General features: G+C 48.3%; 110 protein-coding genes (2 of these 110 only partly in view). 59 read left to right on the forward strand and 51 right to left on the reverse strand.

The window, feature by feature from the left end; genetic code table 11:
- The 3 genes in view from ACKU35_RS02750 to ACKU35_RS02760 are tightly spaced (at most 11 nt apart) and all read left to right on the forward strand, a layout consistent with a single transcriptional unit that may run on beyond the window.
- A protein-coding gene (locus ACKU35_RS02750) for an ABC transporter substrate-binding protein (RefSeq protein ID WP_319762910.1) crosses the window boundary here: on the forward strand, nucleotides 1-307 show its 3' portion. The gene continues 359 nt to the left of window position 1, outside the view; 307 of the gene's 666 nt are visible here — the last part of the coding sequence; its start codon lies off the left edge, out of view; the stop codon is at nucleotides 305-307.
- Between the two features lie 11 nt (nucleotides 308-318).
- Nucleotides 319-1,224 carry a VacJ family lipoprotein gene (locus ACKU35_RS02755; RefSeq protein ID WP_319762912.1) on the forward strand — a complete coding sequence of 302 codons (906 nt, stop codon included), beginning with the start codon at nucleotides 319-321 and terminating at the stop codon, nucleotides 1,222-1,224.
- A gap of 5 nt (nucleotides 1,225-1,229) precedes the next feature.
- Nucleotides 1,230-1,721, forward strand: coding sequence for a metallophosphoesterase family protein (locus ACKU35_RS02760; RefSeq protein WP_319762914.1), 492 nt, complete (start codon nucleotides 1,230-1,232; stop codon nucleotides 1,719-1,721).
- Between the two features lie 177 nt (nucleotides 1,722-1,898).
- Here ACKU35_RS02760 and ACKU35_RS02765 read toward each other — a convergent pair whose 3' ends face one another.
- The gene (locus ACKU35_RS02765) at nucleotides 1,899-2,120 is read right to left on the reverse strand and encodes a hypothetical protein (RefSeq protein WP_319762916.1); all 222 of its coding nucleotides are present in this window, start codon (nucleotides 2,118-2,120) and stop codon (nucleotides 1,899-1,901) included.
- 25 nt (nucleotides 2,121-2,145) lie between these two features.
- Nucleotides 2,146-2,745 (reverse strand): MarC family protein, encoded by a 600-nt coding sequence (locus ACKU35_RS02770; RefSeq protein ID WP_319762918.1) that lies wholly within the window; start codon nucleotides 2,743-2,745, stop codon nucleotides 2,146-2,148.
- Between the two features lie 258 nt (nucleotides 2,746-3,003).
- Between ACKU35_RS02770 and ACKU35_RS02775 the strand changes: the two genes are divergently transcribed.
- Nucleotides 3,004-5,010 (forward strand): methyl-accepting chemotaxis protein, encoded by a 2,007-nt coding sequence (locus ACKU35_RS02775; protein ID WP_319762920.1) that lies wholly within the window; start codon nucleotides 3,004-3,006, stop codon nucleotides 5,008-5,010.
- Between the two features lie 110 nt (nucleotides 5,011-5,120).
- On the opposite strand, the gene secA is transcribed toward ACKU35_RS02775, so the two are convergent.
- The 4 genes from secA to ACKU35_RS02795 form a co-directional block, all read right to left on the reverse strand.
- Nucleotides 5,121-7,634 (reverse strand): preprotein translocase subunit SecA, encoded by a 2,514-nt coding sequence (gene secA / locus ACKU35_RS02780; RefSeq protein WP_319762922.1) that lies wholly within the window; start codon nucleotides 7,632-7,634, stop codon nucleotides 5,121-5,123.
- Nucleotides 7,635-7,836: 202 nt separating this feature from the next.
- Nucleotides 7,837-8,973 (reverse strand): (Fe-S)-binding protein, encoded by a 1,137-nt coding sequence (locus ACKU35_RS02785; protein WP_319762924.1) that lies wholly within the window; start codon nucleotides 8,971-8,973, stop codon nucleotides 7,837-7,839.
- Nucleotides 8,973-10,361 carry an FAD-linked oxidase C-terminal domain-containing protein gene (locus ACKU35_RS02790; RefSeq protein WP_319762925.1) on the reverse strand — a complete coding sequence of 463 codons (1,389 nt, stop codon included), beginning with the start codon at nucleotides 10,359-10,361 and terminating at the stop codon, nucleotides 8,973-8,975. Before ACKU35_RS02790 ends, ACKU35_RS02785 begins: the two co-directional genes overlap by 1 nt.
- A gap of 61 nt (nucleotides 10,362-10,422) precedes the next feature.
- Nucleotides 10,423-11,304, reverse strand: a complete 882-nt coding sequence (locus tag ACKU35_RS02795; RefSeq protein ID WP_319762927.1) for a LysR family transcriptional regulator — start codon at nucleotides 11,302-11,304, stop codon at nucleotides 10,423-10,425.
- 165 nt (nucleotides 11,305-11,469) lie between these two features.
- Here ACKU35_RS02795 and ACKU35_RS02800 point away from each other — a divergent pair, with 165 nt between their 5' ends.
- Nucleotides 11,470-11,628: a hypothetical protein gene (locus tag ACKU35_RS02800; protein WP_319762929.1), complete on the forward strand. Its 159-nt coding sequence runs from the start codon at nucleotides 11,470-11,472 to the stop codon at nucleotides 11,626-11,628.
- Nucleotides 11,629-11,718: 90 nt separating this feature from the next.
- Here the strand turns inward: ACKU35_RS02800 and smpB are convergent, their stop codons facing one another.
- The 15 genes from smpB to ffh form a co-directional block, all read right to left on the reverse strand.
- Nucleotides 11,719-12,189 carry an SsrA-binding protein SmpB gene (gene smpB / locus ACKU35_RS02805; protein WP_319762930.1) on the reverse strand — a complete coding sequence of 157 codons (471 nt, stop codon included), beginning with the start codon at nucleotides 12,187-12,189 and terminating at the stop codon, nucleotides 11,719-11,721.
- 9 nt (nucleotides 12,190-12,198) lie between these two features.
- Nucleotides 12,199-13,983, reverse strand: coding sequence for a phosphoenolpyruvate--protein phosphotransferase (gene ptsP, locus ACKU35_RS02810; RefSeq protein WP_319762931.1), 1,785 nt, complete (start codon nucleotides 13,981-13,983; stop codon nucleotides 12,199-12,201).
- Nucleotides 13,984-14,301: an HPr family phosphocarrier protein gene (locus ACKU35_RS02815; RefSeq protein WP_319762933.1), complete on the reverse strand. Its 318-nt coding sequence runs from the start codon at nucleotides 14,299-14,301 to the stop codon at nucleotides 13,984-13,986.
- 36 nt (nucleotides 14,302-14,337) lie between these two features.
- Entirely contained in the window at nucleotides 14,338-15,090 is a 753-nt protein-coding gene (locus ACKU35_RS02820; RefSeq protein WP_319762935.1) for a PTS system mannose/fructose/sorbose family transporter subunit IID, read from the reverse strand.
- A 17-nt stretch (nucleotides 15,091-15,107) separates the two neighbouring features.
- Nucleotides 15,108-15,950, reverse strand: coding sequence for a 16S rRNA (cytidine(1402)-2'-O)-methyltransferase (gene rsmI / locus ACKU35_RS02825; RefSeq protein ID WP_319762936.1), 843 nt, complete (start codon nucleotides 15,948-15,950; stop codon nucleotides 15,108-15,110).
- Nucleotides 15,892-16,296, reverse strand: a complete 405-nt coding sequence (locus ACKU35_RS02830) for a YraN family protein (RefSeq protein WP_319762938.1) — start codon at nucleotides 16,294-16,296, stop codon at nucleotides 15,892-15,894. The genes rsmI and ACKU35_RS02830 overlap by 59 nt, the downstream gene beginning before the upstream one ends.
- Nucleotides 16,278-16,934, reverse strand: coding sequence for a ribonuclease HII (locus ACKU35_RS02835; protein ID WP_319762940.1), 657 nt, complete (start codon nucleotides 16,932-16,934; stop codon nucleotides 16,278-16,280). The genes ACKU35_RS02830 and ACKU35_RS02835 overlap by 19 nt, the downstream gene beginning before the upstream one ends.
- 15 nt (nucleotides 16,935-16,949) lie before the next feature.
- Nucleotides 16,950-18,203 (reverse strand): oligosaccharide flippase family protein, encoded by a 1,254-nt coding sequence (locus ACKU35_RS02840; protein ID WP_319762942.1) that lies wholly within the window; start codon nucleotides 18,201-18,203, stop codon nucleotides 16,950-16,952.
- Nucleotides 18,204-18,266: 63 nt separating this feature from the next.
- The gene (locus ACKU35_RS02845) at nucleotides 18,267-19,145 is read right to left on the reverse strand and encodes a sulfotransferase domain-containing protein (protein ID WP_319762943.1); all 879 of its coding nucleotides are present in this window, start codon (nucleotides 19,143-19,145) and stop codon (nucleotides 18,267-18,269) included.
- Between the two features lie 163 nt (nucleotides 19,146-19,308).
- Nucleotides 19,309-19,659, reverse strand: coding sequence for a 50S ribosomal protein L19 (rplS, locus tag ACKU35_RS02850; protein ID WP_319762945.1), 351 nt, complete (start codon nucleotides 19,657-19,659; stop codon nucleotides 19,309-19,311).
- 46 nt (nucleotides 19,660-19,705) lie between these two features.
- On the reverse strand, nucleotides 19,706-21,016 hold the full coding sequence (gene trmD, locus ACKU35_RS02855) for a tRNA (guanosine(37)-N1)-methyltransferase TrmD (protein WP_319762947.1): 1,311 nt from the start codon (nucleotides 21,014-21,016) through the stop codon (nucleotides 19,706-19,708).
- Nucleotides 21,017-21,054: 38 nt separating this feature from the next.
- Complete coding sequence (rimM, locus tag ACKU35_RS02860; RefSeq protein ID WP_319762949.1) at nucleotides 21,055-21,606, reverse strand: ribosome maturation factor RimM; 552 nt, start codon at nucleotides 21,604-21,606, stop codon at nucleotides 21,055-21,057.
- Between the two features lie 33 nt (nucleotides 21,607-21,639).
- On the reverse strand, nucleotides 21,640-21,873 hold the full coding sequence (locus ACKU35_RS02865; RefSeq protein ID WP_012765792.1) for a KH domain-containing protein: 234 nt from the start codon (nucleotides 21,871-21,873) through the stop codon (nucleotides 21,640-21,642).
- A gap of 78 nt (nucleotides 21,874-21,951) precedes the next feature.
- Nucleotides 21,952-22,188, reverse strand: a complete 237-nt coding sequence (rpsP, locus tag ACKU35_RS02870; RefSeq protein WP_319762955.1) for a 30S ribosomal protein S16 — start codon at nucleotides 22,186-22,188, stop codon at nucleotides 21,952-21,954.
- Nucleotides 22,189-22,260: 72 nt separating this feature from the next.
- Nucleotides 22,261-23,778 carry a signal recognition particle protein gene (gene ffh, locus ACKU35_RS02875; protein ID WP_319762957.1) on the reverse strand — a complete coding sequence of 506 codons (1,518 nt, stop codon included), beginning with the start codon at nucleotides 23,776-23,778 and terminating at the stop codon, nucleotides 22,261-22,263.
- 276 nt (nucleotides 23,779-24,054) lie between these two features.
- Here ffh and ACKU35_RS02880 point away from each other — a divergent pair, with 276 nt between their 5' ends.
- From ACKU35_RS02880 to ACKU35_RS02900, 5 genes are all read left to right on the forward strand, one after another.
- Nucleotides 24,055-24,624, forward strand: a complete 570-nt coding sequence (locus ACKU35_RS02880) for an OB-fold protein (RefSeq protein ID WP_319762958.1) — start codon at nucleotides 24,055-24,057, stop codon at nucleotides 24,622-24,624.
- Between the two features lie 51 nt (nucleotides 24,625-24,675).
- Nucleotides 24,676-25,764, forward strand: coding sequence for a (Fe-S)-binding protein (locus ACKU35_RS02885; protein ID WP_319762959.1), 1,089 nt, complete (start codon nucleotides 24,676-24,678; stop codon nucleotides 25,762-25,764).
- Between the two features lie 55 nt (nucleotides 25,765-25,819).
- Entirely contained in the window at nucleotides 25,820-26,983 is a 1,164-nt protein-coding gene (locus ACKU35_RS02890) for a hypothetical protein (protein ID WP_319762961.1), read from the forward strand.
- Between the two features lie 261 nt (nucleotides 26,984-27,244).
- On the forward strand, nucleotides 27,245-27,481 hold the full coding sequence (locus tag ACKU35_RS02895) for a hypothetical protein (protein ID WP_319762963.1): 237 nt from the start codon (nucleotides 27,245-27,247) through the stop codon (nucleotides 27,479-27,481).
- Nucleotides 27,482-27,564: 83 nt separating this feature from the next.
- Nucleotides 27,565-28,068 carry an acyl-CoA thioesterase gene (locus ACKU35_RS02900; RefSeq protein WP_319762965.1) on the forward strand — a complete coding sequence of 168 codons (504 nt, stop codon included), beginning with the start codon at nucleotides 27,565-27,567 and terminating at the stop codon, nucleotides 28,066-28,068.
- Between the two features lie 305 nt (nucleotides 28,069-28,373).
- Here the strand turns inward: ACKU35_RS02900 and sfsA are convergent, their stop codons facing one another.
- Nucleotides 28,374-29,093: a DNA/RNA nuclease SfsA gene (gene sfsA / locus ACKU35_RS02905; protein WP_319762966.1), complete on the reverse strand. Its 720-nt coding sequence runs from the start codon at nucleotides 29,091-29,093 to the stop codon at nucleotides 28,374-28,376.
- A 379-nt stretch (nucleotides 29,094-29,472) separates the two neighbouring features.
- Between sfsA and ACKU35_RS02910 the strand changes: the two genes are divergently transcribed.
- Genes ACKU35_RS02910 through dsrP form a run of 6 tightly spaced genes read left to right on the forward strand, consistent with a single transcriptional unit; the run spans nucleotide 29,473 to nucleotide 35,062 of the window.
- Nucleotides 29,473-30,003 carry an RsbRD N-terminal domain-containing protein gene (locus ACKU35_RS02910; protein ID WP_319762968.1) on the forward strand — a complete coding sequence of 177 codons (531 nt, stop codon included), beginning with the start codon at nucleotides 29,473-29,475 and terminating at the stop codon, nucleotides 30,001-30,003.
- A gap of 48 nt (nucleotides 30,004-30,051) precedes the next feature.
- Nucleotides 30,052-31,047, forward strand: coding sequence for a sulfate reduction electron transfer complex DsrMKJOP subunit DsrM (gene dsrM, locus ACKU35_RS02915; protein WP_319762970.1), 996 nt, complete (start codon nucleotides 30,052-30,054; stop codon nucleotides 31,045-31,047).
- A 58-nt stretch (nucleotides 31,048-31,105) separates the two neighbouring features.
- On the forward strand, nucleotides 31,106-32,713 hold the full coding sequence (gene dsrK / locus ACKU35_RS02920) for a sulfate reduction electron transfer complex DsrMKJOP subunit DsrK (RefSeq protein ID WP_319762972.1): 1,608 nt from the start codon (nucleotides 31,106-31,108) through the stop codon (nucleotides 32,711-32,713).
- A gap of 3 nt (nucleotides 32,714-32,716) precedes the next feature.
- Complete coding sequence (dsrJ, locus tag ACKU35_RS02925) at nucleotides 32,717-33,094, forward strand: sulfate reduction electron transfer complex DsrMKJOP subunit DsrJ (RefSeq protein WP_319762974.1); 378 nt, start codon at nucleotides 32,717-32,719, stop codon at nucleotides 33,092-33,094.
- Nucleotides 33,094-33,876 carry a sulfate reduction electron transfer complex DsrMKJOP subunit DsrO gene (gene dsrO / locus ACKU35_RS02930; protein WP_319762976.1) on the forward strand — a complete coding sequence of 261 codons (783 nt, stop codon included), beginning with the start codon at nucleotides 33,094-33,096 and terminating at the stop codon, nucleotides 33,874-33,876. The genes dsrJ and dsrO overlap by 1 nt, the downstream gene beginning before the upstream one ends.
- Nucleotides 33,877-33,889: 13 nt before the next feature.
- Nucleotides 33,890-35,062: a sulfate reduction electron transfer complex DsrMKJOP subunit DsrP gene (gene dsrP, locus ACKU35_RS02935; RefSeq protein WP_319762978.1), complete on the forward strand. Its 1,173-nt coding sequence runs from the start codon at nucleotides 33,890-33,892 to the stop codon at nucleotides 35,060-35,062.
- 281 nt (nucleotides 35,063-35,343) lie between these two features.
- Here dsrP and ACKU35_RS02940 read toward each other — a convergent pair whose 3' ends face one another.
- Nucleotides 35,344-35,838, reverse strand: a complete 495-nt coding sequence (locus tag ACKU35_RS02940) for a hypothetical protein (RefSeq protein ID WP_319762980.1) — start codon at nucleotides 35,836-35,838, stop codon at nucleotides 35,344-35,346.
- A gap of 288 nt (nucleotides 35,839-36,126) precedes the next feature.
- On the opposite strand from ACKU35_RS02940, the gene ACKU35_RS02945 reads away from it, so the two are divergent.
- Nucleotides 36,127-36,567, forward strand: coding sequence for a universal stress protein (locus ACKU35_RS02945; RefSeq protein ID WP_319762982.1), 441 nt, complete (start codon nucleotides 36,127-36,129; stop codon nucleotides 36,565-36,567).
- A 102-nt stretch (nucleotides 36,568-36,669) separates the two neighbouring features.
- Here the strand turns inward: ACKU35_RS02945 and rsgA are convergent, their stop codons facing one another.
- On the reverse strand, nucleotides 36,670-37,785 hold the full coding sequence (gene rsgA / locus ACKU35_RS02950) for a ribosome small subunit-dependent GTPase A (RefSeq protein WP_319762984.1): 1,116 nt from the start codon (nucleotides 37,783-37,785) through the stop codon (nucleotides 36,670-36,672).
- Nucleotides 37,786-38,329: 544 nt separating this feature from the next.
- On the opposite strand from rsgA, the gene hisC reads away from it, so the two are divergent.
- From hisC to ACKU35_RS02970, 4 genes are all read left to right on the forward strand, one after another.
- Nucleotides 38,330-39,424: a histidinol-phosphate transaminase gene (hisC, locus tag ACKU35_RS02955; RefSeq protein WP_319762986.1), complete on the forward strand. Its 1,095-nt coding sequence runs from the start codon at nucleotides 38,330-38,332 to the stop codon at nucleotides 39,422-39,424.
- Entirely contained in the window at nucleotides 39,424-40,095 is a 672-nt protein-coding gene (cmk, locus tag ACKU35_RS02960) for a (d)CMP kinase (protein WP_319762988.1), read from the forward strand. Before hisC ends, cmk begins: the two co-directional genes overlap by 1 nt.
- A 152-nt stretch (nucleotides 40,096-40,247) precedes the next feature.
- Nucleotides 40,248-41,693, forward strand: a complete 1,446-nt coding sequence (locus ACKU35_RS02965; RefSeq protein WP_319762990.1) for an HAD-IIB family hydrolase — start codon at nucleotides 40,248-40,250, stop codon at nucleotides 41,691-41,693.
- A gap of 99 nt (nucleotides 41,694-41,792) precedes the next feature.
- Complete coding sequence (locus ACKU35_RS02970; RefSeq protein WP_319762992.1) at nucleotides 41,793-42,827, forward strand: alpha/beta hydrolase; 1,035 nt, start codon at nucleotides 41,793-41,795, stop codon at nucleotides 42,825-42,827.
- Between the two features lie 95 nt (nucleotides 42,828-42,922).
- Here the strand turns inward: ACKU35_RS02970 and rnhA are convergent, their stop codons facing one another.
- The 3 genes from rnhA to ACKU35_RS02985 form a co-directional block, all read right to left on the reverse strand.
- Nucleotides 42,923-43,387 carry a ribonuclease HI gene (rnhA, locus tag ACKU35_RS02975; protein ID WP_319762994.1) on the reverse strand — a complete coding sequence of 155 codons (465 nt, stop codon included), beginning with the start codon at nucleotides 43,385-43,387 and terminating at the stop codon, nucleotides 42,923-42,925.
- Nucleotides 43,388-43,396: 9 nt separating this feature from the next.
- Nucleotides 43,397-43,966 (reverse strand): TPM domain-containing protein, encoded by a 570-nt coding sequence (locus ACKU35_RS02980; RefSeq protein ID WP_319762996.1) that lies wholly within the window; start codon nucleotides 43,964-43,966, stop codon nucleotides 43,397-43,399.
- 100 nt (nucleotides 43,967-44,066) lie between these two features.
- On the reverse strand, nucleotides 44,067-45,434 hold the full coding sequence (locus ACKU35_RS02985; RefSeq protein WP_319762998.1) for a phosphomannomutase/phosphoglucomutase: 1,368 nt from the start codon (nucleotides 45,432-45,434) through the stop codon (nucleotides 44,067-44,069).
- A 291-nt stretch (nucleotides 45,435-45,725) separates the two neighbouring features.
- On the opposite strand from ACKU35_RS02985, the gene hflK reads away from it, so the two are divergent.
- The 3 genes from hflK (at nucleotide 45,726) to glf (ending at nucleotide 48,889) form a co-directional block, all read left to right on the forward strand.
- Complete coding sequence (gene hflK, locus ACKU35_RS02990; RefSeq protein WP_319763000.1) at nucleotides 45,726-46,799, forward strand: FtsH protease activity modulator HflK; 1,074 nt, start codon at nucleotides 45,726-45,728, stop codon at nucleotides 46,797-46,799.
- Nucleotides 46,800-46,810: 11 nt separating this feature from the next.
- Nucleotides 46,811-47,668: a protease modulator HflC gene (gene hflC / locus ACKU35_RS02995; protein WP_319763002.1), complete on the forward strand. Its 858-nt coding sequence runs from the start codon at nucleotides 46,811-46,813 to the stop codon at nucleotides 47,666-47,668.
- Between the two features lie 99 nt (nucleotides 47,669-47,767).
- Nucleotides 47,768-48,889 carry a UDP-galactopyranose mutase gene (gene glf, locus ACKU35_RS03000; protein ID WP_319763004.1) on the forward strand — a complete coding sequence of 374 codons (1,122 nt, stop codon included), beginning with the start codon at nucleotides 47,768-47,770 and terminating at the stop codon, nucleotides 48,887-48,889.
- Nucleotides 48,890-48,937: 48 nt separating this feature from the next.
- Here the strand turns inward: glf and hemW are convergent, their stop codons facing one another.
- The 5 genes from hemW to ACKU35_RS03025 all read right to left on the reverse strand — a co-directional run bounded on the left by hemW (nucleotide 48,938) and on the right by ACKU35_RS03025 (nucleotide 54,223).
- The gene (gene hemW, locus ACKU35_RS03005; protein ID WP_319763006.1) at nucleotides 48,938-50,134 is read right to left on the reverse strand and encodes a radical SAM family heme chaperone HemW; all 1,197 of its coding nucleotides are present in this window, start codon (nucleotides 50,132-50,134) and stop codon (nucleotides 48,938-48,940) included.
- Nucleotides 50,135-50,149: 15 nt separating this feature from the next.
- Nucleotides 50,150-50,983, reverse strand: coding sequence for a universal stress protein (locus ACKU35_RS03010; RefSeq protein ID WP_319763008.1), 834 nt, complete (start codon nucleotides 50,981-50,983; stop codon nucleotides 50,150-50,152).
- A 98-nt stretch (nucleotides 50,984-51,081) separates the two neighbouring features.
- Complete coding sequence (locus ACKU35_RS03015) at nucleotides 51,082-51,627, reverse strand: epoxyqueuosine reductase QueH (RefSeq protein WP_319763010.1); 546 nt, start codon at nucleotides 51,625-51,627, stop codon at nucleotides 51,082-51,084.
- 86 nt (nucleotides 51,628-51,713) lie between these two features.
- Nucleotides 51,714-53,186, reverse strand: coding sequence for an Rne/Rng family ribonuclease (locus ACKU35_RS03020; protein ID WP_319763011.1), 1,473 nt, complete (start codon nucleotides 53,184-53,186; stop codon nucleotides 51,714-51,716).
- A 50-nt stretch (nucleotides 53,187-53,236) separates the two neighbouring features.
- Entirely contained in the window at nucleotides 53,237-54,223 is a 987-nt protein-coding gene (locus ACKU35_RS03025; RefSeq protein WP_319763013.1) for a radical SAM protein, read from the reverse strand.
- 446 nt (nucleotides 54,224-54,669) lie between these two features.
- Between ACKU35_RS03025 and ACKU35_RS03030 the strand changes: the two genes are divergently transcribed.
- Entirely contained in the window at nucleotides 54,670-55,608 is a 939-nt protein-coding gene (locus ACKU35_RS03030) for a tRNA (adenine-N1)-methyltransferase (protein WP_319763015.1), read from the forward strand.
- A gap of 85 nt (nucleotides 55,609-55,693) precedes the next feature.
- On the opposite strand, the gene ACKU35_RS03035 is transcribed toward ACKU35_RS03030, so the two are convergent.
- The 4 genes from ACKU35_RS03035 to ACKU35_RS03050 all read right to left on the reverse strand — a co-directional run bounded on the left by ACKU35_RS03035 (nucleotide 55,694) and on the right by ACKU35_RS03050 (nucleotide 57,876).
- Nucleotides 55,694-56,389: a DUF6977 family protein gene (locus tag ACKU35_RS03035; protein ID WP_319763017.1), complete on the reverse strand. Its 696-nt coding sequence runs from the start codon at nucleotides 56,387-56,389 to the stop codon at nucleotides 55,694-55,696.
- Between the two features lie 7 nt (nucleotides 56,390-56,396).
- The gene (locus tag ACKU35_RS03040) at nucleotides 56,397-56,921 is read right to left on the reverse strand and encodes a DarT ssDNA thymidine ADP-ribosyltransferase family protein (RefSeq protein WP_319763019.1); all 525 of its coding nucleotides are present in this window, start codon (nucleotides 56,919-56,921) and stop codon (nucleotides 56,397-56,399) included.
- A 216-nt stretch (nucleotides 56,922-57,137) separates the two neighbouring features.
- Nucleotides 57,138-57,674 (reverse strand): Fic family protein, encoded by a 537-nt coding sequence (locus ACKU35_RS03045; protein WP_319763021.1) that lies wholly within the window; start codon nucleotides 57,672-57,674, stop codon nucleotides 57,138-57,140.
- Between the two features lie 28 nt (nucleotides 57,675-57,702).
- Nucleotides 57,703-57,876 (reverse strand): hypothetical protein, encoded by a 174-nt coding sequence (locus tag ACKU35_RS03050; RefSeq protein WP_319763023.1) that lies wholly within the window; start codon nucleotides 57,874-57,876, stop codon nucleotides 57,703-57,705.
- A 132-nt stretch (nucleotides 57,877-58,008) separates the two neighbouring features.
- Here ACKU35_RS03050 and ACKU35_RS03055 point away from each other — a divergent pair, with 132 nt between their 5' ends.
- Nucleotides 58,009-58,308, forward strand: a complete 300-nt coding sequence (locus ACKU35_RS03055; protein ID WP_319763025.1) for a hypothetical protein — start codon at nucleotides 58,009-58,011, stop codon at nucleotides 58,306-58,308.
- Here ACKU35_RS03055 and ACKU35_RS03060 read toward each other — a convergent pair.
- Complete coding sequence (locus ACKU35_RS03060) at nucleotides 58,305-58,952, reverse strand: TetR/AcrR family transcriptional regulator (protein WP_319763027.1); 648 nt, start codon at nucleotides 58,950-58,952, stop codon at nucleotides 58,305-58,307. The genes ACKU35_RS03055 and ACKU35_RS03060 overlap by 4 nt on opposite strands.
- A gap of 208 nt (nucleotides 58,953-59,160) precedes the next feature.
- Here ACKU35_RS03060 and buk point away from each other — a divergent pair, with 208 nt between their 5' ends.
- From buk to epsC, 5 genes are all read left to right on the forward strand, one after another.
- A complete protein-coding gene (buk, locus tag ACKU35_RS03065) occupies nucleotides 59,161-60,249 on the forward strand; it encodes a butyrate kinase (protein ID WP_319763028.1) in 1,089 nt (362 codons plus the stop codon).
- A 248-nt stretch (nucleotides 60,250-60,497) separates the two neighbouring features.
- The gene (gene nifU / locus ACKU35_RS03070; RefSeq protein ID WP_319763030.1) at nucleotides 60,498-61,337 is read left to right on the forward strand and encodes a Fe-S cluster assembly protein NifU; all 840 of its coding nucleotides are present in this window, start codon (nucleotides 60,498-60,500) and stop codon (nucleotides 61,335-61,337) included.
- 3 nt (nucleotides 61,338-61,340) lie between these two features.
- A complete protein-coding gene (nifS, locus tag ACKU35_RS03075; protein ID WP_319763032.1) occupies nucleotides 61,341-62,531 on the forward strand; it encodes a cysteine desulfurase NifS in 1,191 nt (396 codons plus the stop codon).
- Between the two features lie 137 nt (nucleotides 62,532-62,668).
- Nucleotides 62,669-63,592 (forward strand): cysteine synthase A, encoded by a 924-nt coding sequence (gene cysK, locus ACKU35_RS03080; RefSeq protein WP_319763034.1) that lies wholly within the window; start codon nucleotides 62,669-62,671, stop codon nucleotides 63,590-63,592.
- 10 nt (nucleotides 63,593-63,602) lie between these two features.
- Nucleotides 63,603-64,487: a serine O-acetyltransferase EpsC gene (epsC, locus tag ACKU35_RS03085; RefSeq protein ID WP_319763035.1), complete on the forward strand. Its 885-nt coding sequence runs from the start codon at nucleotides 63,603-63,605 to the stop codon at nucleotides 64,485-64,487.
- 77 nt (nucleotides 64,488-64,564) lie between these two features.
- On the opposite strand, the gene ACKU35_RS03090 is transcribed toward epsC, so the two are convergent.
- Complete coding sequence (locus ACKU35_RS03090) at nucleotides 64,565-65,467, reverse strand: caspase family protein (protein ID WP_319763037.1); 903 nt, start codon at nucleotides 65,465-65,467, stop codon at nucleotides 64,565-64,567.
- A 37-nt stretch (nucleotides 65,468-65,504) separates the two neighbouring features.
- Nucleotides 65,505-65,975 carry a DUF2628 domain-containing protein gene (locus tag ACKU35_RS03095; RefSeq protein ID WP_319763039.1) on the reverse strand — a complete coding sequence of 157 codons (471 nt, stop codon included), beginning with the start codon at nucleotides 65,973-65,975 and terminating at the stop codon, nucleotides 65,505-65,507.
- A 193-nt stretch (nucleotides 65,976-66,168) separates the two neighbouring features.
- On the opposite strand from ACKU35_RS03095, the gene hisS reads away from it, so the two are divergent.
- From hisS to ACKU35_RS03125, 6 genes are all read left to right on the forward strand, one after another.
- Nucleotides 66,169-67,407 carry a histidine--tRNA ligase gene (gene hisS / locus ACKU35_RS03100; protein ID WP_319763041.1) on the forward strand — a complete coding sequence of 413 codons (1,239 nt, stop codon included), beginning with the start codon at nucleotides 66,169-66,171 and terminating at the stop codon, nucleotides 67,405-67,407.
- A 31-nt stretch (nucleotides 67,408-67,438) separates the two neighbouring features.
- Entirely contained in the window at nucleotides 67,439-69,262 is a 1,824-nt protein-coding gene (gene aspS, locus ACKU35_RS03105; RefSeq protein ID WP_319763043.1) for an aspartate--tRNA ligase, read from the forward strand.
- 217 nt (nucleotides 69,263-69,479) lie between these two features.
- Nucleotides 69,480-69,992, forward strand: a complete 513-nt coding sequence (def, locus tag ACKU35_RS03110) for a peptide deformylase (protein WP_319763045.1) — start codon at nucleotides 69,480-69,482, stop codon at nucleotides 69,990-69,992.
- Complete coding sequence (gene fmt / locus ACKU35_RS03115; RefSeq protein ID WP_319763046.1) at nucleotides 69,968-70,918, forward strand: methionyl-tRNA formyltransferase; 951 nt, start codon at nucleotides 69,968-69,970, stop codon at nucleotides 70,916-70,918. Before def ends, fmt begins: the two co-directional genes overlap by 25 nt.
- Nucleotides 70,919-71,045: 127 nt before the next feature.
- Nucleotides 71,046-71,864, forward strand: a complete 819-nt coding sequence (locus ACKU35_RS03120) for a DUF116 domain-containing protein (protein ID WP_319763048.1) — start codon at nucleotides 71,046-71,048, stop codon at nucleotides 71,862-71,864.
- A 16-nt stretch (nucleotides 71,865-71,880) separates the two neighbouring features.
- The gene (locus ACKU35_RS03125) at nucleotides 71,881-73,161 is read left to right on the forward strand and encodes a transcription antitermination factor NusB (protein ID WP_319763049.1); all 1,281 of its coding nucleotides are present in this window, start codon (nucleotides 71,881-71,883) and stop codon (nucleotides 73,159-73,161) included.
- A gap of 64 nt (nucleotides 73,162-73,225) precedes the next feature.
- Here ACKU35_RS03125 and ACKU35_RS03130 read toward each other — a convergent pair whose 3' ends face one another.
- Nucleotides 73,226-73,987: a tetratricopeptide repeat protein gene (locus ACKU35_RS03130; protein WP_319763051.1), complete on the reverse strand. Its 762-nt coding sequence runs from the start codon at nucleotides 73,985-73,987 to the stop codon at nucleotides 73,226-73,228.
- 321 nt (nucleotides 73,988-74,308) lie between these two features.
- Between ACKU35_RS03130 and ACKU35_RS03135 the strand changes: the two genes are divergently transcribed.
- The 8 genes from ACKU35_RS03135 to ACKU35_RS03170 all read left to right on the forward strand — a co-directional run bounded on the left by ACKU35_RS03135 (nucleotide 74,309) and on the right by ACKU35_RS03170 (nucleotide 88,231).
- On the forward strand, nucleotides 74,309-74,875 hold the full coding sequence (locus tag ACKU35_RS03135) for a cupin domain-containing protein (protein ID WP_319763053.1): 567 nt from the start codon (nucleotides 74,309-74,311) through the stop codon (nucleotides 74,873-74,875).
- A gap of 12 nt (nucleotides 74,876-74,887) precedes the next feature.
- On the forward strand, nucleotides 74,888-76,534 hold the full coding sequence (locus tag ACKU35_RS03140) for an AMP-binding protein (protein ID WP_319763054.1): 1,647 nt from the start codon (nucleotides 74,888-74,890) through the stop codon (nucleotides 76,532-76,534).
- Nucleotides 76,535-76,793: 259 nt separating this feature from the next.
- Nucleotides 76,794-77,351: an XRE family transcriptional regulator gene (locus tag ACKU35_RS03145; RefSeq protein WP_319763056.1), complete on the forward strand. Its 558-nt coding sequence runs from the start codon at nucleotides 76,794-76,796 to the stop codon at nucleotides 77,349-77,351.
- 123 nt (nucleotides 77,352-77,474) lie between these two features.
- Nucleotides 77,475-79,118 (forward strand): AMP-binding protein, encoded by a 1,644-nt coding sequence (locus tag ACKU35_RS03150; protein ID WP_319763058.1) that lies wholly within the window; start codon nucleotides 77,475-77,477, stop codon nucleotides 79,116-79,118.
- 258 nt (nucleotides 79,119-79,376) lie between these two features.
- Nucleotides 79,377-79,961: a TetR/AcrR family transcriptional regulator gene (locus ACKU35_RS03155; protein ID WP_319763061.1), complete on the forward strand. Its 585-nt coding sequence runs from the start codon at nucleotides 79,377-79,379 to the stop codon at nucleotides 79,959-79,961.
- Nucleotides 79,954-80,658 (forward strand): DUF1007 family protein, encoded by a 705-nt coding sequence (locus ACKU35_RS03160; protein WP_319763063.1) that lies wholly within the window; start codon nucleotides 79,954-79,956, stop codon nucleotides 80,656-80,658. Before ACKU35_RS03155 ends, ACKU35_RS03160 begins: the two co-directional genes overlap by 8 nt.
- Before the next feature lie 7 nt (nucleotides 80,659-80,665).
- Nucleotides 80,666-81,634: a nickel ABC transporter permease gene (locus ACKU35_RS03165; protein WP_319763065.1), complete on the forward strand. Its 969-nt coding sequence runs from the start codon at nucleotides 80,666-80,668 to the stop codon at nucleotides 81,632-81,634.
- A 186-nt stretch (nucleotides 81,635-81,820) separates the two neighbouring features.
- Nucleotides 81,821-88,231, forward strand: coding sequence for an AAA family ATPase (locus ACKU35_RS03170; RefSeq protein ID WP_319763067.1), 6,411 nt, complete (start codon nucleotides 81,821-81,823; stop codon nucleotides 88,229-88,231).
- Between the two features lie 10 nt (nucleotides 88,232-88,241).
- On the opposite strand, the gene ACKU35_RS03175 is transcribed toward ACKU35_RS03170, so the two are convergent.
- On the reverse strand, nucleotides 88,242-89,216 hold the full coding sequence (locus ACKU35_RS03175) for a hypothetical protein (protein ID WP_319763069.1): 975 nt from the start codon (nucleotides 89,214-89,216) through the stop codon (nucleotides 88,242-88,244).
- 229 nt (nucleotides 89,217-89,445) lie between these two features.
- Here ACKU35_RS03175 and ACKU35_RS03180 point away from each other — a divergent pair, with 229 nt between their 5' ends.
- The 3 genes from ACKU35_RS03180 to ACKU35_RS03190 all read left to right on the forward strand — a co-directional run bounded on the left by ACKU35_RS03180 (nucleotide 89,446) and on the right by ACKU35_RS03190 (nucleotide 93,143).
- Complete coding sequence (locus ACKU35_RS03180) at nucleotides 89,446-91,047, forward strand: peptide chain release factor 3 (RefSeq protein ID WP_319763071.1); 1,602 nt, start codon at nucleotides 89,446-89,448, stop codon at nucleotides 91,045-91,047.
- A gap of 290 nt (nucleotides 91,048-91,337) precedes the next feature.
- A complete protein-coding gene (locus ACKU35_RS03185; RefSeq protein ID WP_319763073.1) occupies nucleotides 91,338-91,934 on the forward strand; it encodes a 3'-5' exonuclease in 597 nt (198 codons plus the stop codon).
- A 51-nt stretch (nucleotides 91,935-91,985) separates the two neighbouring features.
- Nucleotides 91,986-93,143, forward strand: coding sequence for a hypothetical protein (locus tag ACKU35_RS03190; RefSeq protein ID WP_319763074.1), 1,158 nt, complete (start codon nucleotides 91,986-91,988; stop codon nucleotides 93,141-93,143).
- A gap of 126 nt (nucleotides 93,144-93,269) precedes the next feature.
- Here ACKU35_RS03190 and ACKU35_RS03195 read toward each other — a convergent pair whose 3' ends face one another.
- The 5 genes from ACKU35_RS03195 to ACKU35_RS03215 all read right to left on the reverse strand — a co-directional run bounded on the left by ACKU35_RS03195 (nucleotide 93,270) and on the right by ACKU35_RS03215 (nucleotide 98,064).
- Nucleotides 93,270-94,229, reverse strand: coding sequence for a hypothetical protein (locus ACKU35_RS03195; protein WP_319763075.1), 960 nt, complete (start codon nucleotides 94,227-94,229; stop codon nucleotides 93,270-93,272).
- 6 nt (nucleotides 94,230-94,235) lie between these two features.
- Nucleotides 94,236-94,505, reverse strand: a complete 270-nt coding sequence (locus ACKU35_RS03200; RefSeq protein WP_319763077.1) for a hypothetical protein — start codon at nucleotides 94,503-94,505, stop codon at nucleotides 94,236-94,238.
- 100 nt (nucleotides 94,506-94,605) lie between these two features.
- Entirely contained in the window at nucleotides 94,606-95,454 is an 849-nt protein-coding gene (gene panB, locus ACKU35_RS03205) for a 3-methyl-2-oxobutanoate hydroxymethyltransferase (RefSeq protein WP_319763079.1), read from the reverse strand.
- Between the two features lie 168 nt (nucleotides 95,455-95,622).
- The gene (locus ACKU35_RS03210) at nucleotides 95,623-96,309 is read right to left on the reverse strand and encodes a S24 family peptidase (protein ID WP_319763080.1); all 687 of its coding nucleotides are present in this window, start codon (nucleotides 96,307-96,309) and stop codon (nucleotides 95,623-95,625) included.
- 363 nt (nucleotides 96,310-96,672) lie between these two features.
- Complete coding sequence (locus ACKU35_RS03215) at nucleotides 96,673-98,064, reverse strand: HAMP domain-containing sensor histidine kinase (RefSeq protein ID WP_319763082.1); 1,392 nt, start codon at nucleotides 98,062-98,064, stop codon at nucleotides 96,673-96,675.
- A 162-nt stretch (nucleotides 98,065-98,226) separates the two neighbouring features.
- Between ACKU35_RS03215 and serB the strand changes: the two genes are divergently transcribed.
- A complete protein-coding gene (gene serB, locus ACKU35_RS03220; protein WP_319763084.1) occupies nucleotides 98,227-99,438 on the forward strand; it encodes a phosphoserine phosphatase SerB in 1,212 nt (403 codons plus the stop codon).
- A gap of 77 nt (nucleotides 99,439-99,515) precedes the next feature.
- On the opposite strand, the gene rlmN is transcribed toward serB, so the two are convergent.
- Together rlmN and ACKU35_RS03230 are read right to left on the reverse strand one after the other, a co-directional pair.
- Nucleotides 99,516-100,550, reverse strand: coding sequence for a 23S rRNA (adenine(2503)-C(2))-methyltransferase RlmN (rlmN, locus tag ACKU35_RS03225; RefSeq protein ID WP_319763086.1), 1,035 nt, complete (start codon nucleotides 100,548-100,550; stop codon nucleotides 99,516-99,518).
- The gene (locus ACKU35_RS03230) at nucleotides 100,550-102,484 is read right to left on the reverse strand and encodes a glycosyltransferase family 39 protein (protein WP_319763088.1); all 1,935 of its coding nucleotides are present in this window, start codon (nucleotides 102,482-102,484) and stop codon (nucleotides 100,550-100,552) included. The genes rlmN and ACKU35_RS03230 overlap by 1 nt, the downstream gene beginning before the upstream one ends.
- Before the next feature lie 170 nt (nucleotides 102,485-102,654).
- On the opposite strand from ACKU35_RS03230, the gene ACKU35_RS03235 reads away from it, so the two are divergent.
- The gene (locus tag ACKU35_RS03235) at nucleotides 102,655-105,354 is read left to right on the forward strand and encodes a tetratricopeptide repeat protein (protein WP_319763090.1); all 2,700 of its coding nucleotides are present in this window, start codon (nucleotides 102,655-102,657) and stop codon (nucleotides 105,352-105,354) included.
- Between the two features lie 12 nt (nucleotides 105,355-105,366).
- Here the strand turns inward: ACKU35_RS03235 and ACKU35_RS03240 are convergent, their stop codons facing one another.
- Nucleotides 105,367-105,609, reverse strand: coding sequence for a phage regulatory CII family protein (locus ACKU35_RS03240; RefSeq protein ID WP_319763092.1), 243 nt, complete (start codon nucleotides 105,607-105,609; stop codon nucleotides 105,367-105,369).
- 347 nt (nucleotides 105,610-105,956) lie between these two features.
- Here ACKU35_RS03240 and ACKU35_RS03245 point away from each other — a divergent pair, with 347 nt between their 5' ends.
- The 3 genes from ACKU35_RS03245 to ACKU35_RS03255 are packed head-to-tail and all read left to right on the forward strand — an operon-like array spanning nucleotide 105,957 to nucleotide 109,709.
- A complete protein-coding gene (locus ACKU35_RS03245; protein WP_319763094.1) occupies nucleotides 105,957-107,759 on the forward strand; it encodes an ATP-binding protein in 1,803 nt (600 codons plus the stop codon).
- Between the two features lie 17 nt (nucleotides 107,760-107,776).
- On the forward strand, nucleotides 107,777-109,012 hold the full coding sequence (locus tag ACKU35_RS03250) for an inorganic phosphate transporter (RefSeq protein ID WP_319763096.1): 1,236 nt from the start codon (nucleotides 107,777-107,779) through the stop codon (nucleotides 109,010-109,012).
- A 19-nt stretch (nucleotides 109,013-109,031) separates the two neighbouring features.
- Entirely contained in the window at nucleotides 109,032-109,709 is a 678-nt protein-coding gene (locus tag ACKU35_RS03255) for a DUF47 family protein (protein ID WP_319763098.1), read from the forward strand.
- A 117-nt stretch (nucleotides 109,710-109,826) separates the two neighbouring features.
- On the opposite strand, the gene acs is transcribed toward ACKU35_RS03255, so the two are convergent.
- Nucleotides 109,827-111,695 carry an acetate--CoA ligase gene (gene acs, locus ACKU35_RS03260; protein WP_319763100.1) on the reverse strand — a complete coding sequence of 623 codons (1,869 nt, stop codon included), beginning with the start codon at nucleotides 111,693-111,695 and terminating at the stop codon, nucleotides 109,827-109,829.
- A 285-nt stretch (nucleotides 111,696-111,980) separates the two neighbouring features.
- A complete protein-coding gene (locus ACKU35_RS03265; RefSeq protein ID WP_319765341.1) occupies nucleotides 111,981-112,847 on the reverse strand; it encodes a LytTR family DNA-binding domain-containing protein in 867 nt (288 codons plus the stop codon).
- A 211-nt stretch (nucleotides 112,848-113,058) separates the two neighbouring features.
- On the opposite strand from ACKU35_RS03265, the gene ACKU35_RS03270 reads away from it, so the two are divergent.
- From ACKU35_RS03270 to ACKU35_RS03295, 6 genes are all read left to right on the forward strand, one after another.
- Complete coding sequence (locus ACKU35_RS03270; RefSeq protein WP_319763103.1) at nucleotides 113,059-113,448, forward strand: transcriptional repressor; 390 nt, start codon at nucleotides 113,059-113,061, stop codon at nucleotides 113,446-113,448.
- 161 nt (nucleotides 113,449-113,609) lie between these two features.
- Entirely contained in the window at nucleotides 113,610-114,185 is a 576-nt protein-coding gene (gene rbr, locus ACKU35_RS03275; protein WP_319763104.1) for a rubrerythrin, read from the forward strand.
- 30 nt (nucleotides 114,186-114,215) lie between these two features.
- Nucleotides 114,216-114,599 carry a desulfoferrodoxin gene (locus ACKU35_RS03280; protein ID WP_319763106.1) on the forward strand — a complete coding sequence of 128 codons (384 nt, stop codon included), beginning with the start codon at nucleotides 114,216-114,218 and terminating at the stop codon, nucleotides 114,597-114,599.
- Between the two features lie 14 nt (nucleotides 114,600-114,613).
- Nucleotides 114,614-114,793 (forward strand): rubredoxin, encoded by a 180-nt coding sequence (locus tag ACKU35_RS03285; protein ID WP_319763108.1) that lies wholly within the window; start codon nucleotides 114,614-114,616, stop codon nucleotides 114,791-114,793.
- Between the two features lie 25 nt (nucleotides 114,794-114,818).
- On the forward strand, nucleotides 114,819-114,977 hold the full coding sequence (gene rd / locus ACKU35_RS03290; protein ID WP_319763110.1) for a rubredoxin: 159 nt from the start codon (nucleotides 114,819-114,821) through the stop codon (nucleotides 114,975-114,977).
- Nucleotides 114,978-115,099: 122 nt separating this feature from the next.
- A protein-coding gene (locus ACKU35_RS03295) for an FprA family A-type flavoprotein (protein WP_319763112.1) crosses the window boundary here: on the forward strand, nucleotides 115,100-115,343 show its 5' end (the start). Its footprint extends 962 nt past the window's final position; only the first 244 of its 1,206 coding nucleotides appear in the window; it begins with the start codon at nucleotides 115,100-115,102; the stop codon falls past the right edge of the window.

The raw sequence follows: 115,343 nt of genomic DNA on the forward strand, positions 1-115,343 counted from the left end.
CGCATTTGACAAAGAGAGTATTATTAAGGGAAAATACGCTCAAGTTGAGACACGCTTACTTACCGATAAGCAGGACATCCCGGTTTTTTACCGCATGAAGCTCAAAAACGGTGAATGGAATGTTTATGATGTTAAAATTGAGGGCGTAAGCCTTGTTAAGAACTACCGGACTCAGTTTAACGGTATTCTTGACACTACCAATGACAAGACTTTCGATAAAAGTAAAAAAGACCTCTTTGACCGTCTTGAGAAAAAATGCAAAGAGCTTAACACCCCCAAAGCCGCGACCGAAGACGGCCAAAAATAACGGGAATAACCATGATTAGGAACTACTCAACTACCATCCTCGCCTTTCTGGTACTGGCAGTTATTCTGCTGACCTTTCCTTCCAAGGTCAGATCAGCGGAAAACAGTGAGCAGGCGATGGTCGCGCAGGTCGGCTCCGGTGTTATAGGTACTGTCAAAAACAATCCCGAAGAATACGCTGACGAGGAATTCAGCGAGGATATGTGGGGCGATTCCAAAACGAACGAAGAAGCCGATGCTTCTGATCCATGGCAGGGTTACAACCGTGCCATGTTCAAATTCAACGACTACATGTACTTCAATGTCATGAAGCCCGTCGCTAAAGGATATAAGTGGCTGGTGCCTCTCAGACCGCGCACATGGACCAACAACTTTTTCCAAAATATGCTTTACCCTGTGCGCTTTGCCAGTTGCGTGCTGCAGGGTAAATTCTATACCGCCGGAGCGGAGACTTCAAAATTCGTAGCCAACTCCATATTTGGACTCGGCGGACTCGGAAACGTGGTCGGCGAGGCCCAATCAACCATGCCTCTTTACCTCGGTGATGAAGACATGGGCCAGACTTTCGGAGTGTGGGGAATCCCCAACGGGCCGTACTTTGTACTTCCTCTCCTTGGGCCCTCCACCGTGCGTGATGCCGCAGGGTTCGGGATTGATACTTTTGTGCTGAACCCCTTCTGGTGGTTCGGCATTCCCTGGTACTACTCCGCCTCAGCAGGAGCATACAACCAGATCAACAAACTTTCATTCCACATCGGTGAATATGAATCGCTCAAGGAAGGCTCAATTGATCCTTACCTTGCACTCAGGGACGCTTACCTGAGCTTCAGGGCCAAGCAGGTTCATGACGCGAAGATTGATCCCCAAAAGCCCGAACCTAAAATGACCACTGACCCGGATGCGACGCCGCAGAATTAAATCCCGTGAGAATTGCAGTAATATCTGACACCCACCTCCGTGAGCCTAACAAAAGACTCACGGAGGTTTTTGATAAATATCTCGCAAACGCTGACATGCTCCTGCACTGCGGTGATATGGTCAGCTTTTCAATGTGGCAGTTTTTCTGCCAGCATCACAATTTCCATGCCGCTCTGGGCAATTGCGACGAATGGGCGCTTTCCGATTATCTAACTCCTCTGGAGTCTGTTAACTTCAAAGGCATACGCATTGGAATCGCTCACGGGTGGGGGTCACGATCACAGGTTGCGATAAACGTGGCAAATTCTTTCGGACCGGATTTTGATCTGGTCTGTTATGGCCATACCCACATCCAAGACTGGTCAATTGTAAACGGAGTGCAGATGCTTAATCCCGGCAGTCTGACATCGCCGCGCGACGATCTTCCGCCATCTGTGGCAATTGTTGAAGTGGACGACGAGCAAAACATGGAATGCTCCTTTGTGCCTGTGGATTAAAAGCTGTCCGCCCTCCCTCGCCTATCCATAGACATTTCAAACTGGACAAATTTTCGTAAAACAAAGAAACGGCCGTAACACCTCATTGGTATTACGGCCGTTTTTTTTCTCAGGACCGGTTGCCGCCATCATACGATGCCCAGTCCGGTAATATTTTCCAGCGGTAAACTGAAATGCCTAAACAAAAGGATCTTTCAGGAGCTTATACTCCCCGTCCTTTTCTGCAAGAATCCCATTACCTACCATCTCAGTCAGAAAAGTCAGGAGCTTAGCACTTTCGCCCGGCGCTAGCACCTTTCCTCCTTCAGCTTCAAGATAAGATGGTGGCAGGTATTCAGCCTTCCCCCTTCTAAAAAGTGCAACGAGAAATCGATCAGATAATTTTTTCGTACCAGCCATATGCGAATCCTCCTTAGCGTAACAACTAGTTCAGCATGAAATTGCGCACCCCGGTAAAAAAGATCTGGGCGGCAATGGACGCGACAAACAGTCCGGTCAAACGGCTCATGATATTTAAACCGCGTCTTCCCAAGAGACGTTTGAGGCTTGAGGATATAAATAACAGAATTCCTACTGTTAATACAGCGGTAACAAGCGCGGCGCAGGCCAGGACCATATCTTTGTATCCCTGAACGGATGATCCCATGACCAGCAGGGCACCGATGGTTCCCGGACCAACGACAATGGGAATGGCCAAAGGCACTACCGCAATATCATCATCGTCATTTCCTGCATCAAATTTTTTGCCCCCGCCGTTCACCATATTAAGAGCTGAAAGAAACAGAACCGCGCCGGCTCCTATCCTGAAAGCATCGAGAGTAATTCCGAACAACTCGAAAATATATCTGCCGTAAAGATACAAAATCACAGAACTGATAATGACCGCGACAGTAACTTTCACCGCGGTTTTCTTCCGTTCGATAGGTGCCATATCCTGAGTCAGGGAGAGGAATGCCGAGATGGCGAAAAACGGGGTCAGAACAAAAAACAGTTTCAAATACGTTTGAAGAAACGTTGCGAGCATGGTTTTCACTCACTTAATTTTTATTATGGGTTAAGATTCGGTTTAAGTGCCTTATTCAAAAATTGATGCCGCTCTCTACACCTCATAAATTATTCTATCAATACAAATTTACCCTCATTTTTCAATCCATAACAAGAAATATGAATCTTAGGGTGTATTTTCTTAGTATTTTACTTCCTGTCTATACCCGGCATATGTTATATAAATAGCACTTTTATATGCAACATAACAAAAGAACAGGTTTATTAGGAGACTCTTATGTTTAAAAATATGAAACTGGCAATGAAGCTGGGGCTAAGCTTCTCTCTCTTAATCGTCTTGAGTGTTGCCATGGCTTATGTCGGCTATGACGGTATGGGAGGGATCGAAAACAGGGTTGATAAAGCCGATGACGTGAACCGCATGGTACGTCTCATTCTTGAAACACGCATGAGTGAAAAAAATTACATGCTTCGCGCTGATAAAGACTACCTTAAACAGCACGCTAAGCTGATTGAAACACTTAAATCGCAGGTAAAAGCCACAAACGCGAAATTTTCACAAAAGATCAATAAGGATCAGATGACCGAACTGACCTTGGCTTTGGATAATTATAAAAACGCTTTTGATAATTATACAAAACTGGTCCAGAAGAGGACCAAAACCATGGATCTGATGCGTTCCGATGCCCGAACAACCCTTTCCGAACTTGAAAAAGTACGTTCGGACCAGAAAAAACAGCTGGAAGCCATTCTCATCGGAACAGAAACAAAAATTACAGCCGGCATTAACAGGTCAGAATTCCACAACATAGGAAATCTCTACAACGCAGGGCAACGGGAAATCAATGACAAATTGACCAAGGCCGATGACGCCAACCGGGCCATCAAATGGTTCATAACAGCCCGTAAGAACGAAAAAGAATACATTATTTCATCCGATCCCAAATATCTGGAATTAGTCAGAAGCGATATTAGCCGCATTAGTGAACTCATTAAGAATCTCGAAAAAAGATTTAAAGCTCCGGCTAATATTGCTAAGGTTAAGGATGTTTTTAATAATATAACCAGCTATTACACCAATTTTCTGACTTATACTGAGATCATGGCACAGCAGGTTGAATCTGAAAAAAACATGGTCGAAGCTGCGCGTAGAGCAGATGCGCAGTGCCGTGCTGCACGCTCGGATCAAAAAACAAAGATGCTGGCCCAGATAGAATCTTCCACGAAACTTCTTTTCATCGGCGCGTTCATTACGCTTATTCTCGGTTTGCTAACTGCAATAATTCTGACCAAAGCAATCACCGGCCCCATTCAGATGGGCGTAGACTTTGCCCAGCGCATGGCCAATGGAGATTTCACCCGTACCCTGGATGTTAACCAGAAAGACGAAGTGGGCATCCTTGCCGCAGCCTTGAACAATATGGTCAACCGCCTGTCCGGAGTAGTGGCAGAAGTCGGTAGCGCCACTTCAAACGTCGCTTCCGGCAGTGAAGAACTTTCCGCCACAGCCGAGTCCCTTTCACAAGCCTCCACAGAACAGGCCGCAAATGTGGAAGAGGTATCCTCATCAATGGAGCAGATGACAGCCAATATCCGACAAAATGCTGAAAATGCCCAGCAGACAGAAGGCATAGCCGTGCAGTCTGCGAAACAGGCTGAGGAGAGTGGAGGCGCGGTAACTCACGCAGTAGAGGCCATGAAAAATATTGCGGAAAAAATCTCCATCATTGAAGAAATTGCCCGCCAGACCAACCTGCTGGCCCTCAATGCAGCCATTGAAGCCGCTCGGGCGGGTGAACACGGCAAGGGCTTTGCTGTCGTTGCCGCGGAAGTGAGGAAACTGGCTGAGCGCAGCGGTGAAGCAGCCCGAGAAATCGGTGACCTTTCCACAAGCACCGTTGACGTTGCGGAAAAGGCCGGCGATATGTTGAACCAGTTGGTACCGGGAATCAAGCGTACAGCCGAACTGGTGCAGGAGATATCCGCAGGCAGCAGTGAACAGCTAAGTGGCGCAGAGCAGATCAACAAGGCTGTTCAGCAGCTTGATCAGGTCACCCAGCAGAATGCTTCCGCTTCCGAGGAAATGGCTTCCACTTCTGAAGAGCTTTCAAGTCAGGCTGAAGAGCTGCAGCAGACCATGGGATTCTTCCGGGTCGATAGCAACAACACCGCTCCCCGTGCCCTGCCGCCCGTATCCTCACACGTGCAGCAGGATCAGTCAGAGGTAGGGCTGGCGCTGGAAATGGATATGGATACCGCAGACAGTGATTTTGAAAAGTTTTAATTTTATACACTTCTCTAAACACATAGAGCCAAAATCGTCACGCTAATCAAAAACAAAAGCCTCCCGTAAAAAATTACGGGAGGCTTTCCTTTCATCGAATTCTGATAAGGTTACTTACCGCAACACTTTTTGTACTTCTTGCCGCTGCCGCAGGGACAGGGATCGTTACGGCCTACTTTCGGCTCGCTGCGGCGTTTGGGTTTTTTCTTGGTCTCGGTGGACTCGGAATCGGAATATTCCAGATCGGATTGTTTTTCCTTGTGCTGGAATTCGTCCTCGCGGACCTCGGTTTCGATACGTAAATGGCAAAGAGCCCGGATAGTATTTTCTTTTATGCGGCCCAGCATATCGCGGAAAAGTTCAAAACCTTCACGCTTATATTCATGCTTAGGATCTTTCTGGCCGTAACCGCGCAGGCCGATACCTTCGCGAAGATGATCCATATTAAGCAGATGTTCCTTCCAGTTACGGTCGAGAGCTTCCAGCATAAAATAACGCTGAATTTCGGAGTAATGCTCACCGGAACTTTCTTTAAGCATGTCGAGGATTTCATTCACCCATGCTTCTGCCTGCTCGCGGGTTGGCAGTTTTTCTTTAAATTCTTCATTACGGCTAAGGCCACAGAGTTCATCGAGATGGACCCGGACCATTTCCTCGGTTTTTTCATCAAGAGGTTTACCATGCGCTTCTTCAACCGGATAGAAAGCATTTTCAAAAAGTTCTTCCAAAAATTCAGATGTCATTTCACTCATGTCTTCGCAATTCATGATATCGCGGCGCAGGGTGTAAATAACCTCACGCTGCTGGTTCATGACATCGTCATAATCAAGAAGCTGTTTGCGGATTTCAAAGTTGTGCCCTTCAACTTTCTTCTGGGAGTTCTCAATGGCCTTGGTGACCATACCATTTTCAATGGGCTCCCCTTCTTCCATGCCCAGCTTATCCATGATTCCCGCAATCCGCTCAGAGCCGAACAGACGCATAAGGTCATCATCAAGGGCAAGATAAAAACGGGTAGAACCGGGATCGCCCTGACGTCCGGAACGACCACGCAGCTGGTTATCGATACGGCGTGATTCATGACGCTCAGTACCGATAATGTGCAGACCGCCCAGCTCCAGAACCCCTTCACCAAGCTTAATGTCAGTACCACGACCCGCCATGTTAGTCGCGATTGTTACATGACCCTTGTGACCTGCCTCGGCAACAATTTCAGCTTCCTGCTCGTGATGCTTCGCGTTGAGCACGTTATGAGGAATTTTGCGTTTCTTAAGCAGGCTAGAGACCAGCTCTGATTTCTCGATGGAAACAGTACCGACCAGTACAGGCTGTCCTTTTTTATACTTGGCGGCAATATCGTCGGCGATAGCGTTGTATTTTTCGCTTTGAGTTTTATAGATCGAGTCAGGATGGTCTTTACGAACCATTGTAGTGTTTGTGGGAATAACAATTACTTCCAGATCATAAATCTGCGCGAATTCAACAGATTCAGTATCCGCGGTACCGGTCATACCGGCGAGTTTGTTATACATGCGGAAATAATTCTGGAAGGTGATGGAAGCGAGAGTCTGGTTTTCGGATTCGACCTTCACGCCTTCTTTCGCTTCAAGTGCCTGATGCAGTCCGTCCGAGAAACGGCGTCCGGGCATGAGACGTCCGGTGAATTCATCAACAATCACAACCTGACCGTCTTTCACAATGTAATCAACATCGCGGGCGAAAAGATGGTGAGCCTTGATGCCCTGCATGATATGGTGCTGAAAAGAAATATGCTGGGAGTCATAAAGGTTGTCGATGCCCAGAATCTGTTCACATTTTACGACCCCGTCATCGGTCATTGTGATGGAACGACCCTTTTCATCAACTTCAAAATCTTCATCCCTTTTCAACAAAGGAATTATGGAATTGACTCTTCCGTACATGGAAGTGGCTTCATCCGAAGCACCGGAAATAATCAGCGGGGTACGGGCTTCATCGATGAGGATGGAGTCAACTTCATCGACAATACAGAAATTCAGTTCGCGCTGAACCAGCTGTTCCTTGTAGAATTTCATATTGTCGCGCAGGTAATCGAAACCGAACTCATTATTGGTACCGTAGGTGATGTCACAGCCGTAGGCCTGCTGCCGTTCTTCATCGGTTAGGCCGTGCACGACGACGCCAACGGAAAGCCCCAGAAAATTGTAGAGCTGGCCCATCCACTCAGCATCACGTTTGGCCAGATAATCGTTGACGGTAATCAGGTGTACCCCTTTACCGGAAATAGCATTCAGGACAGCCGGGAGGGTCGCCACAAGGGTTTTACCTTCACCGGTTTTCATTTCCGCGATGCGTCCGCTATGCAGGACCATGCCACCGACCATCTGTACATCGTAGTGGCGCATCTCAAGGGCACGCTTGCCCGCCTCACGCACCAGCGCGAAGACCTCGACCAGAATATCATCAAGAGACGAACCTGCGGCAATCAGCTCTTTATACTCGGCAATCTTCTGCGGAAACTGCTCGTCCGTGAGTTTTTCCATTTCCGGTTCAAGAGCGGCAATCTGATCAATCTGCGGCTTCAATTTCTTAATGAATCTTTCATTTCGTGAACCGAACAGCTTGGAAACAATCAAGTTAAACATGTAAGATTATCCTTTTTCTTATGCGGAAAGCCTCCGGCGGCCTCCGGAGCCCTGACGGGCTAAATTTTGTTGCGCTTAACGCTGATGCCGGGCGATACTTCCGGCGGCCAAAGGAGTTATTTCCCTTGGAATCCTTATATATTTTTTAAAAACACCTATCTCGCGGGCATTTTATTAAAAACGGATGTTATTTAATAAGTCTTTATTTCAAAATATCAAGCCAGTGGGCGGCAAAATAATCATCTTTTACAAGAGTGACAAGTTGAATCACACAAGCGGAGCAACCGCTCACAATCTGTCCCCCCGGTTCCATCGGCTCTGTCAGCCGGGATAAACAACTCTCTCCCACCTCTTTTGAAAGCTCCGGGGCACCGAGCTGCATAATCCCGCCAAATCCGCAACACACATCCCCTTGCACCGGAAGCATGCAATCTTCTGCAATTAAATTAACAAGTTGACCGTCCGTATCGTCTTCAGGTGCATGACAGGGACGATGGTAAGCAACCTGCTCTGGTGAATCCGCAAGTATGCGGACTTCCGCATCGAGCAGCAGGGACGACAACGGAGTAAGTGATGACTGCCAGTGATCATACATTTCCTTGTCACCGGCAAAATCTTCAAGGGAATATTCCTGCAGCCCCTTTAAACACGAAGCGCAAAAGGTGATCAGCAGCGGACACCCGGCATCTTTCCATACCTCGATATTTTCAGCCCGTGAATCAGCCTGCCTGTCAAGCAGACCGGCGCTTCCATAAGAAGAACCGCAACAGCAGAATTCACCGCCCTCGGCCCGTACCAACCCCATACTGTCCATCAGCTGTTCAGCTTTATCCGTCCAGTCCTGACGCGCGAAACGGGCCACACACCCCTTAAAGAGCATGGCCTTCCGTTTTTCAAATTTGACCTGAGGGTAAAGCTTGGCCCAAGGTTCGGGGCTGGCCGAAAAAAGAGCCTGCATACGCTTTCTGGATGAACCGAAAGGTTCCGGCAGGAATTCCGGTAAAAAGCGAGAAAACGCAGCAGCCATAGGCCAGAGCTGTCCCGGATTTTTCAACCATAAATCCCAGCAGGAACGGGTAATTTTTTTTGACCCGGCCCGTAGTTTGGAGACCAGTTCCGGACCGGACATATTCTGGGGGCAATTTTTTTCGCAACGACCGCAGGACAGGCACAGGGATGCCAGCATTTTAAAATCCTTCTCACTAACCTCTTTACCGGTTGCGAGGGATTCAAGGAAAAACTTGGCCCGGGGAGTCAGCTCCTCACGCCCGGTTGCCTTGAACAAAGGACAGACCTCCAGACATTTCCCGCACTGCACGCATTTTTTAGAATCAGCCATCAGACCACCTTCCCGGGATTCATAATCTGAAAAGGATCGAAAGTCTTTTTGATTCCATTCATGACGCGCTGCTGATTTTTATCCAGTTGCTGGTTGATGTATTCAGCCTTGGTCAATCCGATACCGTGTTCTCCAGAAAGGGTGCCGCCCAGTTCCAGAGTCAGGTTAAAAATCTGTTGTTTGGCCTTAAGAGCCTTTTCCTTCGATCCGGATGCGGATTTATCGTACATGGTGCTGACATGAATGTTACCGTCTCCCAGATGTCCGAAACACAGCACAATAACTCCAAGCCGTTCTCCAATACCATGATAGCCCCTGATCGCCTCGGCAACTTTACCGCGCGGCACGGCAACATCCTCGCCCTGCTTATCAGGACCGAGGTTGAATGCAGCGGGACTGATAATCCTGCGCAGCTCCCAGAGCCTTTCCTGATCACTGCCGCCGCCTTTTTCCACAAAGGTAACCGCAACAGTCCGCAAAGCTTCTTCCATGCGCTTCAGGTCTGTTTTCACGGATTCCGCAGAACCGTCGATCTTCAGCAGAAGCAGTCCCCCGGTCCCTTTCGGCCATGGCACTTCCCCGTGCATTTCCAAGGCCCTGATTGTGTTGTGATCCATAAGTTCCATTGCTGTGGGCAGGATTCCGCAACCGAACACAGCCTCGGCTCCGTTCAAGCTTCCCTCAAGATCCGCAAAGCCCACCAGCATTGAAGCCGATGTCTCGGGCAGGGGCAGCAATTTAAGGGTCGCTTCGGTAATCAGGCCGAGCGTTCCGGCGGAACCGACCATCAAGCGCGTTATATCAAGCCCGACCACATTTTTCTGAGTGCGACCTCCAGTACGAAGGATATCTCCGCCGGGCAACACAACTTCCAGCCCCAGCACATAATCACGGGTCACGCCGTATTTCACGGCCCGCATGCCCCCGGCGCAGGTGGAAATATTCCCGCCTATAGTAGAAATTTTCATGCTTGCCGGATCAGGAGGATAAAAAAGTTTTTCCGCTTCCACCGCTTTCTGCAAATCAGCGGTGATCACCCCCGGCTGGGTCACGGCGACAAAATCGCGCCCGTCAATATCAAGGATGGAATTCATATCAAGCATGGAGACGACAACTCCGTGGCGGACCGGTACACAATTGCCGACCTTGTTGGTGGCCCGTGCACGGGGATAGATGGGAACCCTTTCCGCCTGCGCCCACTTTAACAACTCCGCGATCTGCGCGGTTTTCTGCGGACGCACCAAAGCCAAAGGGCGAGCGTGTCGCTGGCTGGCATCAACACCGCATGCAAGCAGAGTACAGTCGTCAAAACTGGACTCTCTGCCGGGGAAAAGATCCTGCAGATATTTTTTATGGGAACGGGATAATTGCTCTGGATATTGTTTCATGCCTGCCTCCGGCGGCCTATCAGAGGCCAGAGAAACTTTTAGGTTCCGGAAAGCAGGAAGGCTACGCCTTTTCCCAAACCTTTTCAACGCACGCTAAAAGGGCCTGAATAAGCGGATCATTTTCTTTCTTGCGGGGGAACCCAAAATAAAGTCCGACCTCGATATGACCGCCCGGCCAAACGTAGAATTCGCCCTTTTCCTCCCCTTCCGAAGCCTCGTCTGCACGCATTACGGTTATACCGTTACCTGCTTTGACCAGAGCGTTATGGGTGTCCTCACTGTCAGCAATCATTGCCTTGCAGACTTCCAGATCACGAGATGAAAAAGTTTCTTCAAGCTTTACGTTGAAGGAGCACTCCTCAGGAGTCCATATCCAATCCAAACGGGCGAGATCCTCCCAACTGGCATCAACCATCTTTTCCTTCCAAGAGGCAGGACCGACGACATGCAGCACAGTGTTTTCCAGCAGGATGCCACTCACTTCTTCGGGAGGACAGTTGGAATAAAAAAAACCACCATCAAGTTTGCGGGATGCGATATCGCTACGGATAGTCCATGTAGGCATCTGGACCAGCCGCAGCGAGAGTCCGGGATACCTTTCTTTAATAAGCTTGATGAGTTGCGGAGCTCGTAAATATACAGGAGAAGTATGCAGACCTACTCTGGCAACCCCGGAAAGGTCTCCCTTCATGGATCGTGCTTCTGACTCGATTTTTTCGACACAATCGAGAATATCGCGGGCCTTTTCAACAAGCCTGTTTCCTTCGGAAGTAAGCTGCATCCCTTTGGGAGTACGCAAAAAAAGTCGCAGCTCGAACTCTTCCTCAAGAGACTTGATATGCAGACTGATTGTGGACTGACTTGCGTGCAGACGCTTGGCCGCCCGGGTCATATTCCCTTCCTCGGCCAATATCACAAATGTTCTGATCTGATATAATTCCATTTTATTAGCCGCTTACCCGCTCCGTCTTAGAGACATGAATGAGGCATTAAAAATATTAAAGGGGGTCTTCGATTATTCCCATTGGATTAAAGACCAGGAAAAGGGCAATAAAAAAACATCGGCTACGTGATTTCTAAAATTGGTCACGAAAACAGGAGAACAATCATGAGCAGCATCAGCGCATTTGTCACAGAAGTTTTCACCCCCGAAGACAGCGATATGGGCCGCGAAAGACGACTCGATCCCGTAACCGGAACTTTTAAAACAATTTTCTGGATCGGAGCAGCAATGGTTTTCACCATTCTTGTTTCAGGTCTGCAATAACAGCCTTGACTCGTTAAGGTTACTATACCCTTATTATGCTTTCTCCGCCCACCGGCAAGGGGTGGATGAATTTTTACGGCTCGCCGCAGGCTAATAATTAGCCAGCTGGCGGGCCGTATCTCTTTCAATATCCCTGCGTTTAAGCTCTTCCTTGCGGTTATGGACATTACGGCCTTTGGCAAGCGCTATCTCAAGCTTTATCTTACCCCGCGAGAAATACAACTTGACAGGAACCACGGTTAATCCTTTCTGCTCTACCTTTATCTGCAATTTTTCAATTTCGCGGGCATGCAGAAGCAGCTTGCGTGGACGATCCGGCTCATGCTGGGTGTAGCCGGCATGATCGTAGGGTGCGATATGAACCCCGACCAGCCATGCTTCGCCTTCCTTAAAATTAATATAGCCATCCATAAAACTGACCAGCCCCTGACGCAGGGACTTGACCTCGGTGCCCTTAAGCACCAAGCCGGCTTCCATGGTTTCCACGAATTCGTAATTACGGCGGGCCTGCTTATTGAGCGCAATTGATGAAGGGCTCTTCTTCTTTTTCTTCTTAGCCATGACTTCGGATTAACCTGCGATCTCTTCGTTATCCAGAAGAGACGCAAAAAAGGTCAGCTCTTCCGGATATTTCTTATAAATATTTTCCGTAACAAGACGGTTGATTCTGCTTACAGTGCGGCAACCGAGTACATCTTTAAGCAACTGCTTGCATTCCTGCATATTCAGCTGACGCAATATGCGCTTGATGCCGGGAATGGCCTGCGGAGTCAAGCTCAGACTGTCAATCTGCATGCCCATCAAAATGGGTACGCAATAAGGGTCGGAGGCGACTTCACCACAAAGGCTAACTCCGATGCCTGCCCGGTGCCCGGCATCCACCACGTATTTGATGGACCGGACCACAGCCGGATGCAACGGCTGGTAAAGATAGGAGACATGGGGATTAGTGCGGTCGATGCCAAGACTGTACTGGATCAGGTCATTGGTTCCGATGCTGAAGAAATCCACTTCCTGGGCCAGAATCTCGGCAATCATGACCGCAGCGGGAAGCTCGATCATAACCCCGATGGGCATATTCTCGTCAAATGGTATGCCCTCTTCGCGCAACTCCTGCTGCGCACGGGCAAGTGCGGATTTGGCCTGCAGGACTTCTTTCAGCCCGCAGATCATGGGAAACATCATGGACACATTACCATGCACGCTGGCGCGCAGCATGGCCCGGAGCTGGGTCTTGAACAAATCCATATGCTTGAGGCAAAAGCGCATTGCACGCAGTCCAAGTGCCGGGTTGGATTCATCAAGTGCTCCGAATTGGGACATGAATTTATCCGATCCGAGATCAAGGGTACGCAAAGTTACCTTGCGCGGAGACATAATCGCCGCAAGTTCAGAATATTTTTCAGCCAGCTCATCTTCTGTGGGCAGATCGGTCCGACTAAGGTAGGCATACTCGGTCCTGAACAGACCGATACCCTCGCCGCCATTGTCGATAACCGCCGCGACCTCTTCAAAAAGCTCGATATTAGCGAAGACTTCCACCCGGTATCCGTCTTCTGTCTCAGCCGGAAGCTGACAACTGCGGATAATTGTGCGCTGATAATCATCGAACTGCGTCTCAAGCGTATAATACTGCTCAAGTTCTTCGTCGGTAGGATCGACCAAAACCTTTCCGGCCAGACCGTCAATAATGACCAGATCTCCGTCAACAACGGAATTTTCCAGCTCCGCCGCCCCGACAAGAGCCGGGATATTCAGTGTCCGGGCCAGAATACCGGTATGAGAAGTTTTCCCGCCCAGAGTGGTCACAAAAGCCATGAGCTTATTTACTTCAAGCTCGATGGTGTCTGCCGGGGTCAGATCATGCGCCATCAGCACGACACGTCCTTTAACAGGACGCAGATTGGCTTCTCCGCCGATGAGCTTGGCCTGCACCCGCATACCGACCTGACGCACGTCCTGCATGCGCTCGCGGATATAAATATCCTCAAGAGCACCGAAAGCTTTTTCAAGATCGTTGACGGCCTTGTCTATAGCCCATTCGGCGTTGATTTTCAGCTCATCAATATATTTCAAAGCCGACGACTGGAGTTTAGGGTCTTTGAGCATCATCAGGTGGGAATCAATGATCAATTGGTGCTCTTTGAGCTCCGCAGGGACCTTTTCCCGCACAGCGGCAAGTTCAGTCACGGCTTCGGCGAATCCTTTCGTCAGCCGCTCTTTCTCGCCCTCTACCATATGAGCAGGCACAGTCTGCCTCGGCAGTCTTGACGAGATGCTGCGATTAAGAAAAAAGGCCTTGCCTATCGCTATACCTGTTGAGACGGAAATTCCGCTGACGACCGCTCTGGCCACTTATTTTTCCTCACCGAATCTGTTCTTAAAATGTTCTTCCAGACTATCCAGAGCCGATACGGCATCAGGGCCGTCAGCCCGCAGTTCAAGGACGCTGCCCTGTGCTGCTGCCAGAGTAAGTACATCAAGAATACTTTTGGCGTCGACTTCCTGCGATTCGCAGACAACTTTTATGTCCGCTGAAAAATTCTGGGCTTCCTGCGCAAGTTTTGCGGCCGGGCGGGCATGCAGCCCCAACTGGTTGGTAACAACCACTTTCCGGACGTTTGATTCCCCGCCAGCCGAGGATTCCTCACGCAGAACACTCTCTTCAGTCATTTGTTATTAATCCTTATATATTTTTCTTCAAAAAAATCATAGTAAATGTGTAGCCAGAACCCCGATCACAACCACAAGGACAGCCACTATTTCACGAGCAACTTTCCCGCTGGCAACCAGCCAGCCGAAAAATCCCAGCGCAGCAGTTCCGGCGTACCACTCATTCCCGTGCAGGGGCCGGGGCCAAAGCTGGAACCAGATTAACAGGACGAGGAAGGCATTAGCATATTTCAGCCGTTCCCCCCAGTTAATTAAATCCCATTTTTTCAATTCATCAAGGAAACCGAGTCCCCTGTTGATACCGGCCCAAAAAATGAATCCTTTAAAAATCTGCAACACACCGAACAACACTACACCAAGTATCATAGCCTGCGTATGATGACCAGCAAGCAGCATATTCACGGTCGCCAGCGCCCAAAAGATAAGGCCGCTGCCGGAAAAAACCGAATCACCGATAGCTGAAAGAGTATAGCTGGTGGTGTTTTTCAATTTATCAAGCAGTTGAACCGGGAATCGGCCGTCTCTGATCTGCATTTCCACCGAAAGAAAAATCGCCACCAGTAACGGAGCCCAGAACGGATGCGAGTTATAATGTTTTACGTAACGTTTGCGGGCTTTAACAAGTTCCGCATAGTCATCGTAAATTGCTTCCAGACCAGGCTGCATGGCAAAAGAAAAGCCTATATTCTGCAAGCCACGGGTATTGAATCCCGCTCCTACAAAATAAGAACGCAGAAAGCATCTGACAAAAGCCAGACCCAGTTTCCTTTTTTCTGCTGCCTTTTCCATTTTAAACAACAATCCTGCTAAGTGCGCTTTTTCCTTTCAGTTACCTTTTCATAGACCGCTTTGGCTGTCCAGCCTTCCACTTTTTCTGCTATGCGCCGGGCTATGGCTTTCGGTTTATCGCCGGATTCCATTTCCGCATCTATCATTTTGTAGATATCATCTTCAGAAGCCGGACCTTCATTCACCGGCGGACCGACAACAACGGTGATCTCACCCCGGAGTTCTTCCGAAACTTCAGCCCAATCACCCAGACTGCCGTTTATGAACTCCTCATAATCCTTGGTCAGCTCACGGCAAATGGAAAATTCACGGTTGCCAAGTGATTCATAGGCCAGATGCATAGTTTCCCGCAACCGGGATTTGCGCTCAAAAAAAACAATGGTGGCGCCGGTGGCGCCATGTGTTTCAAAAAGCTTGCGCATCTGCCCATCCTTACGGGGCAGAAAACCCAGAAAAGTAAAGGGATATGGCGGCAAGCCACAACCGGAAAGAGCGGTCACAGGCGCACAAGGACCCGGAACAGGAACAACCCGTACGCCATGTTCACGGCAGGCCCGAACCACCCGGTATCCCGGATCACTCATGAGAGGAGTTCCCGCATCAGAAACGAGTGCCGCGTCTTTCCCCTCGTCAAAATGGGCCAGTACTTTTTTGATGCGTTTTTCTTCGTTGTGTTCGTGCAGGCTGATCATACTTTTACCGCTGATATCCAGCGCTTGCAGTAATTTACCTGTACGACGGGTATCTTCCGCAAAAACCAGATCTACAGCGGCAAGGATTCCCTTTGCCCGATCACTTATATCACCAAGGTTGCCAAGCGGTGTTGCCACCACCCATAAAGTCGCTGAGGTCGAATGCATTTTCTATGTGTTCCGCTCTAAAGCCGGTTCCGTCGTCGTTCACAATAACCAGATCAAAACGACAGGGTCTCTCCCAGAGATCGAATGCCGATAGATAGCGGGTCGCGGCCTTGACCAGCTTCTTGCGCTTGGCCGGGGTAACCGCCTCTATGCCGGACTGCGTGCTGCGTCCGGCTCTGGTCTTAACTTCCACAAAAATTAGTTCTTCGCCGTTTTCGCAGATTATATCCAGTTCCCATTGCTTCCAGCGCCAGTTACGCTGAAGCATACGGTAGCCGCGATTTTCCAGGAAACGGGCGGCATAGTCTTCACCTGCCTGTCCGAAATCTAAATGCCGGGCAGACACATACACTCCTGCTTGGCCTTCTTTTTTTCAGGCAATACGCCTTTAAACGTCATCCTGTGCAGGACGCAGGGACCAAGCTCCTTGAGTGCTTGAAGATGGACTTTAGTTCCGTACCCCTTATGCACGGCAAAGCCGTAACCGGGGTACCGTCTTTCGAGCTGCACCATCAGTTTATCGCGAAAAGTTTTGGCCAGTATGGATGCCGCGGAGATTGCCGGTATTTTCAAATCACCCTTAACTACCGCTTCCTGCCGAAAGCCGGAGGCATTGCCCAAATAACGCACAGGGACCGTTTTATTGCCGTCGACCATCAAAAGCATGGGTTTGACCCTCAAATGCAGAACAGAGCGGCCCATAGCCCTAAAAGTGGCCTGTAGAATATTTATTTCATCCACCACCTGTGCGCGGGTTACGCCAAGCGCCCAGCTTACGGCCTGCCTTTTGATCTCGACAGCCAGACGATCCCGGGCAGCCTCATCAAGCTTTTTGGAATCTGTCAGCCCCGGCAGGTCATAATCTTCCGGCAGAATCACCGCCCCGGCCACAACAGGACCGGCAAGACATCCCCGCCCGGCCTCGTCGATTCCGGCAGTGATAAGATTTTCGGTACCCATTCCGGGCAGTAAATTTTCAGTCATGTGAAGCCTTCAAATCTATATTCTAATCCCGACTGATCTAAGTACAAGAAATCGTTGAAACAATACGGAGACAGCATATGCAATAACTGTTGCCAGAGCCGCGCCGTAGATACCCCAGAAAGGTATCAGCATCAGGTTCAATAAAACATTGGAAAGTACACCTGACAACATCTGTAATGTATACAGTCCAGGAAACCCCATCTGCACCAGCGCCTTCCGAAAAGGCATATATCCCGATACAACCAATATTCCGCATGAATGAATGCTAAACACCCAATAGGCCCCCGGATAATTAGCCAGATCTATCACCACCCCCAACAGAGGCCTGAAAAGCAAAACAGCAACGCCCACTACCAGCAACGAAGCCAAATAAAAATAACATTTTCCGCGTAGTATCATTGATTTCAGTGAATCAAGCTTGTTTTGTGTGTAGCGCTGGGTTATAATCGGATTAAGATTCACAGCCAAACCATTTGCCAGCAGATGATAGCCCTCGGCAAGCATAGCTGCCAGGCTGTAGATTCCCACTAACTGGTCACTGACAAATGCCCCGAGTATCAAAACATCAAGACGAGTATTAAGCTCCCCAAGCGTGCCGCTCATAAATACCCGCGCTCCGAAACTGAAATGCCGTTTCACCCAGAACCGCAAGTTACATACGGTCAGCGGTACGATACGCACTACGATAACGAGCAAGCAGATCAAGGCGGCTCCTTCACCAATCAAAAATGCAAAAGCTAAACTAGAACCGCTAACATTGAAGAAACAAAGAGCTAGCATGGATAAGAAAATACCAACATAGCGCCCTCCCGTCACAACAGCAAAAAGGCCCATACGCCTTAACCCGTTAATAACATGCACCAGGACTTTATTTATTGACAGGCAGATTACTGCAGGAGCCACGTATCCGATAGCAATTGCAGTTTCCGGACTGTCAAGAAAAACACCTACAGCATGACGTCCATAATATAGAGAAGTTCCTATAGGAATGGAACATCCCAAGGCTACAATTAAAGCAGCTGAGACAATTGAGGCTAACTCTTGCGAATTATCAGCATACTCGGCCACATACTTGTTTGTTGAGAAATTAACACCTAATACCCCAATCTGTGAGGCAAGAATATAAACAGCGTATGCTTGGTTAAAAGACCCCAGAACTGCTGGCCCATAAAAAGCTGCGATTATAGCATTCAATCCCAAACCGCATGCCGCCATCACAGCAAGACTTGCTATGTTCCATATTACACCTCGGGCAAATCTACCTGACATATTAAAAGCCTTTAATTATTTTCATTACAACGATGCGGAGAGAAGCAAAAAACTGCCTAAAAACTAAACATGTCCTCTGTACTCAGTCCACTCTTCAGGTAAATCCCTGCCTATTAAGGCCGGCAACTGCTCCAATTCATCTTGCACGCATGCATAAATCTTTTTTTGGGTTTCAAGCGGAAGATCGGACTTACTTTCCAACCCGCGAAACAAAACCTTGCGCAACAACCAGTTCGACTTCAACTTTCCAACCATATTAGCAAACCCCGCCTTCTTCATCCAACGAGCAGCAAGAAAAGCAAAATTTGACAACATTGCGAAACGTGCTTGCTTTGCAGCATTTGATCTCTGAGAAAGAATGGCCGGTTTAAAGTCTCCATCAACACCGATAAAGTCATAAATCCTACGAATGAAAGAATCCGGATCTGCCTTCAACTCATCAAAAAAAAGGACTAAAATTTGCTCTTTTGGAAACACATCAAAATAAGGCTTCAACTTTGAGTAGTAATTGACAGTATCAATAGAACAACTATGTAATAAATTGTAGTAATCATACTCTTCTGGCACATGAAGCAATTCTTCAATCTGCACATCTGGCTTAAAGCGCTTAATAAAATACATATTAGAGGTCATTCTGCTAACAGGCTCTCGAATACAAAAGATAATCTTACAATCCGGTAATTGCTCATAAATTCTATTCACTGATGATTCAAATAAATAATAATCGTCTGAGACTTCTCCAACGGCAGCATTATCTTTTCCTTCTGAAAAAAAATTGTAATACCAATCCATTCCCTTTTCAAAATTACTATTGAAAAACTCTGTATCTTTTGCCGGTGGAACGAAAACATCTGGATGCTCATCGAGTGCTTTATAAATCCATGTAGACCCACAACGAGAGACTCCGGCATAAATAAAGTCCGGCTTAACCTGTAAACCCATACAAGACTCCTTTTGAATCAGACCATCCTTGATTCTTAAAAATAAAAAACCGCCATACCCGAACTGGTTCAGTCCGGGAATGACGGTTTTCAACACAATATTGCGTACCCGTGGCGGACTGTAAGTCCTTACGGGCATAACCGCGAAGCATAAGCTTCGTGGCCTACCAAGCCTGTTTGGACTTGATGCGTGCAGCCTTACCTTTAAGACCGCGCAGGTAGTAAATGCGGCTGCGGCGTACTTTACCTTCTGCAACAACCTCTACACGCTCGATGTAGGGGGAGTGTACGGGGAAAACACGTTCAACGCCAACACCTTCAGACATTTTGCGGACGGTGAAGGTGGAGTTGGTGGTACCTTTACGGTAACGCAGAACAGCACCCTGGAAAACCTGGATACGTTCTTTTTCACCTTCGATAATACGCAGGTGAACCTTTACTGTGTCGCCTGCTTTGAAAGCGGGCATATCAATACGCATCTGTTCGCGTTCGATGTTTGCAATTACGTTGCTCATTTCGCTACTCCTTATATAAATTTCTTTGCGGCACCCGAAGGCGGATCTACCAGGCGTCTTTAAGCAGCCTGTCGACCGTGATCGCCACCGCACTTCTTACTGATAGATGGTTGTATCCGTCCATGAACCTGATAGGCCGTAAGCTGCCTTCTGCCATGTCCAGAATTTCGGGAGCCAACCCGTGCCCGGTACCGAAGACCAGCAATACGGGATGATCCTGCAACATTTCACGGACCTTATTCATGGTCGTGGTTCCTGCGCCCCGTGCGCTGGTAGTCACCAGTATCGGCTTCTTACCCGTTCCCGACTCGATATGCTCCACCACATCTTGCAGGGAATCCTTAACTCCTACATTGGAAAAGGCTGCGGCTCTGTCCGGGTTGAATTTACTACCCGGTCCCGAGGTCCAGTGCGAAATTATCCTTTCGGCAAGTTTCTTCTGATCCTCAATTGGAGTCACCGCAAAAAATCCGCTAATTGAGTAAGAGCGGGAAACGCGGGACATATCGTGAATATCGAGGTTTGTCAAAGAAACAGCAGCTTTTTCTCCAAATTTATTTAGCACTGGATAGTGCACCAAAGCCATATAAAGATTTTTTCCCAAACGTTTTCGGGGTATTGTGCGTAAATAACGCACATCATCTTTTTTTAGCCCTTCCGCTTCGCCCAGAAGCTCGGGACGCGCATCCAAGGTTGCGTCCAGAGACTCTTTTCTTCTCCATTCTTCAATCAAAGCATGGTTGCCTGAAGAGAGCACTTCCGGCACTTTCAGTCCTCCATATTCAGCAGGACGGGTGTAGTGCGGATACTCCAGCAGGCCGGAAGAAAAGCTTTCTTCTGTTCCGGATTCGGCATGCCCCATAAAATCAGGCAGCAAACGAGCCACAGATTCTATAAGGCACATGGCCCCGGCTTCACCTCCGTTGAGCACGAAATCCCCCACCGAAACCGGTTCAACGGGAAAAATGTCTTCAAAACGGGCATCAATACCTTCGTACCTTCCACAAACGAGGGTTATTTCCTCTTCGGCGGAAAGCTCGACAGCCAGCTTCTGGGTCAGCGGACGCCCTTTAGGAGAAAGCATAATCAGCCTCTTCCCTTTGGGGCAGCCTCCTTCCTTCACAGGCTTTATGCCTACGGAATCAAGAGCCTTGGCAATCGGGTCAACAAACATGACCATGCCAGGTCCACCGCCGTAGGGGCGGTCATCAACAGATTTATGGCGGTCTGTTGTGAACTCACGGGGATCGACTTTGTTGAAAGAGACAATTCCCTTTTCAACGCCTTTGCCCATAAGCCCGTGAGACAGCGGGGAATCAAAAAATTCCGGAAAGAGTGTAACCAGATTAAATTTCACTATGTCCAGCCTTGGAATTTAAAAAGCGGCACTCTGACCTATTTCTTTTTCTTCCCGTTATCTTTTGCATCTGTAAGATAGATGTCGAGCAGCCCTTCGGGCGGATCAACAACAACCTTTTTTGCATCAGGATCAACAGACAACACGAATTCATCTACAGCGGGAAAAAGTATTTCCTTTCCCTCTGGAGAAGATAGCACCCATGTTTCCTGCCCTGGGGCAAGAATAAAGTTCGAGATGGTTCCAACCACAGTTCCGTCTTCAAGCTCTACGCTCATGCCTTCAAGCTCGTACATGTAAACTTCATCATCCCCGGATTCGGGAAGATCCGCTTCACGCACAAGAATTTCCATGCCGCGCAGGCTTTCCGCCTGATCACGCCCCTCGACACCCTTAAATGTCAGGAGCATGCGCCCCTTATGTTTTCGGGAGGAGCGCACAACAAATCGACGGGGTTTCTGTCCATCTTTAGCAAGATAAAGACAGGGTACCTCGTCGAAGAGAAAAGGGGAGTCCGCATGAGATTCAATACAGACTTCCCCCCTGAGACCATGTGGTTTGACCACCTCGGCAACTACAAGCATTTCCATAGTAGCCTTCCGGCGGTTCCGGTTCGTGGGCTCTTATTCCAGAATTTCCAGAACAGAACGCTTTCTCACCTTGGTTGATGCAGCACCGAGCAGAGTTCTCATGGCACGCGCAGTGCGCCCCTGCTTACCGATAACTTTACCTAGGTCTTCTTTGGCGACCTTGAGTTCAATCACGGAAGTCTGCTCCCCTTCGATCTCGGTGACAACTACTTCATCCGGATTGTCAACAAGCGATTTCGCGATGTATTCTACTAAATCCTTCAACATGCAAACAACCTCCGCTTCTGATTTCGAGTGTGTACCGTGAGTAGTGAAGAAGAATTCGAACCTGGCGAGATACGAACCCTAGGAATCAGCTTTGAGGAGAGATTTTACAGTATTGCTGGGTTCAGCACCTCTCTCAAGCCACTTCTCTACTTTTTCCTTATCAATTTTCACTTCAACAGGTTCAACCATCGGGTTGTAGTAACCGCAGAAGTCCAAAGGACGACCGTCACGTCTGGTTTCGCTGTTGATTGCTACAATACGATAAAAAGGGCGTTTTTTGGAGCCCATACGGGTCAATCTGAGTTTAATAGCCATTGTCTACTTTCCCCCATATAATCTTAAATTAAGTGGTTCGTTAATAAATTGCAAGCAAATGCCCACAAAAAACTACTTCTTCTTTTTCTTGCGGGTCTGCTTTTTGAGCTTTTTCTTTTTGCGGGCAAGCAGGGTCTTCTTGCTTTTAGCTTTTGAAGGCTGGCCCATGCCATCCATTCCTTCAAGTCCTTCCAACCCTTCCATACCGGGCATTCCCGGCATTCCTGCACCGCCGCCAAGTCCGGGCATTCCGGGCATATTCGGCATCTTGGGCATTTTGCCCTTTCCGCCTTTACCGCCCATCATTTTCTTCATCATCTTGCTCATCTGCTCAAAATTCTTGAGCATCTGATTGACCTCTTCAAGCTTTACGCCGGAACCTTTCGCAATCCTCTGCCTGCGGCTGGGATTAATAAGCTTGGGCCGCCTGCGCTCTTCCATGGTCATGGACGAGATGATGGCTTCTATCCTGTTCAGTTCCTTGTCCGGGATCTCCATATCGCCGAGTTGCTTGGTCAACCCGCCGAGTCCGGGGATCATCTTCATGATCGACCCCATGGAACCGATCTTCTTCATTCTACGCATTTGGGTGCGGAAATCCTCAAGGTCAAATTCGGCCTTGCGGAATTTTTCGGTCAGCTTTTCCGCTTCTCCCTCATCCATAACCGACTGAGCCTTCTCAATCAGGGAAAGAACATCCCCCATACCGAGAATTCTCGATGCGGCCCTGTCCGGATAAAAGAGTTCCAATTCGGAAAGCTTTTCACCCACACCGACAAACTTAACCGACTTACCGGTAACTGATTTGATGGAGAGCGCCGCACCGCCTCGGGCATCACCATCCATTTTGGTAAGGACGACACCGGTAACATCAAGTTTGTCATCAAAGGTGGAAGCCACATTGACAGCGTCCTGACCTGTCATTGCGTCCGCCACGAAAAGTATTTCATCCGGAGTGCATTCTTCCTTGATGGAAACGAGTTCATCCATCAGGAGTTCATCGATATGCAGTCGTCCGGCTGTATCAAAAAGCAGAACATCGCATCCGGCTTCCTCCGCCTTGACCATAGCGTCACGGCAGATGTCCACAGGATTCATTTCCGTTGTGGACGGGTAGGCCGGCATATCCAGCTGCTTGGCCAGCACATGAAGCTGATCAATAGCAGCAGGGCGGTAAACGTCGGCAGGAACAAGATACGGTTTGAATTTCTTACGCCGCAGATGCAAGGCGATCTTGGCGGAAGAAGTAGTCTTACCGGACCCCTGAAGGCCGACCATCATTATCTTGGAAAGCTTGCCCTTTGTGAGTTTAAGGTCTTCCTGTTCACCACCGAGCAACTCGGTAAGCTCGTCGTTAACGACCTTAATTACCTGCTGTCCGGGAGAAAGTGATTTCTGAACCTCCTGCCCGAGAGCGCGCTCCTTTACCTTCTCCACAAAATCTTTAACGACCTTGTAGTTTACGTCCGCTTCTAGAAGAGCAAGGCGCACTTCACGCATTCCGGCCTGGATGTTTTTCTCATCCAGCCGTCCCTGCCCTTTAAAATTTTTAAAGGCTTCGGAAAGTCTATCTGATAGGCTGTCGAACAATTCTCTTACTCCGCCGGCTAAGCATTTTTACGCTCATAAATCTCAAAAGCATCACCTTTTTCTGGTTGATGCCAATTGCGTAAAGAAAGGGGTTGTCTGTTAAAGCTTTTATCTACCCAAGTCAAGTGAAGACTCATATCAACTTTTCGGAAAATGACAAACATTTATCGTCCATCTCAAAAAAATTACTTGCAATACTTCTTGCTTTTTTTGGCAATGAACCTTTAAATTGCTTATTCTTACATAACTCTCGCAAAGCATTTTAAGGAGGGGAAAATGCCCAACATAGTCAAAGGAGAACAATTTCATCTTGTTGACCCTATGGGAAGACTAAGGACAAAAATTTACATTTCAAACGAGGGAAGAGTTGTTGCCGATGTATACGATTCTACAGGGAACCTCAACAACCGGGTGGACCTGCAAAAAAACATTATGACGGGACCCACTGCACACCAAAACGTACCCCGGCATCAAAAAGAAACCCTCGGTGCATGGCATGCCCGCATCGGTAATGAAGTAAAACTGGCCCAGTCAAAACTACACGTCGGCTCTTATAAGCTATACATTGATTTTGTAGAGAACAACACCATGGCCAGCGGTAAATATCTTAATGAAGTAATTGATGTTTCCGGAGAAATAGTAGATGTTTCCACTAAAAGCTTCGGCGATCTTCATGTGGGACTCAAAGGGATTTCCAATTTTACCGCCGAGGTAATCTGTCATTTTACCGAAGACCAGATCCCGATTGTCAGCAACCTCAAGCCAGGCGTTAAAGTCCGCATTAAGGGGAAATGCACTGAATACGTCAACAAGCGGGTTAAAATATGGGGCTGCCAACTAGTTTAGTGTCATCCAGAACCATGAGGGGCACTGACCGGGCCGGCAATAATTACACTTATGCCTGTATCAAAACTGCTCCGACAAGAACTGCAGCACACCGCTGACGAGTGTATTGACTGCGGAAAATGCATGGCTCTATGCCGCTTTCTGGCTGAAAGCGGTTCCCCGGTGTCACTAGCCATGAGGGGCCTCTCCTCTGACAAGGATGCTGACACGCTGGCAATCAGGTCATATGATTGCTCCGTTTGCGGGTTATGTTCGGCTGTATGCCCGGTGGCGGCAACCCCGGAACGCATGTTCAAGGAATTTCGCAACCACGCTCAGGCAAACGGCCTATTCAAACTCCAGCGTTACTCTCCCCTGCTAAAATATGAGAGACTGGGCCGTCACTTTCCATTTAAAGGCGAATCTATTCCTGCATCCTGCAAGACGGTTTTCTTTCCGGGCTGCACCCTCCCCGCAATGCATCCCGAAGCCACCACTATGACCTATAAAATTTTGAAAAGATTGGACCCGAAACTGGGACTGGTCTTTAACTGCTGCTCCAAACCATCCAAGATGCTGGGGCTGAATGACAAATACGAGGAACAACTTTCCAGCCTTGTGCAACGTCTTGAACGCAAAGGGGTCGGGAGAATACTCACCGCCTGCCCCAACTGCTATATGACGTTTAAAGAATTCAATACCAAGCTTGAAATCGTCTCCGTATATCAGGCATTGAAATCTTCCGGCTTTGCCCCGGTAATTCCTGCCATTAAGGAAGTAACCGTGCATGATCCCTGCGTAACCCGCTATGAAACTGAAATGCACAAGCATGTGCGGACGCTTATTAAATCCACCGGGGTCAGGGTCATTGAGATGAAGCATAGCCGCACTAAAACTTTATGCTGCGGCGAAGGCGGGGCGACCCAGTTTAACAATAAAGGTTATGCAAAAAACTGGTCCCGAAAACGGATTGGAGAAGCCCGGAGAACCGGAGTTCCCATAGTAACCTATTGTGCCGGATGCGTTAATTTTCTCGGGGGCAAGTATCCTACAATCCATGTCCTCGACCTTTTGACCGTTAAAAGAAAAAACATCCCGAAACCGGCAACCTTTCCATTTAATTACCTGAACAGGCTTATTCTAAGATTTTCTATCCGGTAATTTTTTTGAATACGGCCCTTCTAAATCAAACCAGTTCCATGTAACACATTTGCAAATGAGTTCAGACAAAACAACACTCACAGCCTCGGAATTCCCCCTTGCCCTGTTCGGACTGGGACTGCCGTTAATTCTCGCCGCCTTCAGCCTGAGCGGGTACCGTGCGCCCGATAACACGGCAGAACTCCTTGCGACCGGACTGGCTGTTCTAGGGCTGCTTATGGAAATGCTGGGCCGAAACAGACAAAACGCGACACCGCTTTGGCTTAAGGCCGGAATCCCCGCGCTGCTTGTAACCTGGTTTTTCTTTAGCAACTTCAGTTCCCTAGCATGGAATGCACTGGACCAGTTACCACTGATAATGGAAAGCAGGCCGCTCATTTTTCTGATGGTGACAGCATTATGGTTGACGATATTCCCTCCACCGACTCCGAAACAAATCACTTTCTGGGCCAGCTGGCTGGCCATATTCATTTGTCTGGAATTCGGTTGCCGTTTTTTTCTACTGCATCAACCAGCAGCACCGTCCCTTTTCGGCTTACAAATCATCACCGGACCACTATTGCTGGCAGGACTTTGCTCCAGCCTGCATAACCCCGACGAGAACACATTCTCCCGCCTATTCATACTGGCGGGAATATTCTGCTCTCTTGGAAGGGACACTATACTGGCATCTGTAATTATCCTGCTTATTTCAGGACCTCGGGGCGGACTCAAAAAGACCCTGATAATTATTGCCATGCTCCTTTTTAATTATCTGTCACTGTCAATTCATGAAATGAACTTCATGAACCGACAGGACCTGCCTTCATACTGGCTATGGTTTTCCGTACTGGAGCTTTTCGCGCATAATCCTGACCTGCTCCTTACCGGATTTTCATTAAGCACCCCTCTACCGCTGAATGTTCCGGCTTCACTATGGACTCTCTGGCACGGACAGCAACAGCTCTGGACCGGATCAGGAATATACCTGTTCCATGTCCTTCCCTTTTGGCTGCACCTGCTGAGCGCATGGGGAATCGCCGGGCCATGTGCCGCTGCCGCTGCAGGAACAGCCTTGTACAGAAAATTCCCTTCAGCCATGATGGGTAGTCTCATGATCGCTGTCTTCTTCTGCGGCTTCTTTAGCCCCCTTCTCTATACCCCGGCCTGCGCGCTCTTTATTTTTTCAACCTTGATCGCAGCCACACAGCCTGAATTTCAAACCTTCCGCTTTGAATAACCAACTCTCCTAAGCCTCTAAAAATATGTAATTAACTATGCTAGAGCGGTGCTAATTACATATCTACTACTTTTTGAGATACTTTTGTAATACATTTATATATCAGAAAAGTTTTTATTATGAATTAATAATGATTATATTTACATCGATATTCGTTTATTTTTAATAATCAATTTAATTTTATTTTGTATTACAAATGTATTGACAATTGTCTTTTTTATGGGGAAGATGCTTCAAAACAAGGCAGGAAAAACAGACACAATGAGCAGAAAAGTAAAATCCGTGAGAGTCCCTATAGAACTGGAGACTCTCAATCTTTCCAAACTAATCCGGGAATTTGAGAACTATCTCAGAGACTTGGAATCTGCCACATTGTTAAAACAGGAAGGCAACCGTGACGCAGCGGAAGCCCTGATCAAAACAAGGCAACTGGATTTGGGAAAAAGAATTGCCAAAATGATATGGGAAGCCAGAGTTGAATATGGTAAAATGAAATAACTTTTACTAATGTATTACTAAATGTAAACATTTCGTATTACAAAAAACATCTGTGCAAATTAATAGCGATCGGGGCAGCCATAATGAAACCAAAAAAGATCAGCGAGAGCAGGACGTTAATGACCTACCGAGTCTTGCCGCAGGATACCAATCCGGCAGGCAACCTTCATGGGGGAGTACTGCTTAAGCAACTGGACCTTGTTGCCGCCACCTGCGCTATGCGCCATGTGCGCAAGCCGGTGGTAACAGCTTCGATCGACCGCATGAACTTTCTGCGACCGGCCTATGTGGGGGAACTCATCAACCTGCATGCTAATGTAAATATGGTCGGCAGGACATCTATGGAGATAGGGGTTCGCGTTGAGGCTGAAAATTTATTAACCGGTGAGATCAGACATACGAATTCGGCTTATCTCACCTTTGTGGCCATTGGTGAAAATGGAAAACCGTCACCGGTTCCGCCGCTGATCCTTGAAACCGGAGTCGATCACAGACGGAACAGGGAAGCAGTGGAGCGCAGGGCTGTGCGTAAAGAGGAAAGACTTCGGGAAACCGCCTCCGCAGCACAGAACACGAGCAGGGAATAAATCTCATCTTACACAGCTCGAGCAGTGCGATTATCGCCATATTTAGATAAATCCGCACTGAATTGCATCTTCCAGCAGATTGCATGCTACTCCGAGTCTGGTTTCTGGCCGGGAGCTCCACCCTCCCGGCTAAAAATTTCGGCATCCTGCTCCTAGGGCGCCCGGCCTGGGTAAACCCGGTCCGGGCCGGGCGCCGCGCTTTTCAACACTATCAAGGCCGGAAAGCCCCGGCATGCTGATCTCAGCATGCCGGGGCTTTCCACGTTCAAAATCTTTTGTGCACTAAATATTTGCAGGTCGAGCGACTAGCTGCCGAGAACAACGGACAACCGACGACCAAGCCCGATTCCACTGGAATTTATGACGGCCTCGTAAGCCCAGCACTCCACTCCTGACTGGACAGCCTTGTAAAAAAGGTCCGCATATTCAGGATCAATAAAATCAGCTGGGCCGAAACAGTTCCCATCATTGCGCTGCACAAAAAAGAAAAGGGCTACCCTATCCCCTTTGGAAGCAAGGTCCATAAGCTCAACGATATGTTTGCGACCGCGTTCTGTCTGGGCATCGGGAAAACAGGCCACATCGTCTTCTACCAGCGTAACGTTTTTGCACTCCACCCAGAGCTTAGGCAATTTGCCGGAATCATCAGTAAAGAGACCATCAAGGCGGCTGTTGCCTACTTTCGCTTCACGCTTGAGGGTTGTATACCCCTCAGCCTCAGACAACTGCCCGGCCTCAAAGGCAAGCTGTAACATCTTATTGGGAACGGCTGTATTCACGCCGATCATATCACCGAAAGGCATAACAGCTTCAAGCGTCCATTTTAATTTACGCTTGGGATTCTGTGCCGGGGAGATGAAAATTTCCTGCCCTTCACGCAGCAACCCCAGCATGGACCCGGTGTTGTTCGTATGCACCCCGACGAGCTCTCCATCCAGCATGGCTTCCACAGTAAAACGCTTATACCGGCGGACGAAAAGAGCTCTGCGACATCCTTGTGGATAAAAAATTAACAGTTCTGACATTTTACATTCCCACCCTGATGTGATTATAGTTTTTTAAAGACGGGGCGCTATAGCTATTCATTGACAACAAAAGCAATAATCAAGAGACGTTGTGTCATAATTAATAAAATAAAGCATCTGCTAAGAACCGTGAACTGACATTAATACATGATAACAAAACCCCTTGTTTGACAATGATTTTCAGACCATCTGATACCCAGACTAAGACCTAAAACCCCTTGACGAATCACTAGGTATCTGGAATATCGTCCTGTTAGTCACGGTGTGACAGAATTCACATTTTTGGCTTTGTTTGAAAGCCGCCATCAATTTCCGGACCCTGCGTGAAATGCATGCAGCGGCCTGAAATTATTATTGTTTACAATACAGGTAACAAAAAATGAGTCTTGCACAAAAATTGTCGGAACGAAAAGATGATCTGACGGAGAAATGGTACGACCTGGTTCTTTCTTCCTATCCTAAGGAAACCCAGCAAGTCTGGAGATCCAACAAAGACCAGTTCACCAACCCTGTCGGAGTAACCATCAAGAAGGTAACAGGAGAATTGTTTGACCTTATACTTGAATGGAAAAGCGCCGACGATCTTGCAAACTCTCTTGACGAACTGATCAAGATCAGGACCGTACAAGACTTTGCACCATCTAAAGCTTTAAGCTTTGTCTTTCTTTTTAAGAAACTCCTGAGAGACGAGTTCATGGAGGAACTGAAGAGCGAAGGCAAACTTGATGAGTTGCTCGCGTTTGAGGCCCGGATTGATAATCTGGGACTTATCGCGTTCGACATCTATACCAAGAATAGGGATTTGATTGCGCAAATGAGAATTGAAGAGATTAAAAGATCTCATCACATGCTCCTTCGGCGGGTCAACAAAATCGAGGACGCTTCGGCCAAAGGGGCCGGACAGGTGTAGTGGCCGGCTTCCCCCGGAAGCCAAACGTTATAAGCGAGGTGAAGGTAGATGAACGCTTTGTACTCACTCGTTTTAGTTTTTGCCCTGGTGCTCATCGCGCTCTTCGGAGTGGGGTCCGCACACATGGCAGGACTGTTCGGCACGCTGTTACCGTACGTAGCAGTTGCCGTATTTCTGGTTGGCTTTGCCAGCCGGATTATTGGCTGGGCCAAAAGCCCGGTTCCTTTTCGTATCCCGACAACGGGAGGACAGCAAAAGTCTCTGGATTTTATCCAGCATGACCGCTTTGACAATCCCGTAACTCCGGGTCAAACTTTTATCCGCATGATCCTTGAGGTCTGTTGCTTTCGTAGCCTTTTCAGGAATACAAAAGTAGAACTCAGGGACGGAAGAGTAACTTATGCCTCATCCAAATGGCTGTGGCTTTTTTCACTGCTCTTCCACTACTCATTCCTGCTCATCGTGATCAGGCACATGAGACTCTTCTTCGAACCTGTGCCTGCTTGCATCGGTTTCGTTGAATTTCTTGACGGTATCTTGCAGATCGGTGTTCCCAGACTGTACATGTCTGATCTCCTGATTCTCGCCGGCCTCGGCTTCCTGCTCGGCCGCAGACTCAAGGACCCCAAACTTCGTTACATTTCTCTGGTAACCGACTACTTCCCGCTGCTTCTCATCATCGGCATCGCCCTTTCCGGCATTTACATGCGCTACTTTGCTCATGTAGATTTACTTGCCATCAAGAAGCTCACAATGGGTCTGGTAACCTTCAGCCCTGTCATTCCCGCGGGAGTCAGTGTGGTGTTTTACATCCACCTCTTCCTCGTATGTGTGCTGCTGGTGTACTTCCCCTTCAGTAAGTTGATGCACGCAGGTGGTGTATTCCTTTCTCCGACAAGGAACATGCCTAACGATACCCGTATCAACCATCACGAAAACCCCTGGAATGATCCCAACATCAAGCCTCACAGCTATGAAGCTTATGAGGATGAATTCAGGGAAGCAATGATTGAAGCGGGTCTCCCGGTGGAAAAAAAGGCATAGAGCGTCTTATAAGACCTATGCCGGACAGACCTTAAATATCTTTTGATGAGGAGTTGACATGGCTGACCTCCCAAAAGCTGATGAGCTTTTTAAAAGCATTAATTACACACCGCCGTCCACAGGCTGGATGGATACCCCGGTAGATACTTCTCCGGGTAACTGGTGTTATCCCGCTAAGGCGGAAAAACTCGAATATCTGGGATTTCCGAACCCCCGTGAGTGGAGTCCGGAAGACGTTGACTGGAAACTTCCTGAAAACTGGCAGGACATCGTCCACGAAGGTTTCAAGGAAAGACTCGGAAAATACCGTTCACTGAAAGTATTCATGGACATCTGTGTTCGCTGTGGCGCCTGTGCAGACAAGTGTCACTTCTTCATCGGTTCCGGTGATCCAAAGAACATGCCCGTCCTGCGTGCGGAACTTATGCGTTCCATCTATCGTAAGGACTTCACCCTGGCCGGTAAAATTCTCTCCACCCTGACAGGGTCGCGAGTAATGACCGAAGATGTTCTCAAAGAATGGTTCATTTACTTCTATCAGTGCACAGAATGCCGCCGGTGTTCCCTGTTCTGCCCCTACGGCATCGATACAGCGGAAGTAACCATGATGGCGCGTGAGCTGCTGCATCTGTGCGGTGTGAACATCAACTGGATCATGGAACCGGTTTCCAACTGTAACCGTACCGGTAACCATCTCGGTATCCAGCCCCACGCATTCAAAGACATCGTCGACTTCATGGTTGACGACATCGAAGAAATCACCGGTAAACGCCTGAACGTTCCCTTGAACGAAAAAGGCCATGAAGTAATCTTCATTACTCCTTCCGGTGACGTGTTCGCTGATCCCGGCATCTACACCTTCATGGGTTACCTGATGCTGTTCGATCACATCGGACTCGACTATACACTCTCCACCTACGCATCTGAAGGCGGTAACTTCGGTCTCTTCACTTCTGCTGATATGATGAAGAAATTGAACGCCAAGATGTACGCCGAAGCCGACCGCCTCGGTGCCAAATGGATTCTCGGCGGTGAGTGCGGCCACATGTGGCGTGTTATCAACCAGTATATGGATACCATGAACGGACCTGCGAACAATCTTGAAGTTCCAGTCAGCCCGATCACCGGTACCGTGTTTGAAAACGCACGCCAGACCAAAATGGTCCACATCACCGAATTCACTGCTGACCTGATGAAGCACAATAAATTGAAGCTTGATCCCAGCAGAAACGATCATATCCGCGCAACATTCCATGACTCCTGCAACCCGGCCCGTGCCATGGGTTTGATGGACGAACCCCGTTACGTCATCAAGAACGTTGTTAAGAACTTCTTTGAAATGCCTGAACAGACCATCCGCGAGCAAACTTTCTGCTGCGCTGGCGGTTCCGGCCTTAACACTGACGAAATCATGGAAATCCGCATGCGCGGTGGTCTGCCTCGCGGTAACGCACTGAAATCAGTTAAGGATCAGTATGATGTAAACATGCTCTCCTGCATCTGCGCTATTGACCGTGCGACCCTTGTCCCTCTAGCCAACTACTGGGCTCCCGGCGTAGACGTCTGTGGTGTTCACGAGCTGGTTGGTAACGCTCTCATCCTTGACGGTGAAAAAGAGAGGGAAACAGACCTTCGCTTCAATCCTCTGCCCGGGAAGGAGGGTTAATCAATGCACTACGGTGGAAAAATAATAACCGGACTGGTCATTTTCCTTGGCCTGGTGTCCATGCCCTTTTGGTTCAACATCGGCGGAAGCTACGAAGAACCAAAAGTGCAGCTGCCTAAGAACGCTAAAATTTGTGTCGCTCCCACGCAGAACATGCGTGAAACACACATGAAGCTTCTTAACGAGTGGAGAGACATGGCTCTTCGTGAAGGCAAAAGAACTTACATCAGTGCCCAAGGCAATAAATACACCATCAGCCTTCAGAACACATGTATGCAGTGCCACACCAGCAAGGAAGAGTTCTGCGACAAGTGTCACGTTGATGCTAGTGTTACTCCCTACTGCTGGGATTGCCACGTACCTCCCAAGGAGGCTAAATAATGAAACAGAGTAGAAGAAACTTCCTGAAGTTTGCAGGGCTGTCCGCTGCCGGACTCTGCATCGCTCCCACCGCTGCCTTGGCATCCGGTGGCCCCAGCGGTGGAGCCCACTACGAAGTGACCGCTAAACATCTGCACGCCAAACGGTGGGCAATGGTTATCGACACCCGCAAACTCAATACTGAAGAAGCAATTGAAGCTCTGGCTGAAACCTGCCACCACATCCATAACGTACCGACCACCATTGGCACCGATCAGGAAGTCAAATGGTTATGGTCCGGAACTTACGGTGAAGTTTTTCCTGAACAGGAAAACAACTTCCCTTCCGAAGCTCAGGAAAAGCACAGGTTCCCCCTGCTCTGCAACCACTGCGAGCACCCTTCCTGTGTTAGAGTATGCCCCACAAAGGCTACTTTCCAGCGCCCTGACGGTATTGTAGCAATGGACTACCACCGCTGCATCGGTTGCCGCTACTGCATGGCTGCCTGCCCTTACGGTTCCAGAAGCTTCAACTTCATGGATCCCAGAAAACATCTGGATATGGACAAAATCAACACGAAGTTCCCCACCCGTATGCGCGGTGTTGTGGAAAAATGTAACTTCTGTGTTGAGCGTCTCGCTACAGGCGAAATGCCTGCCTGTGTAGAAAAATCCGGTGGCGCAATTATCTTCGGCGATCTGCAGGACCCTGATTCAACAGTCAGAAAGGCTCTGCGTGAAAACTTCACCATCCGTAGAAAACCGTCCGTAGGTACCGAACCGGGCGTTTACTACATCATTTAGGGGGAAGCTTGATATGCTCGAAAAAGCTCTAAAAGGCGGACCGAAGTATTGGGCCTGGATTGGTTTCCTGCTGCTCATAATTGCTGCCGGTTTCTGCACTTACATTGGACAGCTTCAGGAAGGTATGACAATCACAGGCATGAGCCGTGATGTTTCCTGGGGCTTCTATATCTCACAGTTCACCTACCTTGTCGGTCTTGCCGCATCCGGGGTTATGATCGTACTGCCTTACTACTTCCATCATTACAAGAAGTTTAAAGGCATGGTAATCATGGGTGAATTCATGGCCATCGCTGCCGTTGTCATGTGTCTCGGTTTCATTATCGTCGACATCGGGCAGCCTCAGCGTATGCTCAACATCGTGTTCCATCCGACTCCGAACTCTATCCTTTTCTGGGATATGATCGTTCTGAACGGTTATCTTCTCTTGAACGTCGTTGTTGGCTGGACTTGCCTTGAATGTGATCGTCAGCGCGTTTCCCATCCTAAATGGGTTAAACCTCTGGCCTACACTTCCATTGTATGGGCATTCTCCATTCACACAGTTACCGCGTTCCTGTATGCCGGTCTGCCCGGCCGCCACTACTGGCTTTCCGCCATTCTGGCAGCCCGCTTCCTGGCTTCCGCATTCTGCTCAGGACCCGCGATTCTGCTGCTTGTTGTGTTCGTTGTCCGCAAGCTCACAAAATATGAGCCCGGCAAAGGCGCAATCAAGACTCTGACTACTATCATCACCTATGCAATGTGTGTGAACGTTTTCTTCTTCCTGCTGGAAGTATTCACCGCATTCTACTCAAACATACCGGGACATATCCACTCCTTCGCGTATCTCTTCGCAGGTAGCCATGGCCACCACGAACTGGTGCCCTGGATGTGGACCGCAGTTGCATTCGGCCTCGGTAGCCTTGCACTGCTCATCCCGCCCAAACTGCGTTACAACCAGAAGCTGCTGCCCTGGTCCCTCGCTATCCTCGTTATCGCAACATGGATTGATAAGGGCCTTGGCCTGCTGATCGGCGGTTTCACACCGAACCCGTTCAACGAAGTCACTGTTTACTGGCCCACCGGTAAAGAGCTCATGATTTCCATGATGGTTTACGCACTCGGCGCGCTTGTTCTGACTTTCCTTTACAAGATTGCAACAGACGTAAAGCGTGAAATCGGAGAGCTGATTACTGAAGACTAATCAATCTCGGATTACTGATTTGAAAGCCCCTGTCTCTTCCGAGGCAGGGGCTTCTTTATATCTATCGGACATCCTTCCTGATCTGAATCAATCATTAATACTATAGCATAAAAACAAGTCAATTTCTAACGTCAGCTAACGGATAGAACAATCGACAGTTATCGATTTAATGTTACGGATATTAAATTTTGAAGTACTAAAAAAGCCGCCCATCCCTGTTAAGGATAAGCGGCTTTCTCGCGCAAGAATAATCTTACGCAGGGAGACTTAAGTATGAGCGACTATACGTAGTCTCCCCGGTTAAATTTAATCTGCTCAGTCACGGCCACGGTTTCCAATTCGGATACTATGGAACCAAGCTCCGGATTCTCACTTTGTACACCCGGCCAATCCTTCTTGAGGGACTCAACTCCACCTTGAATACCTTCAAGAGTCGAATAGGCCTGCTTCAACCCGTTCTCATCAGGTGAGCCGAGTTGCTGGGCATAGCTTTCAAGCTTTCCGAAGAGGTCTTCCACCTTACCGACAAACTCACTTTCGCTGACCTGTGCGGACTGCTGAACCTGAGCTACCTGCTGCACCTGCAGCAAGGGATTCATGGCCTGAAGACCCGGCACCGGCGGTGCGGAAACCGCGCCGTTATTCTGCGCTGCTCCTTGCTGAACTTCCTGATTCAGGAATTCGCCGAACGCTGCCCCGTCAACCTTCTTTGCCTTATTTTCCTGTTGCTGCTGTTGCAGCTTTAAGGCTTCAATCTGTTCAGGACTTATCTTCATATTATACTCCTCAGCCTTTGGTTTCATAGCATACTATGCAATGAGCTTGCCAAACTACATATTTTAACATAATCGGCTGATATAACTTAATTTGTATTTATTAAAGACTCGGAAAATAATGCCCAATTTCGCGTAAAAAACAGCATAACGAGACTTTTTTTCCTTGTTGACGATAAATCATAAGAAAATGCTTGTCCATGGCCTACTTTATCGGATAATATTGGAAGTAAGAAATTTTAAGTGCACTTTCTTATCCACGCACAACCTTACAAATATGGAGGTATAACTATGGCTGAAATCAAGAAGATACTCTGTGCAGTGGACTTTTCGGATCACAGCCCCCTGGTAGCCGAATACGCAAGTACCCTTGCCAAGACTCTGGGAGCCGAAATCACTTGCCTTTACGTTGCCCCTTCACTGGATCAATACGTGGGATTCCATGTTCCGCCAAGCTCCATTGAAAACTTTGTTGGTGAAATCGTCACCGGCGCGGACAGCACCATGGAGACATTCATCGCTGAAAACTTCAAGGATGTAACTGCAAGCGGAAAGGTTGTTACCGGTTACGCTGCCGAAGAAATTCTCGCGATTTCAGAAAGTGAAAACGCGGATATGATTATCATGGGCACACACGGCCGTGCGGGTATTGACCGTATCCTTTTCGGTTCTGTAGCTGAGAAGGTGGTAAAGGCTGCCAAGAGCCCGGTTTTAACTATCAGACCCTCCTAGAAATAACCTTATAACCGACCCGAAGACTGTCACCCCGGTCTGACGGTCACGCCTTCTAACCTTAAAAAAGCCCCCCGTACTTCTTGGTACAGGGGGCTTACTCTATCTATTTTTGTTCCTTTTCTTTAATTTTTTATTTTGCAGGGCTATTTCGCGCCAACGTTCTTTCTCCACCCGGTCTGCAGACTTATTTCTTCTTTGAGTGATATAAGTAAGCTCCCGTTTCATTTTATAATAACTTTCCAGACGTTCAGGGGAAAGCTCTCCTTGATCGACTGCACGAAGCACATTGCAGCCGGGATCATTTAGATGATCGCAATCAGCGAAACGGCAATACCGCGCATAATCCTCAATATCCACGAATGCCTCTGACGCTCCGCCGTTATTGGTATAGAAAGCAATCTCGCGAATACCGGGATTATCTATCAGCATTCCTCCCTGCGGCATGACGATCAAATCGCGCCCTGTGGTTGTATGCATGCCTTTGCCGACGCTTTTACTCACGCAACCCGTATCTTGGACATGCTGACCGTAAAGCCTGTTTAAAAGCGTTGATTTGCCGGCGCCGGAAGAACCTACCATTGAAACCGTCTTCCCGGGAGTCAGATACTTTTCCAGTTCCAGAATTCCGGCTTCATCATTAGCCGAAACCAGATGCACGGGAACACTAAAAGCTACAGATTCAATTTCCTCCACGCATGCCAGCGGCTCAGCGTGTAGATCTCCCTTGCTTAAAACGACAACAGGAGCCAGATTGCAATTGTAAACGAGTGTCAGATAACGCTCGATACGCCGAACATTATAATCGCGATCCAACCCGCAAACAATCAGCACGGTGTCCAGATTCGCAGCCATGACCTGTTCTTCTGCCGACTGATCCTCTCTCTTTCCACGCCCACCAGAGGCTCCCCGCGATAGCACATTGCGTCTGGGCAGCACTTTTATGATACGGGAATCTTCGATCAGCACCCAATCACCGGTAACGGGAAACAATTCCCCCTCTCCCGGCAATCCGGCTTTATAACGTATTCTACCGGAAAGGGTTGCCTGTAACTCTTCTTCGCCCTGACTCAATTGGAATATATCTTTATTCACGCTCACGACACGGGCAGGAGTGTAATCAAAATCAATTTCTTCCTGAAAAAAATCTGACCAGCCCATGGCTGTCAGTTTACTTCGACTATTAGTATTTTTAGTTATTTCCAAGATTGTTTTCATCTTGTGTCACCATTTGTTTTTCCTGATCGCAGGAGATTTTCTTACATAGCGTATGTAGGCAAAACGGCTGTTTATAGAACACAACTAGCCGACACACCTGAACAATACGGACAGTGCAATTAGTAATGGTATGAACATGTCACCGACAAAATTTGGGAATAACAATAGAGGCGGAACCCTAAAGCAGAGTTCCGTTACGGCGTTAGCCGGGAAGGAAGCAGAAAAGTTCCTTAATGATATTTATAGTTGTTCCACCTGAGGCAGAACCAGATCATATGCTACCGGCTTGTTACCCGTTGTCGGCAACTTGCGGTACAATCTCCAATGATCTTATCAACATAAAATCTCCTTAAAACAATTATCACATGTTAGAAAATTCTTACGTACACTATTATGAGCTGTCAACAGCAGATATTTTGACAAACTTCCCGTTCCAAACTAATAAAACCGTACCTGCCTTTTAATATATATCTGCTTTTATTACACCGAAGGCATCTTTTTTTCAAAAAAGCGCTCAGCGCACTACAATTACCAAGGAATCAGCATGTCCGCCATCAAAGTCCGCTCCGATATGATGGACTCAAAGCCCTACGCACCGGGTCTGACCATCGAAGAAATCAAAGAAAAATACGGCCTCGATACCGTCATCAAACTCGCAAGCAACGAAAACCCGCTGGGGGCATCGCCAATGGCCCAAAAAGCCATCAGCCGCCACGCGCCTTACGCATTCCGCTACCCTCATAACGGCAACCCCCGTTTAAACAAAGCAATTGCCAAGCGCGCAGGCGTATCGGAAGATCAGGTCATAAGCGGCAACGGTTCGGACGAGATTCTCGACCTGCTGGTACGCATTAAGGCCACTCCCGGCAGGGACGAAGTAATCACCTACGAATCATGCTTCAGCATGTATCGCCTTATGTCGCACCTCTGCGCTATCAATTTCCGCCAGATTCCCCGTGATGAAGGACATAAACAACCCATCAAAGCCATCACCGAAGCTGTTACTGATAAAACCGCAATTGTATTCATCACTTCACCGGACAACCCGACAGGACTTGCTGTCACGGTGGATGAAGTGCGTGAAATGGCGGCATCCATACCGGAGCAAACCCTGCTGGTCATCGATGAAGCCTACATAGAATTCGCCAGACCGGCTGAAAAATATGACATGCGCGGTCTGCTGAACGAATTTCCCAACATAGTCCTGACCCGCACCTTCTCCAAGGCCTACGCACTGGCCGGACTGCGCATCGGCTACGGCATAATGAGTCCTGAACTTGCCGAGTATATCAAAAGCGCCCGGGCACCTTTCACCGTAAACCTGCTGGCCGAAGAAGCAGGCATTGCCGTGCTTGAAGATGAAGCTTTCTTCAATACTACAATGGACGTTGTTCTACGTGGGCGCACCCTTTTTACTGATGAAATCCGCAAAATGGGCTGCGAAGTGCTTGATTCCCAGGCCAACTTCATTATGTTTAAGCCCACCCGCGATGCCATGGATGTTTTCCAGAAGTTGCTGGAACGCGGAATCATTGTCCGCCCGCTGAAAAGCTTCGGACTTGATGAGTACATCCGGGTTAATATGGGAACTGATCAGGAAAACAAAATATTTCTGAAAACACTTAAGGAGATCCTTTAATGGATACACCTTTCATTATTACTCTGGACGGACCCGCCGGTGTAGGCAAATCAACCCTTGCTAAACGGCTGGCCGACCGATTTGAAATAGCCTACCTCGATACCGGGGCGATGTTCCGCGGCACTGCGTGGAAGCTTGGTCAGGGGTCATGGGACTGGGATGAAGAGAAGCTCGACGAAGCGCTCAAAGGGCTGGAATTCACCCTCTCCGGCAGTGGCAGCAATTCCACTCTAAGCCTGAACGGAACTCCGCTGACGGATGAAATTCGCACCGAGACAGTCGGGATGTGGGCTTCCAACATGGCCAGAATACCGGCCGTGCGCGAATATCAGAAAATAGCTCAGCGCCGCATAGGCGAAACAACATCGCTGATAGCTGAAGGCCGCGATATGGGCACCGTAATATTCCCGCAGGCTCCCTGTAAATTTTTCCTTGATGCCGACCTTGAAGAACGGGCCCGCAGACGCTTTGAACAGCTGAAGGAAATGGGCAAACCGGCGGAAATGGAAGAACTGATTGAACAGATTGGTAAACGTGACGAGCAGGACCGCAACCGCAAAGTCGCACCGCTCAAACCGGCGGAAGACTCCATCCTTGTGGATACAACCAATCTCGATATTAATGGAGTATTTGACAAGTTAGTGTTCGCAACTGAAAAAAAGATCAATTAAAAACGAACACACTATTTCATGTGTTTCAGGCCGCTTGGATAATTTTCCAAGCGGCCTTTATTTTATATCAACCCAAATGTTGCTTGACTTTAAGGCTCTACGTACTACCTAATTAATCCATGAATCACCAACTAGACCAAACGGAGCTATCCGTGAAAATATCTTCTATTCTGAAAAAAATCTTTCCCGAACCGCTCGGACCGGTTTCAAATGAATTAACCGATGAACTGGCGGCTTCCTTTTTTCCCGCAGACTCAACCAGACTGGCCCACATGCGTCAGGCATGCCGTACCGCAAGCCGACTGGCCTATCAGATGGACTACGATGAGCAGACCGCGAAAAAAATCATCACCGCTGCTCTTTTTCATGATGTGGGCTATTCTGAAAAGCTTAACAAAACCGGATTTCACCCTCTCGACGGAGCGGCTTACCTCGCCCACTGTAACGCTCCCGAAGACGTAATCAGTGCTGTTCTCTGGCATTCCAGCACCCCGATTGAAATTGAGAATCTCCCCGAGATCAAAAAAATATACGACAACTTTCCCGGCCCGAACTACGACAGCCCTATCCATAAGGCAGTTGCATACGCGGACTTCAGGACCTCCCCCCTCGGCGAATCCTACTCTTTCGGCCAACGCATTGCTGAGCTTGAAAGCAGATTTGGAATCGGTTCAGTTCCGCCGTCCATAGCTCGCATGACTCTGCCATACGCCCGCAAGAATCAGCGGGATTATGCCAGCACCATCGCCTGTGCACAGGGTAAAAATCTGCCATGGATTTTCTGCGACATCGACAACACCCTGATCATGCCGGGAAAACGCATCGATCGCCGCACCCTGAACGCAATCAACCGCTACACCACAGCAGGCGGGCATTTCTCGCTCATTAGCGGAAAACATATGATCAGCGTCCCGCATCTGATCAGCTGCGTCGGCGACCACACACCGCATGTCGGAGTAAACGGTTCGGTAATTGTGCGCAACGGCAGGCTGGAGATTTTCGGTGAAACCATCACCCCCTTCAAAGCTATTGAAGACGCACTGCTGGAAGCAAATGTAAACTACGCGACCTATGTGCAGGATGGCATCTGGACCCGTTCTGATCTCAAAGCAAAAGAACTGGAGGACTTCGCCAACGTAGGTGAAATAATGCCCCAGTCCGGTCCTACCCCGGAAGAAAAAGGAGCCATTAAAATCCTGACCTTTTCCCATCGCGACCAGACGGAACAATGCGAACTTGTCCGCAATCTTGCCGATGCATACGGCATGAACTGCGTACGCACGGCCGAAGATTTCCTTGAGATAGGACCCGCCAGGCACGGAAAACATTCCGCCATGATGCAGATCATGAAAGAAGCAGGATGGTCGGACCTCAACTCCATCGCCATAGGTGACAGTGAAAACGACCTCACCATGTTCGGGCACGCAGGCATAAGCGCTGTCGTCGCCAATGCAGCAAGGGAGGCTTTGCCTTCGGCAGATATGATCATCCCGGCCTGCGAGGAATATGGTGTAGCCCGTCTTCTGGACACGCTTGTGGATTCAGCTCAAGACGGCTGCTGGTCCATCCCCTGCAACTGGCTTTCTGCCCATAAATAAAGACTTTTTTCAGTCCGGTTGCGACTTTCCGTCATTGTGCTATAAGAATCAGAGTTAAACTCTGAGCACTTTTCGCACTTTTAAGGAGGTCGCTCCGGTATGAAAAAATCCCTTATACTCAGCACTGCGGCAATTACACTCACTTTTGCCGTGTTATTGTTGACCTCCGGTTGCTCCAAAAACAGCACCGCTACCATCAACAACTGGGGCGCTGATCTGACCAAAGCCCTGACCACCGAAAATCCTTTTCAGGAAATTGAACTCTTTTACGGAACAGACCGACACTCCGGAGGAAGCACCGAACCGGCAAAAGCATACAATGCTGACCGGGGAGAACTCAGCTGGGGAGCCTGCTCTGTTGCCGTTCCATATGACAAAAAGATCAAGACCCTGAAAAAGTCCGCTTTCACCATGACTTCATACGGAATGCGTCCCGACGGAGAATATACGCTCAAGGATGTTCGCCCGCTTCCCCGGAAGTCAATTGAAACAATTTTACCCAAAAGACTGGCCAGATGCCCGGACAAATCCGCACTGGTTTTTATTCACGGGGTGGATGTTTCATTTGAGGAAGCCGCCCTGAGCACCGCACGCCTGAGCTACCATCTGCAATATCAGGGCGCACCCATCTTTTTCAGCTGGCCGGCTCAGGCGGAATACCTGCAGGATGAGAAAAATGCGCAATACTCAATTGCACAGCTGACCGAATTCATCAAAACGATCGCACAGACTCTGCAAGCGGAAGACATCTACCTGATCGGCGACGGCATGGGCTGCCTGCCGCTGTGCGAGGCAATGACAAAAGTAAAACTCGCTCCCGCTGATATGGCCCGCATCAGGGATTTGATCCTCATAACCCCGGATATAAACCGCACTAAATTTGCTGAAGACATACTGCCCCGAATGCATAACACAAGCGCTCATATCACGGTCTACACTTCAAACACCGATGATGCCCTGACCACCGCCCACAAAAACCGCGCAGGAGTCAGACTTGGCGATGTTTTAAATAACACAGACATGCCGGGGATCGATTTTGTGGACGCTTCCGCAGTCAGCACAAACATGAACGGCAAACCCATGGTCGTAAAAAAGACATCAATCTACAACGACATTTCAAGCATAATAAAATAGCATAAGTTTATCACAAATAAAGAACCGCGATACCTTTGAGGGTATCGCGGTTCTTTATTTGTTCTTCAAATTGCCGGAAAGCGGAGACTGATCGGCTAGGCACCTTCGTCTTCAATAAGATCGCCTGATGATGCCGCAGTACGGGCCAGATCATCACAGCGTTCGTTTTCCGGGTCTCCGGCATGTCCTTTGACCCAGCGAAAAGTCACATTGTGCTTTTCCAGTAGCGGAATGAACTGCAACCAAAGATCCTTGTTCTTAACCGGCTTCTTCGCCGCGGTTTTCCAGCCGTTTTTCTGCCAGTTATCAATCCACTTCTTAGTGAATGCATTTTTCACGTACTGGGAATCAGTGTAGAGGGTAACCTCGCATGGTTCTTTAAGCTCAGTCAGGGCCGCGATAACCGCCCGCATTTCCATGCGGTTGTTGGTTGTTTTCCGGTAGCCCTGTGAGAGTTCCTTACGGTGTTCGTTAAATAGCAGCACCGCCCCGTATCCGCCCTTTCCGGGATTACCGAGACAGGAGCCGTCTGTATATATGGTAAGTTTTTTCTTGGACATTTACCTTCATTATTCCTTGTGTGCTGATGACTCCGGGTCGGACAGGCTTCTATTTCCGTCTGTATAAACTTTAGGGACTGCCTGATTGGCATCGACATTGACCAGCCGGTCCCAGATCATGGACAGACAGGTCATGAGTGAAGTCGGCCACTCATCATCAGAAAAATGGTTTACAAAATGTTTATTCTCAAGCTCCGAAATAAACCCCTTGCCCAAAGCATGCGCCACAAGACCGGGAAAATGCATACCCACACCCTGAGTAGGCGGCGAAATGACAATCAATAATTCTTTGGGATCAACTTCCTGAGACGTAATAGGATCAAGAATTATCTGAATACGGACTTTGACCCCGAATTCAGACCGCATACTGCGAATGAATCCCTGCACGAAATCCCTTTCTGAACGGCTCAAAACCTTGGTCTGGTCCCAGAGAGCGTTACGGGCCTGTATTTTCTCCAGAGTGGATTGGTTATTTACCCAAAATGCATAAACAACCAGACCGAGAACAATAACCATCCCGATCAACCTGAGAAACTTTTCCGCGCCGGTCTTACCCTGAGGTTTAATAAACAGTGCCATGGATCATACCCTGTGCTGCTTGAGTGATTGAAATCAGATTTGAAGAAGTACCTTCAAGTGCTTATGGTATCAAGTATTTGCTTTCATGTAAAAATAGAAGCTAAGCACTCAGCTCAGCCGCCAGCCGGGCAAGCATGCTTTCCACACGATTCCTGATTTCGGCAAGCTGAGCCTTTGATGAAGCTTCAAAACGAAGCGTCAAAGCCGCCTGTGTGTTGGAAGCCCGGACCAGAGCCCAGCCGCCATCAAAGACAACGCGCACTCCGTCTATATCTATTACTTCATAGTCCTCAGCAAGCTCTAGCGCCGCCCTCCGCACCAGCTCAAACTTGATTTCCTCGGGGTATTCCACGCGCAGTTCCGGGGTGAAATATGTCTGCGGCCATTCCTCCCACATTTCTGAAACCGGAACCTCTGAACCGGAAAGGATCTCCAGCAGCCGCAGCGCGGAATAAAGCCCGTCATCAAATCCGTAAAAACGGTCAGCAAAAAAAATGTGCCCGCTCATCTCACCGCCGAGGCCGGCCCCGGTTTCGATCATCTTGGCTTTCATCACAGAATGTCCGGTACGGGCCATGAGCGGATTACCGCCATGCCGGGCCACATCATCGAAAAAGAGATGGCTGCATTTCACATCGGCAACCACGGTTTCCCCGGGCTTTCTTTCCAGCATTTCACGGGCATAGAGGGCCAGCAGACGGTCTCCGGGTACCAGCCGCCCTTTTTCATCTACAGCTCCGATCCGGTCAGCATCGCCGTCCAGCCCGATACCTACCTCTGCACCATGCTGAACAACAGCCTTAAAAAGATCGCCCATATATTCGGCAACCACCGGGTCAGGATGATGGTTGGGGAAATCCCCATCAGGTTCGCAATATTGCGGAATAACCTCGGCTCCAGCCCGGCGCAGCAGCTCCAGAGCTATATGCCCTCCGGCACCGTTGCCGCCATCCAGAACAACCTTGACAGCACGCTTAAGCTTGATGCCTGAAAGCAGATCATCCATGTAGAAGGGGACTATATCGTGGTAAGAGATAACACCGGTTCCTTCGCTGAATTCACCGGACGCCATTATTTCATATATCTGCTGGATATCATCGGTATGGATGGTTGTTTCGCCCTCCCAGACCTTGAAGCCGTTGAATTCAGGAGGATTGTGGCTGGCGGTGATCATCACCCCCGCTTTATAGTTCAGTTTTTTAGCCGCGAAATAAAATGCTGGAGAAGGGACTAGGTTAAGAAACAGGACATCAACGCCGGAAGCATTCAACCCCCGCCCCATTGCCTGCTGATAGCCCGGTGAGCTGTGGCGGCAGTCATGGCCGACCACTGCGCGGTCCCACCCTTTTGACCTGAACCATGTGCCGCAGGCCAGTCCAAGCCGCTCGACCCACTCTTCATCGAAATCATGATCCACAACTCCACGGATATCGTAAGCCCTGAATATCTCTTTTTTGATTTCTTTCACTGAATTCTCCATCGTGGTTTTTTTATTTTTATCGGCAGATAAAAGTTAACTTTACATGTGTCAAAACTTCATAAAAAAATAAACAATTTTTAAACGTACTGATTTTAAGGTTTTATCTTTAGAACAATTTGATATAATCTGTGCATATTTGCTGACGCGTCGCAGGTAACGAATAACTGCCATCTGCTTTTTGATTATAAATGCGTTGACGCGGTTATTATTTCATTAACATTTCGATCCGCATATCCGATTTTCCTTGATATGTGGGTCTATCTCACCTATCAAATATACATGAACTGGGACTGGGACAAATTATCCGAACAACGGCAGAGGAATAAAGGCGGAGGAGGAGCTCCTAAACCGCCGAATGTGGACGATATCAACTCCACGATCAAAAAACTCCGCGGTACCGGCTTGCCGGGCGGAAAATTTATCATCATCGGCATCATCCTGCTCTGGTTTCTTTCCGGGGTATACATTGTAGAACCGGATGAAGTCGGTGTGGTAACCAGATTCGGTAAGTACGTAAGTACAACAACACCGGGACCGCATTACCATCTTCCGATTCCCATTGAATCGGTCATGAAACCCAAAGTTTCACAGATCAGACGTGTGGAAGTGGGTTTCCGTTCTTACGGCTCTTCGCGCTCCTTTACTCAGGGACAATCGCGCAACGTGCCGGAGGAATCTCTTATGCTGACCGGTGATGAGAACATCGTTGATGTTCAATTCATCGTGCAATACCAGATCAAAGATCCGGTTGACTACCTTTTCAAAGTCAGCAATCAGGCGAAAACCATTCAGGATGCTGCCGAAGCGGCCATGCGTGAGATCATCGGTAAAACCAAGATCGAGCTGGCCCTGACCACCGGTAAACTCCAAATTCAGACCGAAACCAGAAACCTGCTGCAGGAAATTTCAGACCGCTACAAACTCGGGGTCAATGTTCTCGCAGTGCAGTTGCAGAACGTGCATCCACCGAACGAGGTTGTGGACGCGTTTAAAGACGTTGCGTCCGCGCGTGAAGATAAAAGCCGCTACATCAATGAAGCGGAAGCCTATCGCAACGACATTCTGCCTAAGGCAAGAGGTCAGGCTGCGGTTATCCTGAACAAAGCTGAAGCCTACAAGGAGACCAAGATCCGTCAGGCAGAAGGTCAGGCTAAACGTTTTATGGCTGTTTACAAAGAATACCAGAAGGCCAAGGATATTACGGTAAAACGTCTGTATCTGGAAACAATGCAGAACATTCTTGCCAATCCTAAAGTCACCAAGGTTATCCTTTCCGATGACGCGGCCCAAAAGGCACTCCCGTTCCTCTCTCTGGACGGAAAGGGACTTCCCATCCACAACGGTAAAAAATAGGGGATATGAATATGAGTTTACTCAAAAAAGGTTCCGCTCCCCTGGCAATTCTGATTATCGTTGCCGTGCTGGGGATCGCCCAAAGTGCATATATAGTTAAGCAGACCGAAAAAGCCATCGTGCTCCAGCTCGGTAAACCGAAAGCAGGACCGATGGGACCGGGGCTGCATTTTAAACTGCCCTTTGTTCAAAACGTGATCTACTTTGACTCACGCCTTCTGGAATATGATGCCCGCCCGGCTGAAATCCTGACCAAAGACAAAAAGAACATGGTCGTGGATAACTACTCCAAATGGCGCATTTCAGATCCGTTACTGTTTTACCGCACAGTGCGTTCCATTCCGCGCGCTCAGGCCCGGCTTGATGATATCATCTATGCTGAGCTTCGCGTTGCCCTTGGACGTTACACGCTGATTCAAATCATCTCCAGTGACCGTACTTCCATCATGGAAGAGGTTACTCAGACTTCAAACCTCCTGCTCAAGCCCTACGGCATTGAAGTCCTTGATGTCCGCATCAAGCGTACGGACCTGCCGCCGGAAAACGCCCGTGCTATTTACGGACGTATGAGAGCTGAACGTGAACGTATGGCTAAGCAATACCGTTCACAGGGTAATGAAGCGGCGGCCCGCATTACCGCTCAGGCCGATAAGGAAAGAGCAATCACAATCGCCGATGCGAACCTCAAAGCTGAGATTCTGCGAGGTGAAGGTGATGGTAAAGCAACCAAGATCTACGCCGACAGCTTCGGCAAGGCTCACAAGTTCTATGAATTCAAAAAGTCTCTCGAAGCTTACGAAGCAGGATTCAAGGACAACACCAAGTTCATCCTTTCGCAGGAAAATCCGTTCTTGAAGTTTATGAAGTAGCCAGCTTTAGTCAAATAGCTTGGCAAACTCGACATAAAAAGAATAAGCCCGTAGTATCTTAAAAGATATTACGGGCTTTAATTTTGCCGGAGAGATAACATGAAAAACTGCAAACACCTCATCGTCGGGGCCGGGATTACGGGCGGAACCATCGCAAGACGCATTGCCGAAGACCTTGGCGAGCGGGTTATAGTCATAGACAGACGCGGCCACATAGGCGGTAACTGCCACAGTCATATAAATGAAGACACGGGCATAGAGATTCACAGCTACGGCACCCATATTTTCCATACCAAAGAACGCCGGGTCTGGGATTTCATGAACCGGTTTACAGAATTCAACGGTTACAGACATAAGGTGGTAACCACTTATCAGGGCCGCACATTCCATATGCCGGTCAACCTGCAGACCATCAATTCATTTTTCGGAATCAGCTTAAAACCGCACGAAGTCGAAGGATTTATCCAGAGCAAAAGTGCGCAGGAAAACATAACCGATCCGCGGAATCTGGAAGAAAAAGCAATCAGCCTGATCGGCCGGGAATTATACGAGGCTTTTGTTAAAGGATACACCCTCAAACAATGGGAATGCGACCCGAAAGAGCTGGACGCATCGATAATTACCCGCCTTCCATTCCGGCACACATATGAATGTGACTATTTCACCGACCGTTATCAGGGGCTGCCGTGGGAGGGTTATGAAAAACTATTTGAGCGTCTGCTGGATCACGAACTGATTGAAACCCGGCTGAATACGGATTTCTTTTCTGTCCGGGACAAAATACAGCAAGACTGCAACATATACTACACCGGCCCGGTGGACAGCTATTTTGCATACTGCCATGGAGAGCTCACATGGCGTTCCCTGCGTTTTGACTACCGGGTGGAAGATGTGCCTGACTTTCAGGGCACCTCGGTCATGAATTACGCGGATATCGACGTGCCTTACACTCGCATTCATGAATACCAACACTTGCACCCGGAAAGGGAAAACAAAAGCGGCAGAACCGTCACAGCACGCGAATTCTCCATGAAATGGATACGAGGCGAAGAACCATACTATCCGGTCAATACAGATGAAGACCGCAAACGTCTTGAACTATATCAGGCGGAAGCGGCAAAGCTCGTAAACGTCCATTTCCTCGGAAGGCTGGGACAATACAAATATTATGATATGGATAAGGCCGTGCTGGCGGCGCTGGAGTTTTGCGACGAAATATAAAGCCAGAATTTCAATAGTTGGCCTGCGACAGGCATATCCCGGCTATCTCTAATCAAACGCAAGGGATTCCAGAATAGAATTGGAGACCAGCATACCGTTCTTGGTAAGCCGGAGATAGCCGGCGCTCATGCGCAACAGACCATTTTTATGTAGGGCGCTGATTAACTGACTTTTTTCTTTAATCAGATCCCGACCGGTAAGTTCCGTATAATCCGAGAGCTTAAGGCCTTTTGTGGTCCGCAAACAAAGCATGATGAGTTCCTGCGCCTTAATTTCATCGGTGAGTTCTTCAAAATCATCCCCCGCAAAACCTCCTCGTACAGCGGCGTCATACTCATCAAGATACCGCGGATTGGTGAATCTGCGGTTGCCTAATGTAGATACAGCGGAAGGACCTAGACCGAGATAATCCAAACGGTCCCAGTAACCCTGATTATGGCGGGATATAAAACCCATGCGCGCGAAATTTGAAATTTCATACTGAATGTAACCCATGGATTCCAGATACTCGGCCCCGTAAATAAACATACGGGCCTGCTCTCCTTCGGGAGGCAGTTCCATATCGATATCTTCCGCCCGCTGCCCGAAAACAGTACCCGGTTCGATTGAAAGTCCGTAACAGGACATATGCTCCGGCTTCAGCTGAACAACAGCTTTGAGCTCGTTATTCCAGTCTTTAAGCTTCTGACGCGGCAGGCCCCAGATAAGATCAATGCTGATATTGCCGAAACCGGCCTTACGGGCCATGTAATAAGACTCAGCGGCCTGCCTCGCCGAATGCGGACGGCCGAGAGTTTCGAGGTTACGGTCATCGAGGGACTGAAAACCGAGGCTGAGCCTGTTGATGCCCATATTGTAAAGGGCTTTGAAATAAGAAAGGTCGTTAGCGGAATCGGGGTTGGCTTCAAGGGTAATTTCCATTCCCTTGGTGAAGCTGAAATGCTTGCGCAGTGCATCCATAATCAGCTCAAGCTGAAAAGGAGAGATCAGGCTCGGTGTACCTCCACCGAAGTAAACCGTGCCGATACTCGCTTTTTTTAACCTTTTTCCCCAGAGTTCAATCTCTGAAAGCAGGGTTTTCATGTACCATGCAAAACTCACCTGCTCAAACGGCTGGGAATGGAACGCACAATAATTACACTTACGTTTGCAAAAAGGTACGTGGATATAAACCAGAAGATTTCTGGCTTCCTTGCCGTCTCCACGCAATAGCGGAGCATTAAAAAAAGCGGGAGTAAGTCCCATCAAAAATCCTTATCTTTATCTGCTGATCCACAGAGCAGAGCCCTCCAGTTGATGAAGGAATTTTACACAAAGCGAACGGGGAAATAACTTCTCTATCGCGGTATTGTCATGCTTACCGCGTCCGACAGCTACTACGGCATAAGGTTTTTTGGCTGTATGCTGTAAAACAGCCTTAACAACATCATCCCCATCAACAACAAGTTCCTTGATCCGTTCCGGGGCTACGCCGTTACCTTCTAGATGCTCGCGCGTAATTCTGAAAATATCTTCCGATGTTGCCGAGCCCTTTTCCTTGGAATTGCGCACATGGAGCATGGTGATGTCATGACCTGCGTTATCGCCGAGCATAAACCCGACATGATCCGCAATCCTCTGCGAAGGGGAATCCTCGTCTACACAAAGAAGGATATCCTTACGCGGAATCTCCTGCGGGCATTTACAGAACCAGAGCGGAAAATCAATCTCTTCCCAGATGACCTTGGCCCCGACGCTGTATTCAAAAAATTCTTCAATCACAGACTGGGTCTGCCGGCCCAGTATGACTGCGTCATACATGCCTTTGTGCCCTTCCTGGACGATCTCACGGGTAACATTTCCCCGTGACTGAATACTTTTGATATCTATTTTGCTTTCTTCGCAAAAACTATGATCAATAAACCACTTGCGGGTTTCTTCGAGTAACTGACGCCCCTTGTCGAGAGTTCCCTTTCCCCACGAGCCTTTCGGAGGCGCTACATTGAACAGAGTCAACCGCACATCGCAAGGCGAATGAAAGAAATCCCTTATGAACCTGACCGCATATGATGCCGTATAGTCCGCCCGCACACAAACCAGAAGATGCTTTTCCATGTTCATCCTATCCTGTTGCTGTCAAAAACCGAATTGCTTCAAGAGACAGAATCCTGATCAGGATAACCATTGAAAAGCATTAAAACAAGATAAGTTTTTTACAACTCTTTTGTATAACGCTCATTTTCGCTGAACAGACAACCGCAATACTGCTGCCGGTAGATTCCCATCTCCTTGGATCTCTCAATGCCATCTTTCCAGCCTTCCCGGAAATCATGATAATAGAATTTACAGTCACTTTTCCCGGCTATATCCCTGCCAAGCCCGGCAATACGGTCATGCTGCTGGAATTTACTGTAAAGCAGGGTGGTGGTGTAAAAATCAAATCCGCCGCGTTTAGCCAGAGAGAGAGTTCTTTCCAGACGATCCGCATAGCAATGAAAGCAACGGTTAGCCTCGCGGAAAGCCGCATTGCGGAACCATTTTTGAGAATCGTATTCGTCCAGTCTGCCGATGACTTTCACATTCATCTTATCACAGACTTCAAGAAAACCTTCCCGCCTGCGCACATATTCCTGCAGGGGATGAATATTCGGATTGTAGAAAAATGCGCTGACCTCAAAACCATGATCGCGTAATGCGTCGATAGTCGTAATGGAGCAAGGCCCGCAACAGGCGTGAAGCAAAATTCTTTTGGAGGACATATCTGGAACGACTCAGCTCGCTATAAGCGAAGCTTATTGAAAAGTTTTGGGGTTGGCCCCCGGCGGCGATGCCGAGGGCCTAAAATCTACTCATTCCATTGGATTTCAATATTAATCTTGGTATCGAACATCTTTTCGTAATGGATGACCGCGTCGCGTTTGTGGTTGAGCAGGTAAAGGGCCAGCTCTTCCTCACATTCATAAAGCAACGGCGATTCCGCATTCGGTCTGCGCAGCATGTTGTAAATATCTTTCAGCGCCTGCATTGCCTGCCATTCCATATTCCGGCGGATTCCTGTTCCGTCACAGCAGGGACAGGGCTCGGTGGAAACAGCAATGGCGGATGAACCGAGACGTTGGCGGACCAGTTCCATAAGCCCGAAACGGGAAATACGTCCCACATCAGTACGGGCACGGTCCCCTTTGAGCGCGGCGCGCATGGTTTTTTCAACCTCACGGCAATGCTTGGGGTCCTTCATCTCGATGAAGTCAATGACCACCTGACCGCCAAGGTCGCGCAGCTTAAGCTGGCGGGCAATCATTTCAGCACTTTCCTTGTTGGTCTTCAGCGCCATTTCCTTAAAATTTCGTTCGCCACCGATCTTGCCGGAGTTGATGTCGATTGCGGTCAAGGCTTCGGTCTGGTCAAAGACAAGACGGCCCCCTGAAGGCAGATTGACCTCACGACCGTAAATCTGCTCGATCTGCTTAACCAGATTGAACCGCTCCCAGAGAGATTTGTCGGTATCGGAATGCAGTTTGACCAGATTCGAGCGGCGGGGAAATGAGAGAGTCGCCAGCTTCTTTACCTGCGCAAGGGTTTCCTTGTCGTCGACCCATATTTCCACCACGTCGGAAGAGAGGTAATCGCGGACAGAACGGGCAGCCAGCCCCATTTCCTCGTAAACGAGGGACGGAGGTTTGGCGTCCTGCCCTTTTTCACGGATATCGTTCCAGAGGCGGGTCAGAAATTTAAAATCACGGCGCAGGGCTGATTTGCTCTGGCCTTTACTGGCGGTCCGCACGATAACGCCCACGCCGTCACCGGGATTGACTTCGTCAATCACTTCCTTAAGCCTTTCACGTTCTTTCTCATCTTCGATCTTACGAGAAATACCGATCTGTTCCCGGCCGGGAGTTAATACAAAATAACGTCCCGGTATGGACAGATACGACGAAAGGAACGCACCTTTCTTGCCGGTAGGTTCCTTTACTACCTGTACAAAAATTTCCTGTCCGGGCTTAAGCACCTTCTGGAGAAGGGGGTAGCGATGCCCTTTTTTGAGCTTGTAAGTGCCCTGATAATACTCAGGGTGCACCTCATCAACCTGCAGAAAACCGTTACGTTCGGCTCCGTAGTTGATGAATGCCGCCTGCAATGCGGCGTCTATGTTATGAATGTAACCTTTGTAGATGTTACCTTTGGTCTTGGCCTGATGGAGCATTTCAACATAATACTCAATAACCTGACCTTCCTGAGTCAGCGCGACTTCAACCTGTTCTCCAGGGAGTACGCTGATAAACATTTTTTCTTTTTTCTTCTGTTTTTTACCTGTCATTTTTAATCCAAAGAAAAGTTTTAAATTTTCTCCGAATCCAGAAGCTTAATTCATGATTCTCCGTCAAGCCTGCAATCGTAATAGATATCATTTTCTGTTTGCCTGACGTGCAGTTTGCCGCTTTTTTCCAGTTCCGCAAGCACCTGTTCCACCCTCTGTAAGGGAATCTCAAGAGCTCCGGCCAGCTGTTGCGCGGTTTGCGGCCTGCGCATGATAGAAGCCTGAATCCGGTCAAATGCGTGGGAACCTTCGCCCTGCACATGGGCCAAAGTCTCCGCACCGCTCCTTTTCTTTGCGCCGGTTTCCGGACCGCAATCCCTGTTTTTACAAGGCGCGGCATCAAGAACCTTTTTCCAGCGGCCTAAAGTCTCGGTATCAACCGGACCGGCCTTCTCCAGAGTACCTGGACGCGAAAGAGTGACCACATCAATGCGGTCCGGGGCAAGCTCGGAACAAAAATCCTTCATAAGATGAAGGTTTTCATCCGAATCGTTGTATCCCTGTGAAAGGAGCACTTCCAGAAAGATCTTACCATTGAATTCCTTGCGGAATTCGATCAGGGCTTTGGCAATTGCCGTGGGGTCAACCCCTTTGCACGGCCTGTTTATGGCCCTGAATTCCGAAGCAACAAGGGAATCCATGGATGGAAGCACCACATCAGCTTCCAACAATTCCTTTCTCACTTCGGGGTCCGTCATGGTAGTCGCGTTTGTAAGCACGGCCACTGGCATAGACGGGAAAAGTTTTTTTATGCCACGAATAATTTCAGGCATTTCTACGTTGAGGGTCGGCTCTCCCAAACCTCCCAGAGTTATTACTTCGGGCGGCTGATGTCCCTCCTGCTTCCAGTTCTCAAGTTCAGCAAGAATCGCAGCCGCGGGAACATAAACTTCGCGTTCATCGGTAAGCAGATCAGTTTTGCCTACTTCACAATAAACACAATCCATGGAGCAGACTCTGCGTCCGAGCAGGTCCAACCCCAGTGAGCGCCCTATCCTGCCGGAAAAAACCGGCCCGAAGACATAGCTATAACCCATAACGACCTCAGCAAGAAGCAAAAAATGTTTTTATTTTGATGTGCTTCGCGCTTAACCAGATGATTTGCCTCCGGCGGGCTAAGGAGCCGCGTCATTTTGAAGGCCCGATAATTTCCAGAGCCGGACGGCAAAACGCCCTTTAATAAATCCAACTGTATTTTTTGCGGGAGATGTATAAAAATAACTGCGCGAAAATAAATTTTATTCAATGCGGTAGTTAAGCATTTATGCTTAAATGTCAAAAAACACAAGTTATATATGTTGGTAAAGTTGCATAGAAAGTGCCATATGCAAGGCACAAGAAAAATACAGGAACGACACGCATTCCAACATACGTGAGTTTCGGTGTTTTTACAGCAACGCAGCAGACGATGCTTTATATGCAGCCTTGACTTTATGCGCTTTCGTCCGTAATCGGGCCGTAGATCAATTCAGGAGGAAGTCTCATGCTTGAAGCTGGACAATTAATTTTGCTTATCAACCCCAAAGGCAAGCGCTATCTGCGCATGATCAATGAAGGGGAAGAAATACACACCCACGACGGAATGATGTTGACCGACAACATCCTCGCTGCCGGGTTCGGTAAAGTTGTGGAAACCCATCTGGGCCACAAATATCAGATTCTGAAACCGACCATCTACGACATCATCAAGGGCCTCAAACGCCAGACCCAGATTATGTACCCCAAAGAGATCAGCTATCTGCTGCTCAAACTGGGAATCGGCCCCGGAACCAGAGTTGTTGAATCAGGATCAGGATCAGGCGGACTGACCACCGCGCTGGCTTTCTATGTTGGTGATACCGGTAAGGTATATACCCACGAAAAACGCCCCGAATTTTACAAGCTGGTCCGCAAGAACCTCGAATGGGCCGGACTTGAAGACCGCGTGGAGCAGTTCAACCTGAACATCGAAGACGGCTTCCTCGCCAGCGATTGCGACGCCCTCTTCCTCGACGTACCGAATCCTTGGGATTACCTGCATCACATCCCGAAGGCAGTTATCCCCGGCGCAATGTGCGGTTTCCTGCTGCCGACCACCAATCAGGTCAGCGACCTTTTAAAGGCCATGGAAGACATGCCCTTTGAAGAGCAGGAAGTCTGTGAAATTTTAGTGCGTAACTACAAGCCCATCGCAGAACGTCTGCGCCCCGAAGACCGCATGGTAGGCCACACCGGATACCTCGTCTTCGCCCGCAACATGGCCGGCTGCGAAATGAGCGTGGAACCGCCCAAGAAAAAGCGTGAGAATCGCGGCAAGCCCGCAGCTGATAAGTATCATGTAGATAGAAAGGACATGATTCACGCCAAGAAAGATGTTCCTGAAGCTACCGAAGCGACTGAAGAGAAGAAAGCTGAATCTTCTGATGAGGAAAAGGCTGAATAGATTTCAGTTGTAGATAGTTGAAGATGTTATGATGAAAGCCGGATCTCTTTTGGGAGGTCCGGCTTTATTTTATGATAAACAGTAACTACAAGCTAAGTTGAGTATAAAATTCCCTAAACGCGACAACCTGATCATATATTTCAGTTGTCAGAACTTTAAATTGATCAGGCTCAATTTTATCAGAATCAATACAATTAGCTGCTAACAAAGAACGAAATAAAGCAAGAGAAAAGGCTTGACAATTCAATGATTTTTTAGGGTTGAACTCGATATCGGTAAATGCTCTATAGTCTTTTACACCTTCGATTAACTCCTTATTTTTAAGCAATGTATTTACATACAGCCAATCATAAAAAAAGGTCTTCGGCTCCAACTCAAAAAAGTAATGAAAAAAACGAAAAGCCTTTAAAGGGCCAGAATTTTTTATTCTTTGATCTTTTTTAGCTGCCCGCGAATCAGAAAAAATTAAATCTTTATACGGTCCTCCTTGCTCAAAAACCTTGCTTCCTTGAAAAGCTGATTCAACAGAGAACTCTCTGTCCCCACCCAAAGTTTTTGATTTCAAATTGAACGCACTCAAACAAACTCCTATTTCTTCAGGAGACTTACTCGATACTTCAAGAATCTTGTCAATTCCTTTTTGTCGAGCATTTAAGTGCAAATCAGCTATTGATTTTTGCTTTTGGGATACAGAATATCCTGAAAACCATTTAAATTCAGTAGGAACAATCCTAACCCCTAAGCTATCCAAAGAAGCAACGTATACAGGTCTATTTGCCATATCAAAATTATATAAAATTATTAATGTTTAAAATATTTTCCAAAGGCACTAAATTTGGAATTAACACCTCTGACTTCTCTGCTCTAGCTTTTCGTGCCATATTACCATCTTCATTAAAATCTAGCCAATCATAAATCCCCTCAACATCTATACTAGTAATAGCTTCTGCATTTGCAAGTATATCCACTCCAGCCTTGTTTGAGACATCGTTACAAAACCTAACACCATCAATATCTAGTATTTGGAGTGTGATTTCAAGCCAACAGATACTGTTTATTCGACCATTACTTACAGCAGTGTACGCCATTGGATGCTGATTTAAAAATGCCAAATGAACAAATTCATCAACGCCTTTAAATCTATCAGCATCATGAGACCAATTATTACCTCCATAAATTACACCCTCTACACTTTTTTCTTCCAATCTTCTCAACGACAGTATTCCACCGTTTGCAATAATAGACGGAATATTACCTCTGTCTGTAAAATGATAAATTTTAGTAACACCTCGACCATTCAATATTGTTTTCATATATTACCTCCATTTTTTATCGAATGTGCGACTATTGCAATCATAATAACCAACCGTTGAGCAAAAATAAATACATATGTAAAAACAAAAGCCCCGGAACCAAATTTGTCGGCGGGGCTTTTAAATCTCCAACAAACGAAGAACTTTATAAATACCTACCTCACCCGCTCCAAAACCCCACACAAACTCTTCAATACATACCCGGCAATCAATTTCTTAATCCTCATAAAGAACCAAGGCCTCGGCAATAACATCACACATCGGCTGTCCACTTCCGCTGACACCCTCAACACAAGCTTCAAGCCATCCATGTTGTAATTTTTCTATATCTATCCCGTACCCGGCGTTATCAGCTAATAACGATAAAAATTCACGAAGGGCTCTGCCATTCCCCTCGCGGAATGGATGGGCTAGATTTAACTCGATCATATAATACGCTGCCCGTTCCACAAAATCAGCAGGATCGTAGTCTTTTATATACTGCTCGCCTTTCAATTCAGACAAAAGAACATTTACAACGCCTTCTATATGTCGTGGATTCGCGAAAAGAGTAGAGCCTTTACTTATGGAAACATTTCTCTCAGTTCCAGCCCAGTCATACACATCTTGAAATAGATGAAAGTGGATATCTTTAAGATGCCGGTAATCAAAAGATCCTTCCGGCATATCTTCCATCATACGATTGGCAACAGAAAGGCGCTCGAATTTATCAAGCGCCTCTTTATTTTCATATCCGCCTTTATTTTTCAGCACGGATGAACCATCGTAAGTATATACGTCGCTATGGGCGTATCGCGTGGGCATGCTCTGGAAACCGTTCTTTCAAAAGAGTTGTGCGTTCTTCAAAAGAACATTCCTTCTGGATGCACTCTTCAAAAACACTGAGTTCTTCAGCAGTTAAATACAATCCTTCAATTCCCAAAGACGCTTTTGCGTGCATAAGACGACGTCGCAAAATTTCCTTTTTCCTTTTCGGACGTTTGGCTGTATTGAAATTATATTTAGCTGTTTTAATCATGGGAAAATAATAATACTTGGAGAATAAAAAGGCAACCGCAAGAACCGGCCTGCTTAAAGGAGCACCCTTATGGAACCATCCACAATGAACACCATCCTCACTGTTGTCATCATCCTCGGAGCTACAATTCTGCCCTTTATACTGGGCACCAGATTGCGGCGCACAAAGCCGGGAGTGCTCTGGATCGGGCTGGTACTCTGTTTTATTTTCGGGCCTGCCGGGCAGATTTATGTGGAGGGCTGGATTCCGTGGTTTTTGCTTGTACTCGGGGTCTGCCTCGGCGCACAGCAACTCCTTTCACCGCAACTTGCGATGCTCGTTATGGCTGTATCTTCGCCTCTGGTCATTTTTTTCAGAATGCGCCGCTAACGCTCCTGCGCATTCGGGTCCCGGCAGGGGCAAAGCAGCCCGCGTAACATATCACCCATAGCCTTTTCCATCCGGTCCCAGCCAACTTCATCCTGCAGGCTTACGCCGCCGTAATGCTTGGTGTTTAAAGAACGTATGGAAAGGTAGGATATGGCTCCCCCCAAAATCGCCACCGCGGCGGCAAGGTCTACATCATCGGGGACATCCGGGGTCATGTGCTCAAAAAATTCCAGCGCGGTTCGCACCCTCACATCCTCCAGAAGATCCGAGAGCTGCGTTCGTTCAAGCATTTCCCAAGCAAGCAGACGTAGTGTATCCGGCCTTGTCTCCAGAGTCCGACGCAGGGCGGTGAAAAATGCGGCCACCTGCTTTTCCGGCTCTACTTCCGGAAATTCTACAGGCGCATTGGACAGTAACTCCTCGGTTGTGGGCCAGTACATCCCGGAGACGGCAAGCTCACTCATCAAATTTTCCAAGCCGTTAAAATAACGGTAAAGAATTTTACGGGACACCCCGGCTTTAAGAACTATCTCATCCACATCAAGGTTATTGAATCCTCTTTTGGCAGCGCATTTGTAGGCGGCATGCAGGATTTTACGGCGTGTAGCGGTAAGTGTATTGATAGGTACTACTTTTAATGTCATATGCCGGCCTTTTGCTGATAGATTTATTTGCAGATAGTTGCGGATAACTTATAATCTCTTTGCATCTGAAATTATAACATATTTAAAAAGTAACTCCACTCTGATTTTAGTCAAGGAATCCGATAGCGCATGGTGTTACTTTTGTTTTTATTAATTTTAGCACATAATGCGGAAACTCAAACTTGCAGAAAACATACGGAGACAATGAATGGGGTCTAGAATTCTTGTAATCAATCCCGGTTCCACTTCTACTAAGGTGGCAATTTTTAACGATGAAAAATTATGCTTTGACGCAGAAGCAAACCACCCCCGCGAAATTATAGATAAATTTTCCAATGCAATGGAGCAGAAAGAGTTTCGCAGTGCGGCTATTATGGAACTTATTAGAGATGAGCTTCAGCAGGGTACACCGGATATGGTCGTAGGCCGCGGAGGATTGCTTAGGCCTATCCCCGGAGGACCTTATACAATAACTGATGAAATGATCTCCGACCTTGAAAACGAGCGCTATGGCTCCCATTCCTGCAATCTGGGAGCAATCATTGCCCGTGAGTTGGCTGAAAAATGGTCTGTCCCTTCAATTATTATGGACCCGCCGGTTACTGATGAAATTGAGCCGCGAGCCAAAATCACCGGTCTGCCGGAAATCACCAGACGCAGCGTATTTCATGCCCTCAGCCAGCGAGGAGCAGCGCGCAGTGTCGCGGCTAAAATGGGACTGGACTATGAAAAATCAAGATTTTTAGTCGCTCACATGGGCGGAGGGATTTCCATTGGGGCCCATCGCGAAGGTAAAATTGTCGATGTCTTAAACGGGCTTGACGGCGAAGGCCCCTTCACCCCTGAACGTTCCGGCACTCTTCCACTGGTCCCGCTCATCGAGCTTGTGGAATCCGGCAAATACAGCTGTGCGGAGTTAAAAAAAACCATCACCTCCGGCTGCGGCCTGCTCGGTCTGACCGGAACCAACGACCTCCGCTTGATTGAACCGCGCATAGATGCGGGTGATGAGAAGGCTAAGCTGGTCTTTGACGGCCTAGTCTACAACATTGCAAAACACATCTGCTCGTACATTCCGGCCCTCATAAGCGAGGAAACGCGCAAGGCCCCGGCAGATGCAGTGATTCTAACCGGCGGTCTGGCCCGTAGCAAACGTCTTGTTACCGGTATAGAAAAGCTTGTCGGCTTTATTGCCCCAGTGCATGTGATCACCGGGCTGGAAGAAATGGAAGTAATGGGCCGCGGCGGTCTGGCTGTACTTCGCGGGGAAATGCGTCCACAGGATTATCGCGCCTAGCCTCTCTTTTAAAAAAAATTAATTTCCAACAGCTCAGCCTCTTGCTTTTTAAAGATAAAAACCTAATTTATACTTTGAAAGTATAAAAACTTGCCAAGCCTGAGGCTTGAGCGTAAAATAAACTATACTAAAATGGTATGAAATTAACTTAAAAAGCAACTTTTTTCTATTTCTCTATCCTTTAGAAGAGGGTATGCTTTAAATAATCTTACAAACCTGACTCGCACAACGAATATGCGGAGGATAATATGTGGGAATACACAGACAAGGTTCAGGAACACTTTCTCCACCCACTCAATGTAGGGGTAATTGAAGACGCTGACGCCATCGGTGAAATCGGATCACTTTCCTGCGGGGACGCCCTGCGGCTTTTTCTCAAAATAGATGAGAATGAACGGATTCTGGATGCCAAGTTTCAAACTTTCGGCTGTGCCAGCGCGATTGCTTCCAGCTCAGTACTTACAGAAATCATCAAGGGCATGACTCTTGATGAAGCCAGCAAGGTTACCAACAAGGAAATTGCCGAAGCTCTCGGCGGGCTTCCTAAGGAAAAGATGCATTGTTCGGTTATGGGACAGGAAGCTCTTGAAGACGCAATCCGCAAGTATCGCGGCCTTGATGCAGCCCCTGCGCCGGAAGGTGAAATTGTCTGTAAGTGTTTCGGCGTCACTGATGTCCAGATCAGACGGGCAGTTGAAGAGAACAAGCTGACCACCCTTGAAGAAGTGACCAACTTCACCAAGGCCGGTGGAGGCTGTGAAGAATGTCATGATCGGATTCAGGAGATCATTACTGAAACCATCACCGGCGAAGCGGCCAAGCCCGCACCGGAACCGGAAAAGCCGGCCAAGATGACCAACATCAAGCGTTTCCAACTGGTCTCCAAGACTATTGATGAAGAAATCCGCCCGGCCCTGAACAAGGACGGCGGCGACATTGAGCTTATCGACATTGACGGGCACGATGTGATTGTATCCCTGCGCGGATCATGCGTGGGTTGCCCTTCCAGCGGACACACTCTCAAGGGATTTGTGGAAAGACGCCTCAAGGAAACCGTTGAACCAGAAATCACAGTACGGGAGGGCTAAAACATGTCAGTATATCTCGACAACAACGCCACGACAATGGTCGCCCCTGAAGTACGTGATGCGATACTTCCCCTGCTTGGAGACGAGTACGGCAACCCCTCCTCCATGCATCGCCTCGGAGGTCAGTCCGGCATGCTCATGGAACAGGCCAGGCAGAAAATCGCTGCTGGTCTGAACTGCTCTCCTGACGAGATCATCTTCACCTCCTGCGGCACCGAGGGAGACAACACAGCGATATTCTCCGCTCTGGAAGCCCAACCCGAGAAACGTCACCTCATCACTACCCGTGTTGAGCATCCGGCCGTGCTTAATGTTGCCAAGCATTATGAGCGCAAAGGTTATGATGTGACCTTTCTGTCGGTTGATTCAAAAGGTCTTTTCGACCTCGATCAGTACCGGGCGGCAATCCGGCCCGACACCGCCCTTATTTCGGTAATGTACGCCAACAACGAATCCGGCGTTATTTCCCCCATTCAGGAAATGGCAGAGATAGCCAAAGAACGCGGCGTGCTTTTTCATACTGACGCGGTACAAGCCGTGGGCAAAATCCCCATCGACCTGCAGACCCTGCCGGTCGACTACCTTGCCCTTTCCGGACATAAAATTCATGCACCCAAGGGCATCGGTGCTCTGTTCGTACGCAAAAATGCGCCCTTCCGCCCGTTTATGCTTGGCGGTCATCAGGAAAACGGCAGACGCGGCGGAACGGAAAACATTCCGGGCATCATCGGCCTCGGCATAGCAATGGAGCTGGCTACCAAGCACATCGATGAAGAAAACACCCGTGTGCGGGCCATGCGTGACCGTCTTGAAAAGGGGCTGATGGCTTCCATTCCCGACGCCATCATCAACGGCGATACGGAAAACAGACTGCCCAACACCCTGTCCATAGCTTTCAAGTACATTGAAGGTGAAGCCATGCTGCTTCTGCTGGACCAGTTCGGAATCGCTGCCAGCTCCGGCTCAGCGTGTACTTCCGGATCACTGGAGCCTTCGCACGTGCTCCGGGCAATGGGTGTTCCCTTTACTTTCGCTCACGGATCGCTACGTTTCTCCCTGTCGATCTACAATACCGATGAGGATATAGACCTCGTGCTTAAGGAACTTCCGCCCATTATCAGCAGGCTGCGCGAGATGTCCCCCTTCCGCCGGGGTGATGAAGGACTGGACTGGAAGGACGATCACGATCATTAAAAATTGTTATGCCTCCGGCGGCCGTAGAAACTTTCAGTCCGGCCTCACCTAGCTGTAAGAGGGAGTGGTTGCCAGCGCATAAAATTTACTGATAGTGAACGGAGCTTAATAACAGATTTAAGCCGCCGGAGGCATTTATGAATATACATGAAAATATGATTTCGCTGGTGGGTGGCACCCCGCTAGTGAAATTAAATAAAGTGAATGAAGGCTGCGTAGCAAACGTAGTTGCCAAACTGGAATTTTTTAATCCCTGCTCCTCGGTCAAAGACCGCATCGGTGTTTCCATGATTGAGGAAGCTGAAAAACGCGGTGACTTAAAGCCGGGTGCTACTGTGGTGGAACCGACCAGCGGCAACACCGGAATCGGACTGGCTTTTGTCTGCGCTGTGAAGGGTTATAAACTGGTGCTGACCATGCCGGAATCCATGAGTCAGGAACGCAAGGACCTGCTCAAAGGATTCGGCGCTGAGCTCGTGCTGACCCCCGCGGCCAAAGGCATGACCGGAGCGGTGAATAAAGCCAAAGAGATTGCGGACGCTAACCCGGATGCATTCCTGCCCCTGCAATTTGCAAACAGCGATAATCCACTTGCCCACCGTAATAAAACCGTAAACGAAATCTGGGACGATACTGACGGCAAAATTGATATTTTCGTAGCCGGAGTCGGCACCGGAGGTACTCTCACCGGAGTCGGGGAAGAGCTTAAGAAACGCAACCCAGCCATTAAGGTTGTTGCGGTTGAACCGGAAAAGTCTCCGGTCCTGTCCGGGGGATCCGGCGGTCCGCACGGGATTCAGGGCATCGGGGCAGGTTTTGTTCCCGAAGTTCTGAATACGGATGTGATTGACGAAGTTGCAAAGGTCAAGGACGAAGACGGTATCTCCATGGCCCGCAGACTTATGCAGGAAGAAGGAATTTTATGCGGAATCTCAGCCGGGGCAGCGGCCCATGCGGCAATCGAGATTGCGAAAAGAAAAGAAAACAAGGACAAGCTGGTGGTGTTTGTGGTTCCCGATACCGGAGAACGTTATTTAAGCACCGCTCTGTTCAAGGACTGAGGTCGAGATAATGGTTAGTAAAGACGCCAGCACTATGCTGACGAAGGTTGTGGACACCCTGTGTGAGGAAGAGTCATACAAGACAGTATATCATATGCCTGAGCATGACCGCCCAATGCCTTCCATTCCGGAGCTTGGCAAATTTGTGGAAAGGCTGCGGGCTGTACTTTTCCCCGGATATTTCGGCGATTCCGAAATCCGCCCCGAAACCATGCGCTACCACATCGGGGGCAACCTTGATGTAGCCTACAGGATTCTGGAAGAACAAATCCTGCGCGGACACTGCTTCTTTTGCAATACCGACGAACGGAACTGTTCGGGATGCGAGGAGGATTCCCAACGCATCGCGTCAGAATTCATGGGTAAGCTGCCTGAAATACGCCGCCTGTTGGCCACTGACGTGCAGGCCGCATATGTTGGTGATCCCGCTTCCAAAAGTCCCGGCGAAACTATTTTCTGCTATCCCAGCATAATCGCCATGACCCATCACCGCATCGCCCACGAACTCTACAAGCTGAATGTAGACCTCATTCCACGCATTATCGGCGAGATGGCCCACTCCAAGACAGGAATAGATATTCATCCGGGAGCGCAGGTGGGAGAGCATTTCTTTATCGATCACGGTACCGGTACCGTGATCGGCGAGACCTGCATCATCGGCCGCAACGTACGCCTCTATCAGGGCGTGACTCTCGGGGCCAAAAGCTTTCCGCAGGACGATTCCGGCACCCTGATCAAGGGAATCGCCCGTCATCCCATTGTGGAAGATGACGTCATCGTCTACTCCGGGGCCACCATCCTCGGCAGAGTGACCATCGGCAAAGGATCGGTCATCGGCGGTAATGTCTGGGTGACTAAATCAGTGGAGCCGGGAGCACGGCTGCTGCAGCGCTAGGCAGATCCTTAAAACACAAATAAAAAGGGAGATTCGATCTATCGAATCTCCCTTTTTTATACTTTACGTAAAAACAGTTAGTTCAGCAGCATATCCATGACTTCGTCGCCGTTATTCTTGGGCTTCGGCGTCTGAGGCGGGGCTGGAGGCGGAGTCTGCTGTTGCGGTGTTGTTGTGGAAGATTGGCTTGAAGACTGCGAAGAACCGGAAGATCCTTTGCCGGAAAAATAGAAATCACCCACCAGCGAAGAAGATTCCCACGGAACCTGTTTGCGGCTGGTATCTTTAATGACTCCCTGACGGACCTTCTTGAAAAACTGTTCAATGGTCAGGCCCTTGCGGTTCATATTGCTCAGCATATGGGTCACATAAGGGCTGTTGTTGCCGCGTCCGTCAAGGGCTGTCTTGCCCGGTGCGGTAGCAAAAGCGATAAAGGAGCCGGTGGGGGCATCCATCTGGGCCAGACCGCTGCGCATGGAACGAAAACTGCGCTTAAAGGGGTTGTTGCGGCAGGCATCGAGGATTACAATATTCATGCGGTTTCCGGCATCTTCCATTTTGGCCAGCACCTTTCCGGCATCCACAGCTTCATACTGCACGTCCGACTGCCCCTGAATGGACATACCCAGAGGGCAAAGATAATTTATGCCGTTAACCTGCAAACCGTGCCCTGAAAAATAAAACAAACCCACATCATAATTTTTAAGCATGCGCCCGAAATCATCAATGGCTCTACCCATGGTGGAGCGGTCGGCATTCTTTACAACCATCACATCAAACCCCGCTTTTGTTAGCGAACGATTCATGGCTGTAACATCATTAACAGGATTTTTAAGCGCGCCTATTTTCGTATATGCCGAGTTACCGATAAGCAGAGCCAACCGCTTCTGGGCAAGACAATCACTCGCAAAAAGCAGCGTGGTGGAAATGGCCGCCACTAGAAAAAAAGTGAACAGCCCGAATGATACATTATTTTTCATTATAAACCCCCCTTCAAGATATGAATGTCTTTTTTCTTTATACCATAACTTGATGGAAAGAAAAGATGAAAGCACTTCCGAAGAAAAGGGACATAAAAAAGATCCAGAGTGGCTGCAGGAAAAAACAAATCAGGCCGACAATCTTCACCCAGCTGTGGACTCCACCGGTATCGCGCATGATCACCGAGGCCCCGCCCGCCGGAGCGGTTGATTTGATGGCTCCTATTTTGGCGGTACTGTCGCGGTAGTAAAAAAAGTATGCACTCATTCCGTAACCGATCTGAGCGATGAAATTTCCAAAGGGCAGAAAACCGATCAAAAATGTGATCGCCGCCCAAAAATACATCTTACGATACAAAAACCACCAGAACCCGAACAAAAATGCAGGCCAGTGCCACGTAACGGTAAAACCGTCATGCAATTGCTGGAATTTTGCAAAGTTAAAAAGATATTTACCCGCATTGGGGCCTATGTATTCCTGATAATCCTGTGAAGTGATCATTTCCATAATGTTTTATCTCCTGTAACTCTAATGCCGCAGCTTTAAACAATTAGCAATATAGTCATCAAAAACGGACAAGATCTTGCGCGTCTTTTTGACATTCATATAATAATGGACTAACGAAATTTGGTTCCACGCTCCGTACCGGGGGCGGGACACAAATATCAGCACACCCCGGGAATTCGCAAAGAGAATAAAAATGGCAAAAATACAAAAAATTAAAGGCGTTGCAGACCTCTTCCCTGAAGATAGCGCAAGATATGCATTCATGGAGAAGACCGCAAGAGATGTTTTCACTTCTTACGGTTTCGGTGAACTGAGAGTTCCCATTCTGGAAAAAACAGAACTTTTCTGTCGTTCCATCGGTGAGGAAACTGATGTTGTTCAAAAAGAAATGTACACCTTCCCCGACCGTAAGGGCCGCTCCCTGACTATGCGTCCCGAAGCGACCGCCGGGGTTGTCCGCGCATACGTGGAAAACAAGGTCTACCAGCCGGGCAAGGTCAGCAAATTTTTTACCTACGGTCCAATGTTCAGGTACGAAAGACCGCAGGCTGGCCGCATGCGTCAGTTTCATCAGATTGATGCGGAAGTTTTCGGAGCAGCTGAACCTCAGGCCGATGCTGAAGTTTTGCTCATGCTCTCTTCCTTTTTAAGTAGTATCGGTTTGCAAAAACTTTCTTTCGAATTGAATTCCCTTGGTTGTCCTGAATGCCGTCCCAAGTACAATCAGGCCCTGAAGGATTTCTTGACTTCTCTTGACCGGGAACAGCTTTGCGAAGATTGCCAGCGTCGCATGGACACAAATCCTCTGCGAGTACTTGACTGCAAAAGCAAGAATTGCAAAGCCCTTACCGAGAAGGCACCAATTCTTCCGGATCACCTTTGCGGAGAGTGTCGTGATCATTTTGATACCGTCATCGCTCTGATTGACGAGGCTGGACTCCAATATACCCTCAATCCCCGCCTTGTTCGTGGATTGGACTACTACCAGCGAACCGCCTTTGAGGTGACTTCAGGGGAGATTGGAGCGCAGACAGCTGTTGCCGGTGGCGGTCGTTATGACGGGTTGGTGGAATCACTTGGCGGCCCCAAGAAGGTTCCGGCAATCGGTTTTGCCTGCGGAATGGAACGTCTTGCCATGCTTCTGGATGGCGAGTACGAACCGTCCACGGATTTCTATGTGGCTTTGGTAGATGAAAGATCAGCCAAGGATTCACTCATTTTTGCTGAAAAACTCCGCCGCTCCGGTCTTAAAGGAGAAGTGGGATTCGCTGCCAAAAGCATGAAAGCCCAGTTGCGGTATGCTAATAAAATCAACGCGCAGAAATGCTTTATCTTCGGCGCGGACGAATATGAAAACGGAACGGTCACCATTAAGGATATGGCCGAAGACGGGGAGCAGGAAACTGTGAGCCGTACCGAATATTTTAAGTAAGAAATTTCAAATAATATCGGGAGAGACGCAAATGTCTGAACAGATTGAAGAACGCGATTATGACGAATACCGGGTGATTGAGCCTCTTGGCGATTGGACACGGACCCACAACTGCAACCAGATTACAGCTGCAAACCTGGGCGAAAAAGTCCTGATCATGGGCTGGGTTCAGTTTCGCCGTGACCACGGCGGGCTGATTTTTATCGACCTGCGTGACCGCGAAGGCCTCACTCAGGTTGTTTTCAGCCCTGAACACAATGCAGAGGCCCATGAGCGCGCCCACGCTATCCGCTCCGAATACGTGGTCGCCATTAAAGGTGAAGTTCGCGAACGCCCCGAAGGCATGCGCAACACCAACCTGACCACCGGTGAAATCGAGATTGTTGTTGACGAGTGGAAGCTGCTCAACACTTCCGAAACTCCTCCGTTTGCCATTGAAGACCGTAGCGATGCTTCCGAAATGCTGCGTCTCAAATACCGTTTTCTGGACCTGCGCCGCCCTACTCTTGCCAAGAACTTTATTCTGCGCAACAAGGCCGCCCAGTCCGTACGCCGTTACCTCGACAATCTCGGTTTTCTCGAAATCGAGACTCCGGTACTGACCAAGTCCACTCCCGAAGGAGCACGCGACTTCCTCGTACCCAGCCGCATGAATAACGGTGATTTCTATGCCCTGCCGCAGTCCCCTCAGCTTTTCAAACAGATGCTGATGGTTTCCGGCATGGACCGCTATTTCCAGATTGTTAAATGTTTCCGCGATGAAGACCTGCGCGCCGACCGCCAGCCCGAGTTCACCCAGATTGATATCGAAATGAGCTTTGTTAATGAAGAGCAGGTTATGGGCATGGCAGAAGAAATGGTTCGCACCGTCTTCAAAGAGACCATCGAAACTGAGCTTCCCGCTGCTTTCCCCCGCATGACCTACGCAGACGCCATGCGTGATTACGGTTGCGATAAACCGGATGTACGTTTCGACCTCAAACTTCAGGAAGCAACCGAAATCTTCAAGGGTTCCGACTTCAAAGTTTTCGCCAGCTCCGAACTGATCAAAATCCTGCGCGTACCGAATGGAGCCGAACTTTCCCGCAAGGAAATCGACGAATATACCAAATTCGTTGAAATATACGGTTCCAAAGGTCTTGCATGGATCAAGGTTAAGGAAAACGGCGACTGGCAGTCACCCATCGTTAAATTCTTCTCTGAAGAAGAATGCGCCAAACTGCGCGAGCTCACCAACTGCCAGCCCGGCGACATTCTCTTCTTCCAGGCTGGAGCAGCTGATATCGTCAACGCCGCTCTCGCTGCCCTGCGCATCAAAATCGGTGAACGTTTTGAACTCATCGACGAGTCCAAATTCGCCCCGCTCTGGATCACCGACTTTCCGCTGCTTGAGTACAACCCCGAAGAAAAACGCTATGTCGCCCGTCACCATCCCTTTACCTCACCGCAGGAAGGACAGATTGACGAACTGAGTGACAAGCCCGCAGACGCACTTGCCCGCGCATACGACCTCGTAATGAACGGCTATGAAGTAGGCGGCGGGTCCATCCGTATTCATACCCCGGAAATGCAGGAAAAGATGTTTGCTGCACTTGGTATCGATGAAGAAGAAGCCCGCGCCAAATTCGGCTTCCTCATGGATGCACTTCAGTTCGGCGCACCGCCGCATGGTGGTATTGCTTTTGGTCTGGACAGACTTATTATGATTCTGTGCGGCGCGAAATCCATCAGGGACGTAATCGCTTTCCCCAAAACACAGAAAGCAACCTGCCTGATGACTGAAGCACCCGCAGGTGTTTCCGCTACCCAGCTCCGTGAGCTCGGTATCCGCCTTAGAGAAAAGAAAGAAGCGTAAGAATGTTTCCGGCGGCTTAACCCCTTGCGAAAGGGTTTAAGAATCCCAAAAATTTTTAATAATTTTTTTGGGTAGCTTGGAGAGCAGTGCTTACTTGAGATAAAAAAATAGCTTTACGCTAACGATGGCGAAGCCCTGAAAAAAGTTTTAGGAGAGTCCAGAGAACCCTTTTTTAAAAGGGTTCTCTGGTCCCCGAAGGGCCGCCGGAGGCATAAATATGAAATTAGATATTTTAGCTTATCCTGAAGAGTCTTTGAAAGAAGTCTGTTCCAGAGTTGAAGAAGTAACTCCTGAGCTTAAGGAACAGATCGATAACATGATTGAGACCATGTATGCTGACGACGGCGTGGGCCTTGCTGCTCCGCAGGTCGGTCTTCAGAAGCGCCTGATCGTAATTGACCCTTCCGGTCCCAAAGAACGCACAGAACTGCAGGTCATCATCAACCCTGAAATCGTTGAAAAAAGCAGTCAGAAGGTGGATTCCGAGGAAGCCTGCCTTTCCTGCCCCGGTTTCAAATGCGTAATCAAACGCCACGAAGCAGTAACTGTTACCGGGACCGATCTTGAAGGTAATGACTTACGCATTGAAGCTGACGAATTTCTGGCCATAGTGCTGCAGCATGAAATTGATCATCTGGACGGAACTCTTATTGTCGACCGTGTTGGCCGCCTGAAACGTGCAATGTACGATAAGAAGGTAAAAAAATGGCAGAAAAGCGCTGGAAAATAGTTTTCATGGGAACACCGGACTTTGCGTCCACCATTCTCGAATATCTCGTGGAATGGGACGGCTGCGAAGTCATTGCCGCTTATAGCCAGCCGGACCGCAAATGCGGGCGCGGGCAGAAGGTACGTTGTTCCGCTGTCAAAGAAGTCGCTTTAAAGCATGACATCCCGGTATACCAGCCCTTGAATTTCAAGGATGAGAAAGATGTTGAAGAACTGCGTTCTCTTGAGCCCGATTTTCTGGTTGTTGCGGCCTACGGGCTGATCCTGCCGCAAGCGGTGCTGGACATTCCTGCGGTTATGCCCATCAACGTGCATGCTTCTCTGCTGCCCAAATATCGCGGTGCTGCCCCCATTCACAGGTCAGTTGCAAACGGTGATCACGCCACCGGCATAACCATCATGAAAATGGAAGCCGGCCTTGATACCGGCCCCATACTGCTGCAACAGGCGCTCGGGATTGCATGGGATGATTTTACCGGTAAAATTCACGATGAGCTGGCTGCCATGGGCGGCCCTCTGGTCATGGAAACATTGCTGCGCTACCGGGATGGTCGTTTGTCCATAATTCCTCAGGACGACTCCATTGCCACTTACGCAGAAAAGCTGAGCAAGGAAGAGGGACTGATCGACTGGAACTTACCGGTTGAAGACGTTCATAATAAAATCAGAGGCATGTATCCATGGCCCGGTGCTTATTACTTCTGGACTCCAGAGGGCAAAGAGCCTCTCCGTCTTGTGCTCCGACCCGGTAAACCCGGTGATGAAGAAGTCGGTGACAATGCCCCCGGAACCATCGTCGACGAATATGACGGTATGCTCGGCATCGCCTGCAAAGATAAAATTTACCTCGCATCCAAGGTGAAGCCCGCCGGAAAGAAAGAAATGGACGGCAAGGCCTTCATGTGCGGCTATATGAATAAATGCTAGGAATGCCTTCGGCTACCCTGCCGAGAGCATTAAACCCCTTTAGAAAAAAGGTTCTCTGGTCCCCGAAGGGCCGCCGGAGGCAAGCTGTAAAGAAAAGCGCGAAGCGCATCTAATTATGAGTTTATAAATGAGTGTAGAAAAAGATAACAAAAAGCGTCTGTTCATCGGTCTGATCACCGGGACCTGTATGCTTCTCTGTGCTTTCCTGGGGCTGCTCTGGTACGTACCTTATGCAGGGCTGGATTCTTTCGGCACGTGGGCAACTATCAGCTGGGGATTGTTCATTTTCGCGCTCATTGTTCTGGTGGGCTGGGCCTACGCCGGACTGCTGGCTAATGTAGTGCTGCACCGGACTTTTCCCTTTTCGCATAAAGCAAGGGGACTAAGCGTAAAACTTTTCCTGCCCCTGATGACCATTCTGGGCCGTATTTTCGGACTTTCCAAGCGCAAGATCAGAGGATCTTTTATCAAGGTCAACAATGAGCTGGTTCTTTCCGAGGTCGGCCGCTTTGATCCTGAAAAAATCATGATCCTGACTCCGCATTGCCTGCAGGCCAGCCGTTGTGACATGCGCCTGACTTACGATATTGATAACTGCAAACGTTGCGGCCTGTGTACAATCAAAGGCCTTCTTGAACTGCGCGACAAATACGGAGTCCACTTCCACGTGGCAACCGGGGGAACCATTGCCCGCCGTCTGGTTGTGCAGAACCGTCCGCGCATGATCATCGCCATTGCCTGTGAACGCGACCTAGCCAGCGGCATTCAAGATACCTATCCGCTTCCAGTTTACGGTGTGCTCAACGAACGTCCTAACGGACCCTGCCTTGATACGCAGGTTTCACTCATTGATGTGGAAAATGCTTTGCGCCGCTTTCTCAAGGAAGACAAACTTCCTGAAGATGCGGATAAAAATGTAGGTTTGACTCCTCTTACCGGGCTATAAGCCGGGACACCAACAAATGAAGAAAAATTCTTTACCCGGACCTCGGGGAGTTGCCTTTGAATGCGTTACCCGCGCCCTTGACGGGGGAGCGGATGCACAAGCGGTTTTAGACAATGCCCTCACCAACGCAGGTCTTGACGGTCGTGACCGTGGATTTGTTACTGAAATCCTGTACGGCTACCTGCGCATGCGCATAAGATTACAATCTGTCCTGAATTGTTTTCTTTCCCGTCCGGACGGCTTGCCCCAGCCCATTTTGCGGGTTCTGGGTATGGCCGCATATGAAATCCTGCATATGGATGTTCCGGCCTATGCTTCCGTGGATTGGGGTGTGGATTCCGCAAAACGTCTTTCCCGGGGTAAACTCGGAGGACTGGCGAACGCCGTACTGCGCAAAGTAGCCCGACTGGCCGAAGACGGTGCTGATGAAGATTTTTTCCGCCGCCGCTGCGACTCGGATATAGAATTTCTTTCCGCTTATTACTCCTGCCCGGAATGGATTGTTGAACTCTGGGTGGACAGCTATGGTCGCGATAAGGCCGAACTGTATCTCGAAGCTCAAATTTGTGCTCCGGCAGCAGGATTTGTGCTCGATACACAAGACAAAAAAGCCAAAGCAGCGGCCATCCAGTTATTGGAAGAGGAAGATTATATCGCCTCGGACGGACAGGCTTTCGCCTTTTATTCCGGCTACTGGCCTGAAGCTTTTAAAGGCTTGAAAGATTCTGTGAACCGTCAGAGCTACGCAGCACGCGAAGCACTGGCCGTGCTTACCCCTACAGATTGGCCTACTCCAGTCTGGGATGGATGTTCCGGGCGCGGCGGGAAATCGCGTTTCCTGCATTCAAAAAAGATTTCACCCATTATTGCAAGCGACCCCCACGCCAGAAGACTTGCGGCTTTAAAAAAAGGAACTCCTTCAGTGTCTGCTTTCCGTGCCTCGGCAATCAACCCGCCACTGGCAAAAGCCTCCATCGGAACCGCTCTGCTGGATGTACCCTGCTCTGGACTGGGTGTTCTTTCCCGCAGGCCGGATACCAAGTTCAAGCGTACTCCTGAAGACCTGGATTCACTGGTCCGTTTACAGGCGCGCATTCTGGACAACAGCTGGGAAACAATCCGCAAAGGCGGTCAATTGGCATACATCACCTGCACCCTCAATCCAGATGAGAACGAACGCCAGATCGCGTCCTTCCTGAAACGGCATAAAGACGCCGCCCCACTCAAAGAGTGGACGACACCACCGGACTCGGAACTGCGTGAATTCTTTTATTCTGCATTAATTGAAAAGAAATAAAATAAGAAAATCCCCTTTCATCATCAGATGGAAGGGGATTTAAAATTTATTGAGATTGGCACGTCTACGAGACCTGATCAGGATGATGCTTTTTTAGGAACTCAAGAAATTTTGAGGCTTCCACATGCTCGTGATTTAGATCAAGGGCTTTTTTCAAATGAGCGGAGCATTTATCGAGCACTCCTTTTTCAAAATAAGCACGGGCGATATTATAATGAAGATTCTCATCGTTAGCAGTCATTTCCAAAGCCCGGTCATAATAATCAATGGCCTGATCCTGCATTCCTGTCTTGCGTAAGTTAATACCGAATTCATTGAAAAGATGCTTATGTTCTGTCTGAAATGCGGCATCAAGCTTAACCAGTCTGTTAAATATATCGTTAGCTTTATTGGATTCCCCGCGTTCCATATATGTCAATCCCAGACCGAAATTAGCTTTTACGTTATCCTCATCCACGCCAAGCGCGTTCTGAAATTCAAACTCAGCACTGTAAGTCGCCCCGGCCTGCCTTGCTTTCTCCCCACGCTCAATAGTTGTATTGAGCTCCTGCATCTTGGGATAAACAGTGGAAACATAAAACTCAGGTTCTGGAGAATACTTTGAAAGGAATTCTTCCATGGGAACAGTTGATTTCGGTCCAGACGGTACATAATCTGTATTCAAAGCCTGAACTTCGACACTCTCCGGTGTAAGTTCTTCTGCCATCCAGTACATCTTGCTGATAGTCCGCCGCACTGTAGTGCCGGTCCCTATCTTCTGGACATTCTGACTGGAGAATACACCCTTTATTTTTTGCTTTCCCGTACTTTGTTCCGCAGAGGCCATTTGAGAATCCTTATTTGGTTTCCTTAAAATTTTGCAAACTATAGATAAAATTCAGTAAAAATGCCACTGGCAAAAGAGCCTAAAACATAAAAAACGCAAAAAATTAATTTTACAACTAAAATAACTTAGTTGTTAATTTTGCTCTTCATTTTTCTTTAACTAACCTATAGTGTTACGCTTCCTGAGTAGGTAGTTGGAAATATGCTTATGTAAGCTTGCGCAGATGACAAACGCGCGGCATTAATGTAAGTACTCATTCTTTAACTATTTTGTTGTATTTATCAAAAGCCGAATAAAGGCCTTAGACCAGTAGAGGGAACTATGAGCAAAGCAAAAGTAGGACAGCGGATTAAATCATTCAGGGAGAAACAGGAAATCAGCCTTAAAGAATTTTCCAAGCGCACCGGCCTCGGAGAAGATTTCCTTAAAGCAGTTGAAGAAAAAGAAAAATACCCATCCCTAGGTCCTCTACTTAAAATTGCCAGAGCTCTCGGTGTCAGGCTTGGAACATTTCTTGACGATCAGGTCAGCAAAGATCCGCTTATTGTTAAACTTGGAGAACGTGAAGAAGAATTCTCCATGCATTCCGATAAAGAAAATACTGCTTCCATGAAATACTTCTCACTTGCCAAAGGCAAGAGCGACCGCCACATGGAACCGTTTTTCATTGAAATACAGCCTGAGGATGATACGCCCAAAATGACATCCCACGAAGGCGAAGAGTTCATCATCGTTGTTTCCGGTAAGCTGAAAGTGGCTTACGGCAAGGAAGAAAGCGTGCTGGAAGCAGGCGACAGTGTTTATTTCAATTCCGTGGTCCCGCACTACGTAGCTGCTGAAGGCAACGAGAAGTGTGACATTTACGCGGTTCTTTATTTCCCGGAATAAGGGAGGATCTTCATGAACCAATCACACCTCAGAGACCTGACTCTCGGAGCACTGCTGGATGAGGCGGTAGAGAAATGGCCCGAACAGGAGGCCGTTGTCTACGTGGACCGCGATTTTCGTCTGACCTACCGCGAATTCGGTGAACTGGTGGATGACCTTGCCATGGGACTGATGGCCCTCGGCATTGAAAAAGGCGAAAAGGTTGCCGTCTGGGCGACCAATGTTCCTTACTGGGTCGCCCTGCAATTCGCTACCGCCAAGATCGGGGCCGTGATGCTGACCGTAAACACAGCCTATCGAAGCACTGAACTGGACTACCTGCTCAAGCAGTCGGAGTGCGAAAACCTGGTCCTTATCGACGGTTTCCGGGAGATCGACTATCTCCAGACTATTTACGACCTTGTCCCCGAGCTTAAAACTCAGGAACGCGGTTATCTCAAGAGTGAAACTTATCCGAATCTAAAAAGGGTTTTCTTCCTCGGACAGGAAAAACACCGCGGCATGTACTCCATGGCCGAAGTGATCAACCTCTCCGCCGTAACCACAGAAGAAGATTACGTAGAGCGTCAGGCTACCCTTGACCCGCACGATGTTGTCAATATGCAGTACACTTCAGGAACCACCGGATTCCCGAAAGGCGTACAGTTGACTCATTACAACATCAGCAACAACGGATTCTGGATCGGTGAGAATCAGGGGTTCAAACCGGGTGACCGTCTTTGCCTGCCTGTGCCCCTTTTCCACTGCTTCGGATGCGTGCTCGGCGTGATGGCAGCAGTAAACCACGGCACCACCATGGTTATCCTTGAAGGATTCGATCCTCTGCTGGTTATGGCCTCCATTGATCAGGAAAAGTGTACCGCCGTTTATGGTGTACCGACCATGTTCATAGCCATCCTTGAGCACAAGCTTTTTGAAAAATTTAATTATTCTTCATTACGCACCGGAATTATGGCCGGGTCGCCATGTCCGATTGAGGTAATGAAAAAAGTCATGGACAAAATGAACATGACCGACATAACCATTTGCTACGGGCTTACCGAAGCTTCCCCGGTTATGACCCAGACCCGTATAACTGACAGCCTGCAGCGCCGTACCGAGTCCGTCGGACAGGCCATGCCTGAAATTGAAGTCGCTATCATCCATCCTGAAACGGGTGAGGTGTGCGCTCCTGGCGTAACAGGTGAAATCTGCTGCCGCGGCTACAACGTTATGAAGGGCTACTACAACAATCCCGAAGCCACCAATTCCGCCATTGACGTAGACGGATGGCTACATTCCGGTGACCTCGGAACCATGGATGAAGAAGGATACGTAGATGTAACAGGTCGCCTCAAGGATATGATTATCCGTGGCGGTGAAAACATTTATCCCCGTGAGATAGAAGAATTTCTTTACACAATGGAAGGGATTCTCGATGTACAGGTTGCCGGTGTGCCCAGCAAGAAATACGGCGAGCAAGTCGGCGCATTCATCATCCTCAGGGATGGCGTGGAAATGACCCAGCAGGATATCATCGATTACTGCCGGGGTAAGATTTCCCGCTACAAAATTCCAAAATACGTTACTTTCCTTGACGCTTACCCTATGACCGCAAGCGGCAAGATTCAAAAATACAAACTGCGGGACATGGCTGCCGAGCTTTATCCCGACGCATAATTTAAAGGCCTCCGGCGGACATGCCGGGGGCTTTAAACCCTTTTACGAAAGGGTTTAAGAGTCCCAAAACCTTTTGTCTATTTGTAAGAGGTTAAATTTGGGAATCTTGCATTTTCAAAAATGACTATTTTACGCTGACGGCGGCGAAGCCTTGATTAAAGGTTTTGGAGAGTCCGGAAGGGATAAGTACCAGAAAGAGGCGCACTTAAGTTTCTTTGGTTCCCTAAGGGCCGCCCGAGGCACCTTAAATGGAGGCAAGATGAGTAACGAACAGGCTTATAAGGAAATTGCACCGAGGCTTGCCGGCCTGCGTGATGCAATGGACCTGAGCATTGAAGATCTGGCCGAGAAAGTCGGGGTTACCCCGGAACGTGCCGAACAGTATGAATCCGGCACAGTAGAAATCCCGGTCAGTTACCTGATGGATGTGGCGCATATTTGCGGAGTCGGCCTGACGGTCCTGATTTCCGGCAGTGAAGCCCACCTGACCAACTACGCACTGGTCCGCAAAGGTAAAGGACTGAATGTAGATCGCCGCAAGGATTACGATTACAAAAACCTCGCATCCACTTTTGTGGGACGACGCATGGAACCTTTTATGGTTGAAGTGCCGGCCAAAGAGGTTGCGGATATGAATTTTACAACCCACCGGGGGCAGGAATTCATATACGTGCTTGAAGGACGCCTTGAACTAAGACTCGACGACTCCGTGCTGGAGCTTGAAGAAGGCGATTCCCTGTATTTTGATTCCAACACTCCCCACGCCCTGCGCGGTCTTGACGGCAAATCCGCACGTATGCTGGACGTCATTCTCTAGCAGGTCGCCTGATGCACCCGAGTGTGCCTGCGGCCTGCGGTAAAAAACACGGTTTTTACATCTGAGAATTAAACGTCAAACAACAGCGACTGGATGCAAGACATCCTCCGTGGAGAAACTAAAATGAAAAAACAGAAATACGACTCTTACGAAGAGTTCTGTGCCGAATACAAGACCGAGGTCCCTGAAAATTACAACTTTGCCTTTGATTGCGTGGATGCCATTGCCGCAGAAAATCCGAATCGTCCGGCAATGATCCATATCGGTCCGGACGGAACGCGTAACGAAAAAGATTTCGACTTTTTTTCCAAAAAGTCAGCACGGCTGGCCAACGCATTAAGCAAAGCTGGAGTTGAAAAGGGTGACCGCATCATGATCATCCTCTACCGGCGCATAGACTGGTGGGTAGCTATGCTGGCCTGCCACAAGGTCGGGGCTGTTCCAGTTCCTTCGCCTAACCTGCTTACTGTAAAAGACATCGAATTCCGAGTTAATTTCGCCAAGATCAAAGGTATCATAACCGAGGATTCCGTGGCGGACCGTGCCGACGAAGCGCAAAAGAAATGCCCTTCACTTGAAGTCATGGTTCAAGCAGGAGAAGGCAAACTGCACGACGGCTGGATCGATTTTGAAACCATCTGTGCCGAATCTTCAGATTCCTTTCCCCGCCCCGCGGACTGCGCAGGCGGAGATGATCCCCTGCTGATCTTCTTCTCTTCCGGTACCACCGGGCAGCCGAAGATGGTTGAGCACACCCACAACTACCCTCTCGGCCACTACATGACCGGAGCCTACTGGCATGACCTCGGTCCCGATGACATTCACCTGACTCTTGCCGACACAGGCTGGGGCAAGGCTGTCTGGGGTAAATATTACGGACAGTGGATGGCCGGAGCTGTTGTCTTTGTCTGGGATTTCCGCGGCAAATTCAATCCTGCGGAACTGCTGCAGGTACTTGCTGATAACAAAGTCACTTCATTTTGTGCACCGCCCACGGTTTACCGTTTCATGATCAGGGAAGACCTTTCTAAATACGACCTGTCAACGCTCAGACACTGCACCACAGCCGGCGAGCTGCTCAATGCTTCTGTCTTTGAAGCTTGGAAAGAAGCCACCGGTCTGCCCCTTTACGAAGGATACGGCCAGACTGAAACAGCACTTCAGATCGCAACTTTCCCCAATATGACTCCAAAACCGGGTTCCATAGGCAGACCTTGTCCGGGCTGGGATATTGCGCTCATCGATACTGAAGGTAATTTCTGCTCCCCCGGTGAGGAAGGACAGATCTGCATTAAGCTTGATCCCCGTCCCGTGGGACTGTTCACCGGCTATCTGGATGAACCGCAGAAAACTGAAAACGTCATGGTCAACGGTTACTACCAGACTGGCGATAAAGCATGGATGGATGAGGACGGCTACTACTGGTTCCTCGGCCGGACCGATGATTTGATCAAAAGTTCCGGTTACCGCATCGGACCCTTTGAAGTTGAATCTGCGCTGATCACCCATGACGCCATTGTCGAAGCTGCCGTAACAGGCGTTCCCTGCGATGTACGCGGTCAGGCCGTAAAAGCCACAGTTGTTCTCGCCCCCGGCTATGAAGCTGGCGATGAGCTGACCAAAGAATTGCAGAATCACGTCAAGAAGGTAACTGCACCCTACAAATACCCGCGCATAATCGATTACGTAGAAGAATTGCCGAAGACCATCAGCGGCAAAATCAAACGCGCTGAAATTCGCGCCAAAGACGAAAAAGCCGCGAAATAGAACGACTGTACGTCCATCTACTCCGCCAGACTTTGCCTGTTAATAAGGCAAATTTGCGAATAAAATCCAAGACCGCAATAGCTGAATGTTATTGCGGTCTTTTCTATGGCAGATAGATTAGATAGTCCCCCCGATTTGACCGCGCATTCAATCCGGCCTATAAATTCCGCAAGCGAGCAAACATAAAACGGCATACTTTATTCGGTCCACCCCGAAATAAAGCATAGCCGTAAACCTTTAACGTGCCAGCGAGGGGCCATGAAAGGTAAAAACAAAAAAGACGCAATCCTGTATGCGGCGCAGGAAATCTTTGGACGCTACGGCTATGCCGGAACCACCGTCAAAATGATTTCTGAACGCGCAGGTGTGGCATTCGGTCTTGTCTCCCACTATTTCGGGTCAAAAGAGGAACTCTTCATCACCGCCGGAGTAGCTATTGTTGAAGATCTTACAGAATATCTGAGAGCGGAAACACGCAACACTGCCAACGGACTGGAAGGCATCCAGACCTTCATGCGCAGCTATCTTGCCTATACCCTGCAGCACCGTAACACTTTCCCGGTACTGCTGAGATGTTCCCCGTTCTCCGATGTACAGATAGAGCTGGACCGCACCCGTATTGCAGTTAAATTCCAACAGCTCTTAAATGTCATCCGCGAATCAGTGGAACGCGGAATTGAAGACGGTTCCATTCGCGGCCTGTCCGTCGATGATACTACCACCATTGTCTATTCCAATATAGTCGGTACAGTCAGGACCAGATTCCTTTCACCCTACGACCTGCCCAACCTATACGAAGAGACTACTGACTTTGTGGTCCGCAGCATCAGATCCCGTGACTAGATTTAATATATCACCATACAGCGAAGTTCTGGACTCTTTTTCGTCCATACTCCATTACGCCGACATGCAAAAAACTATCCCCTATGCCATGAGCCTGAAAAAGATTCTACCGGTATTCATACTTCCGTTAAGCTTGTTTTTCTTCCTGCTGGGACCGGTAAAAGCTTCAGCTCATCCGCATGTCTTTGTGGATTGTTCACTGACGTTTGAAATAAACGGGCAGGGGCTGGCCGGAGTCCGCCAGAAATGGTGGTTCGATGAAATGTTCTCGAGCATGATTCTCGGGGATTTCGATAAAAACCACGACAATAAGCTGACCCCGGAGGAAGCAGCCGCCCTTGAGCAGGGAGCTTTTGTTAATCTGAAAAATTTTAACTACTTCACCCGCGTTTTGGTGGATGGAAAAGAACGCGATCAGATTGAAGCTGTTGATTTCAAACCGTCTGTTGAAGACGGTACCCTTGTATACGAATTTTTCGTACCCCTGAATATCACGGAAAAAAAGAAGCACGTGATCATGGTCGCCATTTATGACAAAAGTTTTTACACCGCAGTTCAAATGGACCCTCAGAACAAGATCTCGACGCACAGTGAGAAATATCAAACCAGTCTGGATCTGAGACCGGTTGCGGAAATGGCTTATTTTTATGACCAGATGGTTCCGGAAGCCGCGGTACTGACCATGCTGCCCGAATAAAGACGACATGAAAAAAAAACAATTTTTCCTCTATTTGATATTGACTGTAGCTCTGTCTTTATCCGCTGTTACTGCACAGGCCCAGAATAATCCCTTTCTGGCTCCGCAGAAGCAGGAGACTGTAAAAAAAAAGAGTCCGTCCCCCTTTAAATCCACAACTTCGGCTCCCGCAACAGTTCAAGAGAATAAGGGCCCTGTCGCAGGAATTTACAACATGGTAATGATCAAAATAACCATGCTGCAAAAAGAAATCCGGGCCCAGCTGACCGGTTTTGCAAGGGATATTAAGAAAAACCCCTACGGCAAATCACTGTGGTTATTTCTAGCCTTCGCGTTTATGTACGGGATAGTCCACGCGGTTGGGCCGGGACATGGTAAATCCGTAGTCTGCGCCTATTTCATCTCCCGCGGCGGTTCAACATATTCAGCGGCGTTCATGTCCTGGATCATAACCCTAGTCCATGTCGGATCAGCTACCGTAGCTGTCTGCCTCGCCTACATGTTAATGAAAAGCGGCATGTCCGGCTTTGAAGAATTCAACCGCCATCTCCAGACCGCGAGTTATGGACTGGTCGCGCTGATCGGATTGTGGCTGCTCATCGGGGCATTGCGTTCATTTAATCAAAAGGCACGGCATGAATGTGAAAGCAAGGGCCGGGAATCCCTCAAGGAGATAGCCACAGTAGCGATAGTTACCGGACTTGTGCCCTGTCCGGGAGCGGCTATTATACTTGTATATACGCTTTCAACAGGCATCCTTCCCACAGGACTTCTGGCTATGGTCTTTCTGGCCACGGGTATGGCTGTAACCACTTCCTGCTTTGCCCTTGCAGCGGCAAAGGCCCGAAATGCAATGGATCGTACCGGCCTGAACCGGAGCGTCCGGATCGTCTACGCAATTCTCTCCCTGCTCGGGGCTACAGTTATCACCTGCTTCGGACTGCTGATGCTTTCGGCCCACCTTTCCCTCGTCTAGCAAAGCTAGACCTGCATACTTTTGTGAAATCCAGCAATGACATATTCATTCAATAATGTTATACAAATAGTCAGCCCTATATCATGGAGCTGCAAAAAGGATTTACTATTGCTACAGCCATACTAAGCCCCAAAAGATAACCGCGTCTGGCGGGACATCCGCTGCTGCCACGGGAGTAATTCGACGATGATTAATCTTGCCGGATATGAAAATGTTGCCCAGCTTCATGAAGGGTCAGACATTACGGTATGCAGGGCTATCCGTGGGTATGACGATTTTCCGGTCCTGATAAAGTATCCGAACTCCGAACTGCCATCTCCCCGTCTTCTGGCGGACTTGAAAAACGAATATGCAGCTGCGCAGGAAATAGGCGGCCCAGCCATAATTCCGGCAGTAACACTGCACCGAACCGATAATTCTCTGGCTCTGATCCTTGAAGATAAAGGCTACAATCTGCTCAGTACGCTGATCCCCGATTCCAGCATCGATATAAGCATCAAGATCCGAATTGCCCTAGGAATTGTCCGGGCCATACAACATATCCATACAAAAGGTTTTCTGCACCGCAACATCCGCCCGGACAGCATCGCCATCGCCCCGGACTACAAGGAAGCACTGCTGACCAACCTGCAGAACAGTTCCCGAATAACCGACCCCTTTTCGCACTCTTCAGCAGAGCTTATTTCAGCTGACAATATAGCCTACATCCCTCCTGAACAAAGCGGCAGGGTCAGCACCGAGCTTGACAGGCGCTCGGATTTCTACTCACTGGGGATCACGCTGTTTGAACTTTTCACCGGTCGTAAACCTTTCACAGCGCGGGATGATCTGGAACTTATTCATTGTCATCTGGCCAAAGAACCTACGGATCCGCAGAGCATTAATCCACAAATTCCGCCCTCATTGTCCTCGATAATAATTAAACTTCTCGCCAAAAATCCGGGCGACCGCTACCAGTCGACTCAGGGCATCAAGCAAGACCTGAAATCCTGCCTGCGGATTATCAGCAAAGAAATTACAATTGATAACTTTACGCCGGGCCATCAGGATATTTCCGAGATATTCACCCTGTCCAACAAAAGGGTCGGCCGCACAGAAGAAATGGCGGGCCTCAAAAACGCATTCAGTAAAGTGATGCTGGGCAATTGTGAAATCGTTTTCATCCGCGGGGAGGCAGGGAATGGAAAAAGTACATTGGTGCAATCCTTCAGCAAACATGTTTACACTGAGAACGGTGAATTCATATCCGGAAAATTCGACCAATTCCGGCGCAACCGCCCATACAGCGCTTTGATTCAGGCTTTTCAGGAACTTTTACGCAAAAGACTAGCCTGCCCGACCCCGGTAATCAATGCTTGGAAAAAAAGAATTACCAGTGTTCTGGATAATAACGCCAGCCTGATTACGGAAGTTCTGCCGGAGCTGGAACTCCTTATCGGACAACAGCAGCCTCCCGCAGAACTGGGCTCAACAGAATCCAGAAACAGGTTTAATCTTGCGTTTAAAAATTTCATCAAAGTTTTCCCCAGCATAGATAAACCGTTGGTTCTTTTTCTGGATGATCTGCAATGGGCGGACCTCTCCACGCTGCAACTCCTTAAACGCCTGCTTGAAGACCAGGAAACCTCCCATCTGATGCTCATCTGCGCCTATCGGACCAACCAGCCGATGGAAGACAGCATTCAGGAACACATTGACGAGATTGTAGAACTAAGTCCAAGGGTACACACCATAACTCTGAGCAGATTAAAACTGCACCATGTGCACAGCTTTATCCGCAGAACACTGCGCGCCTCAAAAAACAGGACGGAAGAACTGGCGAAAATGGTCTATAGCAGAACCGGGGGTAACCCTCTATTTGTCCGCGAGTACCTGCTCAATATGTATCGGGCCGAACTCATTACTTTTAATCACAATAAAATTCGCTGGGAATGGGATATCGACGCCATACGCAATATTTCCATGGATGGTAATCTTGTGGAGCTCATGGCAGCGAAGATTCTCACTCAGCCACAGGAAGGGCAGGATGTCCTGAAAGTTGCTTCGGGGATCGGCTGCAAATTCGACCTGCGCATACTAATGGAAGTTATGGATATCCCGGAGCAGATTATTCTGGATTATCTGGTACTGGCCCTGCAGGAAGGGTTAATCGTTGCGGATGAGGAGTCTGCCTTCCTGAATAATAACTTTAACTCCCAGACAGAACCGCAATACCTGTCCTTCATGCATGACAGGGTCCAGCAGGCGGCCTACTCCATGCTAAACGCAACGGAAAAAACAGACCTGCATTTGGCCATAGGCCGAGCCATGCTCAACATATACTCCGCCAAAGAGATTGAAGACGCTACTTTTGAAATTTCCGCTCAGTACAGTCTATGTCTCAGTGCCATAACGGATCCGCATGAAAAAAAAACCATTGCCTCAATATTCAGCAAGGCCGGGCAAAAAGCCAAGAGAAGTTCAGCCTTTGAAGTGGCTTCCGGGTACCTATCGTCTGCAACCCGGCTGATGGGCCCAGAAGGCTGGAAGTCTGCTTACAGAAACACTTTCGACCTGCATCTTGATTTATATGAATGCGAATTCATGAACGGTGCGCATAGACAGGCCGAAAATATCTTTAAAAATCTGATCGAACATGTTCAGCACCGCTCAGATACCACCAAAGCGCATCTTTCTAAAATGCAGCTTTACTCTGATCAGGGCAGATATCAGGAGGCTGTAAAAATAGGACTGGAGACACTTAAGCAATACAAAGTGGAGATACCGAAACTTCCGGGCAGGCTCTCCATGACTGTAGAACTGATCAAAACCTCAATGAAACTGGGCACCAGAACCACAAAGCAACTATATAACCTGCCGGTCATGGAATCCATTGAGCATCTGGAAATCATGAAGCTTATGATGCACACCATTACCCCGGCATACATGTACAATAAAAAACTTGTGCTGTTCATTATCCTCAGAATGATTCGCTTTTCAATCAAACACGGTAATGGACCATACTCGCCGTTCGGTTATATGTTTTATGCCTCTTTTCTAGCTTCCAGAAAGTTCAATTTCAAAAAATCACAGGAATTTACACGGCTGGCAGTAGACCTGAACAAGAAGTCCGGCACGTCGGAACTGGACGCAAAAATAAATCTGCTTCGGGGAGGGATGCACGACCACTGGCATGTTCCCCTACAGGAAAATATTAACACTCTGGACAAATCCTTCCACTGCGGACTCATGTACGGGGATAACACTTATGCCCGCTATGCAGGATACTTTGCTGTGCGTATGAAATTCTTGCAGGGAGAAGATATTTCAGAAATATATAACCTTGCCGACCGCTATTTGAATTTCATTCAAAAGAATAAAAATTCACTCAGCTCCGGCTCCATCAACCTGACTCTGCAAATGTGCAAAAGTATGCAGGGTAAGACATATACCCCCGGCCATCTTGACGACGAAAACTTCCGGGAAAGCAATCTGATCAGTGCCGCCAAAAGCAGCGGTTCCGAAGTGGTGGAAAATTGGATTGCCCTGTCAAAATTGATCTCACTTTCTTTTTTCGGTTCCCATGCCAAGGCGATGGAACAGATAGAAATACTTTATGATAATGTTGAGGAAGCCCTATTCGGCATGTATTCCGTCGCTATTTTCCACTTATTCTGCATCATAAACATGACCGCTCTTTATGAAGAAGCCACACCCAAGGTAAAAAGGCTGTACCTCAAACGTATCAAGCATTCTTATTCCCGGCTGAAGACATGGGAAAAGAATTGTCCTGAAAATTTCCGTCATCTGTACCTGATAGCCGCAGCCGAATTCGCACAGCTGAAAAATGATCACAGCCGCGCCCTAAATCTATATGAAAAAGCTATCCAGTTCAGCTCCAAAGCAGGCTACAACAACTTCTGCGGACTGGCTTGCGAGCTGACCGGTAAATTTCATGCAGGGGTAGGTGGAACGCGCTCAGCGGAATGCTTCTTTTCCGAGGCATGCCATTATTATCATGAATGGGGCGCATCCGCCAAAGTACAACGAATACTCAACGAACACCCACAACTGCGTAAAGACTCAAGCGGCAGCTTCAGCCACGCCTCCCATCCCGGAGACAAAAAGAACAGCCCCCTTGATATTTCCGCGGTGGTTAAAGCCTCGCAGGCTATTTCCGGAGAAATTGTTCTTGACCGGCTGCTGGATAAACTCATGCGCATTGTAATTGAAAATGCCGGAGCGCAAAAAGCCACCCTGCTGCTGAACAACAAAAATAAACTTGAATTAACGGCCCATGCCTTTGTTTCAAAACACGGCATAATCACCCAGACTTCTCCGGACATAAATCAGGATTTATACTGCCGCAGCATTGTCAACTATGTGCTTCGCTCCAAAGACAACATCGTTATACGCGATGCCGGGGCACAAGGCCCGTTCTCCATTGACAGCTATATCATCAGGAACAAGCCGAAATCCATTCTGGCCATGCCGGTTATCAACCAGCAGATCATGCGCGGAGTGCTATATCTTGAAAACAATCTCAGCCCCGGAGTCTTTACCAATGACCGGCTGGAATTACTCAACCTGCTCTGCTCGCAGGCCGCCATCTCTATCCAGAACGCAAGACTCTATTCCGATCTGCGCGATTCTGAAACACAGCACAGGACCCTGCTTGAAAGTATCAACGTCGGTGTTTTCAGGGCGAAAGTGGATCCCGGGGGTCAACTGCTCAAGGCCAACCGGGCTCTAGCCGAAATGTTCGGTTACCGGGGCTGGAATGAGATAAGAAAAACTCAAATCAAAAGTCTATACGTGGATCCTGGAATGCATCAGGCTCTGATCAAAGAACTCTTTACAGGCGAAACCGTGCGTGACCGGGAAATAAACATGCGTAGGCAGGACGGCACGCCAATATGGGTGAATATGACCGTCTCACTTGAAAAAGACGGTAACAAGAACAACTGCCTTGAAGGAGTTCTCGAGGACATCACCGAAAAGAGAAAAGCTCGTGAATTTGAAAAGGCCAAGGTTGCCGCTGATGCTGCCAACGCAGCTAAAAGTAACTTTCTGGCCAGCATGTCCCATGAAATCAGAACTCCCATGAACGCAATTCTAGGTATGGCTGATCTGCTCTGGGAATCAAGGCTGAGCAAAACACAGCGTAACTACGTAAAGATATTCAGAAATGCAGGAGAAAATCTGCTTCTGCTCATCAACGACATACTTGACCTGTCCAAAATCGAAGCAGGACAGATTGACCTAGAAAAAATAGATTTCAACCTTGAAGAATTATTTGAAGACATCGGTTCAATATTTGCCCTCAGGGCTCAGATAAAAAAAATAAATTTCTGCTGGTATATCCATCCTGAAGTGCCCCGGATTATTACCGGGGACCCGACCAGACTGCGGCAGGTTATCGTGAACCTGGTCGGCAATTCGCTGAAATTCACGGGAAAAGGCACAATCACGTTTGAAGCCGCCATCACCGAAAGAGGTTATCTGCGCATAATTGTAAAGGATACCGGTGTCGGCATCCCCATAAAAAAGATAAATTCCATTTTTGATACCTTTTCGCAGGCTGATTCTTCCACCACCCGCAACTACGGCGGAACAGGACTGGGACTTTCCATCTGCAGCCGCATGGTCGAAAGCATGCGCGGTGGAATTTTCGTATCAAGCACAGAAGGCGAAGGATCTGCATTCGCTTTCACTATCAGTGCGGAATTTCCCATACAGCCGGAAATCCCCCTTCCGCTTGAAAATTGCGCAGTACTCATTGTGGACAATAAATCAATATGCCGAGATTTTCTAAGCCTAAGCCTCACGGATCTGGGTGCAACTGTATACGCAGCGGAGGGGATTACTAAATCCTCTGCATATGCAGCTGAAATTTCACTTTCATCATACAAGAACTGCATACTTCTGGTCGGACATCCAACCGGTAAAAACGACCGTTTTGAAATTCTAAAAAAACTCAAGCACAGTCTGTGTCAGGACTGGAAACTCATAATGATCATGGAAGCCAAACCCCAGCCAAGAGCAACAGCACGAGCGAAACAACTGGGCGCCACATACGTGCATCGCCCGGTTCATCCGCAGGCCATCGTTGAAGATCTTCGCTATACATACCGGGAAAAACAATCTCAAAATATTGAAGAGCCCCAACTCGACCTGGACACGGAACAAATTGAAATGATGGAGGAGGTCGAGATTCACAATCCGTCTTCAACAAAAAAACAGGCTATTCTCCTTGTGGAGGATTCCGAAGACAATCGCATGGTTATTGACCTGTTCCTGCAAGAAACACCGTACAGCATCACCCACGCCGTAGATGGGGAAGATGGATTTAAAAAATTCAAAGAAGGAGAATACGGCATAGTACTCATGGATATACAAATGCCAATAATGGACGGTTACGAAGCAACCAAAGCCATCAGGAAATATGAAGAAGAAAACGAGCTTCCTCCGACACCTATTATGGCTCTTACCGCCAACGCCTTCAAAGATGACGAGCTGAAAGCCATCGAACACGGCTGCAGCGCGCACATGGCGAAACCTGTTAAAAAGAAAGAGCTGCTCCGAACTCTGAGAAACTATCTGGGATCGGCGGATTAAATATTTCCGGTTACCAGCGGCGGGTCAGCACAGATCTCCAGCTTTCAGGTATAAAACCTTCATAATTCTTTCCTATATCCTCCAGAGCGATCATTTCACCGGATAAGCTCATGCCGTAAGGTTTCATCAGCCGCAGAGGATACTGCTCATTCTGCAATTGAAAACCGGAAGAGGAATCGAGCACGGTTAACAATTCCGTATGGGAGCGGCCTACCAGCACTGACGCAGGAAAAAAAACAGCATCTTCTGTCTGCTCATACAACCCATCAAAAAGGGTTCTGCAAATGAATATAAAATCTTCTTTCCACAGACTGCGCCCGGAAGCGGGCAAGGTTTCATTGCAGATAAAATGAAGCTTATGCCCTTCCAGAAAACCATACGTTTCCACCTTCTTAGCATCAGCAACAAGGACATTGCCAACCCCCAATCGGCCAAGAACTTCATTGGTACGTTCCGCTACAATCTGGTTGCGCTCAATACCGACAAGTGAATATCCTTCAAATCCGTTACGGCTGGCCTGTACAGCCATGGCAAGCATCAAAATACCTGTACCGGAACCGATATCCAGCCCGGTAAAATGATCCCCCCCCAACGTTGGATTTGCCTCGGCAATATCCTTAAAAATATGAGTACTCTTAGGCAGATCGGCCAGCATGCACAGGGCAAATCCGTATGATAAAAGCCGTTTGCGCAGCTCAAGACAGTTCTCCAGCACATCACTCCCCAATCTACGATGCACAAAACGGTCAAAAAGTAGAGAAATATCCTCTAGATCAATCACTCTTTCATGTGAATCAGGATAAACATAGGCATGGAAGAACTTGACCATAATGTTCATCAGCAATGGACCATCAAGCTGCACCGAAGGATTTCCGGCCTGAGTCAGATCTTCATCCAATGAAGTCGAACGATATATTTCTTTCGATAAAACAGTCTCTTCCATTGCCGGACGCTGCAATAAACGTAAACTGGCTTTTTTGATCATTATGCATACCTGCCTTGTTTTTATGCTGCTCGCGAAATAAAAATATAACGTTTTTTATGACCTATTGCCACTTAATTGAAACCGAAACCATGAATGTATTACTTGACCTTTGCGCTAATCCTGATACGGACAATCCAGCACTTGCGGTGAACATATCTATAAAGATGGGCAGAAACCCTTTACCAGAGTTCACCCCCACGATCAAAAAGCAGCATGCAGGTAATATATCATGTCCCAGAATGTAGACACCGTTATTAAAAAAGAAGTTGAACGTCGCAGGACTTTCGGCATCATCAGCCACCCGGATGCCGGTAAAACCACACTGACTGAAAAACTGCTCCTTTATGGTGGAGCTATTCAGATGGCCGGAACAGTAAAATCGCGTAAAGCCAACCGCCACGCCACATCTGACTGGATGGCGATGGAGCAGGAACGCGGTATTTCCGTTACCACCTCGGTCATGAAATTCAACTACCATGACTACGAAATCAACCTGCTCGACACCCCCGGTCACCAGGACTTTTCCGAAGACACCTACCGCGTGCTCACCGCTGTGGACTCGGCGCTCATGGTCATTGACTGCGCAAAAGGTGTTGAGGTCCAGACCAAAAAGCTGATGGAAGTCTGCCGCATGCGCGACACTCCGATCATCACCTTCATCAACAAAATGGACCGTGAAGGCATCGACCCCTTCGATCTGCTGCAGGATATTGAGGACACACTGCAAATCGAGTGTGCCCCGCTCAGCTGGCCTATCGGTATGGGCTCCGACTTTAAAGGCACATACAACATTCATAAAGGGGAGCTCCACCTCTTCTCCGCCATACACGGCGGCGGTATCCAGAAAGGGGAAGTGATCAAAGACCTTTCCGACTCCCGTCTGGATGAGCTTCTCGGAGATCAGGCTGAACAGTTGCGCGAAGAGCTGGAACTGCTTGAAGGCGCAGGATACCCCTTCGACAAGGAACGCTATCTCGCAGGTAAGCAGACCCCTGTTTTCTTCGGAAGTGCCATCAATAACTTCGGGGTACAGGAAATGCTGGACTCCTTTGTCGAGCTGGCCCCGCACCCCAAACCGCGCGCTACGACTACACGTGAAGTTTCTCCGTTTGAATCAGATTTTTCAGCCGTTGCCTTTAAAATTCAGGCAAACATGGACCCGGCTCACCGTGACCGCATAGCTTTCATGCGCATCTGCTCCGGTAAATTCACACGCGGCATGAAAGTCCGCCACCACCGCATCGGAAAAGATGTGCAGATCGCCAACGCGACTATTTTTATGGCGCAGGACCGCACCGGAGTTGAAGAAGCCTATCCCGGCGACATCATCGGGGTCCACAACCACGGTACCATCAAGATCGGAGACACCTTCACTTCCACTAAAGAAGAGTTGAAGTTTACCGGGATTCCAAACTTCGCGCCCGAACATTTCCGCCGGGTAATCCTCAAAGACCCGCTTAAAAGCAAACAGCTGGATAAAGGATTGCACCAGTTGGCCGAGGAAGGTGCGGTTCAGCTCTTTAAACCGCTGGGTAACAATGACAAAATCCTTGGTGCAGTCGGTCTGCTTCAGTTCGACGTGATCATGTCACGACTTAAGGACGAATACAGCGTAGCTGCCCTTTATGAACCGGTTGAATACCACACCGCCCGCTGGTTAAGCAGTGATGATCCCCGCGAGATAGATGGAATTAAAAAACGCTATCCCCGTTTTGTAGCCCTCGACGGTGACGACAACCTGACCTTTCTCGCCCCCAGTCAATGGCGGCTGCAGCAGGCGGAAGAGGAATGGCCGAAAATTAATTTTAATAAAACCCGCGAGCATCAATAAAATTTTGATGCGCTTCGCGCGATAAAGACTGAAATATGCCTTCAGCGACCCTCCAAAGGGGCTTAGCCCTTTGGAGTCGCCAACAGGTATACTCGGGGTTAAACCCCAGATGGTGCTTTATAAACTGTCTGGGGGTTGACGAAGCCTTGTTTGGCTAATATTCAGATGTGATACTTTTATCCTGCCCGCCCGTGGTTTTTCAGGACCTTAGTACCTGAAGCATCACGGGCCGGTAGGAATTCTTTGTTTCCAAACGCAGGAAATGTAATTACTACCGGGCTCAATATTCTATGCAAGTACCTGAACAATATAAGAGAAAATTTACTAAAGACGAAATTAACGAGCTGCCCCTTCGCCAATATGAAGGACCTATCAAGCTCATTGACCGGGAAGAAGATGTTCCGGCAGCAATCGGAGAACTCTGCCGCTGCGATCTCCTCGGTTTTGATACCGAGACCCGTCCGGTCTTCCGCAAAGGTGTTTCCTACCCCCCTTCACTAATTCAGTTGGCGACTGAAGATTGTGTCTACCTGCTGCATCTGAATCATATTTCCCTTTCAGACCACATCAAGGAATTGCTTTCTTCTGCCGATATAATCAAGACAGGGGTGGCGGTAATAAATGATGTCAAAGAATTACGCGATGTTTCTCCCTTTGAAGGCAAAGGCTTTGTGGACCTCGGCGATCTGGCAAGGTCACTGGAAATGCAGACAAACGGGCTGCGCAATTTAGCTGCCAACCTGCTCGGATTCCGCATTTCCAAGGGAGTTCAGTGCTCTAACTGGGGCCGTAAGGAACTCACTCCGCAGCAGATAACCTACGCTGCGACAGATGCATGGGTCAGCCGTGAAATATACCTGAAGTTTCAGGAACTTGAAGTCCTCTAACTGTTTTGCCTGCGGGCAAATAATTCGTTACCGGAAAGGATTCGATTCACTATGAAATCCAGATATCTTATCATCTCATTACTCATTGTGATAGTTACGGCGTTTCCCGCTTTTGCTCATGCGGACTGCAATGATATTTTAAAAGCCGAGCTTGGAAACATTTCCGGCATAAATGCCGTGGTTCAAAACAAATCCGGTTTTCTTGCCATCCTTGATGAGATGAGCAGGAAACAGGAAGTCAGCGTTGTTTCCGAGATCAACAAGCTGCATAAAAAGGATGACGGAAAATGTAACTTCTCCAGCCTTCCCGTTGCAGTAATGGACAGCAATCTGGATGAGCTGAAAAGTGGATCTGCATCATCGTTATCCCGGAGCGACCTTACCAAACTGCTCTATGAATATGTTTACAAGCTAAGCCCTATTCAGGTTGAACAAAACCTGAAAGGCTATGAAAAGCTTACAGAACTTGCTCCGCAAAACACATACTATAAAGCCCGTAAAGAGCATTATACCGAAAGATCCACGCTGGTTAAAACAAGGGCGAAATTTATTGCCCGTTGCCTGAAAGAATTTCCAAAAGACAAAAATATTCTTGATCTTGAAATTAAAAGAGATTTCTACCTCTTTGTAGTTGCCGGGGAAACTCCGCTCAAAACTGCTGAAAAATTCATGGATAAAATTGCGCAGGACACTCCGCGCCCGGACAAAAAGATGTGTGTCATCGCCTACTCTGCCGATATGGAGAACAGGCAGTCCAGCTGCCCGGAAGAATATGAGAAACTCATGACCTCTAACGAGGAAGAACTGCTCATGCGCCATGTTCAGTCCATGCCCGGATATAAAATTCAGCTTAATATCAATGGATATAAGGCACTGAAGAAGCTAAATCCCAGCTCCACTATGTACACTGATAAACTGGCCGCATATGAAGCCAAACAGCAGGGGCTGCAAAGATTCCTTAATCTGAGAACCGCTTCCGGTGAAAAATTAATCAGCAAAAGCAGCAACCGGGGATATACCCTTTACGCTACCCTCAATAACGAAGCACTCGATGGCAAATCAGCTTCAACCAATCGCAAACTCTTCCATCTGCTCAGAGATTTATACGCTATAGACGGCTATGCATTCAAAAAATGTGTTCTGAAAAACAGCGCAGACAAAACACTGGGCACAATTTCATGCGGTAATTCGCGCTGCACTTTCAGATAATAAATCTACACGGCTTACAAACATAAGAGGGTGAAACAGCAACAAACTGTTTCACCCTCTTTTTTTGACTGAATCTGCAAGTCCTATAATTTTGAACCGGCTCTTTCTTTATCCATGTCAGTAATCCTACATGACCAGCATAAAATAAATTCCGCCTACCAGCAGCAGGCTGAGAGCCCGCAGTCCCTGATTATAAAGAATAAGCTTCAAAGCCATTCTACCTCGGAAAATACCTGCATAGTATGGAAGCTGGTGACGCAAAGCACGCACAGGAGTGGAAAGCAGATTTCCGATAATAAGTGCCAGCACTATTCCGTGAGGTTCAATTGCTCCGGAACCAAGCAGGGACCCGGCGGCGGCAAGACCGGCAGTGAATTCTGCCGCAAGGCTAAAGGCAATAATCCCGAAGACCTGAGGGTCCAGCCAGGAAAGAAAACTCAGATGTTCGCTGAGGTACTGCTCAAAAGATAAAAAGATACCGTAATGACGTAAAAAGAAAAAAGCTGTGTAAATGGGGATGGTTATGTAAACAACTTTCGGCAATCTGCGCTTGAGGCGTTTTAACGCCTTCTCCAGTACCTCACGAAAAGATTTTGATTCCTGCCCTTTAAGGCGCTCTGAAACATCCCCGCACCCACTATCCGCAGGAAGGGCAAAACGCCCCCAAAGCACTATGGCGCCGGTACGAACACAGGCTGCGATTAGGGTTATCCCTACATATATAAATGCCACGTTGCCGATAAACGGGGCGGCAATAAAAAACACCGTAGGCATGTGCAGGAAATAAGTGGGAAGACTATTGAAAAGGTTGGAAATAACCAGCTCGCGGTCATTGATTTCCCCTTTTTCATAAGCCTCGGAAAGCATAGAGTTGGCGGCAACTCCCGAAAAAAAAGCCAGCGCAAAACTGGCACCGCTTATATCTTTGAGCCGCCCCGCCCGGATAAGCGGAGTGGCAACCCGTCCCATGGCCCGGGTCCAGCGCAAACCTTCAACAATATTACCTATCAGCAATCCTATGCTGATAAATATTAATAACCGGATCAGGGGCCACCCTAATCCGGTCCAAAGAATATCTAAAGACAACAGAACCTACTTTTTTTTCCAATTATCAACAGCGAGGACTTTGAATGTGCCGTTTTCATCGACAAGGACTCCGGCATCAAGGAGCTCTTTCATGGCGATCAGAAAATCATTCTCTTCGCCGTTCCATTTTTCAAGACATAAACCATAAGTAATGATGTTGGCATCGGCCTTACAGTTTTTATCAGGATCAATCTTACTGCCCAGCATACCTTCTATCAGCAGGAAAAGTGAATTTGCTTCAACGGAAAGTCCGAGATCAAAAATAGATACAGCCATCGCTTCCTCCATAATTATTTAATTAGACAATAAAATATACTTGAACAGCCTCAAGGGCTAGGAAAAAAGTTCATTCACAGCACGAGCCTGTTGCGGTTGGTTATTCTTTATCCTGCAACAAGGCTTTAAACTGCTTGAGCTCTCCAGCTTCCATTTTGCTGAAATTGCATTCGGCCGGAAAAGAACCGTTCCCGACCTCTGCAATGTAGTGCTTGACGGCCTCAATACTTTCTCCGCGCAACTGAGCAAATTTCTTTACAAATTTAGGAACAAAACGGTCAAAAAGACCCAGTATGTCATGATAGACAAGCACCTGCCCGTCCGTATCCGGTCCGGCTCCGATACCTATAGTAGGTACGGAAACCCGGCGGGTAATTTCCTGTGCCACTTCATGGGGGACCGCTTCCAGAACAATGGAAAAGCACCCGGCTTCTTCAAGGGCCAGAGCCTCGTCAACCAACGCGCTAGCCGAGCGGGCATTTTTGCCCTGAGCCTTGAAACCACCGAAACGGGCCACGTGCTGCGGGGTCAATCCGATATGCCCCTGCACCGGAACGCCGGAATCAACAATGGCCCGCACGTGCTCCAGAAACGGAAAACCGCCTTCAAGCTTTACGGCCCGCGCCCCGGTACAGCTGAGAAATTTACCTGCATTTTCAACAGCCATCTGCACAGAGGGCTGGTAGGACATAAAGGGCAGGTCGCCCACAATCAAAGCCTTCTCTACTCCGCGGGATACCGCTGCCGCATGGTGCAACATATCATCCATGGTGACGGAAAGAGTATCCTCATAACCGAGTACAACCATCCCCAGAGAATCGCCGACAAGGATCATATCCACACCCGCAGCATCCACAATCTGCCCTGAAGGATAATCGTAAGCAGTAACCATGGAGATCTTGCGTTGCCCTTTAAGGGCGGCTATATCGGGAGCCGTTAATTTTTTCATATTTTCCTCACATATTTAAAAAAGACTGATTAAGGAAGTTTTTCAGTGCAGTTTTCTGATATGGGCATGCAAAAACTAAATCAAGTCTAGTGAAAAATGTATCATGCATAAAAAAAAGAGGCCAGGAACACCCGGACCTCTTTTAAACAACTTTAAAAATGACAAAAACTACAGCTCTTGCATGACCCAGACGACCCGTCCTACAACATGCTTTTCATGATTTTCAACCGGAATGTACTGCTCCGGATGCTGCTCATTGTCAGGACGCAGAATGAACCGGGAATTTTCCGGATCAAAAAAGACCCTGCGGATAACCACACCCTGATAAGGAACATGTACAGCGTAGATATCGCCGGCCATAAGTCTTTTCTGGGAATCATCGATTCCTACAAAAGCTTCCCTGCGTATAGACGGCTCCATGGAAGAACCTTCGGCTTTCAAAACAACCAGTGAAGAGCGGTAGTATGTTTCCGGGATGCTAAGCTCTGAAACCTGCTGCGGTTTCCAGCTATCCGCGCCGACATCCTCACCTGCCATGGACGAAACAGGAACAATCCTGCCTCGCGACTGCACCTGACCGTACTGGGCTGTTGTTTCGCTCAAAATCTGGTCGGCTGCAATCTTACCCTTGCCCGGTTTAAGATACACCGGTTCAATCCCGTCGGAAAGCCATTCAGGGTTCAAACCATGGGTTCTGTACAGCTTAATGAACCACTCCGCCGGAATGGAGCTTCTTCTTTTCGCATCAGAAATGCTTGACTGTCGAATATTCAAAATTTCGGCAAGCTGAACCTGAGTTCTTGTTCCGGTAGCCTTTTTGATTCTTTCCAAGCTTTCATCAAACCACTTTGACACGCCTACCTCCTGTGATAACAAAATATAAACAACTCAAAATTAATGTGCAATATGGCAACCTCATAAAGCAGATCGCTTACTTTGCATACAATCCTTTTTTTTAACATCAATGTAAAAGACTGCTAGCATGAAATTTATAAACAGGCAAAGCATTAAAGTACACGTAAATACAGCCGTAAATCACTGCAAAATAATAACGGCACACTTTCTATAATAGTAGTTTGAATAGTACAACTTCACTTTTAACGGCTATCATATTATGAACAACATCATTATAGACTGTGCAAAAGAGCAACGACTATTTTTATTTAACAAGACCGCTTTAAAAAAACTGGCTCCTTTATAAAAAACGTCTACCCGTTTCTAATTATCCCCTAGCGGAAGTATAAAATAAAAATTGTTACCTCCGTCTTGCGGTTCATAGCCGACTTCTCCACCATGCAGCTCAACCACCTGACGTACAAAGAACAATCCATGGCCGGAACCATATTCACTGCCTACATTTTCACTTCGGAAGCCGGGCTGAAAAAGCTTGCTGCGATTTTCTTCCGGAAGATGAGGACCGGTAGTAAAAACATTCAACTTCAGTCCGTCCCACCCGTTTTTAAAATAATCTTTTACAACTTCCCATCCGTAAGCAGTGAACTTATCACACCGACCGTCGCACATGGTATCTTCGCGGGTATATTTTACAGCATTCGAAAACAGATTGGCATAAACTTGAGAAATAAGCCCCACATCAGCAATGATGCGAACCTCTTGGTCCGGCACCCCTCCCATGCTGGTATCCAACCGGATTCCTCGCTCCTCAAATCTTGAACGATAGCGCTCCAGTTGAGGTTCTATGATCTGCTTAAGCAGATTGCAAGGACGCTTTTCAACAATATACCGTCCCTCCTCAAAATGCTGCCTACGTAAAAGAGTCTCCAGAAAAAGACTGGTTTGCTCATAATGACTGTGAATTTCATTAAACTGAAGGACAAGGCCGTTATAAAGCTGATCCAATTCATAACTGACTTCGTCCACGGACTTTCTGTACACCTCGCTGCGAAGGGTGCGGATATTTTCAATACGGTCCCGAAGCCGGTTGTAAAAGAGCTTAAAATACATATTCGGGACAATTACATTATGCCCCACGTCCTTAACCAGATTACGGACAAAGACCAAGTGCTCCTGTCCCTTGCGGCGTAAGAGCTTGCTGTGCAGCTGAAAACCGACCCGGTTTACAAATTTTTCAAAAAATAAAGACTGATGATCGGAGAGGTCTTCCATATTATAAAACTCAAAACATCCGATCACATCCCCGGCAGGCTTGAAAGGAAGCTGATCCACCAACTCGATATTACCCCGGATGGGAATAAAAAGGTGCCCGGCATTAAAGATCTTTTCCAGAGGAACGGAGCTGCATACCGGAGCACGAGTTTCTGTTCGCCCTACAGGGACGAATTCGTCCGGACCTTTAGCGAGATAAAGCCTACAGTCAAGACCAAAAAGAGTTCTCGGAACAGCAGTACTCACGGCAAAAAAATCTTCCAGTGAGTCAAATTCCTGTGCGAGGTCGAAGAAGATCATCAATGCCCGCTTTTCTGTCGCGGAAAAGGAATAATCCTTATAATCGTCCATTTTTTCGTGAATACGCCGCTGAATATGATGCATCTTATCCGGAGCGGGACCCAAAGGAAGCTGGAAACCTTCGCCTAGCGGACCTTCCTGCTCGTATGAAAAAACATCAACACTTTTCTTTTCACTACTCATAAATTTATCCGGGGTTCATGACATGAAGGGGCTACTACCCATTATACGATTACCGATAGAAAGGGGCAAGCAGTAAGATCTTTTTTACGGTCCTAACAATATTTACTGTATTCGCATTTTATGAGACAGTCCGCCCATCAAACCATTTTTAGGGAAACCATCATGCCCGAAATTATTCTCATTCAAATATCCGGCGCGGACAAACCCGGCCTGACCTCAGCTCTGACAGGGGTTCTGGCTGGCTACGGCATTGATATTCTGGACATCGGACAGAGTGTAATCCACAGCCAACTGGTGCTTGGCATACTAATCCGTATTCCGCCGGAATCGGAGTCAGCCCCTGTACTCAAGGACATTATGTTCAAAGGGTACGAGCTGGGGGTAAACGTTAAATTCAAGCCTACCCAGTCCGATAAGTACATGGCGTGGGTGAATGAACAGGGAAAACCAAGACACATTGCCACCCTTGTGGGTAACAAGCTCACCGGTTCCCATATTTCAAGAATTACAAAAATTATCGCGGACAACGGATTGAACATCGATATGATCCATCGACTCTCCGGACGTATTCCCATGAACGGTGAGCCTGCACCGAGACATGCCTGCGTTGAATTTTCCGTCCGCGGAATCCCAGAAGATCTGGATCGCATGCGGTCCAACTTTCTGGAAATGGCAGCTGAAGATCAGGTTGATATAGCTCTGCAGGAAGACAATGTGTTTCGCAGAAACAGACGGCTGGTGGCTTTCGATATGGACTCCACCCTTATCCAGACGGAAGTTATCGATGAGCTGGCCAGAGCGGCTGGTTCCGGTGAAAAAGTCAGCCGGATTACCGAATCAGCCATGCGCGGGGAAATCGACTTCAAGGAAAGCCTGCGTCAGCGTCTGGCAACCCTTAAAGGACTGGACGAATCTGTAATGGAAGAAATCGCACGCAGGCTGCCCATTACCGAAGGGGCCGAACGGCTCATCACCAACCTGAAAAAATTCGGCTACAAAACAGCCATCATCTCCGGCGGATTTACTTATTTCGGCGAAAAGCTGCAGGAAAAGCTGGGTGTGGATTACGTCTACGCCAACCGTCTTGAAATCAAGGACGGAAAGCTGACCGGCGGAGTCATCGGCGACATTGTGGACGGAGCTAAGAAAGCGGAACTATTATGTAAGATCGCGGAAAAAGAAAAGATCAGCCTGCAACAGTCCATTGCCGTGGGTGACGGAGCAAACGACCTGCCCATGCTTTCCATTGCCGGGCTGGGTATCGCCTTTCACGCTAAGCCCAAAGTCAAGCAGGATGCCCGCCAGTCCATCTCCCATTTCGGTCTTGATTCCATTCTTTACCTGATAGGTTTACGCGACAGGGATACGGATTAAGGCTCCCTGCTTTTTTACAGCATGTATTAAAAAAAGAATCCCCGGAAAGTACAACCTTCCGGGGATTTTTTCATGCCTTATTTTTGCTGATCCGCCTTTAACTGTCCACAGGCGGCTTTAATATCCTGCCCCATGGATCTGCGGATGGTGGCGGTTATTTTTTTATCCCAGAGATACTTTTCAAACGCCAGCACCTTATCTCTGGCCGGAGCCTTATAGAGCGGCTTGTCGCCGGGATTGTAAGCAATCAGATTAACCTTGCAGCGACGGTGCCCGAGTAATTTCACCAATTGTCTGGCGTGTTCAATGGAATCATTCACCCCGCCGAGGAGCAGGTATTCGTAAGTTACCTTTTCCCGGGGCTTGAGCGGAAAACGGTCCATGGCGGCCAGCAGATCTTCAATATGTGTCTTGGCCGCTTTGGGCATGATCTTCTCACGCAGTTCCTGAGTGGGCGCATGCAGCGATATGGCAGGAAGAGTAAGCCCGGTTTCACCCAGTTCTTCAAGCTGCTTGACGAAACCGACGGAAGAAACTGTTATCCGCCGGGGCACAAAGGAAAGTCCGTCGGGATTATTCAGGTTACGCAAAGTACGTATGAGATTATCAAGGTTGAGCAAAGGTTCGCCCATACCCATGAAAACCAGATTTTTGAGCGGATCAAGACCGTTTTCCCGCAGATATTTGCGACCAGCCAGAACCTGCCCAAGCATTTCGGACATACTCATGTTGCGTTCAAAGCCCATCAGCCCGGTATTACAGAAGGTGCAACCCATAGCACAGCCGACCTGAGTAGACAGGCACTGGGTGTAACGCCCTTCCATGGGGATAAGCACGGTTTCCACCAATGCTCCGTCATTCAGCCTTAAGAGAAGCTTGATCGTTCCGTCTTTACTGGTCTGAACCACGTCCACCTGCGGATGGTTGATAACCGCCTTGCTCTTCAGGTCTTCACGCAAATTTTTAGCGAGGTTGGTCATGGAGTCGAAATCCGCAACCCCCTTCTGCCAGAGCCACTGCCAGATCTGATCGGTGCGGAAACGCGGTGCCTTAAGTTCCTGCGAGACAAATGTTTCAAGCTCGCTGTATTCCAAATCAAGTATATCTATCATTATTTCATTTTACCCGGATTAAAACGGACAATATAAATCTTGGTTGCCACCCATTTAATAGTCAACAATTCCATTTCCTCTACTTCCACAAAATCTTTTACCATTGGCGGCAGAGAATCAATGAAAGGTTTCAGTTGATAATAATCAATGGACGAAAGCAGCAGCACCGCATTCTTGAATTCGGTGTTCTTCAGATACTGATAAACGGGGTATTTTTCCGCGTCCGGATGTTCTTGTTTAAAAAGATCAGCAGCGATATCCGGAGTAGCTAGAACCTGCATCAGGTCGCCGGAACGCGCTTCGGAACCGAGCGAGTACATGCAGCTTTCATCCTTGGCAAGCTTTTTAAGGTAATAGACCACATCCGGAAACAGCTTGATAAAGAAAGGACGGTGCAGAACGAGCGTGCTTTCATCTGAAAATTCACTAAGCCTGTCAGTAACGGCCTGTGCGAGTATGGGCATGGGCCTGTTCTCGGTCAGGGAGTTATAGGAAGGCAGAGCCCGATAATAAAAAGGCATTATCGCTGTGATGGCCAGAGAACCCACTAGAATATGAAGTGCAGGGCGTTCCGACTGCTTGATGCTCACAACCAAAAGCACAAGAAAAAAGGCTCCTAGAGCAATAAAAAACGGAAACATCAATTCCATGTACTGGCCTACAGGCACCCGGTCCGCAAGGTTGACCGATACACTCATTGATTTGAAAGAGCGGTAACCAAGCATAGCCGCCATGGATAAAATCCAGACAAACCCCATTTCGAAAAGGGTGCGATACATCTTATCCCGCTTTGCATTGACCAACCAGTCGCAGACCAGAATGGAAAGGACAGGCAGCACCGGAAGCATGTAGCGGTTCGATTTCAGTTTGAAAAGCAGGGTAAATACCAGCAGATAAACCAGAAAAACGCAGGCCATAAACACATATTTTTCGTTAAACTTTTCCCGGACAGAACGCCAGATGCCGTAAACAGTCCCGAATACGTATCCACCCCACGGGAAGAAAATCACGGTCAGGGTATCAAAGTAAGGGTCTAGGCTGCCCAGCTTGCTAGCCAGCTTAGAACTTGTAGAAGCGGTGTTATGAAAAAACTGGCCCACTAAACCTTGAGTGTAATCAAATCCGCTGCTCAGCCATGCAAAATACAACCAAAGAAAAAAGGGAACACACCCGGCAAGGAACCATAAAAGCAGAATATTGCGTTCCTTCCACTTGGCCGCAACGAGCCCTTTTATATTGAACGCGGAAAGAAAAGAAACAGGCTCCCCTGCTTCATGTTTTCGGCTCACGTTGTGGCGAATTCCAACTGCCAGCGCAAACCCGGCCATAGGTAAAAAAGCGAAAGGCCCCTTTGCCAGTACTCCCAGAGCGGTTAGAATCGCCCCGCCAAAGGCCACGCGATATCTTCTGTCACCAAGGTAATACAGCATATAAAAATACGTAGCCCAAGTGACGCAGCAGGCAAAGACAACATCCACTTTCATCATCACAGCCATGAACTTGAAAAGGACGGAACTCTGCAGGATCACCCCGGCCAAAAGACCGGTGGCAGGACCAAATAATTTGCGGCCGCTTAGAGCTGTGCCCAGCACCATGAGAACGGAACAGATGATTGTAGGCAAACGCAGCAAACCAAGAGTACCGGAACCGAAGTTCCTCAGTGAGGAAAGCCATGCAAAAGGATACATAACCCAATAAGTAAGCGGGGGTTTCTCCATTCGTGGAATGCCGTCAAACATCGGAGCCAGCAGATTACCGCTGTGGAACATCTCATAAACCGCGCGGGCATACTTGGGTTCATCAATGTCGTAAAAATAATTCAGCCATGTTCCGTAAAAAGAAACCGTAGCGGAAAAGATAAGGAGTAAACCGAGCAGCAGAAGCCAGTTTTTGCGGCAAAATCCGTTTATGTCAGATTCGTATTTATTTTCCATATGATGTAATCCAATTGCTATTGTTTTTCCTGTGCAAAACTATATAAGCCCTGCAAGTGCTACCCACTACCAGAGATCGCCCGGCAAGTCGAAACCCTGGGGACTGGATTAAATGAACGTGATAGGATACTAATTTAACATATCCTACTTAAATTTATCATGAGGCTGCGATGCGTTTTTCATTATTGGCAAGACTACTTTTTCTAGCGGTTATTTTTTTCATGCAGCCCGCAGCGGCCAAAGCCTCTCCTCCGCTCTTAGCAATCGGCAGTTTCCTTACCCCTTCCGGTATACCTTCCACTGAATTCAGAAATTTTGTTGAACAAAAATTAATTGAATCGGGCTTTAGCTGCGCTAATTGCACTGAAGATCACCGGAAATCAAGATACTCCCTTTCCGGTCTGATGGTAAAAAATGATAAAGGAACATCTTTCTCTGCCCTGCTGACCGATAATTTCCATCTGGAACCAGATGTTTTTATTAAAGGTAAACAGATGGGAGGCATCTCATCGGAACCTGCGGCGGCAAAGCTCGCCGATTCAGCTGCAAAACTCATTGCAAACCAGTCTGTTGCTTCTATTGAAGTTAACGGTGACTCCCGGCTGACTCCCAACGCAGTCATGGCTTTGGCCCAGATTGTGCCCGGAGAAAAAGCCACCCCGCAAAAAATTATTGCCGGACGGATAATTCTTGAAAATTGCGGACTCTTTGAAAAATCCAGAATCTACCTGACTCCGGACCCGGAAGGCCGCAAAGTAAAAATTTCCGTAACCGAAAGGGAATCAATTGTCCCGGGAACAATGCCCGGACCTGGTAAAGTCATGCTGGATAATATCCTTGGCCCTCCGAATGCCGATCTTCCCGAATTTCCAGCCGTTCCCGACGCAAAATTCACTGAATTACATAATGGAACAAGCGCCGGATATCTGGCCTACAGGGCCGAGGACATCATCGCCCGCTTCAGTCATGAGGAACAGGATTTCGGTGTGGAAGATGTAAAAGAACTGGTCGCTGTTGCAAATGCGATCAGGAACAAAATAACCCGCAATGATTCACCTTGCCGGGACATGTGCATAATCATGCTGAAAATGTGTTCCATGCTGGATTCTAAAACCATCCACACCATTACGGAAGAATTACGATCGGGCATGGAATTGAATACTGCGGGTTCAGACTCACTGGAAAATAATCTGCAACGCATTGAATTCTTGACACAAGCCTACAGCTCTGCACGGGAAGCACAGCTTATACTGACTTCCCGGATATTCCATGACCGAATTCATTCCCCGGTGGTCCCCTGGATTCTGTTTTCATTAGGCCAGCAGGATCTCAAAGCAGAAGACATTACCCGAGCCGCTCCTCTGCTGAACGGTGCGATCTCTGTTTCTTCTTTGCCGGTATCCCCGGAAATGCTACTGACCGCTGCCAAAGCACAATACAGCAACCTTGACTGTGAAGCAGGTTCCGCCGCCACCGCGCAGCTGAAACCACTGCTGGCCGACCCTGATCTGGACAACGAACTGCGCAGGCAGATTCAATCCCTGTCCCGACTGGACGGACTGTGCGATACGGCCACCTCCATCACGGACAAAGACAGCTTCGAACGGCAACTTCAAAAGGGAGACGCGCTCATCCTTCTGGACAGACCCGATCTGGCTGAGCCTATTTTCCACAAATTGCATGGCATAGAACCCGATGACGCACGCCCTTTCACGGGATTCGCCCGTCTTGCATTCCAGCGTACGGACAACCTGCTTTCAGTACGCCCCTATCTGGAGCGGGCCGAACACCTGCGCAACAAGGACCGTTATTTTTATGAACTGGCCCTTGCCTATAAGATTGAACGCATTACCGAGGAAGCCCTGCCGACAATAAAAATTAACGGTCGCAACTCCGAAGAAGCATCAGCAACCAGATTCCTGCTGCCCAAGACTCTTGAATACGCTGCCGGATATGAAAAATACAACCCTGCACAGGCAAATTTGATTAAAGCCGGGGTCAATGTGCTGGGAGAATGGCTGGCTTATCCTGTCATGACCGCAGAAGAAGCTTTCCAGAGCATGTTTGAACTGAGTCAGGGCCTTGAAAAAGAAATGGGAGAGCTTCAGGAAATACTTTCAGCGGAATTATATTTTTCCAGCTTCGCAGCCGACAAAGAAGAAGCGGACAGGCTCATATCCCGTCCCCTATCAGTAAAATCAGAACTTGAAACCAGATTCCTGCAATTGAACCTACTGATCCGCGAAATGGCTTTAAACCCATGCCCGGAAATTTTCAATGCATTGAAGCAGGCAGGCAAATCAAGCTTCTCTGATGCCACAAACAGGGAAAAAGCTGTAATCCTGAAAGCAGACGCTCTGGCAATAGCTGGCTTGTACAGCAATTCAACCGAAACACTGGAACGTGCAGGATCGCTTTATACACTTGCTTTAGATTTAAACAGCGCCAACAAAGGCAGGGTGCTCAACAATCTGGCATGCGTAAACCTTGCACTTGGCCGAATAGGCGAAGCGGATGATCTATATGATGAAGCCGTGGACATTTCCCCGGAAAAACCGGAAGTAGTTGAACTGGGGAAAATATTATCTTCTCTTTCAGGAGATGAAAGGCAAACGGCGCTTGATGAATTTGCAAAAAGAACTCATTGGACCATCAGCGGAAAAAAATCCGCAGGAGAGACCGCAGAGTCTTACGTCAGCAACGCCACTTCAGAAGAAATCCCTCAAAGGATGGACACTGTCCTGCTAGACGAAAAAAGAAGTATTTCAAGCGGGTACGACAACTACATCGGTCTGTGGATAAACTTTAACTACAACAGCAACATATGGTTATTGCCATCTTTACCGAACCTGAACATCCAGCCGCGTTAATCAGGAGCAGTCTTAATCAAGGGATTCAAGCGTCATCTCCAGCTCTTCGGCCATAAGTCGCAAAGGCTCGACACCGCCTGTAATACGCATGATCTCAATCAGAGTTTCGGCACCTAGTTTGGCTTTTCTATCTTCAGGATTAGCCTCACGGGCAAGGGTCTTGGGAGATTTGCCAAGCTTTTCAGCCAGCTCCTCCAATGAGACCGGTCCGTTGAGAACCAGATCCTGAATAGCTTTTTCAACTTTTTCTGACATTGTTATTTAACCTACTGCATTAATCGATTTTTTGATCTAGTCAGATCTATTAAACCAAAACCGAAATCCATTCAACGAAATTGCATCCGGTTTTCTGAGTGCTAAGATTATTTTAAATATCATATATAGTTATTGTTAACAGCTCAACATTGTCACAACATTGTAACAATGCCACATACAGCTAAAAACCACACATCGCAAACATCTCCTTTACTTTCAAACACTTAAATAGCAAAACAACTTTTGTAACAAAACTTGACCTAACTGTGTTAACATGCTTGTTACTCCCCTGTGACAAAAAGGTAGATCTATTTCTGTTCAGGAGCATCCTCAGGGAGGACTTTTTTTTGCCTAAACAATCACTGCATATGAGAATTCTGCTCTGGGGCTGGGGTATAATGTTATGCACCCTGCTGCTGACCTTCTGGTTTTACTATGGCACCGTCTCAGATGAGTTGACCGCCTCCAGCCGGCAGAATACTTCCCGACTTCTGAATTATGTACGTTGGAAAATCAGTCACTCCCCGATAAAACCAGGTTCTACAGATTTTCAACATGAAATCAACGAACTCGGATCACATCTCAATATCCGCATTACATATATTAAAAACGGTAAGGTCCTAGCAGATTCCAAAGTGAAGGCCGCCCGGATTCCTGAACTTGATGACCACTCCAACCGCCCGGAGGTTCTCGCTGCCGAAGCCAGTGGAACCGGTAAGAATATCCGCTACAGTAAAACCCTTCAGACGCGCATGCTCTATGTCGCGCAGGTTATGAATGAACAAGGGGAATTCCTGCGTCTGGCTATGCCCTACTCAGTGATCAGCGAAAGGCTGGACAAGGTAATGCTCCATGTCACTGTCCTGCTGGTGCTGCTCGCTTTAGGGGCAGCCATTCTACTGGTATTTGTGGGTAAACGGACCACCGCCGCAGTCAAGGAGGTCTCCGCCACGGCGCAAGCCATCGGAGAAGGTGACTACAGTAAGCGTATACGGGTCATCCCCGGAGGCGAATACGAGCCCATGGCCGAATCCATCAACACCATGGCCAAAAAGATACAGGGCCATATCCGTATTATAGAGGATCAGCGCAACCAGCTTGACGCCATGTTTGAAAACATGACCGAAGGGATTATGGTCCTTGATCCGCAAGGAAAAATTGAATCGGTCAATAAATCAATGACCGAATTGATCCCTGACACACAGAATTTCATCGGCCGTGCCCCCCTTGAGGTCATGACCAAACATGAAATTCAGGACGCAGTGGATAAAATCATCAGGCACGACAGCGAAAAGGATTCTGATTCACTCATTGTCGATCTCGCTGACGGGCGCTCCATGAATGTGACCGTATGTTCCTACAGGGATTACAAAAATCGTCGCAAACTTATTCTGGTTTTCCATGATATAAGTGAAGTAAGGCGTATAGAAAAAATCCTTCGTGACTTTGTTTCCAACGCCTCCCACCAGCTGCGCACACCATTGACCAGCATTAAAGGCTATTCGGAAACTCTGATTGACAACCCGCCCCAAGATCAAAAAATTCTGACAAATTTTCTTAAAACAATCCGTGATAACGCTGACCATATGTCTAAGGTCATCACCGGAATGTTTGCCCTTGCCCGCAGTGAGTATTCTGGGAAAAAACTGCGTGCGAGACCTACAAACCTGCAAAAAAGCATTGCTTTGAGCACGGCAAACCTCCAGAATCTCGCGGAAAACAAAAACATAAAATTGAGTAAAGAGGAAATTCCGCTGATTCATGTCACCGGAACCAGCGAAGGTCTGGTCCAGATTTTCGACAACCTCATTGAAAACGCTATCAAATACGCTCCCGAGCACACTGAAGTTGCTGTCCAGGCTGAAATTGACGCAGACTTTGCTATAATCAAAGTCGTCGATGAAGGTCCGGGCATAGCACGAGCGGACAGGGAACGCATTTTTGAAAGATTTTTTAAATTGGATGAAAACGCTGTAGGACATGGCAGTTCCGGTCTGGGACTGGCCCTGTGCCGCAGCCTTGCAAGAAACTTCAACGGCGACATCTGGGTGGAAAGCCCGGTTGACGCGGCAACGGGTACCGGATCTTCATTCTGTGTGAAACTCCCGGTAACAGCTGAACAAGCTTATGAGTCCGGGCAGGACTCATAATAAGGGGATTATCTTTAATGGATATTTACGATCTGTTTTTTTACATGTCCCTGTTTGCTGGATTCATGATGGCTTTCAATCTAGGCGCTAACGACGTGGCCAACTCCATGGCCTCCGCAGTAGGCGCCAAAGCTATCACAATTCGGCAGGCAGTATTCATCGCAGGGACCCTGAACTTTGCGGGAGCTGTTTTCCTCGGCTCGCATGTAACCGCAACGGTCAGCAAAGGAATCATCAACCCGGCGGCTATAGCCGATCCTAAAATCATCATGATCGGCATGTTCTCGGCATTGCTGGCTGCAGGATTATGGGTATTAATCTCGACGCTAACGGCCCTGCCGGTATCCTCCACCCACTCCATCGTGGGAGCCATTCTGGGTTTCGGACTCGTGGCCGGCGGACCGGACGTGGTCAATTGGCTGAAAATGGTCGGAATTGTGATGTCATGGATTATCTCTCCGTTTTTCGCAGCCATCATCGCCTATGCAATTTTCACCCATATCAGGAAAACCATCCTTTTTAAAAAGGACTTCATCTATCAGGCTAAAAAATGGGCTCCTATCTGGATGGGACTTACAGTCTTGCTGATTTCCCTTTCTTTCCTGTATAAGACTCCCATAGGAAAAAGTCTGAAGCTACCTTTTCTGGGTTCTCTGGCTCTCGGGTTTGGAATCGCCGCCGCGGTCTGGTTCGCCGGCCGTCTGGCTATCAACAAAATTGTGGGAGACCCTGAAGAAGGCGCTGAAGCCGTGGAAGCCACTTTCCGTAAACTGCAGGTTGGTACTTCCTGTTACGTGGCTCTATCACAGGGTGCCAACGATGTTGCCAACGCCATTGGTCCGGTTGCAGCTATTTACCTTATCTCCAAGGAACATATGCTGACAGCTCAGGCTGATGTCCCAATCGGTCTGTTGATTATGGGCGGACTCGGAATCGCAATCGGTATTTCCCTTATGGGGCACAAGGTTATGGGCACAGTAGGTGAAAAAATCACCGTACTGACCAACACCCGCGGATTTGCAGTTGACTTCGGGGCCGCTTCAACCGTACTGACAGCATCCAATCTTGGTCTGCCGGTATCATCCACCCACGCAGCGGTAGGAGCGGTTGTCGGTGTTGGACTTGCCAGAGGGTTTTCTGCAGTCAACTTCAAAATTCTCGGCAAAATTGTGCTATACTGGGTACTAACAGTCCCCATTGCCGCTATAACAAGCATAACAATTTTCAGCCTGCTTAAATGGGCTTTCATCTAGATAAAACAAGGAGAACATTATGCACTTTCGTCTTCCTTTCTTAGGCCTTATCGTAAACAAGAACCCTATGGACGGGCTGGTTAAACATTACGACAAAATCGCCGAATGCATCCACATTATCAATGATTCCGTTGAGTGCTACGTTGCCGGAAATGACACCTGCCGTGAATTCAGCGAACTGATCGAGCAGATTGATACTGTTGAAGCACAGGCAGATAAAATAAAACGTTCTATCCGCAACCATCTTCCGCACTCCATGTTCATGGCCGTGGATAAAGTTCTGTTCTTCAACTACACCCGCAGTCAGGACAACGTGCTGGACTTCGCACAGGAAGCACTGCACTGGCTGGCTATCCGCAAGGTCGCCATCCCTGCTGAATATCAGAAAGACCTGATCCTGCTGCTCTCCGAGGTTAATGACACCACGACCAGCCTCGGCCCCGCGTTGAAGGCAACTATCGCTCTGGATGAAGGAAAATCCATCGACCGTGAAGGTACCAAGAATAAGTTCCGCAAAGTCCGCAAGCACTATGCCCGGTCCATGGAACTGCGCAAAGAGCTGTCTACCCGTATCTACAATTCTGATATGGATTTCAAAGACATCTACCAGCTTACACATTTCGTAGACTGCCTTAATGAAATGGCACATCAGGCCGAAACCTGCGCCGACATGCTGCGGGCTATGATTGCAAGGTAATATTTCCCTAGCGGAAGACCTTAGCGACAGGATTTCAGAATATAAAAGCCCCGTCCGTTCCTTATCAGGCACCGGCGGGGCTTTCTTTTTTTAATTTATATAGAACTGGGAACGTGATCAGCCCAGCTCAGTCCTCTTGATCTTACCGCTGGAAGTCTTGGGTAATTCGTCTCTGAATTCCACACTGCGCACTATCACGATGGGTCCAAGCTCATTGCGGATATGCTCCTTTAATTCACGGTGAAGGTCATCGGACTCGACCACGCCATGATTCAAGGTCACATAACCTTTGACGACCTGTCCCTTGATCTTATCCGCAACTCCGACCACAACCGCTTCCGCAACATGCGGATGACGAGTCAACGCGCATTCAACCTCAGCTGTTCCGATGCGGTGTCCTGAAATATTTAGAACATCATCAGCGCGGCCCTGAATCCAGAAATACCCGTCTTCATCCTTGCGGGCCACATCCCCGGCGTAGAACATACCCGGCATGCGCTTCCAATAATGGGCCATCACCTCTTCACGATCCCCGAGTACATCGCTGAACATGGCCGGCCATGGTTTTTTGATGACCAGATATCCGCCCTTGCCCTCAGGTACTGGATTACCTTCGGCATCGACCACATCGGCATCAATACCGGGTAGAGGACGGGTTACGGAGCCGGGCTTGAGTACGGAAACGGGCATAGGGCTGATCATGATCATTCCGGTCTCGGTCTGCCACCACGTATCCAGAACCGGACACTGGCCCTTGCCGATATTCTCGTACATCCAAAGCCATGCTTCGGGATTGAAAGGCTCGCCCACCGCCCCGAGGATACGCAGTGAAGAAAGATCATGCTGGTCCGGATAACGGTGCCCGAAACGCATAAGCGTCCTGATCTGCGTTGGCGAGGTATAAAAAATGGTAACACCATATTTGGAAACAATATTCCAGAGACGGTCAGCCTGCGGGTAAAGGGAATGCCCCTCGTACATAACAGTAGTTGTCCCGGCCAGCAGCGGTCCGTAGACAAGATAGCTGTGCCCTGTAATCCAGCCGGGATCTGCGGAACACCAGAAAATATCTGTAGGCTTGAGATCAAAAACCCATTTAAAGGTCCGGTGAACCCCGACCATATATCCGCCATGGGAATGAACCAGCCCTTTGGGTTTACCGGTGGTTCCCGAAGTATGCAGAATAAAAAGGGGATCATCCGCGGCCATAATTTCAGCAGGAGCGTGTGGGCGTTCATGCCGTACAAGGTCTTCGTACCAGTAGTCACGGGCGGAATCCATATTCACGTCCACATTGGCCCGGTGGACCACAACCACAGACTCAAGGGCCTCCGCCGGATTATCCAGCAACGCACGGTCAACTTCTTCCTTGAGCCGGATAACCTGCCCGTTGCGATAAAAACCATCTACCGTAACCACCACACGAGGGTTGATCTCACGGACCCGCTCCCGCAGCAAGCGGGCGGAAAACCCCGAAAAGACCAGAGAATGCACGGCCCCGATCCGGGCACAGGCCAGCATGGCTATGACAGTTTCCGGGAGCTGGGGCATATAAAGGACAACCCGGTCCCCTCTGCCTACTCCCAGTGCCTTGAGTCCGTTGGCTAAACGGTTTACGGCCCGGTAAAGCTCAAAATATGTGTATTGACGGGAATCCCCCGGTTCACCTTCCCAGATCAAAGCCAGCCGGTTCTTGTTGACGGTCTCGATATGGCGGTCAAGGGCGTTGTAGACAATGTTGCAGCGTGCCCCCTTGAACCAATGGTAATTGGGGGCATCGGAAATATCGCAGACCTGTTCCCATTTGGTGAACCAATCCAGCTCTTCAGCGGCTTCTTCCCAATAAGAACAGAGATCAACATCAGCCAGTTCCCGCGCGGCACGCAGGTCCTGCGGGTTAACCGTAGCTTCGATAAGCATCTGGGGCAGAGGGCGAAAAACCCTTTCCTCGTGCAATAGGCTGTCCAGTGTTTCCTTATGATCCATATCTGCCTCCGGAGGCCTCGCGGGGGCGCCCTGCCGGGGGCCTTAAACCTTTTTTGAAAAAGAGTTTAAGAATCCCAAAACTTTTTAATAATTTTAATTTGTCGATTAACTCAACGAAATATTTTTCACTCTTCAGCATCGCCCGGAACCTTGGCCCCTTATGGATTCCAAAGAGGATAATCCTCTTTGGCCGTCGGAGGTCTACATGGTACAAGCTAAGCAATCGCTTTGGTTTATGCAGCCCATATTCGGCAAACGGCATATGTGTATCGGTAAACGGCATGGTCACATCCCCAATATCTGCTTGAGTTTGCTGATCCGTCTCCGGCTGATAGGCAGCTCGATCCTTGTACGTCCGGCGGTACGGAGCATAAAATTACTGCCCGGCAGAGAAGCTATTTCTGTGACCATTTCCAAATTAACCAGATATTTGCGGTGAACGCGAAAAAAACGGTGCGGGCCAAGTCGTTCCTCAAGATTTTTAAGTCTGTGGGAAGTGAGAAATTTCTGATTGGCTGTATGAACGTATGAATAGTCTTCATAAGCCTCCACAAAAATGATCTGGGTATACGGTATAAGCATCATTCGCCCGTCCTGATTAACCGGAAGCTTTTCTATTTCCGGCTGGCGGGTCTGAGAAAAATCCCATGCATTCTTGAGAGCGGAAAGAAATCTATCCTGTTCATCCTCACCGAGGGAAAGTTGCAGGGTTTCCTCTCCTGTTTCCACTCCGGTACCGGATTCTTTCCAGTTTGAAGGTTCGGGGATTTCGCGGAAATGACTTTTGAAACGGGCAATGCGCTCAAGGGTTTTCTGCATGCGTTCATTTTCCGGCGGCCAGATCAGGTAATCCACAGCACCCAGCTCAAAAGCCTCATAAGCCCTTGTCTCGTCACCGGCAATAAAAATCAGTCCGGGCTTATGTTTATTGGCACCTAAAGCCTGAGCGAATTCAACTCCGCTCATCCCGTGTTCAAAATCAAAGCCCATGATGATAATTCCGTATCCCACGGCCTTGTGCAGCTCCAACGCTTCATCCGCACTTACCGTCTCACCCAGGACGCGCACAAGCTTATCCCCGCGAAGCGATTCGCGGATGGTGGCACGGACCTCGGCATCCGAGTGTAGGATTAAAGTCTTAAGGCTAGGCACGACAACTCCGGAAATAGGAATTAATTCAATTATTAAAGCCATAGCTTGAATCTTATACGACTGCAAGCATCTATTTCATTAGATTCAGCGCTCTCTTATCTCTCCATAAAGTTGGCTATCAGCCTTCAATCATTTTTCATTCTTAACCAATTTTAAAAATATCCTTGACTCAAACAGGAACTATTACTATTAAAAGAAATGAGAGGTGCATATGAAAATAGGACAGAGAAGATCAAAACAAAGAGAGCTTATACTCGAAGAGTTAAAAGGACTGACCTGCCACCCTACAGCAGATGAACTTTATGAAAGGGTGCGGAAAAGACTACCAAACATCAGTCTGGGAACAGTATACCGTAATCTAGAGCTACTTGCGGATAACGGATTCATACTTAAAATAGAAACCGGCGGCAAAAACAGATTTGACGGGAATGCAGAACCGCACCCGCATATCAGGTGTTTACAATGCGGCAAGGTCGATGATGTTATGAGCAAAGTAACCACTCCCGAAATCACTGAAAAACAGGCCCGAGGATACGATGTAAAGGGGTGTTCCATAGAATTTTTTGGAATCTGCCCTGATTGTAACAGAAACATACATTGATTTTTTTAAATAACATCTCCATTTAATACCCATAGTTAAATATGGAGTTGTTATTTTTTTATCTAAAAGCCCTGACAGCGACGTTATTAACTGCTAAATACTGATCAGGCAATTCCACAATAAAGATACGCTGTGATTACAGCGAAGATAAGGAGAAGCTAATGCCCGAACTCAAAGGTTCTAAAACAGAAAAAAATATTTTAACCGCATTCGCCGGTGAATCTCAGGCCCGCAACCGTTACACCTACTTTGCCTCCAAGGCTAAGAAAGAGGGCTACGTTCAAATTTCCAAGATATTTGAGGAAACCGCAAATCAGGAAAAAGAACACGCTAAAAGACTGTTCAAACTTCTTGAAGGCGGCGAAGTTGAAATTTCTGCATCTTTCCCGGCAGGTGTTATCGGTTCTACCGTTGAGAACCTCAAGGAAGCAGCCGGTGGCGAAAGTTACGAATGGAACGAAATGTATCCGGAATTCGCTGAAACTGCGGAAGAAGAAGGTTTCACAACTATTGCCGCAATATTCAGATCGATTGCTGTTGCCGAAAAGTTTCACGAAAAAAGATATCTTGCACTTGCCAAAAATATCGAAGACGATAGAGTATTTAAGAAGGACACCGGGATTGTCTGGCAGTGCCAGAATTGCGGATACACCCACGAGGGAGATTCAGCTCCTCACAAATGTCCTGCATGTGACCATCCTCAGGCACATTTTCAGGTAATCTGTGAGAACTGGTAACCAATAACCCTAACCCAGTGGAGAAAGAAAATGGCTGAATTATACGAAGTTTACAAATGCGAAGCTTGCGGCAACATTACTATGGTCCTTCACGCCGGCCCAGGCAACCTCGCCTGCTGCGGCGAAGATATGAAACTCATGTCTGAAAATACCGTCGATGCTGCTAAAGAAAAACATGTTCCCGTCATTGAAAAGACTGCAGACGGCTATACCGTTAAAGTCGGTGATGTGGCACATCCCATGGAAGAAAAGCATTATATTGAATGGATTGAACTTTCCTGTGGTAATGCCCGTATGATCAAGCAGCTCAAACCCGGTGAAGCACCTGAAGCAAAATTCTGTTGCTGCAAGGAAAGCACCGAGCCTGTTGTTGCACGTGCATACTGTAACCTGCATGGCCTCTGGAAAGCATAAAACGAGATATGGCAATGGCCGAACCTAAAGACATATACCAATGCCAAATGAGTAATTGCGGTTTTATTTACAACCCAGATAAAGGGGACCGCAAAGGTAAAATAGCTAAGGGAACTGCCTTTGCAGACCTGCCCGAAGATTGGAAATGCCCGGTTTGCGGCGCAAGCAAAAAAGCATTCAAGCCGCTGGGTTAACTTAAATTAATACGGAGATGATAAGATGAAATACGTATGCACAGTTTGTGGATGGGTTTATGATCCTGCAGAAGGAGATCCGGATGGCGGAATCGCTCCCGGTACAAAATTTGAAGATATCCCCGACGATTGGGAATGTCCTGTCTGCGGAGCAGGCAAAGATGACTTTGAACCTGAAGATTAGACTCAAAGCATCTATGCACTATCCGGCGCTGCCGGAGATATAAAGTCTATGAAGGAAAGCCGGGAATAATCCCGGCTTTCTGCGCATCAACAATAAAAAGATACTATAATAGGAATACGCAAGTGAGACCTGTTGAAATTAAAGAAGGCGTACATTGGATCGGAGTCGTGGACTGGAACTGCCGTAACTTTCACGGTTATGCCCGTTCCGCAAACGGAACCACATACAACGCTTTTTACATTGAAGATGAAAAAAAAGTTCTGGTAGATACTGTCTCTAAAAGTTGTGAAGGCCAGTTTATCTGCAACCTCACACACCTGACCAAACCGGAAGAAATCGACTACATCGTTGTCAACCATCTCGAGC

Source organism: Maridesulfovibrio sp. (assembly GCF_963676065.1).
GTDB lineage: Bacteria > Desulfobacterota > Desulfovibrionia > Desulfovibrionales > Desulfovibrionaceae > Maridesulfovibrio.

Coding starts and splice junctions, on each gene's coding strand:
- ACKU35_RS03060 (WP_319763027.1), bottom strand. CDS start 58,952: ATGACATTAAAAGTAGTACCTATCAATACACTTACCGCTACACGCCGT.
- ACKU35_RS03135 (WP_319763053.1), top strand. CDS start 74,309: ATGAGCAAAGCAAAAGTAGGACAGCGGATTAAATCATTCAGGGAGAAA.
- rlmN (WP_319763086.1), bottom strand. CDS start 100,550: ATGATAGATATACTTGATTTGGAATACAGCGAGCTTGAAACATTTGTC.
- ACKU35_RS03280 (WP_319763106.1), top strand. CDS start 114,216: ATGGCTGAATTATACGAAGTTTACAAATGCGAAGCTTGCGGCAACATT.
- glf (WP_319763004.1), top strand. CDS start 47,768: ATGAAAAACTGCAAACACCTCATCGTCGGGGCCGGGATTACGGGCGGA.
- dsrK (WP_319762972.1), top strand. CDS start 31,106: ATGGCTGACCTCCCAAAAGCTGATGAGCTTTTTAAAAGCATTAATTAC.
- ACKU35_RS02845 (WP_319762943.1), bottom strand. CDS start 19,145: ATGGGTTTACAGGTTAAGCCGGACTTTATTTATGCCGGAGTCTCTCGT.
- dsrJ (WP_319762974.1), top strand. CDS start 32,717: ATGCACTACGGTGGAAAAATAATAACCGGACTGGTCATTTTCCTTGGC.
- ACKU35_RS02980 (WP_319762996.1), bottom strand. CDS start 43,966: ATGGCACTGTTTATTAAACCTCAGGGTAAGACCGGCGCGGAAAAGTTT.
- ACKU35_RS02885 (WP_319762959.1), top strand. CDS start 24,676: ATGCCTGTATCAAAACTGCTCCGACAAGAACTGCAGCACACCGCTGAC.
- fmt (WP_319763046.1), top strand. CDS start 69,968: ATGGCAGAAAAGCGCTGGAAAATAGTTTTCATGGGAACACCGGACTTT.
- ACKU35_RS03030 (WP_319763015.1), top strand. CDS start 54,670: ATGCTTGAAGCTGGACAATTAATTTTGCTTATCAACCCCAAAGGCAAG.
- smpB (WP_319762930.1), bottom strand. CDS start 12,189: ATGGCTAAGAAGAAAAAGAAGAAGAGCCCTTCATCAATTGCGCTCAAT.
- acs (WP_319763100.1), bottom strand. CDS start 111,695: ATGGATCATAAGGAAACACTGGACAGCCTATTGCACGAGGAAAGGGTT.
- ACKU35_RS03215 (WP_319763082.1), bottom strand. CDS start 98,064: ATGAGTAGTGAAAAGAAAAGTGTTGATGTTTTTTCATACGAGCAGGAA.
- ACKU35_RS02765 (WP_319762916.1), bottom strand. CDS start 2,120: ATGGCTGGTACGAAAAAATTATCTGATCGATTTCTCGTTGCACTTTTT.
- ACKU35_RS02970 (WP_319762992.1), top strand. CDS start 41,793: ATGAAAAAATCCCTTATACTCAGCACTGCGGCAATTACACTCACTTTT.
- ACKU35_RS02940 (WP_319762980.1), bottom strand. CDS start 35,838: ATGAAGATAAGTCCTGAACAGATTGAAGCCTTAAAGCTGCAACAGCAG.
- ACKU35_RS03165 (WP_319763065.1), top strand. CDS start 80,666: ATGAAAAAAAAACAATTTTTCCTCTATTTGATATTGACTGTAGCTCTG.
- hflC (WP_319763002.1), top strand. CDS start 46,811: ATGAGTTTACTCAAAAAAGGTTCCGCTCCCCTGGCAATTCTGATTATC.
- secA (WP_319762922.1), bottom strand. CDS start 7,634: ATGTTTAACTTGATTGTTTCCAAGCTGTTCGGTTCACGAAATGAAAGA.
- ACKU35_RS02775 (WP_319762920.1), top strand. CDS start 3,004: ATGTTTAAAAATATGAAACTGGCAATGAAGCTGGGGCTAAGCTTCTCT.
- ACKU35_RS03230 (WP_319763088.1), bottom strand. CDS start 102,484: ATGGAAAATAAATACGAATCTGACATAAACGGATTTTGCCGCAAAAAC.
- ACKU35_RS02770 (WP_319762918.1), bottom strand. CDS start 2,745: ATGCTCGCAACGTTTCTTCAAACGTATTTGAAACTGTTTTTTGTTCTG.
- ACKU35_RS02815 (WP_319762933.1), bottom strand. CDS start 14,301: ATGACTGAAGAGAGTGTTCTGCGTGAGGAATCCTCGGCTGGCGGGGAA.
- ACKU35_RS03130 (WP_319763051.1), bottom strand. CDS start 73,987: ATGGCCTCTGCGGAACAAAGTACGGGAAAGCAAAAAATAAAGGGTGTA.
- ACKU35_RS02820 (WP_319762935.1), bottom strand. CDS start 15,090: ATGGAAAAGGCAGCAGAAAAAAGGAAACTGGGTCTGGCTTTTGTCAGA.
- aspS (WP_319763043.1), top strand. CDS start 67,439: ATGTCTGAACAGATTGAAGAACGCGATTATGACGAATACCGGGTGATT.
- ACKU35_RS03240 (WP_319763092.1), bottom strand. CDS start 105,609: ATGTCAGAAAAAGTTGAAAAAGCTATTCAGGATCTGGTTCTCAACGGA.
- panB (WP_319763079.1), bottom strand. CDS start 95,454: ATGAAAAAATTAACGGCTCCCGATATAGCCGCCCTTAAAGGGCAACGC.
- ACKU35_RS03270 (WP_319763103.1), top strand. CDS start 113,059: ATGAAAATAGGACAGAGAAGATCAAAACAAAGAGAGCTTATACTCGAA.
- ACKU35_RS02910 (WP_319762968.1), top strand. CDS start 29,473: ATGAGTCTTGCACAAAAATTGTCGGAACGAAAAGATGATCTGACGGAG.
- ACKU35_RS02795 (WP_319762927.1), bottom strand. CDS start 11,304: ATGGAATTATATCAGATCAGAACATTTGTGATATTGGCCGAGGAAGGG.
- ACKU35_RS03185 (WP_319763073.1), top strand. CDS start 91,338: ATGCAAGTACCTGAACAATATAAGAGAAAATTTACTAAAGACGAAATT.
- ACKU35_RS03090 (WP_319763037.1), bottom strand. CDS start 65,467: ATGAAAAATAATGTATCATTCGGGCTGTTCACTTTTTTTCTAGTGGCG.
- serB (WP_319763084.1), top strand. CDS start 98,227: ATGCCCGAAATTATTCTCATTCAAATATCCGGCGCGGACAAACCCGGC.
- ACKU35_RS03145 (WP_319763056.1), top strand. CDS start 76,794: ATGAGTAACGAACAGGCTTATAAGGAAATTGCACCGAGGCTTGCCGGC.
- ACKU35_RS02865 (WP_012765792.1), bottom strand. CDS start 21,873: ATGTTGAAGGATTTAGTAGAATACATCGCGAAATCGCTTGTTGACAAT.
- ACKU35_RS03015 (WP_319763010.1), bottom strand. CDS start 51,627: ATGTCCTCCAAAAGAATTTTGCTTCACGCCTGTTGCGGGCCTTGCTCC.
- ACKU35_RS02890 (WP_319762961.1), top strand. CDS start 25,820: ATGAGTTCAGACAAAACAACACTCACAGCCTCGGAATTCCCCCTTGCC.
- ACKU35_RS03125 (WP_319763049.1), top strand. CDS start 71,881: ATGAAGAAAAATTCTTTACCCGGACCTCGGGGAGTTGCCTTTGAATGC.
- nifU (WP_319763030.1), top strand. CDS start 60,498: ATGTGGGAATACACAGACAAGGTTCAGGAACACTTTCTCCACCCACTC.
- ACKU35_RS02790 (WP_319762925.1), bottom strand. CDS start 10,361: ATGAAACAATATCCAGAGCAATTATCCCGTTCCCATAAAAAATATCTG.
- rsgA (WP_319762984.1), bottom strand. CDS start 37,785: ATGAAAACAATCTTGGAAATAACTAAAAATACTAATAGTCGAAGTAAA.
- nifS (WP_319763032.1), top strand. CDS start 61,341: ATGTCAGTATATCTCGACAACAACGCCACGACAATGGTCGCCCCTGAA.
- ACKU35_RS03150 (WP_319763058.1), top strand. CDS start 77,475: ATGAAAAAACAGAAATACGACTCTTACGAAGAGTTCTGTGCCGAATAC.
- ACKU35_RS02900 (WP_319762965.1), top strand. CDS start 27,565: ATGAAACCAAAAAAGATCAGCGAGAGCAGGACGTTAATGACCTACCGA.
- ACKU35_RS02755 (WP_319762912.1), top strand. CDS start 319: ATGATTAGGAACTACTCAACTACCATCCTCGCCTTTCTGGTACTGGCA.
- ACKU35_RS02880 (WP_319762958.1), top strand. CDS start 24,055: ATGCCCAACATAGTCAAAGGAGAACAATTTCATCTTGTTGACCCTATG.
- ACKU35_RS02785 (WP_319762924.1), bottom strand. CDS start 8,973: ATGGCTGATTCTAAAAAATGCGTGCAGTGCGGGAAATGTCTGGAGGTC.
- rpsP (WP_319762955.1), bottom strand. CDS start 22,188: ATGGCTATTAAACTCAGATTGACCCGTATGGGCTCCAAAAAACGCCCT.
- ACKU35_RS02840 (WP_319762942.1), bottom strand. CDS start 18,203: ATGTCAGGTAGATTTGCCCGAGGTGTAATATGGAACATAGCAAGTCTT.
- ACKU35_RS03170 (WP_319763067.1), top strand. CDS start 81,821: ATGATTAATCTTGCCGGATATGAAAATGTTGCCCAGCTTCATGAAGGG.
- ACKU35_RS02945 (WP_319762982.1), top strand. CDS start 36,127: ATGGCTGAAATCAAGAAGATACTCTGTGCAGTGGACTTTTCGGATCAC.
- ACKU35_RS03235 (WP_319763090.1), top strand. CDS start 102,655: ATGCGTTTTTCATTATTGGCAAGACTACTTTTTCTAGCGGTTATTTTT.
- ACKU35_RS03250 (WP_319763096.1), top strand. CDS start 107,777: ATGGATATTTACGATCTGTTTTTTTACATGTCCCTGTTTGCTGGATTC.
- ACKU35_RS03285 (WP_319763108.1), top strand. CDS start 114,614: ATGGCCGAACCTAAAGACATATACCAATGCCAAATGAGTAATTGCGGT.
- ACKU35_RS03140 (WP_319763054.1), top strand. CDS start 74,888: ATGAACCAATCACACCTCAGAGACCTGACTCTCGGAGCACTGCTGGAT.
- rbr (WP_319763104.1), top strand. CDS start 113,610: ATGCCCGAACTCAAAGGTTCTAAAACAGAAAAAAATATTTTAACCGCA.
- ACKU35_RS03095 (WP_319763039.1), bottom strand. CDS start 65,975: ATGGAAATGATCACTTCACAGGATTATCAGGAATACATAGGCCCCAAT.
- hisC (WP_319762986.1), top strand. CDS start 38,330: ATGTCCGCCATCAAAGTCCGCTCCGATATGATGGACTCAAAGCCCTAC.
- ACKU35_RS03055 (WP_319763025.1), top strand. CDS start 58,009: ATGGAACCATCCACAATGAACACCATCCTCACTGTTGTCATCATCCTC.
- ACKU35_RS03020 (WP_319763011.1), bottom strand. CDS start 53,186: ATGACAGGTAAAAAACAGAAGAAAAAAGAAAAAATGTTTATCAGCGTA.
- ACKU35_RS03200 (WP_319763077.1), bottom strand. CDS start 94,505: ATGGCTGTATCTATTTTTGATCTCGGACTTTCCGTTGAAGCAAATTCA.
- ACKU35_RS03035 (WP_319763017.1), bottom strand. CDS start 56,389: ATGGCAAATAGACCTGTATACGTTGCTTCTTTGGATAGCTTAGGGGTT.
- ACKU35_RS03120 (WP_319763048.1), top strand. CDS start 71,046: ATGAGTGTAGAAAAAGATAACAAAAAGCGTCTGTTCATCGGTCTGATC.
- rimM (WP_319762949.1), bottom strand. CDS start 21,606: ATGGAAATGCTTGTAGTTGCCGAGGTGGTCAAACCACATGGTCTCAGG.
- ACKU35_RS03010 (WP_319763008.1), bottom strand. CDS start 50,983: ATGGAAAAGCATCTTCTGGTTTGTGTGCGGGCGGACTATACGGCATCA.
- cmk (WP_319762988.1), top strand. CDS start 39,424: ATGGATACACCTTTCATTATTACTCTGGACGGACCCGCCGGTGTAGGC.
- hisS (WP_319763041.1), top strand. CDS start 66,169: ATGGCAAAAATACAAAAAATTAAAGGCGTTGCAGACCTCTTCCCTGAA.
- rsmI (WP_319762936.1), bottom strand. CDS start 15,950: ATGCATTCGACCTCAGCGACTTTATGGGTGGTGGCAACACCGCTTGGC.
- dsrO (WP_319762976.1), top strand. CDS start 33,094: ATGAAACAGAGTAGAAGAAACTTCCTGAAGTTTGCAGGGCTGTCCGCT.
- ACKU35_RS03025 (WP_319763013.1), bottom strand. CDS start 54,223: ATGGGTTATAGCTATGTCTTCGGGCCGGTTTTTTCCGGCAGGATAGGG.
- ACKU35_RS02835 (WP_319762940.1), bottom strand. CDS start 16,934: ATGACTGAAAATTTACTGCCCGGAATGGGTACCGAAAATCTTATCACT.
- def (WP_319763045.1), top strand. CDS start 69,480: ATGAAATTAGATATTTTAGCTTATCCTGAAGAGTCTTTGAAAGAAGTC.
- ACKU35_RS02800 (WP_319762929.1), top strand. CDS start 11,470: ATGAGCAGCATCAGCGCATTTGTCACAGAAGTTTTCACCCCCGAAGAC.
- ACKU35_RS03040 (WP_319763019.1), bottom strand. CDS start 56,921: ATGAAAACAATATTGAATGGTCGAGGTGTTACTAAAATTTATCATTTT.
- ACKU35_RS03175 (WP_319763069.1), bottom strand. CDS start 89,216: ATGATCAAAAAAGCCAGTTTACGTTTATTGCAGCGTCCGGCAATGGAA.
- rnhA (WP_319762994.1), bottom strand. CDS start 43,387: ATGTCCAAGAAAAAACTTACCATATATACAGACGGCTCCTGTCTCGGT.
- rplS (WP_319762945.1), bottom strand. CDS start 19,659: ATGAGCAACGTAATTGCAAACATCGAACGCGAACAGATGCGTATTGAT.
- hflK (WP_319763000.1), top strand. CDS start 45,726: ATGAACTGGGACTGGGACAAATTATCCGAACAACGGCAGAGGAATAAA.
- ACKU35_RS03190 (WP_319763074.1), top strand. CDS start 91,986: ATGAAATCCAGATATCTTATCATCTCATTACTCATTGTGATAGTTACG.
- buk (WP_319763028.1), top strand. CDS start 59,161: ATGGGGTCTAGAATTCTTGTAATCAATCCCGGTTCCACTTCTACTAAG.
- dsrM (WP_319762970.1), top strand. CDS start 30,052: ATGAACGCTTTGTACTCACTCGTTTTAGTTTTTGCCCTGGTGCTCATC.
- ACKU35_RS02895 (WP_319762963.1), top strand. CDS start 27,245: ATGAGCAGAAAAGTAAAATCCGTGAGAGTCCCTATAGAACTGGAGACT.
- sfsA (WP_319762966.1), bottom strand. CDS start 29,093: ATGTCAGAACTGTTAATTTTTTATCCACAAGGATGTCGCAGAGCTCTT.
- epsC (WP_319763035.1), top strand. CDS start 63,603: ATGGTTAGTAAAGACGCCAGCACTATGCTGACGAAGGTTGTGGACACC.
- ACKU35_RS03180 (WP_319763071.1), top strand. CDS start 89,446: ATGTCCCAGAATGTAGACACCGTTATTAAAAAAGAAGTTGAACGTCGC.
- cysK (WP_319763034.1), top strand. CDS start 62,669: ATGAATATACATGAAAATATGATTTCGCTGGTGGGTGGCACCCCGCTA.
- ACKU35_RS03155 (WP_319763061.1), top strand. CDS start 79,377: ATGAAAGGTAAAAACAAAAAAGACGCAATCCTGTATGCGGCGCAGGAA.
- hemW (WP_319763006.1), bottom strand. CDS start 50,134: ATGGGACTTACTCCCGCTTTTTTTAATGCTCCGCTATTGCGTGGAGAC.
- ACKU35_RS03255 (WP_319763098.1), top strand. CDS start 109,032: ATGCACTTTCGTCTTCCTTTCTTAGGCCTTATCGTAAACAAGAACCCT.
- dsrP (WP_319762978.1), top strand. CDS start 33,890: ATGCTCGAAAAAGCTCTAAAAGGCGGACCGAAGTATTGGGCCTGGATT.
- rd (WP_319763110.1), top strand. CDS start 114,819: ATGAAATACGTATGCACAGTTTGTGGATGGGTTTATGATCCTGCAGAA.